At 68.7% G+C, this 104,278-nt stretch carries 104 protein-coding genes; 36 read left to right on the forward strand and 68 right to left on the reverse strand.

All coding sequences use genetic code 11. The features are described 5' to 3' along the window. Positions 1–173: 173 nt before the first annotated feature. The 6 genes from TY25_RS33515 (at position 174) to TY25_RS33540 (ending at position 7,020) form a co-directional block, all read left to right on the forward strand. The gene (locus TY25_RS33515) at positions 174–815 is read left to right on the forward strand and encodes a histone deacetylase (protein WP_172595782.1); all 642 of its coding nucleotides are present in this window, start codon (positions 174–176) and stop codon (positions 813–815) included. A 237-nt stretch (positions 816–1,052) separates the two neighbouring features. Further along, the gene (locus TY25_RS33520; protein WP_042263281.1) at positions 1,053–2,447 is read left to right on the forward strand and encodes a hypothetical protein; all 1,395 of its coding nucleotides are present in this window, start codon (positions 1,053–1,055) and stop codon (positions 2,445–2,447) included. A gap of 39 nt (positions 2,448–2,486) precedes the next feature. Beyond that, positions 2,487–5,342: an AfsR/SARP family transcriptional regulator gene (locus TY25_RS40960; RefSeq protein WP_146154016.1), complete on the forward strand. Its 2,856-nt coding sequence runs from the start codon at positions 2,487–2,489 to the stop codon at positions 5,340–5,342. Positions 5,343–5,417: 75 nt separating this feature from the next. Continuing rightward, a complete protein-coding gene (locus tag TY25_RS33530) occupies positions 5,418–5,813 on the forward strand; it encodes a nuclear transport factor 2 family protein (RefSeq protein ID WP_042263140.1) in 396 nt (131 codons plus the stop codon). Further along, a complete protein-coding gene (locus TY25_RS33535) occupies positions 5,810–6,256 on the forward strand; it encodes an SRPBCC family protein (RefSeq protein ID WP_042263143.1) in 447 nt (148 codons plus the stop codon). The genes TY25_RS33530 and TY25_RS33535 overlap by 4 nt, the downstream gene beginning before the upstream one ends. 428 nt (positions 6,257–6,684) lie before the next feature. Further along, a complete protein-coding gene (locus TY25_RS33540) occupies positions 6,685–7,020 on the forward strand; it encodes a cytochrome P450 (RefSeq protein ID WP_162184247.1) in 336 nt (111 codons plus the stop codon). A 52-nt stretch (positions 7,021–7,072) separates the two neighbouring features. Here the strand turns inward: TY25_RS33540 and TY25_RS33545 are convergent, their stop codons facing one another. Genes TY25_RS33545 through TY25_RS33555 form a run of 3 tightly spaced genes read right to left on the reverse strand, consistent with a single transcriptional unit; the run spans position 7,073 to position 10,975 of the window. Beyond that, on the reverse strand, positions 7,073–7,894 hold the full coding sequence (locus TY25_RS33545; RefSeq protein ID WP_042263149.1) for a YceI family protein: 822 nt from the start codon (positions 7,892–7,894) through the stop codon (positions 7,073–7,075). Beyond that, on the reverse strand, positions 7,891–10,470 hold the full coding sequence (locus TY25_RS33550; RefSeq protein WP_042263151.1) for an MFS transporter: 2,580 nt from the start codon (positions 10,468–10,470) through the stop codon (positions 7,891–7,893). Before TY25_RS33550 ends, TY25_RS33545 begins: the two co-directional genes overlap by 4 nt. 7 nt (positions 10,471–10,477) lie before the next feature. Next, complete coding sequence (locus TY25_RS33555; protein ID WP_042263153.1) at positions 10,478–10,975, reverse strand: MarR family winged helix-turn-helix transcriptional regulator; 498 nt, start codon at positions 10,973–10,975, stop codon at positions 10,478–10,480. Positions 10,976–11,239: 264 nt separating this feature from the next. On the opposite strand from TY25_RS33555, the gene TY25_RS33560 reads away from it, so the two are divergent. Genes TY25_RS33560 through TY25_RS33570 form a run of 3 tightly spaced genes read left to right on the forward strand, consistent with a single transcriptional unit; the run spans position 11,240 to position 14,558 of the window. Then, positions 11,240–12,529 carry a PP2C family protein-serine/threonine phosphatase gene (locus TY25_RS33560; protein WP_370466239.1) on the forward strand — a complete coding sequence of 430 codons (1,290 nt, stop codon included), beginning with the start codon at positions 11,240–11,242 and terminating at the stop codon, positions 12,527–12,529. Next, complete coding sequence (locus TY25_RS33565; protein ID WP_042263158.1) at positions 12,526–14,118, forward strand: sensor histidine kinase; 1,593 nt, start codon at positions 12,526–12,528, stop codon at positions 14,116–14,118. The genes TY25_RS33560 and TY25_RS33565 overlap by 4 nt, the downstream gene beginning before the upstream one ends. Continuing rightward, positions 14,115–14,558: a response regulator gene (locus TY25_RS33570; protein WP_029896163.1), complete on the forward strand. Its 444-nt coding sequence runs from the start codon at positions 14,115–14,117 to the stop codon at positions 14,556–14,558. Before TY25_RS33565 ends, TY25_RS33570 begins: the two co-directional genes overlap by 4 nt. Positions 14,559–14,636: 78 nt before the next feature. Here the strand turns inward: TY25_RS33570 and TY25_RS33575 are convergent, their stop codons facing one another. From TY25_RS33575 to TY25_RS33620, 10 genes are all read right to left on the reverse strand, one after another. Continuing rightward, positions 14,637–14,984, reverse strand: a complete 348-nt coding sequence (locus tag TY25_RS33575; protein ID WP_014983602.1) for an STAS domain-containing protein — start codon at positions 14,982–14,984, stop codon at positions 14,637–14,639. Between the two features lie 229 nt (positions 14,985–15,213). Next, positions 15,214–15,789, reverse strand: coding sequence for a hypothetical protein (locus TY25_RS33580; RefSeq protein WP_042263162.1), 576 nt, complete (start codon positions 15,787–15,789; stop codon positions 15,214–15,216). Further along, positions 15,786–16,325 (reverse strand): DUF6286 domain-containing protein, encoded by a 540-nt coding sequence (locus TY25_RS33585; RefSeq protein ID WP_042263163.1) that lies wholly within the window; start codon positions 16,323–16,325, stop codon positions 15,786–15,788. The genes TY25_RS33580 and TY25_RS33585 overlap by 4 nt, the downstream gene beginning before the upstream one ends. After that, positions 16,322–16,654 (reverse strand): Asp23/Gls24 family envelope stress response protein, encoded by a 333-nt coding sequence (locus tag TY25_RS33590; RefSeq protein ID WP_042263166.1) that lies wholly within the window; start codon positions 16,652–16,654, stop codon positions 16,322–16,324. Before TY25_RS33590 ends, TY25_RS33585 begins: the two co-directional genes overlap by 4 nt. Beyond that, positions 16,651–16,839, reverse strand: a complete 189-nt coding sequence (locus tag TY25_RS33595) for a hypothetical protein (RefSeq protein WP_029896174.1) — start codon at positions 16,837–16,839, stop codon at positions 16,651–16,653. The genes TY25_RS33590 and TY25_RS33595 overlap by 4 nt, the downstream gene beginning before the upstream one ends. Then, positions 16,840–17,337, reverse strand: a complete 498-nt coding sequence (locus TY25_RS33600; RefSeq protein WP_042263168.1) for an Asp23/Gls24 family envelope stress response protein — start codon at positions 17,335–17,337, stop codon at positions 16,840–16,842. A 95-nt stretch (positions 17,338–17,432) separates the two neighbouring features. After that, entirely contained in the window at positions 17,433–17,753 is a 321-nt protein-coding gene (locus tag TY25_RS33605) for a hypothetical protein (protein ID WP_042263170.1), read from the reverse strand. After that, on the reverse strand, positions 17,750–18,124 hold the full coding sequence (locus TY25_RS33610; protein ID WP_042263172.1) for an Asp23/Gls24 family envelope stress response protein: 375 nt from the start codon (positions 18,122–18,124) through the stop codon (positions 17,750–17,752). The genes TY25_RS33605 and TY25_RS33610 overlap by 4 nt, the downstream gene beginning before the upstream one ends. Beyond that, the gene (locus tag TY25_RS33615; protein WP_042263174.1) at positions 18,121–18,717 is read right to left on the reverse strand and encodes an Asp23/Gls24 family envelope stress response protein; all 597 of its coding nucleotides are present in this window, start codon (positions 18,715–18,717) and stop codon (positions 18,121–18,123) included. Before TY25_RS33615 ends, TY25_RS33610 begins: the two co-directional genes overlap by 4 nt. After that, a complete protein-coding gene (locus TY25_RS33620) occupies positions 18,708–19,274 on the reverse strand; it encodes an RNA polymerase sigma factor (protein WP_042263175.1) in 567 nt (188 codons plus the stop codon). The genes TY25_RS33615 and TY25_RS33620 overlap by 10 nt, the downstream gene beginning before the upstream one ends. A gap of 171 nt (positions 19,275–19,445) precedes the next feature. Here TY25_RS33620 and TY25_RS33625 point away from each other — a divergent pair, with 171 nt between their 5' ends. Beyond that, positions 19,446–19,652: a CsbD family protein gene (locus TY25_RS33625; protein ID WP_042263178.1), complete on the forward strand. Its 207-nt coding sequence runs from the start codon at positions 19,446–19,448 to the stop codon at positions 19,650–19,652. Between the two features lie 68 nt (positions 19,653–19,720). Further along, a complete protein-coding gene (locus TY25_RS33630; RefSeq protein ID WP_029896188.1) occupies positions 19,721–19,912 on the forward strand; it encodes a hypothetical protein in 192 nt (63 codons plus the stop codon). 19 nt (positions 19,913–19,931) lie between these two features. On the opposite strand, the gene TY25_RS33635 is transcribed toward TY25_RS33630, so the two are convergent. Next, entirely contained in the window at positions 19,932–20,753 is an 822-nt protein-coding gene (locus TY25_RS33635) for a glycoside hydrolase family 25 domain-containing protein (RefSeq protein ID WP_042263287.1), read from the reverse strand. Between the two features lie 302 nt (positions 20,754–21,055). On the opposite strand from TY25_RS33635, the gene TY25_RS33640 reads away from it, so the two are divergent. Then, positions 21,056–21,805 carry a helix-turn-helix domain-containing protein gene (locus TY25_RS33640; RefSeq protein ID WP_043671009.1) on the forward strand — a complete coding sequence of 250 codons (750 nt, stop codon included), beginning with the start codon at positions 21,056–21,058 and terminating at the stop codon, positions 21,803–21,805. Between the two features lie 44 nt (positions 21,806–21,849). Here TY25_RS33640 and TY25_RS33645 read toward each other — a convergent pair whose 3' ends face one another. The 6 genes from TY25_RS33645 to TY25_RS33670 all read right to left on the reverse strand — a co-directional run bounded on the left by TY25_RS33645 (position 21,850) and on the right by TY25_RS33670 (position 28,310). Then, positions 21,850–22,929 carry an amidohydrolase family protein gene (locus TY25_RS33645; RefSeq protein ID WP_042263182.1) on the reverse strand — a complete coding sequence of 360 codons (1,080 nt, stop codon included), beginning with the start codon at positions 22,927–22,929 and terminating at the stop codon, positions 21,850–21,852. 123 nt (positions 22,930–23,052) lie between these two features. Beyond that, complete coding sequence (locus tag TY25_RS33650) at positions 23,053–24,165, reverse strand: ABC transporter ATP-binding protein (protein WP_042263184.1); 1,113 nt, start codon at positions 24,163–24,165, stop codon at positions 23,053–23,055. A gap of 14 nt (positions 24,166–24,179) precedes the next feature. Beyond that, positions 24,180–25,022 (reverse strand): carbohydrate ABC transporter permease, encoded by an 843-nt coding sequence (locus TY25_RS33655; RefSeq protein ID WP_014983586.1) that lies wholly within the window; start codon positions 25,020–25,022, stop codon positions 24,180–24,182. Then, positions 25,019–25,987, reverse strand: coding sequence for a carbohydrate ABC transporter permease (locus TY25_RS33660; RefSeq protein WP_106386991.1), 969 nt, complete (start codon positions 25,985–25,987; stop codon positions 25,019–25,021). The genes TY25_RS33655 and TY25_RS33660 overlap by 4 nt, the downstream gene beginning before the upstream one ends. A gap of 2 nt (positions 25,988–25,989) precedes the next feature. Further along, entirely contained in the window at positions 25,990–27,348 is a 1,359-nt protein-coding gene (locus TY25_RS33665) for an ABC transporter substrate-binding protein (protein WP_042263185.1), read from the reverse strand. Beyond that, positions 27,348–28,310 carry a sugar-binding transcriptional regulator gene (locus TY25_RS33670; protein ID WP_042263187.1) on the reverse strand — a complete coding sequence of 321 codons (963 nt, stop codon included), beginning with the start codon at positions 28,308–28,310 and terminating at the stop codon, positions 27,348–27,350. The genes TY25_RS33665 and TY25_RS33670 overlap by 1 nt, the downstream gene beginning before the upstream one ends. A gap of 146 nt (positions 28,311–28,456) precedes the next feature. Here TY25_RS33670 and TY25_RS33675 point away from each other — a divergent pair, with 146 nt between their 5' ends. After that, on the forward strand, positions 28,457–29,926 hold the full coding sequence (locus TY25_RS33675; RefSeq protein ID WP_042263290.1) for a mannitol dehydrogenase family protein: 1,470 nt from the start codon (positions 28,457–28,459) through the stop codon (positions 29,924–29,926). 7 nt (positions 29,927–29,933) lie between these two features. Here TY25_RS33675 and TY25_RS33680 read toward each other — a convergent pair whose 3' ends face one another. Beyond that, positions 29,934–30,188, reverse strand: a complete 255-nt coding sequence (locus TY25_RS33680; protein WP_042263188.1) for a hypothetical protein — start codon at positions 30,186–30,188, stop codon at positions 29,934–29,936. A gap of 99 nt (positions 30,189–30,287) precedes the next feature. Beyond that, positions 30,288–31,046 carry an acyl-[acyl-carrier-protein] thioesterase gene (locus tag TY25_RS33685; protein ID WP_042263190.1) on the reverse strand — a complete coding sequence of 253 codons (759 nt, stop codon included), beginning with the start codon at positions 31,044–31,046 and terminating at the stop codon, positions 30,288–30,290. Positions 31,047–31,188: 142 nt separating this feature from the next. Here TY25_RS33685 and TY25_RS33690 point away from each other — a divergent pair, with 142 nt between their 5' ends. Then, a complete protein-coding gene (locus TY25_RS33690) occupies positions 31,189–32,070 on the forward strand; it encodes a YobF C-terminal domain-containing protein (RefSeq protein ID WP_042263192.1) in 882 nt (293 codons plus the stop codon). Positions 32,071–32,153: 83 nt separating this feature from the next. On the opposite strand, the gene der is transcribed toward TY25_RS33690, so the two are convergent. From der to steA, 11 genes are all read right to left on the reverse strand, one after another. Continuing rightward, complete coding sequence (gene der, locus TY25_RS33695) at positions 32,154–33,557, reverse strand: ribosome biogenesis GTPase Der (RefSeq protein ID WP_081594296.1); 1,404 nt, start codon at positions 33,555–33,557, stop codon at positions 32,154–32,156. A gap of 11 nt (positions 33,558–33,568) precedes the next feature. Continuing rightward, complete coding sequence (gene cmk, locus TY25_RS33700) at positions 33,569–34,312, reverse strand: (d)CMP kinase (protein ID WP_226887414.1); 744 nt, start codon at positions 34,310–34,312, stop codon at positions 33,569–33,571. After that, entirely contained in the window at positions 34,312–35,868 is a 1,557-nt protein-coding gene (locus TY25_RS44810) for a pseudouridine synthase (RefSeq protein ID WP_081869270.1), read from the reverse strand. Before TY25_RS44810 ends, cmk begins: the two co-directional genes overlap by 1 nt. Positions 35,869–35,877: 9 nt before the next feature. Continuing rightward, complete coding sequence (scpB, locus tag TY25_RS33710) at positions 35,878–36,522, reverse strand: SMC-Scp complex subunit ScpB (protein WP_041563774.1); 645 nt, start codon at positions 36,520–36,522, stop codon at positions 35,878–35,880. 584 nt (positions 36,523–37,106) lie between these two features. Continuing rightward, complete coding sequence (locus TY25_RS33715) at positions 37,107–37,976, reverse strand: segregation and condensation protein A (RefSeq protein WP_042263196.1); 870 nt, start codon at positions 37,974–37,976, stop codon at positions 37,107–37,109. Positions 37,977–38,392: 416 nt separating this feature from the next. Beyond that, complete coding sequence (locus tag TY25_RS33720; RefSeq protein ID WP_014983573.1) at positions 38,393–39,328, reverse strand: ParA family protein; 936 nt, start codon at positions 39,326–39,328, stop codon at positions 38,393–38,395. 362 nt (positions 39,329–39,690) lie between these two features. Then, the gene (gene xerD / locus TY25_RS33725) at positions 39,691–40,644 is read right to left on the reverse strand and encodes a site-specific tyrosine recombinase XerD (RefSeq protein ID WP_042263198.1); all 954 of its coding nucleotides are present in this window, start codon (positions 40,642–40,644) and stop codon (positions 39,691–39,693) included. Positions 40,645–40,656: 12 nt separating this feature from the next. Beyond that, complete coding sequence (locus TY25_RS33730) at positions 40,657–41,319, reverse strand: NUDIX domain-containing protein (RefSeq protein WP_042263200.1); 663 nt, start codon at positions 41,317–41,319, stop codon at positions 40,657–40,659. 4 nt (positions 41,320–41,323) lie between these two features. Next, on the reverse strand, positions 41,324–43,045 hold the full coding sequence (pyrG, locus tag TY25_RS33735; RefSeq protein WP_029900377.1) for a CTP synthase: 1,722 nt from the start codon (positions 43,043–43,045) through the stop codon (positions 41,324–41,326). A gap of 88 nt (positions 43,046–43,133) precedes the next feature. Continuing rightward, on the reverse strand, positions 43,134–44,078 hold the full coding sequence (locus TY25_RS33740) for a copper transporter (RefSeq protein ID WP_042263204.1): 945 nt from the start codon (positions 44,076–44,078) through the stop codon (positions 43,134–43,136). 31 nt (positions 44,079–44,109) lie between these two features. Beyond that, complete coding sequence (gene steA / locus TY25_RS33745) at positions 44,110–45,324, reverse strand: putative cytokinetic ring protein SteA (protein ID WP_014983568.1); 1,215 nt, start codon at positions 45,322–45,324, stop codon at positions 44,110–44,112. A gap of 381 nt (positions 45,325–45,705) precedes the next feature. Here steA and TY25_RS33750 point away from each other — a divergent pair, with 381 nt between their 5' ends. The 3 genes from TY25_RS33750 (at position 45,706) to TY25_RS40970 (ending at position 48,840) form a co-directional block, all read left to right on the forward strand. Beyond that, positions 45,706–46,398 (forward strand): DUF8020 domain-containing protein, encoded by a 693-nt coding sequence (locus TY25_RS33750; protein ID WP_370466232.1) that lies wholly within the window; start codon positions 45,706–45,708, stop codon positions 46,396–46,398. A 279-nt stretch (positions 46,399–46,677) separates the two neighbouring features. Further along, the gene (locus TY25_RS44815) at positions 46,678–48,228 is read left to right on the forward strand and encodes a M23 family metallopeptidase (RefSeq protein ID WP_052383373.1); all 1,551 of its coding nucleotides are present in this window, start codon (positions 46,678–46,680) and stop codon (positions 48,226–48,228) included. A 111-nt stretch (positions 48,229–48,339) separates the two neighbouring features. Next, positions 48,340–48,840, forward strand: coding sequence for a VOC family protein (locus TY25_RS40970; RefSeq protein ID WP_081869271.1), 501 nt, complete (start codon positions 48,340–48,342; stop codon positions 48,838–48,840). A 36-nt stretch (positions 48,841–48,876) separates the two neighbouring features. Here the strand turns inward: TY25_RS40970 and TY25_RS33765 are convergent, their stop codons facing one another. The 3 genes from TY25_RS33765 to TY25_RS33775 are packed head-to-tail and all read right to left on the reverse strand — an operon-like array spanning position 48,877 to position 51,862. After that, positions 48,877–50,265: a DHA2 family efflux MFS transporter permease subunit gene (locus TY25_RS33765; RefSeq protein ID WP_052383375.1), complete on the reverse strand. Its 1,389-nt coding sequence runs from the start codon at positions 50,263–50,265 to the stop codon at positions 48,877–48,879. Beyond that, on the reverse strand, positions 50,262–50,495 hold the full coding sequence (locus TY25_RS33770) for a hypothetical protein (protein ID WP_226887415.1): 234 nt from the start codon (positions 50,493–50,495) through the stop codon (positions 50,262–50,264). The genes TY25_RS33765 and TY25_RS33770 overlap by 4 nt, the downstream gene beginning before the upstream one ends. Beyond that, positions 50,453–51,862 carry an amidase gene (locus TY25_RS33775; RefSeq protein ID WP_042263209.1) on the reverse strand — a complete coding sequence of 470 codons (1,410 nt, stop codon included), beginning with the start codon at positions 51,860–51,862 and terminating at the stop codon, positions 50,453–50,455. The genes TY25_RS33770 and TY25_RS33775 overlap by 43 nt, the downstream gene beginning before the upstream one ends. A gap of 76 nt (positions 51,863–51,938) precedes the next feature. On the opposite strand from TY25_RS33775, the gene TY25_RS33780 reads away from it, so the two are divergent. Next, on the forward strand, positions 51,939–52,343 hold the full coding sequence (locus TY25_RS33780) for a helix-turn-helix domain-containing protein (RefSeq protein ID WP_014983561.1): 405 nt from the start codon (positions 51,939–51,941) through the stop codon (positions 52,341–52,343). Between the two features lie 103 nt (positions 52,344–52,446). Beyond that, positions 52,447–52,866, forward strand: coding sequence for an SRPBCC family protein (locus TY25_RS33785; protein WP_042263211.1), 420 nt, complete (start codon positions 52,447–52,449; stop codon positions 52,864–52,866). Between the two features lie 5 nt (positions 52,867–52,871). On the opposite strand, the gene recN is transcribed toward TY25_RS33785, so the two are convergent. Genes recN through TY25_RS33810 form a run of 5 tightly spaced genes read right to left on the reverse strand, consistent with a single transcriptional unit; the run spans position 52,872 to position 57,640 of the window. Beyond that, the gene (gene recN, locus TY25_RS33790; RefSeq protein WP_042263212.1) at positions 52,872–54,647 is read right to left on the reverse strand and encodes a DNA repair protein RecN; all 1,776 of its coding nucleotides are present in this window, start codon (positions 54,645–54,647) and stop codon (positions 52,872–52,874) included. After that, positions 54,625–55,584, reverse strand: a complete 960-nt coding sequence (locus TY25_RS33795) for an NAD kinase (RefSeq protein ID WP_042263215.1) — start codon at positions 55,582–55,584, stop codon at positions 54,625–54,627. Before TY25_RS33795 ends, recN begins: the two co-directional genes overlap by 23 nt. After that, positions 55,581–56,414 carry a TlyA family RNA methyltransferase gene (locus TY25_RS33800; protein WP_042263218.1) on the reverse strand — a complete coding sequence of 278 codons (834 nt, stop codon included), beginning with the start codon at positions 56,412–56,414 and terminating at the stop codon, positions 55,581–55,583. Before TY25_RS33800 ends, TY25_RS33795 begins: the two co-directional genes overlap by 4 nt. A 1-nt stretch (position 56,415) precedes the next feature. After that, the gene (locus TY25_RS33805) at positions 56,416–56,694 is read right to left on the reverse strand and encodes a hypothetical protein (protein WP_042263220.1); all 279 of its coding nucleotides are present in this window, start codon (positions 56,692–56,694) and stop codon (positions 56,416–56,418) included. A gap of 40 nt (positions 56,695–56,734) precedes the next feature. Beyond that, positions 56,735–57,640, reverse strand: coding sequence for an HAD-IIA family hydrolase (locus TY25_RS33810; RefSeq protein WP_042263222.1), 906 nt, complete (start codon positions 57,638–57,640; stop codon positions 56,735–56,737). Between the two features lie 499 nt (positions 57,641–58,139). Between TY25_RS33810 and TY25_RS33815 the strand changes: the two genes are divergently transcribed. Beyond that, positions 58,140–58,586, forward strand: coding sequence for a hypothetical protein (locus tag TY25_RS33815; RefSeq protein ID WP_156055159.1), 447 nt, complete (start codon positions 58,140–58,142; stop codon positions 58,584–58,586). A gap of 531 nt (positions 58,587–59,117) precedes the next feature. On the opposite strand, the gene TY25_RS33825 is transcribed toward TY25_RS33815, so the two are convergent. The 4 genes from TY25_RS33825 to TY25_RS33840 form a co-directional block, all read right to left on the reverse strand. Then, a complete protein-coding gene (locus tag TY25_RS33825) occupies positions 59,118–59,348 on the reverse strand; it encodes a Trm112 family protein (protein ID WP_014983551.1) in 231 nt (76 codons plus the stop codon). 10 nt (positions 59,349–59,358) lie between these two features. Next, entirely contained in the window at positions 59,359–60,123 is a 765-nt protein-coding gene (locus TY25_RS33830) for a GtrA family protein (protein ID WP_226887417.1), read from the reverse strand. A 499-nt stretch (positions 60,124–60,622) separates the two neighbouring features. Then, positions 60,623–62,830 carry a hypothetical protein gene (locus tag TY25_RS33835; protein ID WP_081869277.1) on the reverse strand — a complete coding sequence of 736 codons (2,208 nt, stop codon included), beginning with the start codon at positions 62,828–62,830 and terminating at the stop codon, positions 60,623–60,625. A 57-nt stretch (positions 62,831–62,887) separates the two neighbouring features. Beyond that, complete coding sequence (locus tag TY25_RS33840) at positions 62,888–65,014, reverse strand: membrane protein (protein WP_042263305.1); 2,127 nt, start codon at positions 65,012–65,014, stop codon at positions 62,888–62,890. Between the two features lie 363 nt (positions 65,015–65,377). Between TY25_RS33840 and TY25_RS33845 the strand changes: the two genes are divergently transcribed. Together TY25_RS33845 and rffA are read left to right on the forward strand one after the other, a co-directional pair. Next, the gene (locus TY25_RS33845; protein WP_052383377.1) at positions 65,378–66,490 is read left to right on the forward strand and encodes a glycosyltransferase; all 1,113 of its coding nucleotides are present in this window, start codon (positions 65,378–65,380) and stop codon (positions 66,488–66,490) included. Further along, positions 66,480–67,619, forward strand: coding sequence for a dTDP-4-amino-4,6-dideoxygalactose transaminase (gene rffA, locus TY25_RS33850; protein ID WP_042263231.1), 1,140 nt, complete (start codon positions 66,480–66,482; stop codon positions 67,617–67,619). The genes TY25_RS33845 and rffA overlap by 11 nt, the downstream gene beginning before the upstream one ends. On the opposite strand, the gene TY25_RS33855 is transcribed toward rffA, so the two are convergent. Beyond that, on the reverse strand, positions 67,616–68,215 hold the full coding sequence (locus tag TY25_RS33855) for a class I SAM-dependent methyltransferase (protein ID WP_042263309.1): 600 nt from the start codon (positions 68,213–68,215) through the stop codon (positions 67,616–67,618). The genes rffA and TY25_RS33855 overlap by 4 nt on opposite strands. A 116-nt stretch (positions 68,216–68,331) precedes the next feature. Then, entirely contained in the window at positions 68,332–71,313 is a 2,982-nt protein-coding gene (locus TY25_RS33860) for an acyl-CoA synthetase (protein WP_088606921.1), read from the reverse strand. 488 nt (positions 71,314–71,801) lie between these two features. On the opposite strand from TY25_RS33860, the gene TY25_RS33865 reads away from it, so the two are divergent. The 3 genes from TY25_RS33865 to idi all read left to right on the forward strand — a co-directional run bounded on the left by TY25_RS33865 (position 71,802) and on the right by idi (position 74,885). Continuing rightward, on the forward strand, positions 71,802–73,208 hold the full coding sequence (locus tag TY25_RS33865; protein ID WP_042263233.1) for a family 2B encapsulin nanocompartment shell protein: 1,407 nt from the start codon (positions 71,802–71,804) through the stop codon (positions 73,206–73,208). Positions 73,209–73,443: 235 nt separating this feature from the next. After that, positions 73,444–74,316: a geranyl diphosphate 2-C-methyltransferase gene (locus TY25_RS33870; RefSeq protein ID WP_042263235.1), complete on the forward strand. Its 873-nt coding sequence runs from the start codon at positions 73,444–73,446 to the stop codon at positions 74,314–74,316. Further along, a complete protein-coding gene (gene idi, locus TY25_RS33875) occupies positions 74,313–74,885 on the forward strand; it encodes an isopentenyl-diphosphate Delta-isomerase (RefSeq protein ID WP_052383378.1) in 573 nt (190 codons plus the stop codon). The genes TY25_RS33870 and idi overlap by 4 nt, the downstream gene beginning before the upstream one ends. Here the strand turns inward: idi and TY25_RS33880 are convergent. After that, positions 74,863–75,384 carry a hypothetical protein gene (locus tag TY25_RS33880; protein ID WP_042263238.1) on the reverse strand — a complete coding sequence of 174 codons (522 nt, stop codon included), beginning with the start codon at positions 75,382–75,384 and terminating at the stop codon, positions 74,863–74,865. The two genes, idi and TY25_RS33880, sit on opposite strands and share 23 nt — an antisense overlap. Positions 75,385–75,692: 308 nt before the next feature. On the opposite strand from TY25_RS33880, the gene TY25_RS33885 reads away from it, so the two are divergent. The 3 genes from TY25_RS33885 to ilvA all read left to right on the forward strand — a co-directional run bounded on the left by TY25_RS33885 (position 75,693) and on the right by ilvA (position 78,669). After that, the gene (locus TY25_RS33885; RefSeq protein WP_042263240.1) at positions 75,693–76,043 is read left to right on the forward strand and encodes a hypothetical protein; all 351 of its coding nucleotides are present in this window, start codon (positions 75,693–75,695) and stop codon (positions 76,041–76,043) included. Between the two features lie 144 nt (positions 76,044–76,187). Then, positions 76,188–77,354: a serine hydrolase domain-containing protein gene (locus tag TY25_RS33890; protein WP_052383379.1), complete on the forward strand. Its 1,167-nt coding sequence runs from the start codon at positions 76,188–76,190 to the stop codon at positions 77,352–77,354. Between the two features lie 79 nt (positions 77,355–77,433). Continuing rightward, positions 77,434–78,669, forward strand: a complete 1,236-nt coding sequence (gene ilvA, locus TY25_RS33895) for a threonine ammonia-lyase (RefSeq protein WP_042263242.1) — start codon at positions 77,434–77,436, stop codon at positions 78,667–78,669. Between the two features lie 204 nt (positions 78,670–78,873). Here the strand turns inward: ilvA and TY25_RS33900 are convergent, their stop codons facing one another. The 4 genes from TY25_RS33900 to TY25_RS33915 form a co-directional block, all read right to left on the reverse strand. Next, positions 78,874–80,262 (reverse strand): M28 family peptidase, encoded by a 1,389-nt coding sequence (locus tag TY25_RS33900; protein ID WP_226887418.1) that lies wholly within the window; start codon positions 80,260–80,262, stop codon positions 78,874–78,876. A 254-nt stretch (positions 80,263–80,516) separates the two neighbouring features. Beyond that, a complete protein-coding gene (locus TY25_RS33905; protein ID WP_042263246.1) occupies positions 80,517–81,491 on the reverse strand; it encodes an ABC transporter substrate-binding protein in 975 nt (324 codons plus the stop codon). A gap of 34 nt (positions 81,492–81,525) precedes the next feature. Continuing rightward, complete coding sequence (locus tag TY25_RS33910) at positions 81,526–82,590, reverse strand: ABC transporter permease (protein WP_042263248.1); 1,065 nt, start codon at positions 82,588–82,590, stop codon at positions 81,526–81,528. Next, complete coding sequence (locus tag TY25_RS33915; protein WP_042263317.1) at positions 82,587–83,393, reverse strand: ATP-binding cassette domain-containing protein; 807 nt, start codon at positions 83,391–83,393, stop codon at positions 82,587–82,589. Before TY25_RS33915 ends, TY25_RS33910 begins: the two co-directional genes overlap by 4 nt. Before the next feature lie 413 nt (positions 83,394–83,806). Here TY25_RS33915 and TY25_RS33920 point away from each other — a divergent pair, with 413 nt between their 5' ends. After that, positions 83,807–84,364: a Uma2 family endonuclease gene (locus tag TY25_RS33920; RefSeq protein ID WP_042263319.1), complete on the forward strand. Its 558-nt coding sequence runs from the start codon at positions 83,807–83,809 to the stop codon at positions 84,362–84,364. A 52-nt stretch (positions 84,365–84,416) separates the two neighbouring features. Here TY25_RS33920 and TY25_RS33925 read toward each other — a convergent pair whose 3' ends face one another. Further along, positions 84,417–84,740 (reverse strand): DMT family transporter, encoded by a 324-nt coding sequence (locus TY25_RS33925; protein WP_042263250.1) that lies wholly within the window; start codon positions 84,738–84,740, stop codon positions 84,417–84,419. A 66-nt stretch (positions 84,741–84,806) separates the two neighbouring features. On the opposite strand from TY25_RS33925, the gene TY25_RS33930 reads away from it, so the two are divergent. Continuing rightward, the gene (locus TY25_RS33930) at positions 84,807–85,490 is read left to right on the forward strand and encodes a hypothetical protein (RefSeq protein ID WP_146154017.1); all 684 of its coding nucleotides are present in this window, start codon (positions 84,807–84,809) and stop codon (positions 85,488–85,490) included. A 378-nt stretch (positions 85,491–85,868) separates the two neighbouring features. On the opposite strand, the gene argH is transcribed toward TY25_RS33930, so the two are convergent. Both argH and TY25_RS33940 read right to left on the reverse strand, forming a co-directional pair. Then, on the reverse strand, positions 85,869–87,290 hold the full coding sequence (gene argH, locus TY25_RS33935; protein ID WP_042263253.1) for an argininosuccinate lyase: 1,422 nt from the start codon (positions 87,288–87,290) through the stop codon (positions 85,869–85,871). Positions 87,291–87,424: 134 nt separating this feature from the next. Beyond that, on the reverse strand, positions 87,425–88,627 hold the full coding sequence (locus TY25_RS33940; protein WP_014983525.1) for an argininosuccinate synthase: 1,203 nt from the start codon (positions 88,625–88,627) through the stop codon (positions 87,425–87,427). A gap of 271 nt (positions 88,628–88,898) precedes the next feature. Here TY25_RS33940 and TY25_RS42980 point away from each other — a divergent pair, with 271 nt between their 5' ends. Beyond that, positions 88,899–89,063 carry a hypothetical protein gene (locus TY25_RS42980; RefSeq protein ID WP_156055162.1) on the forward strand — a complete coding sequence of 55 codons (165 nt, stop codon included), beginning with the start codon at positions 88,899–88,901 and terminating at the stop codon, positions 89,061–89,063. Positions 89,064–89,069: 6 nt separating this feature from the next. Here the strand turns inward: TY25_RS42980 and TY25_RS33945 are convergent, their stop codons facing one another. From TY25_RS33945 to argC, 6 genes are read right to left on the reverse strand one after another with little or no spacing between them, the layout of a single operon-like run. Next, a complete protein-coding gene (locus TY25_RS33945; RefSeq protein WP_014983524.1) occupies positions 89,070–89,558 on the reverse strand; it encodes an arginine repressor in 489 nt (162 codons plus the stop codon). Continuing rightward, positions 89,555–90,523 (reverse strand): ornithine carbamoyltransferase, encoded by a 969-nt coding sequence (argF, locus tag TY25_RS33950; protein WP_042263254.1) that lies wholly within the window; start codon positions 90,521–90,523, stop codon positions 89,555–89,557. The genes TY25_RS33945 and argF overlap by 4 nt, the downstream gene beginning before the upstream one ends. After that, positions 90,520–91,743: an acetylornithine transaminase gene (locus tag TY25_RS33955; RefSeq protein ID WP_042263257.1), complete on the reverse strand. Its 1,224-nt coding sequence runs from the start codon at positions 91,741–91,743 to the stop codon at positions 90,520–90,522. Before TY25_RS33955 ends, argF begins: the two co-directional genes overlap by 4 nt. After that, a complete protein-coding gene (gene argB / locus TY25_RS33960; RefSeq protein WP_042263258.1) occupies positions 91,740–92,666 on the reverse strand; it encodes an acetylglutamate kinase in 927 nt (308 codons plus the stop codon). Before argB ends, TY25_RS33955 begins: the two co-directional genes overlap by 4 nt. Beyond that, positions 92,663–93,889, reverse strand: coding sequence for a bifunctional glutamate N-acetyltransferase/amino-acid acetyltransferase ArgJ (argJ, locus tag TY25_RS33965; protein WP_042263261.1), 1,227 nt, complete (start codon positions 93,887–93,889; stop codon positions 92,663–92,665). Before argJ ends, argB begins: the two co-directional genes overlap by 4 nt. Further along, complete coding sequence (gene argC / locus TY25_RS33970) at positions 93,886–94,959, reverse strand: N-acetyl-gamma-glutamyl-phosphate reductase (RefSeq protein WP_042263321.1); 1,074 nt, start codon at positions 94,957–94,959, stop codon at positions 93,886–93,888. The genes argJ and argC overlap by 4 nt, the downstream gene beginning before the upstream one ends. 428 nt (positions 94,960–95,387) lie before the next feature. On the opposite strand from argC, the gene TY25_RS33975 reads away from it, so the two are divergent. Then, positions 95,388–96,065: a DUF6348 family protein gene (locus TY25_RS33975; RefSeq protein WP_081869272.1), complete on the forward strand. Its 678-nt coding sequence runs from the start codon at positions 95,388–95,390 to the stop codon at positions 96,063–96,065. 74 nt (positions 96,066–96,139) lie between these two features. Here the strand turns inward: TY25_RS33975 and TY25_RS33980 are convergent, their stop codons facing one another. Beyond that, the gene (locus TY25_RS33980) at positions 96,140–97,375 is read right to left on the reverse strand and encodes a hypothetical protein (RefSeq protein WP_042263264.1); all 1,236 of its coding nucleotides are present in this window, start codon (positions 97,373–97,375) and stop codon (positions 96,140–96,142) included. A 161-nt stretch (positions 97,376–97,536) separates the two neighbouring features. Here TY25_RS33980 and TY25_RS33985 point away from each other — a divergent pair, with 161 nt between their 5' ends. After that, positions 97,537–98,199, forward strand: coding sequence for a hypothetical protein (locus TY25_RS33985; RefSeq protein WP_147296703.1), 663 nt, complete (start codon positions 97,537–97,539; stop codon positions 98,197–98,199). 24 nt (positions 98,200–98,223) lie between these two features. Here the strand turns inward: TY25_RS33985 and TY25_RS33990 are convergent, their stop codons facing one another. Next, positions 98,224–98,808: a TetR/AcrR family transcriptional regulator gene (locus tag TY25_RS33990; RefSeq protein WP_042263323.1), complete on the reverse strand. Its 585-nt coding sequence runs from the start codon at positions 98,806–98,808 to the stop codon at positions 98,224–98,226. 129 nt (positions 98,809–98,937) lie between these two features. Here TY25_RS33990 and TY25_RS33995 point away from each other — a divergent pair, with 129 nt between their 5' ends. Continuing rightward, complete coding sequence (locus TY25_RS33995) at positions 98,938–99,882, forward strand: alpha/beta hydrolase family protein (protein WP_042263268.1); 945 nt, start codon at positions 98,938–98,940, stop codon at positions 99,880–99,882. 3 nt (positions 99,883–99,885) lie between these two features. On the opposite strand, the gene TY25_RS34000 is transcribed toward TY25_RS33995, so the two are convergent. The 5 genes from TY25_RS34000 to TY25_RS34020 all read right to left on the reverse strand — a co-directional run bounded on the left by TY25_RS34000 (position 99,886) and on the right by TY25_RS34020 (position 102,729). Then, complete coding sequence (locus TY25_RS34000) at positions 99,886–100,125, reverse strand: hypothetical protein (RefSeq protein ID WP_042263270.1); 240 nt, start codon at positions 100,123–100,125, stop codon at positions 99,886–99,888. 21 nt (positions 100,126–100,146) lie between these two features. Next, positions 100,147–100,698, reverse strand: a complete 552-nt coding sequence (locus TY25_RS34005; protein WP_042263272.1) for a hypothetical protein — start codon at positions 100,696–100,698, stop codon at positions 100,147–100,149. Continuing rightward, a complete protein-coding gene (locus TY25_RS44300) occupies positions 100,685–102,082 on the reverse strand; it encodes a WXG100 family type VII secretion target (protein ID WP_081869273.1) in 1,398 nt (465 codons plus the stop codon). The genes TY25_RS34005 and TY25_RS44300 overlap by 14 nt, the downstream gene beginning before the upstream one ends. Continuing rightward, entirely contained in the window at positions 102,079–102,378 is a 300-nt protein-coding gene (locus TY25_RS34015; protein ID WP_226887419.1) for a hypothetical protein, read from the reverse strand. Before TY25_RS34015 ends, TY25_RS44300 begins: the two co-directional genes overlap by 4 nt. A 159-nt stretch (positions 102,379–102,537) precedes the next feature. Beyond that, a complete protein-coding gene (locus TY25_RS34020; RefSeq protein WP_042263276.1) occupies positions 102,538–102,729 on the reverse strand; it encodes a hypothetical protein in 192 nt (63 codons plus the stop codon). Positions 102,730–102,840: 111 nt separating this feature from the next. Here TY25_RS34020 and TY25_RS34025 point away from each other — a divergent pair, with 111 nt between their 5' ends. Continuing rightward, a complete protein-coding gene (locus TY25_RS34025) occupies positions 102,841–103,497 on the forward strand; it encodes a hypothetical protein (RefSeq protein ID WP_236639165.1) in 657 nt (218 codons plus the stop codon). 124 nt (positions 103,498–103,621) lie between these two features. Next, positions 103,622–104,236, forward strand: coding sequence for a hypothetical protein (locus TY25_RS34030; protein ID WP_042263280.1), 615 nt, complete (start codon positions 103,622–103,624; stop codon positions 104,234–104,236). Positions 104,237–104,278: the final 42 nt, after the last annotated feature.

Below are 104,278 nucleotides of genomic sequence, written 5' to 3' on the forward strand. Positions count from 1 at the left end.
ACCGCCCGCGGCGACGACAGGCGGAGCGGCCCGCAGCGACGACTGACGGCCCGCAGCGACGACTGACGGCCCCGGCGACGACTGACGGAGCGGCCCGCGGCACGGCTGGCGGCTGGCGGCTGGCGGCAGGCGGCAGGCGGCAGGCGGCAGGCGGCAGGCGGCACAATAATCCGGTGACGGCGAACGGCGCGGCCCCGGGGTGGGTCTGGTACGCGGCCTACGGATCGAACATGCACCTGAGCAGGTTGCGGTGCTATCTGCGCGGCGGCACCCCGGCGGGCGGTCTGCGGGCCGTGCCGGGGTGCCGCGACGCCGCCGAGCCCGCGCGTTCGCTGCCGATGATGCTGCCCGGACTGCTGTATTTCGCCACCGAATCGCTGGTGTGGACCGGCGGGCGCGCCTTCTACGACCCGGACGGGCCGGGCGAGACCGCTGTCCGGGCCTACCTGCTCACCGCCGCCCAGTTCTCCGATATCGCCGCCCAGGAGATGTACCGGCCGCCCGGCACCGACCTGGATCTGACCACGGCGATCCGCCGCGGCCGGGATCCACTGGGTCCGGGACGATATGAAACCCTGTCATACGCAGGAACATTCGAGGGCCACCCGATCCTGACGTGCACCGCGCCGTGGCGGCACGACGCGCTCCCCGGCAACGCGCCCTCGCCGACCTACCTGCGCCACCTCGCCGCCGGCCTGATCGAGGCGCACGGGTGGTCGGTCGAAGCCGCCGCGACCTATCTCGCCACGCGTCCCGGTGCGGATCTGACATGGACGCCGCGATCACTCACCGACCTGCTCCGCAAAGAGGTTTGAAACCGCTGGCGCACAGCATGATTCAGCGCATGCCTTGCGGAGCGCGGGACGAGATGTCATCCTCGTCCCCATGATCTCCGATGGAAAGGGCGTGCTGCGCCCGGGCCGATGAGCCCCCGCGAGGCCACCTTCGTGGCCCACGCGCTGTCACTCGCCGCACTGCACGGACCCGGCCCCTGGCCGGGCGACGGGCATCCGCTACCAGACGAAAAACCCCGCGATTCGCACGGATTCGCTATGCCGAGTGTGGTCTTCGACGGTGTGGTGACGCACCATCTCGTTGCCGAAGCGCCACCGGTCGCCGAGCTGGCCGATCGAATTCTCGGCCACCTGCACGATTCGGCCCGGCTCCTGGAATTGCTCGCCGAGGAACAGGCCGTGCGGGTGGCCGACGACCTGGTGCAGGAGCTGCGTTCCCGCGACATCTCGCGCGAAAAGCTGCGCACGGCAGCACGATTGGTCACCGAACAGGCCACCCGCCGCGAGGTGGCGAAACTGGGCATCGTGCTGCTCGGCGTCAGCGGCGACGAACGCGACGCCGAACTGCTCCAGCTCCTCGGCACGCTGGAGGAGTTCGCGCTGTTCGCCGTCGTCGCCCTCATGAACACCCAGCCCGACCCGCACCGTGCGGTTTTCGCACTGGCGCAACGGCTTTCCGGCTGGGGCCGGATCCACGCGGTGGAACGCCTGGCCGGCTGCCGCGACCCCGAGGTGAAAGCCTGGCTGCTGCGCGAGGGCTTCCGCAACGACGTGATGTACGAGTACCTCGCACACCTCGCCGCCACCACCGGCGGCCTCTACGAGGCGTTGCTCGAACCGGAGGTCGACGACGACCTGCTCGACGGCGCGGCGGACATCCTGCGCGCCCTCGTGCTCGGCGGACCGGTCCAGGACATCCACGACTACGAGGATGCCGTACCGGCCATGCACCGTTTCGCCGAACTCCTCACCCACGCCGCGCCCACCATCGGTCGGCTGGATACGGCGCTCATGCTCGACGACCTGGTGCGCCGTGGCGAATTCGATTGGCCCGAAGGCGAACCCGGCCGACTCGCGGCGCGTTACTCGGCGTTGCTGGCGCAGCCGCGCTGGCGCGAACTCGTCACGGAGCTGCTGGATACCGAACAGCCGCCGGGCACCTTCCGGACCGCGCTCTCCTGTGCGGGACGGCTCGGGCTGGCGGCGCTGCCCTACGCGATCGCCCATCTGCGTACCCACCGCGACAACGTCTTCGTCTGGCAGTGGGCGATGCGCCGGGCCGGGGACGACACCATCGACGCGTTGCTCGAAGTCGCCGGGGACGTCCTGCCCCTAGCCGAGCTGGCGTCCGGACCGACCGAATCCATCGGGCTCACCGCGGAATACGAGACGGATCTGGCGTTGGAGATCATTGTCCGGGAGCTGCGCGACCGCCCCGGCAAAGGCCCGCACCTGGTCTCGACCGCCCTGTCCAACCGCGTGAGCCGCTGTCGCCGGGCCGCGCTGGTCACCTTGCGGTCTTGGCCGTCGCACGCTCGCCCGGCCGACACCGCCGGCTGGATCGCCGCGGCCGCCGCCCGCGAACCCGATGCCCGGCTCCGGCGGGACCTGCTGGATTTCCGTGCGAACTCGGCGACGCCCGGGGCCGGATAACCCGGTACGGGCACCCGGCGCGGCGGCTACGCTCTGGACGTGCTGTTTGTTCGGGTGCTCGGCCCGATCGTGGTCGAGGTGGACGGCCGGAGCGTGGACGTGGGTGGCCGGGTGCCGCGGCGATTTTTCGCGGCGCTGGCGACCACCATCGGCACACCGGTCCCCGACGACGTGCTCGCCGAGCTGGTGTGGGGTGCCGACCAGCCGCAGCAGGCCGTCGCGACGATGCGGGTGCTCGCCTCCCGGCTGCGCACGGTGCTCGGCCCCGAGCATCGAGAGTGCCTACCGCGCACGGCTTTCGGCTATCAGCTCGCGATGCGACCGGAGTGGACCGACGTCAGCCGGTTCGCCGAGTTGATCGCGAACGGCATGCGCCTGCTCGCCGCCGCGGACGCCGACGGCGCGGCGCGCTGCTTCGCCGCGGCGCTCGCGCTGTGGCGAGGCCTGCCGTGGCTCGAATTGGATGACGCGCCGATGCTTTCGGCCGAGCGCGCGCGGCTGACCGAGCTGCGCGACGGCGCGGTCGAGGAGTTGCAGGCGGCGCGCTTGGCCGGCGGGCAGACCGCCGCGGCGCTGGCCGATCTCATCGAGGCGGTCACCGCCGCTCCCTTCCGGGAGCGGCGCTGGGAGTTGCTCGCGCTGGGCCTGTATCGCAGTGGCCGTCAAGCGCAGGCGCTGGCCGAATTGCGCCGGGTCCGGGAGTTGCTGATCGAGGAACTCGGCGTCGAACCGGGACCGGCGCTGCGCGCGTTGGAGCGCCGCATGCTCGACGAGGACCCGGGGCTGCTGCTCGCGACGCCACCGCAGCCGCCCGCGGTGCAGGCCAGCGCTCCGGAGCGGCCGGTGCGCCAGGTGATCGGGCGGCCGCTGTCGTCGTTCGTCGGACGGCAGGACGAGTTGCGGCGCACCGGTGCGCTGGTCGCCGCCGGACGGCTGGTCAGCCTGGTCGGCGCGGCCGGGATCGGCAAGACGCGGCTGGCCGTAGAGTACTGCGCCACAACGGATTCGACTGCGGATCGATGGCTGGTGCGGCTCGGCGACGTGCACGATCCGGACGCCGTGGTGCTCGCCATCGCCACCGCGCTCGGTCTGGTCCACCTCGCCGGGGATCCCGCCGCGCTGGTGCGCCGGGCGTTGACCTTGCAGCCCGGCCTGCTCGTGCTGGACAACTGCGAGCACCTGATCGAGCCGATCGCCGCGCTCACCATCCAGTTGCTCGACAGCTGTGCGGAACTGCGGGTGCTGGCGACCAGCAGGCAGTCGCTCGGCATCGACGGCGAACAGGTGCTGACACTCGAACCGCTGGCGATCCGGGCGGCGGACGGCACGGACGGTCCCGCGGTGCGCCTGCTGCTCGACCGTGTCCGGGCCGCGCGCCCCGACTGGTCGCCCGGCGACGCCGATCTGGCGGCCGCCCGCGAAATCTGCACGACGGTCGACGGTCTGCCCCTCGCGATCGAGCTGGCCGCCGCCCGGGAACGGACCCTGGGGTTGCACGGCATCGCCGCCCACATCCACGATCGACTGGACGTGCTCGGCGCGACCCCGCGCGGATCGCTGTCCCGGCATACCGGTCTGGAGGCCGCGATCGGCTGGAGTGTCGATCATCTGTCCGCCGCCGATCGGGCAATGCTGTTGCGGCTGTGGCCTTTCGAGGGCGGATTCACGTGGCAGGCCGCCGAGTCCGTGCGTCCGGGCGAGACCGAGGCGGGTGTGCTCGCCACCCTCGCGGCACTGCTCGACCGCTCGGTCGTCACCGCTGATCTCGGCCCCGGCGGGCCGCGCTACCGGCTGCTGGAGACCATGCGCCGCTACTGCCGGGATCACGATCCCGATCCGGCGGCCACCCGGGCAGCGCATGCCGCATGGGTGCGCGAGTTCGTCGCCGCGCAGACCGCGGTGCTCACCGGGCACGGTGCGGGCCCGGCCTATCGCGCGCTGGCCGCGGAGTTGCCCAATATTCGAGCCGGTATCGAACACGACCTCGCGCGAGAACCGGTGGCGGCCTTGCGGACCACGGCCGCCTTGCAGTTCGCCTGGAGCTCGCTCGGTCTGCTGGTGGACGGCCGCAATCTCATCCGGAAATCGCTCGCCGCCGCCACGGACGCGACCGCGGTGGACCGGGTGCGCGGCTTGCTCGCGCTGTCGATCGTGTCCTTCCACGCGGGCGATCCCCGCGACGCGCTGGCCAACGCCGACGCGGCCGCGGCTCTGCTCGACGCGGACGGCGGCGAGCGAGAGTTGTTGCTGCACATGCTGATGTTCCGGGGACTCGCCCAGACCGCGCTCGACGACGTGGCGGCGACCAGAGCCACCATGGACCGGCTCACCGCCGAGGTGGACCGCCTGCCGACACCGGATTGGATCCGCGGGTGCGCGCAGTTCGGCGAGGGGATCGTGCTGCTGCTGGAAGGCAAGCACAGCGAGGGTATCGGGTGGTTGCGCGCCGCGCGTGAGCTGAGCGCCGAATGCGGTCACCTGTGGTGCCAGGGCATGGCCGATGTGGTGCTGGCCTGGACGGTGCTGGCCGCCGCGGACGATGCCGAGGCGGCCGCGGAGGCGATCGCCGCCATCGATCGGGCCTTGGCCGCGTTCACCGAGCAATCGAATATCGCCGACGCCCTCGGCGCCGTCCATGCCGGGGCGCACGGCTTGCGGGTGCTGGCCTCCCCGCAGGTCGCGGTGCAGCTGCGGGCCGCGGCGCTGCACCATTCGGCGCGGGTCGGCGCCGATCCGCGCCGCTATCTGCAGTTCGCCGACCCCGGGTTGCTCGAGCGCATGGATCGCTCGCTGTCCGCGGCGGAGCTGCGCCGTGCCGAGGCGGCGGGCAGGCAGTTGACGTGGGCGCAGATGATGGCGCTGATCCACACCGCAGGCACGGTGAAGCGGGATTGAAACACCTCGGCGTGACAGTGGCGGCAGCGGCCGGCACGCGGGTCGCTCCAGTCATCGCGACCAAGGGACGCAACCATGCCACCTACCAACCTCGACCTCATCGCGCAGGTGTATCAGGCCTTCGAAACCCGTGACTTCGGCGTCATCGCGCGCCTGTTCGATCCCGACATCGAGATCAACCAGGCCGCGGAACTGCCCTGGGGCGGCTGCTACCGCGGGCACGCCGGCGCGGTGCGGTTCTTCACCACGCTGCTCTCCCACATCGACAGCACCGTGCTCTCCGAACAGCTGTTCGCGGCCGGACCCGACGTCGTCCAGATCGGCCGCACCACCGGGACGACGATGCCCGGTGGTGCCCCCTTCGACGTCCCGGAGGTTCACATCTGGCGTCTGTGCAACGGCCTGGTCGTCAACTACGACGCCTACCTCGACACCCCGGCCATGCTGACAGCACTGGCGGCGCGGCGATGAAGACCTATGACCTGACCGCGGAGACGACGATCGACCGCCCCGCCGCGCTCGTATGGGAACTCGTCGCCGACTATGCCAACGACAGCGCGTGGCGCACCGGCGTGGTGACGATGAGCGCAGAGCCGCCCGGCCTCGCCGCGCCGGGCACCCGCACCGCCGAGGAACTCCGGCTCGCGGGCCTGACCTGGCGCAATCTCGGCGAGGTCGACACGGTCGAGCCGGGGGTCCGCTTGACCTGGCGGACCGTCTCCGGCGCCGACGCGGCGGGAGCACGCACGGTGCGTCCGATGACGCCCGGACGTTGCCTGGTCCGCCTCGAGCTGCGCCTCACCCCGCACGGACTCGAGCGAGCCGTCGGCCCGCTGCTCGCGTATATGCTGCGGCGCAACCTGATTCGTGATCTCGCGGCGCTCCGTGCGTTGGCCGAATCGCGACACGGGTGACCACGCCCGCTCCGGTCCGGTATCGGTTGGGGCGCGGAAATGCGCAGGTGTTCCGGTGCGGCGACGGCGGGGTTAGCCTGGGGGCGGTCGGGTCACGTCTAGGAGCATGATGGCCGTGCCGAGCGGGACAGGCCGGCGACGAGCGGTCGCCGATCGGGATTGGCCCTCGGCGCTGATCGCGCGGGCGCAGCGGCGGGGCGGGATCATGCGGGTCCGGGTGCCGATGCCGGGACGCGCCTGGCTGGTCGCCGACGGGGCGCTCATCGATCGGGTATTGCGTACCGGCGCGGTCGAATTCGACAAGGGCGGGCCGATCTACCGGATCATCCGCAAGGCCACCGGGGACGAGGGTTTGTTCGCGGTGGACGATCCGCGAGTCTGGCGGGAATTGCGGGAACAGACGAATCCCGGTCGCCGATCTCCCCCGATTGCCTTTGCTCACCACGTTTTTCGGCGAGGTGCTGGCTCAACGTCCGTCGTTCCCGCTCATCTTCCGCCACGTCGCCGTCGGCACCACACTGGGCGGCAGGCAGCTGCGCCCCGGCGACCAGCTGTTCCTCGCCCTCGGCCCCGGCGGCCACCCCTTCGGCGTCGGCAAAAGGAAATGCGTCGGCGAGCCGCTGGCCCGGCTCACCGGCATCCTCGCCCTCGCCGTCCTCGTCCAGCGCTTCCCGCACTGGCGCCGTGCCCACCCGCACAGCAGCCGGGTCCGCTACGCCACCACCGGCCCGCCCCGGGACAGCGCAATCCACTTCTCCGAGTGAACTCCGCACGCCCACTTGTCGTTACGACGTATCTCGGAGTACGCGTGGGCCGCTAGTGGGTCGGCTCCTGGACGACCTCGATGTCGAGTGCCAGTTGGACGGTGGTGCCGACGGCGGCGATGCCGGCCCGTACGACGGCGTTGTAGTCGATCGCGAAATCGTTGCGGTGCAAGAGGGTTTCGGCGTGGAAGGCGGCGCGGACACCGCCCCACGGGTCGGGGCCGAAACCACCGTAGGTGAGGTCGAGATCCACCGAGCGGCGCTGGCCGTGCAGGGACAGTTCACCGGACATGACCCAGGTGTCGGGACCGGTGCGGCGCAGTGCCCCACTGGTGAAGGTGATCGTCGGATACGTTGCGGTGTCGAGGAATTCGGCCGAACGCAGGTGATCGTCGCGCTGCGTGATACCGGTGTCGATGGACGCGGCCTCGATCTCGGCGTGGCCGGTGGTCTGCTCGAACGGTTCCGCGACGACGAGCCGGCCGCGCACCCCGGCGAAACGCGCCTTGATACTGGCGATGCCGAGGTGGCGGGCGGTGGCGATCACGGTGGAGTGCACCGGATCGATCGTCCACACCCCGGGCGGCGGCACCGCGACGTTGCCCACGGTCGGTTGCAGCGCGACATCACCGAGCCGCCCCGCACCCGCGGCGGAGATCTGCGCGGTGCGCGCGACGGGCTGGTAGCCGACGGCGGTCAGCACCGCGGTCAGCGTGCCCGGGGGCAGCGGCTCGGTCGCCACCGCCCCGGTCGCGTCGGCCACCGCGCGCGCGACCTGCCGCCCGCTCAGATCCGTCACGGTCAGGACGGCATCCGGCACCGGCCAGCCCTCACTGGTGCGGATCCGCGCGGTCAAACCGATCCCGGCGGTCATCGCTGTTCCGGCGAATCATCGAGCTGGTAGCCGAGTTTCACGTCGTGGTTGACCTCGCCGCCCGCGACGGTGACCTGGCTGGTGACCGGCGGATAGCCGCGCGCGACGATGGTGTAGCGGCCCTCCGGCAGATCGGTGACGACGTAGCGGCCGTTCTCGTCGGTCCGCGCCGTCGCGGTCAGATCGCCGGTCGCGTCCAGCACGCTGATCTGCGCGTCCGGCACCACCCGGCCGTCCTCGGCCCACGCCGCCCCGGCCAGCACCGCCATCGGCGCCAATTCGATGTCGTGGCGCAGCAATCCGGTGTCGGGCACGGTGAGCGTGGTGGCGCTCGGCCGCATGTGCTCGGCGACCGCGACCAATGTGTAGGTGCCCGCGACGATCCCGTGGCAGACGTAAGAGCCGTCGGCTACGGTCACCGCCGCACCGACCACCTCGCCGCCGAGGTCGGTCAGCGTGATGGTGGCGCCGGGCAGCGGTGTCCCGCGACCGGCCGAACGCACCACGCCGGACAGTTCGCCGGAACCGAGCAGCGTGAGGTCTATTTCCTGCGGCTGCTGGCCGATCGACACGGTGACGGCCGCCGGTTGATGCCCGGGCGCCGAGACGATCAGCACGAAGCTGCCGCCTTCCGGCGCCCCGATCACGTAGTGGCCGTTGGCGTCTCCGCCCGCCCGCGACACCTGATGCCCGCGCTGATCGATCAGCGTCAAGGCCGCGCCGGGCACCGGGTGCCCGTCTTCCCGGCGGACGTATCCGGCGATCGACCGTTCCCCATGCGCCGCATAGCCGTCTGCGGCGTCGAGCACGGTGGTCGCCGAACCCGCTGCCGCCGTGGCGAACTGGTACGCACCGTTGCCGTTGTGTTCCGGTGAGGCAGGTCGGCCCACCGCACCGGCGAGCACCGGTTCGGGCTCGGACAGCGCCTGTGCGGCGCCTTCCCACACCTGATCCTCGTCCCAGCTCGACTCCGCGACCCGCGGGGTCGCCTTGGGCGCGGCGGGCACCGGATCGTCCTGCAGCGGAATCTCTTTCATGAACATCAGGACGAAGCAGGCGAGCAGCGCCACACCGGCGGCGACCAGGAACACCCCGTGCATGGCGTCGGTGAAGCCGGTCAGGATCGGCACCCGCAGCTCGTCGGGCAGTGCCGCGATACCGCTGGTGTTGCTCTGCATGGCGCTGAGCTGGTCGGGGCCGAACCCGGGCGGCAGCTGACCGCCGAACGCGTCGATGATCCGGTGCGGCAACAGGTTGAACAGGATGGTGAGGAACACCGCGACGCCGAGGGTGCCGCCCATCTGCCGGAAGAATGTCGCCGAGGCGGTGGACACGCCCATGTCCGATCGCGGTCCGGCGTTCTGCGCCGCGATGATCAGCGTCTGCATACAGCCGCCGAGACCGAGCCCGATCACCCCGCCGTACACCAGCGGCTGCCACAGCGGGCTGTCGAAGTGCACCTGCCCGTACAGCGCCGAACCCACCGCGATGATGAAACAGCCTGCGACGGGCAGGATCTTGTAGCGCCCGGTGCGCTTGGTGATCCGGCCGGCGAGCTGCGAGCCGACCGTGATGCCGAGCACCAGCGGCAGCATGAGCAGGCCCGCTTTGGTCGGCGAGAAGCCGCGCACCACCTGGAAGTACTGCGGCACCATGGTGATCGCGCCGAACATGGCGATGCCGACGATGAAACCGCCCGCGATGGTCACGCTGAAGGTCGAACTCCGGAACAGCCGCAGCGGAATCAACGCCGCGTCCTTCATCAGCAGTTCGACGAGCAGGAACAGCAGCAGCCCGACGGCGCCGATGCCGTAGCAGAGCAACGCTTTCTGCGAGTCCCAGCCCCACTGCCTGCCCTGCTCGGCGACGATCAGCAGCGGCACCACACAGATCGCCAGGGCGATCGCGCCGAACCAGTCGATCCGGTGGTCCTGGCGTTGATGCGGCACGTTCAGCACCTTCGCCACCACCGCGAGCGCGAGCACGCCGACCGGCACGTTCACCAGGAACACCCAGCGCCAGCCATCGATGCCGGCGAGCGTCTCGTAGTCGGAGAAGAAGCCGCCCAGTACCGGCCCGAGCACGGTGGCGGTACCGAACACCATCATGAAGTAGCCCTGGTAGCGCACCCGCTCCCGGGTCGGCACGATATCGCCGATGATGGTGAACGCCAACGACATCAGGCCGCCCGCACCGAGTCCCTGAAATGCGCGGAAGCCGGCCAGCTGATACATCGAGGTGGCGAAGGTGCACGCGATCGAGCCGATGATGAACAGGCCGATCGCGAAGAGATAGAACGGCTTGCGGCCGTAGATATCGGCCAGCTTGCCGTACAGCGGTGTGGTGATCGTCGCGGTGATCAGGTATGCGGTTGTGGCCCATGCCTGTTCGTCGAAGCCGTGCAGATCGTTGGCGATCTTCACGATCGCGACGCTCACGATGTTCTGGTCGAGCGCGGACAGGAACATGCCGAGCATCAGCCCGGACAGGATGGTCAGGATCTGCCGGTGCGACAGTGTGGTCGCCGCGCCGGCTTCCAGGCCCGGCGGCGCTGCCTGGGTGGTGGAATTCGTCATTTGCGCCCTAATTCTGGTCGGCTGTCTCTCGTGGGGTCGACTCGATACCTTCGTTGAGCCGGGCGAGCAGATCGGTCAGGGTGGTCCGGTCCCCGGCAGGCCAATCGGCCAAAATGCCTGCCAGCCAAAGGTTGCGCTGCTGACGGTTCGCCTCGAACACCCGCACCCCCTCGTCGGTGGCCGCGAGCACACAGGCGCGGCCGTCGATCGGGTCGGCCCGGCGCTCGACCAGGCCATGTGCCACAAGCGATCTGCTCTGTCTACTGATGGTGGAGATCTCTGCGTGCAACAGTTCGGCGAGCTTACCGGTGCGCTGCGGCCCCTCGTGCACGAGGCAGAACAGCACCGAGTACGCCAGGCGCTCGATCCCGTCCGGACCGGGTTGGGCCATCCGCGCTTTGGCACGGGTGATCGCTCGCATGAACCGAACCAGTTCGACCCCGACCTGATCGGCGATCTCGAGTTCGGCCGCGGTGACACGGTGGTGTCCGTCGGCAGCGGGCATGGGCTTCACCTTTGATCCCAGCAGACTTACTTGACTGTTGCAACTAGTTGCTATTGCAAACTATACAGCTGGCCGGCAACCGATTTTCCGCTGGGGGGACACCCCGTGCTGGCCGTAGTGCAAAGGCATGCGCGCCGGGACGGTAACGTTGACGCGTTGCGCGGTACAGGGCCGAAAGGCGTGCCGCCGACGCTGGGCTACTCCGCGTTCGTCGTTCGCGACAAACCGTGCAGTAAACGCGGATTTGGAAGGAGACCGGTGTCGATGCTCTCGGGGCAGAGCGGGCAGATAGGCCTTCTCGGCAGTAGCGACGGCAAGGACCGCGATGCAGCTCCTGTTTCACAGCGCCTCCCACACCGTGGTGTCTGGAACTGGCCGGAACTCTCGGTGTTGCTGATCGAGGACGACCAGGCCGACGCACTGCTGGTCGAAGAGCTGATCGCGGACGGGGCACCGGGACTTCCGGTGCGCTGGGTGCGCTCGGCCGCCGAGGCGCGCACGCAACTGGCCGCCGAACTCCCCGACTGCGTGCTGCTCGATCTGCACCTGCCGGACGCGCAGGGTCTCGAAGCGCTTGCCGCGGTACGCGAGTACACCGATCAGGTCGCCGTGATCGTGCTCACCGGACTCGACCAGGAGCAGATCGGCCTGGCCGCGGTCGCCGCCGGGGCGCAGGACTATCTGGTCAAGGGCCGGGTCGAGCCCGAATTGTTCAGCCGGGCAGTGCGTTACGCGATCCAGCGTAAGCAAGCCGAACGCCAGGCGGCCGCGCTGCGCACCAGTCAGATGCGGGCACAGGAGAATTCGCGTCTCGAACGCGGACTGCTGCCGACTCCGCTGCTGCGCGGCGACCGCGTGGTCGACGTCGTGGCGCGTTATCGGCCGGGCCGGGCCAACGCGCTGCTCGGCGGCGATTTCTACGACGTGGTGCAGCAGAGCGACGGCACCGTGCACGCCCTGATCGGCGACGTCGCGGGCCACGGTCCCGACGAGGCGGCGACCGGGGTGGCGTTGCGGCTGGCCTGGCGCACGCTGGTGCTCAGCGACGTCTCCGGGGTCCGGCAGCTGCAACTGCTGGAGGAGCTGCTGCTGGCCGAGCGCACCGGCAACCACACCTTCGCGACCCTGACCAGCCTGATCCTGCGCCCGTCCGACCGCAGGGTGCTGATCACCCGGGCCGGACATCCCGGGATGCTGCTGCGCGCCGACACCCGCGTCGACTGGGTCGAGGTGCCCGGCGGCCCCGCGCTCGGCTTCTTTCCGGGACGCGCCGATTGGCGCACCCACGAACTCACCCTCCCGCTCGGCTGTGGTCTGATGCTGTTCACCGACGGCCTGTTCGAGGGTTACAACGGCGCGGGTTCGGATCGCCTCGGCGAGGAGGGCCTGCTCGAATTGGCGCGCACGGTGACCGCCCCGGAACCCGACGTGTTCGTCGACGAGTTGATCGGCCGCGCCGAGGCACTGGCGGAGGCGCACGGCGGCCTCGAAGACGACGTGGCGGTCATGTATCTGCAATGGAATCACCGAGACACGAACCAGGACAATCGATGACGACAACCGCTCGATCACTGGCCGGGCGACTGACGGTGCAGGGTTGGTTCCTCGTGGTGCTGGCGCTGATGGTGCTGCTGGTCCTCGTCGGCACCGGAGTCGGCGCCGCCCAGCTCTCGAAGACCAACCACTACTCCGATCGCCTGGTCGATCGGCTACAGCCCGCCGCTGCGGAGACCTATCGGCTGCAAGGGGCGCTGCTGAACCAGGAGACCGGCATCCGCGGCTATGCCATCGGCGCCGATCCGCAGTTCCTCACACCGTATTTCGACGGCAAACAAGAGGAGGCGAAGGCCGCGGCCCGGATCCGCGAACTGCTCGCCGATCGCCCGCAACTGCTGGCCGACCTGGATGCCGTGGAGCAGGCCGCCGACGAATGGCGCTCCGACTACGCCGAGCCGTTGATCACCGGCGTCGCGGCACGAGGATCCACCGCGGTCGGCGAGGTTCCGGTGCAGCGCGGCAAGGAGGCGTTCGACGATCTGCGCCAGCGCTTCGCCACCCAGTCCGCCGCCCTCGTCGCCGAAATCGACCGCAACGACGACGAATTGGCGGCGGCCCGGCAGGTGCGCGACACGGTGCTCGGCGGCATGGTGGCCGCCTTCCTGGTGGCTGCGGTGGTGCTGACCGTCCTGGTGCGCCGGCTCGTGGCCAAGCCGCTGGACGAACTGGAGGCCGCCTCGCAGCGGGTCGCCGACGGCGATTTCGATCATCACATCAGCGCGCACGGCCCGGCCGACCTGACCACCGTCGCGGCGGCGGTGGAGGCCATGCGCCGGCGCGTCGTCGCCGAACTGGCGTCCTCGCGCGACCAGGAGGCCGAACTCGAACGGCAAGCGGCCGAACTCGACGCGCAGACCGCCGAACTGCGCCGCTCGAACGCGGAGCTGGAGCAGTTCGCCTACGTCGCGTCGCATGATCTGCAGGAACCGCTGCGCAAGGTCGCCGCGTTCTGTCAGCTGCTGGAGAAGCGCTACGGCGACCAACTCGACGAGCGCGCAGGACAATACATCGCCTACGCAGTGGACGGCGCCAAGCGGATGCAGGTGCTGATCAACGATCTGCTCACCTTCTCCCGGGTAGGCCGGGTGATCGACAGCAATGTGCAGATCGATCTCGATCAGACGATGGACAAGGCGCTGGCCAATCTGTCGGCCGCCGCCGAGGACACCGGCCTGAAGCTGGAGCGCCCCGCCGAACTGCCCAAGATCACCGGCGACCCGACGCTGCTGACCATGCTGTGGCAGAACCTGATCGGCAACGCGATCAAGTTCCGCGACGCCGAGCGCGCACCCCTGGTGCGGATCGACTGCGAGCCGGACGAGGACGCCGGCGGATGGCGATTCTCGGTGTCCGACAACGGAATCGGCATCGCGCCCGAGTTCGCGGAGAAGGTCTTCGTGATCTTCCAGCGGTTGCACAGCCGGGAGGAGTACACCGGCACCGGGATCGGGCTCGCCCTGTGCAAGAAGATCGTCGAACACCACGGCGGCAAGATCTGGCTCGACACCGAATACACCGGTGGCACCCGCTTCGTCTTCACCCTCAGCGCCCCCACGACACCCACCCCGCAAGGAGATCCGTCTTGACCGACCCAGGCCAGCCCATCGACATCCTGCTCATCGAGGATGATCCCGGCGACGAATTGATGACCAGGGAGGCGTTCGAGGACAACAAGATCGGCAACACCCTGCACGTCGCCCACGACGGGCAAGAAGCGCTCGACTTCCTCTACCGGCAGGGCGAGCACGCGGACGCGCCGCTGCCGGACCTGATCCTGCTCGACCTGAATCTGCCCAAATACGATGGCCGCCAAGTGCTGGAGCGGATCAAGGCGGACCCGGATCTCGCGCACATCCCGGTGGTGGTGCTGACCACCTCCGCGGCCGAGGAAGACATTCTGCGCAGCTACAAGCTGCACGCCAACGCCTACGTGACCAAGCCGGTCGATCTCGACCAGTTCGTCGCCGCGATCAAACACATCGACGATTTCTTCGTCCAGGTGGTCCGGCTGCCCCGGCAGTCTTGAAGCGGAACTCGAGGTCGCGCCGACCGTGCGGTCGGCGCGACTCGAGCAATATCAGTGTTTCCGGTCGCGTGCCCTCGGCTAGGCGGCCAAGGCGTCGTCGACGGTGTTGAACACGCTGAGCAGCTTGTCCAGGCCGGTGACCTCGATCGGGCGGCGCACCGGCGGCGAGGCCACCACCCGCAGCTTGCCCTGCGGCACCGATTCCGCCGCCACCAGCAGCACGCTCAGCCCGGCGGAGCCGAAGAACTCCACCTGGGACAGATCGATCACGAGCGCCGCAGGCTGTTCCCGCAGCGCCTCGTCCACCACAGCCTGGAACCGCGGGGCCGAGGCCATATCGATCTCGCCGGTGATGGAGAGCACTCTGGTCGAATCCACCGACCGCGCTACCGCTTCCAGTTCCCTGGCTTTACCGTCCGCACTCATCGGGCACCTGCGCGCATGCGCGAACCGCCGAGCACTGTTTCCACCCGGCTCGAATCCCGAGCTCGCTACACCAAACCGGTTGCCTGGCATCGCCACTTCGCTACCTCCGACGCGTCGACCCTCCGCCCGCCGAGCACGGTGCGGAGATGATCCATCGGGTAAAACTACCGTAGGACGGACCCGATCGCCGCGCCCGGCTCGAATGCGGCCGGGCGGCCGGGGCAATCGATCAGCGCACGCGGGCGGGACGGCGGTCCTCGGCGAAGTCGATCTCCAACGTCACGGGGATGATCTCCACCTCGAGCGCCTCGCGCAGCCGCGTGACGGCGTGCCCGAGAATTCGGCGACGCAGTTCGGCGATGTCGGCGCTGGGCTCCGCGGTCACCACCAGATGCAGCTCAGGCGCGGTGCGGTCACCGGAGAGCCAGGCCGAGGCTGAGCGCACGCCCTCATAGCTCTCGACATCGGTGGCCACCGGTGCGGCCGCGACGGAGGATTCGAGCACCGTGGTGCCGGGCCATTCGGTGCCGCCGGTGCGCCAGGTGACCGACTTGGGCATCCGGAAGACCTGGGCCAGCAACCAGCGCAGGCACAGCAATCCGATCAGCACGGCGGCCGCGACGGCGGCCCACAGCACCCAGGTCGGCGGGGCATCGGTACCGGGCACCAGGGTGTCGTCCGAGCGAACCCAGCGCAGCCGGCCGAAATGCGCGGCCACGGCGAGCCCGCCCGCCGCCAGCAACAGCACCCCGACCAGTCCGAGCACGCTGCGATTCAGCGTGGCGGGACGATTGGTCCGGCTCATCGGGCCTCTCCTGTCTTCGGTCCCCGCACCTTGGCCCGCACCCGGCGCACCGGTTGCGGCCCGATCTCCTGCACCCGGCGGGTGAGCGTGGCACAGATCGCCGCGGGCAGCGCGTCGGTGCCGGTCCGGTCGGTCCGCGCGGACACCTGTACGCCCTTGCGCCGCAACCGGATCCGGGCCGAGTCGACGCCGTCCACGGCGCCCGCGGCGCTGCGCAGCGCGGTGCGCAGGCCGGCGCGGGTCACTCCCGCGCTGAGTCCGTCCTCGTCGGCGAGCGGCAGGACCGCGGGCCGTCCCGGCCACAACGCCAGGCCGAGCAGCACGAAGCCGAGCACCGCCGCCGCGACCCCGGCGACGAGCACCGGCAGTTCGTTCCAGGTCAGGCCGTGCAGGTCGGTCGCGACAGTGTCGTAGGAAACGAATTCCCTTGCGCCGACCAGACGTTGGATCAGCGAGACCGCCACGGCCGCGCACCCGGCGATCAGCACCACCGCGACCACGATGGCCGGTCCCACCCGGCGAGGCCTGCGAATCACCGAACCCTCCTTCCCGCACCGGTTTCGGTGGTCAGCTCGGCCACCTCGATATCGATCGCGGAGACCGCGAGCCCGGTCAACTCGCGGGTCCGGCGGGCCAGATGGCCACGACAGGCCTCGGTCACCTTGCCCACCGGCGACGGATAGGCGATCGGCAGCCGCACGTCGAGCGCGGTCCGATCCGCGAACACTTCCGCTTCCACCCGCACGTCCTGCCCTACCCCGGCCACCTCACGGGCGGCCTGCGCGACGATCCGGCGCACCGCGCGGGGCGCGACGGTGGTGCGGCCGGGCAACTCCGCTTCCGCCGCACCGACCGCGAGGGTCATCGCCTGCCCTTGCGCTGTGCCGACTGCAACAGCCCCGGCAGATCGAGTTCACCGTCGAGCCAGCGGCCGACCAGCAGACCGAGCACGGCGAACAGCAGGACGATGGTGAACGCGCCGAAACCGCCGAAGGCGCCCGCGAAACCGAGCGCCAGACCGACCGCGAGGCAGATCGCTGTGGCATTCATCTACTGCACCCGGCTGCTCGGTGCGGGTTCCTCGTCGTCGCCCGGGATGAACACATCGTTGACGTTGATGTTCACCTCGACCACGATCAGGCCGGTCATCTGCTCGATCGCGGTGATCACGTTGCGCCGCACCGCCCGCGCCAATTCGGCGATGGCGACCCCGTATTCGACGACGAGTTCGAGATCGACGGCCGCCTGCGTCTCGCCGACCTCCACCGAGACGCCCTGGCCGATACTGGCCGACGCGCCGGGGATCCGGTCGCGGATCGCGCCGAACGCGCGGGCGGCGCCACCGCCGAGATCGTGTACGCCGCGCACCTCGCGCGCGGCCAGGCCCGCGACCTTCTGCACCACGATATCGGCGATGGTGGTGGTGCCCTGGTCGCTGGCGAGCTTGCTGTCCTTGTCGGCCGCGGTGACGGTCCGGCTCGGCTGGTTCTTGGTGTCCGCGGCCGTCTTGTTCTCGGTGTTCTTGTCGGTGCTCGTCGTCGCGGTCATGCCAATTCCTCCTGATTTCCCTTGGGGTACAGCGGATTCGCTTGCTATGGATGGACACTTGGACGGTCCGATCGTCACGGGTGCGCTGCTGTGAGCTAGGTAACTCTCCCTTCCCCGCCGAACGCCGCGGCCTCGAGATCGGTGACCACCAGCCGCAATCGGGCCTGCGACCACGGCGTCCCGGCCAGCGCCGCGCGCACGGCCTCGCTCGCCTTGTCCAGCAGCGGCGTCAGCGGCAGTTCGGCCGCGGTGACCCGGATCTCGACCCGGGTCTGGGTCAGATCCACCGCGAATCCCCTTGCGTCCCATGGCCACCAGGCGGGCGGCTCGGTGCCGAGGGTGGTCGCGGGGCGGATGCCGTCGATGGTGTCCAGCGCGGCGAGGATGGCCGCGATGACGTCGCCGGAAGAATTCACTGCCGCTCCGGTTCGATATCGAGAATGGACACCGACACCTCGTCGACCGCCTGACCGGTCTGCTCGAACACCACCCGCGAAACCTCCTGTTGCACTGCCTGACCGATCACCGCCGCGGCGCGTTCGGCCGAAATCACCAGATCCACTTGCACACTCAGCGCACCCGACGCGCTCCGGCGCACCCGCACGCCCTCCGTCGGGGCGGGGTCGGCACTGGTGAGCCGCTGTTTGCTCACCCGCAGCAGCGACGAGACCAGGCCGCGCACACCGGGTTCCAGCCGGATCACGCCCGGTGTCGCACGGGCCGCGTGCGCGGCCACGGCGGCGATGACCGGCGTCTCGATCACCACCTCGGACACTACGTCGGTCATCGCGGCGCGTCCCCTGTGTCCTCGTAGATATCGGCGACCACCAGGTCCAGCGTCGCCAGCTCGAGACCGACCTGCGCGGCCAGCGCCGCGCGCACCCGCTCGCGCACCACCGGCAGCGCGGCGCCGACGGTGGTGTGGCCGAAGCGGATCGCGACCGCGAGTTCGACCGCCAGCTGGTTCGCCCCGTCCGTGCCCGAGCCGACCCGGCGCACCCGGCAGTGCCTGGCCCGCACGCCCGGCACCGAGTCGGCGGCGTAGCGCAGCACGGCAGCCACGGCTTGTTCGCTCACCTCCACCACACCGGGCATGGGTGTCGGCAGGCTCAGCGTCCGGCCGCGCCGGGCCTCGGCGCGCACCGCGGACATGATGCGCCCGGTGAGATCGGGCGGCGCCGGATCCGGCTCGTCGATCAGCTCCTTGGTCGCCGCGCGCAGGGCCAGCAGACTGTCCCTGGCCGACGCGCAGTGCGGGCAGGTGTTGTCGTGTTCGTCGCCGAGCCCGGCCTCGACCGTGTCCAGCCGGTCCCAGACCTGTTCGATCTCGCGCCCGCAGGGCAGCAGGTAGTCCTGTTCGGTCGTGCCGTTCACCGCCATGGTTTCATCACCTCGGACAAATGGGCTCGCGCCCTGGCTATCCGGCCACGCACCGCCGTCGTGTTCACCTCGACGATGTCGCCTATCTCCTCGTAGGAAAGCCCGTGTACCTCGCGCAGCAGCCAGCAGGCGCGTTGTTCGGGCGTGAGCAGTTGCAGCGCCGCGTTCAACGCCGCCAATTGCGTGCTCACCTGCACCGCGTGCTCGGGTTGGGTGTCCGAACGCGGCGATTCGGTCGTCTCCGGATCCACCTCGACCGTCGGCCTGCGGGCCCGGATCACGTTCAGACAGCGGTTGGTCGTCATGCGATAGAGCCAGCCGACGAACGCGGCGTCCTCGTTGAGCTGCGGAAGGCGGCGCCAAGCACCCAGAAACACCTCCTGCACCACATCTTCGGCGTCGGCCCGGTCGGCGAGCATCTTGACCGCGAGCCGAAACATCTGCGCCTGATAACGCACCACGAGCTGCTCATAGGACCGCATATCGCCGTCGCGCGCCCGGCTCACCAGGGTCGCATCGTCCGGCGTGGTCTCGGCAACCGTTTCGGTCGTGGTCACAGCACCTCCTCCACCGCTTGCCCGTAAAGACACCGCGGATCGGAAACCGTCACGGCCCAGTATGACGTGATCGTTGTCTCAGTGGTTGCTGCGTGCGCTTTCCCCCGCGCGCCGTGTCTCTAGGACATGCGCATCCGACCGGGAGGCGCGCGAACGCAGCAGGAGGTTTCGATGTCTCTGAGCGACAAGATCGGCAACAAGGTCGACGAATTCGGCGGCAAGGCCAAGGCGGCCGCGGGCAACGCGACCGGCGACGAAGACCTGGCTGCCGAGGGTAAGGCGGATCAGGTCGGGGCCGCTGTCAAGGGCGCGGTGGAAAACGTCAAGGACGCCATCGGCGACGCGGTGGACAAGACCAAGAGCGCACTGGGCAAGTAGCCCGCGCCGCGGTGTGCGGCCGGTTTGCCCGGCCGCACACCGTCTCCGGCTCGAACAGAGGTAAGACAGTGACCGAACAACGACCGGCCCGGATCGCGGGTATCGAACAGGGCACCGCGGTGCTCGCCGCGGCGACCTCACTCGCGCTGACCATCGCGGTCGCGGCGCTGACGCATTCGCTCGGCGCGACGGTCGCGGCCGGCGCCAGCATCGTGGGCGGGCTGGTGCTCGTGCTGAGCATCCTGCCGCACAAAGCCTGACCGGCCGCGCGCGTCCGCACTAGGTGCGCGGCTTCTGCAACGCCTCCTCGACCGCCGCGAGCGCGTCGACCGGCGTGCGGTTCTGGCCCTTCTCGTTCTTGCCGAGCTGCTCCCAGCCCAGGCCGTCCGGCCCACGCAGCTGGGTCCAGATGTCGCGCGTCTTGTCCAGCAGCTCGCGCTGCTCGAACTCGTTCAATGCGGACATGAATTCCTCCTCTATTCCGACGCCGCAGGCCGCGGCGAAATCCTGGGGCGACATGCCGTAGGCGATGTTCATGTCGCAGTCGCCGAACGGCGGGCAGCCCTCGGGCAGGCCGCCGCCGTAGCCCTGGCCGTCGGTGTATTGATGCGCGATCTGACCGGGCAGGTTCGGATTGCGGCCGTAACCCGCGCCGACCATGCGCAGGCCGGCGGGCCGGTGCGACCACATGCCGAAGAAATCACCGCTGTTCGCGTAGCCGATGACCCGGCGGGTGTCGCCGAGCCAGTCGGCGACGCTCCAATAGGTCGCGTTGAGCGCGTCGGAATGATCCCCGCCGGGATTGCCCCCGGATTCGACGTCGATCATGGTGATCATCCGCGGGTGCGGACCGCCCACCCGGGCCACCATGTCCCGGTGGACCTGCACCGTCTCGTCCCAGTTCGGGCGCCAGTAGAAGTACACGACGAAACACGCCAATCGGCCGGAATCGACCGCGCGACAAGCCCAGTCGTAGTTCGCGGCGAAGTTGGGATCGCGAAAAGTACCGTCGTTGGAGCGGAAGCTCAGGATGCCGAACGGGTAGGAATCGTCCACCGGCGCCTGAAAATATGACACATCCGCGAAGAGGCTGTCGACCATTTGTTCTCCCTCGATTTCGTCTGCCGAAATTTCCCCCGAGTAGTGGTCGCCTCCGCCGAACACCCCTCGCGACGTCGTGAGACGCCGATGAAACGTGGGTGAAGGGCCTGCGCCGGAGACTGTTGTTCGTCAGTTGGAATGTCCCGGCGCCCATGCGGTGCGACGGACCAATGTTGTCGCTGGTCGGCCGCGGTTCGGAAGCGAACGGTCGGATGAGCGAACCGGGCGTTCCATTTGTTGGACCACGAGCGATAAGAACGACGTGCTCGGTTCGTTGCGTTATCTGCATGGGAGGACAGAGAGTGAGCGAAGCGACGATCGAACGGGCGGCTATGGGGGGCCGCGGCGTATTGGAGGGTGCATTCGCCCTGTTGGAGGTCCTCGCGGAAGGGGACGAGGTCGGCTTGACACAGCTGGCCTCGGCCGCGGGACTGCCGAAGGCCACGGCCTACCGGCTGCTCAACCAGTTGGTCGTGGAGGGCGCGGTGCAACGGCGCAGCGGCCGTTATCAGATCGGCCCCCGGGTGTATCGGCTCGGGCAGACCTGGCAGCCCGCGCGGTTGCTCAGGGCGGCCTCGGCGCGGCCACTCGGGCAGTTGACCGCGGCCTCGGATCGCGGGGGTTTCAGTCTCGCCGTGACCGATCGGGGGCACACGATGTTGATCGGCGGCATCGGGCGCGAGATCGATGAGATCTTTCCGCTGCGCGCGGGCGTGCTGCTGCCGCCGGGCACGGCGGCGGAGCAGGCCCTCGCCATCGGGCGTACCGTCACCACCCCGCCGACGGGCTATTCCCAGCGGGAATGGAGCAGGCAATTGGCGGTGACCCGGGAACGGGGACTCGCCTACGACACCGATATGACCCGGTTCGGGCTGGCGTGTGTGGCGGCCCCGGTCCGCGGACCGTCCGGCGAGGTGGTCGCCGCGCTGGCGGCGACAGTGGCAGACCTGCCCCGGGTGCCCGCGGTCGCGGAGGCGGTGCTGCGGGCGGCGGGTCTGGTGAGCGCGAACCTCACCAGGCTGCTCAGGTCGACCGGCGCGATGTCACTGTGAAACCGGTTGGCGTCCGGCGCGGTCCGGACGCCACACCGGCGCGGTCAGTCGTGCGCGATGCCCGCGCACCAGACCTTGGTGATGGTGCGGGTCGCGTGGATGTCGGCGAGGGGGTCGCCGTCGATCAGCACGAGATCGGCCCGCTTGCCCGGGGCGACGGCGCCGCGATCGGTGAGCCCGAAATGCTCGGCGGGCAAGCTGGTCGCGGCCTGCAAGGCCTCGGCGGTAGAGAGTCCGGCGGTGACCAGCAGTTCCAGTTCGCGATGCAGGGAATCACCGTGCGGCGGCTGGTACGGCACGCCCGGGGTGCTGTTCGCGTCGGTGCCGGCGAGCACCGCGACGCCCGCGGTGTGCAGCGCGGCGACGGTGGCGAGGCAGTCGGCGAAGCCGAGGACGCCCTGCGCCTTGGCGATGCCCTGCATCATCGTGAGGGTGGGCGTGGCCACCCGCCCCTCGGTCGCCATCCGGTGCACGTCCTCGGCGGGTACCTGCCCGTCCATCGGGACGTGCGTGATGATGTCGGCGCCGATATCCAGCGCCAGGGCGTAGGCGGCCAGCGACGTGGCGTGCACGACGGTGCGCAGATTCCGGGCGGTCGCGGCCGCCACCACCGCTTTCGCCGTCGCCGCGTCGGGGCCGCCCGCGCCCGGGGCTTCCAGCATCAGCTTGATGTAGTCCGACCCGGCACCGGCCCGCTCGGCGACGAAGGTCTCGGCGTCCTCGACACCGCGGATGACGGCCTGCTCGGCCAAGCCGGGTAGGTGCGCGTGCACCCCGCCCGGGCCGATGATCGGCACGCCCGCGCTGCGAATGTCGGTGGTACCCGGTCGATTTCGCAGAGCGTCCAAGCGCTCGGACGGCCAGGTGGCCATGTCGAGCGCGGTGGTCACGCCGTGCGCGGCCAACTGGTCCAGCGACTCCGCGCCGGACACGTGGACGTGCGCGTCGATCAGGCCCGGTAGCAGGACCGCCCCGTGGCCGTCGACCTCCTCGGCCCCGGCCGGGTCGGTGCCGATCACCGCCCCGTCGATCACCACCGTCGTCGGCTCGGTGAGTCTGTGCCCGTCGAAGACCCGAACGTTGCGCAAGGCGGTTTTCCCGTTCGCTGGGGCTTCGACAGTCACGCGGACCTCCGGTGCGGGTAGTCGTCAGCGGCGGGATGCAACCGCTCAGCATGGAACGTTAGTAGCCGTCAACCCATTTGTCCGCACACGAAGTGGTAACACCTTGCGCATGGTCGGATCGCGCTAGTCGGCGAGCCGGGCGCCGGTCTCCGGATGGAAGAGATGCACTGCGGCAGCATCGGTTACCGCGAGCCGCACCGATTCGGCGAGCCGCGCGGGCGCCCGCATCGCCGAGCGCGCGACGAACAGGAACGACTCGCCGTCCAAACCCGTCACCGCGGCGCCCGACGGGCGGGCGTAGACGTACGATTCACTCCCGAGTTCCTCGATCAACTCCACGGTGACCTCGAAACCCTCTGCATCCCTTCGCAATTCGAGCTGTTCGGGCCGGATGCCCACGGTCACCCGGGACAGGCCGAGCTCGGCCAGGCGGGCCAGCCGTTCGCGCGGCAGTTCCAGTGTGCTGCCCGCCATCTCGACCCCGCCGGGCACCAGCGCCACCGTGCACAGATTCATCGACGGCGAGCCGATGAAGCCCGCCACGAACGCGGTGGCCGGCCGATCGTACAGCTCGGCCGGGGTGCTGAACTGCTGCAACCGGCCGTCACGCAGGACCGCGACCCGGTCGCCCATGGTCATCGCCTCGACCTGATCGTGCGTGACATAGACGGTGGTGGTGCCCAGCCGCCGTTGCAGCGCGGCGATCTGGGTGCGGGTCTGTACCCGGAGCTTGGCATCGAGGTTGCTCAACGGCTCGTCCATGCAGAACACCCGCGGCTCCCGCACGATCGCCCGGCCCATCGCGACCCGCTGCCGTTGCCCGCCGGACAGTTTCGCCGGCTTGCGATCCAGGAACGGGGTGAGGCCGAGCAGCTCGGCGGCCTCGGCGACCCGCCGTTTCCGTTCGGCCAGCGGCACTTTCATCATCTTGAGCGCGAAACCCATGTTCTCGCCCACGGTCTTGTTCGGGTACAGCGCGTAGTTCTGGAAGACCATCGCGATATCGCGATCCTTGGACGGCACACCGACCATGTCCGCGCCGTCGATGCGGATGGAACCGGCGTCGATCTCCTCCAGCCCGGCGAGCATGCGCAGCGCGGTGGACTTGCCCGAGCCCGAAGGCCCGACCAGGACGATGAATTCGCCGTCGGCGATATCGAGATCCAGCGAGTCGACCGCGAGACTGTCGGCCCCGGCGTAGACACAGGACGCCGAGTCGTAACGAATGGTGGCCATGAGTGGTGTGTTCCTTACTTGATGGCGCCGAAGGACAGGCCGCGCACGAGCTTGTTCTGCGCGATCCAACCGGCAAGGACGACAGGGAGCGCGGAGAGCACCGCGGCGGCGGACAACCGGGCCCAGTACAACCCCTCGCCGGTGATGAAACCGACGAGGAAGACCGGAATCGTCTGTGCCTGAACGGCAGTCAGGTTCACCGCGAAGAAGAATTCGTTCCACGAGAAGATGACGCAGATCAGCGCGGTCGCGGCGATACCGGGTGAGACGAGCGGCAGGATCACCTCGCGCACCGCGGTCCACAGGCTCGCGCCGTCCATGCTCGCGGCCTCGAGCAGCTCGCTCGGCACCTCGAGGAAGAACGAGCGCATCATCCAGACCGCGATCGGCAGGTTCATCGCGGTGTAGAGCACGACCAGCGCCCAAATGTTGTCCAGCAGACCGATATCGCCGACGATCACGTACAGCGGCACGATCGCCGCGACCACCGGCAGCATCTTGGTGCCGATGAAGAAGAACAGCGCGTCCTGGGTGCGCCGCACCGGCCGCAGCGACAGCGCAAAGGCGGCGGGCAGGCCGAGCAGCAGCACCAGGATCGTCGACATCGCGGTGGCGAAGGCGGAATTCAGCAACGTGGTGCCGATACCGCTGTCCAGCACCGCGGCGAATTGGTCCAGCGTCGGGGTGAAGAACAGTTTCGGCGGATCGGTGTAGGCGTCGGCCTCCTGTTTGAACGCGGTGAGCACCATCCACAGCACCGGGAAGAAGAACCCGATGCCGACCACCCAGGCGAGCACCGTCCAGAGCAGGCCGCTGCGGCTGCGCCTGCGGCGGACCGGAACCTGTTGCGCGGTCATGCCGCCTCCTCTTTGCCGGTGAAGGACTTGAACAGCAGGCGCAGGGCCAGGGTGGCGACCACGGTGGTCGCGACGACGGTGATGACGCCCATTGCGGCCGCCTGACCGATATCGAAACCGAGGAACGCGCGCTGATAGATGTAGAACGGCAGGTTGGAGCTGGCGATGCCGGGACCGCCGGAGGTCATCATGTACACCGCGTCGAAGGTGTTGACCAGGTAGATGGCCCCCAGCACCGCGCCGAGTTCGATGAACCGGCGCAGGTGCGGCAGCGTGAGCTCGCGGAAGACCGCGAACGAGCTCGCGCCGTCGACCCGGGCGGCCTCCACGATGTCGCGCGGCATGGACTGCAGTCCGGCCAGGATCAGCAGCATCATGAACGGCGTCCACTGCCACACCAGATCGGCCATCACCGCGGGTAGCGGATAGCGGCTCACCCAGTCGATCTGCCCGGCGCCGAACGGTTTCAGCACCACGTTCACCAGACCGAACACCGGGTCCAGCATCGTCGTCTTCCAGATCAGCGCGGCCGCAACGGGTGTCACCAGGAACGGGGTGATGAGCAGCGTGCGCACGATGCCGCGCCCGAAGAACGCCCGATCCAGCAGCAGCGCCAGCAGCAGCCCGAGCACCACCGAGATGATGACCGTGCCGACGATCATGACCACGGTGTTCAACGCCACCTGACGGAACTGACTGTCGCGGAACACTTCCGCGTAATTGTCCAGGCCAGTGAAATGCCGCGAACCGGGACGGACCAGGTTCCACGACTGGGTCGAGTAGTACAGCGTGAACACGAACGGCAGCTGGGTGACGACGATCATGAAGATCAGCGCGGGCAGCAGCGGTCCGCGCCGCCGCCAGCCCTCGGCCCTGGAGATCCGGTCGCGGCGGGAGACCAGCGGGGGCGCCGACTCGGGCGCGGGCAGCGCGGAAGCTGCTGGTGCGGTGGTGGTTTCCGACATTGTCACTGACTTTCTCGATACGACCGCCCGACCACGTCGGCGTACTGCTGCGCCTGGTCGAGGGCGGCACGGACGCTGATCCGTCCCGCGACCGCGGCGCTGATCTGCTGGCTCACCCTGGTGCCCAGATCCTGGAATTCCGGAATGGTCAGGAATTGGATGCCGGTGTAAGGCACCGGTCGCACGCCGGGATGCTCCGGGTCGACACCGGCCATCGCCGACAAGGTGAGCGGCCCGTACGCCTTGGACGCCTCGCGATACTCGGGTATCTGGTAGGTCGAAAGACGGCTGCCCGGTGGCACATGCGACCAGCCGAGCTTCTCGCCCACCATCCGGATGTAGGGCTTGCTGGTCATCCAGGACACGAATTTCCATGCCGCGTCGGGCTTGTCGGTCGTCTTCGGGATGCCGAGCGACCAGGTGTAGAGCCAACCCGCGTTCGGCTTCTGCATGGTCGGCGCGAGCGCATAGCCGATCTTGCCGACCACTTTGCTCGACGCGGGGTCCTCCAGCACCGAGACGGCCGAGGTGGCGTCGTACCACATCGCGGTGTTCCCCTGCGCGAGCTGTGTGGCGCATTCACCGAAACCACTGGTGGCCGCGCCGGGTTCGCCGTGCGTGCGCACCAGATCGATGTAGAACTCGACGGCCCGCACCACCTCGGGGCTGGTGAGCTGGGCATGCCAGTTCTCGTCGAACCACCGGCCGCCGAAGGTGTTGATCACCGTGTTGAGCGGGGCCAAAGATTCACCCCAGCCGGGCTTGCCGCGCAGGCAGATGCCGGACCGCCCGGCCGCCGGATCGTCCAGTTTCGCGGCCGCGGCGGCGACCTGCTCCCAGGTGGGTTCGGACGGGATGCTGAGACCGGCCTGCTCGACCAGATCCTTGCGGTACATCAGGAACGACGACTCGCCGTAGAACGGCACCGAATACATCGAGCCCCGATACGACAGCGACTTACGCAGCGACGGGATGAAATCTTCCTCGTCGTAGCCCGGCGTATTGCGCGCGTAGCTGGAAAGGTCGGTCAGCCAACCGTTCTCGGCCCACTGCGGGGTCTCGTAGTTGCTGATCATCACCACGTCGAACTCGGCGCCGCCGGTGGCGACCGAGGCGGTGATCTTCGCCCGGGCCTCGTTCTCCGACAGCGAGATGAATTTCAGCTTGGTCCCGGGGTTCTCGCGTTCGAACTCCCCGGACAGCGCGATCGCGTCGCGCATCTGCGAATTCGAGACCATGGCGATGGTGACCGTATCGCCGCCGGCGCCGAACGAGCCGGCGCCCGCACAGCCCGCCGCGGCCAGTACGGCCGAAATCCCGAGCGCCAGTAAGTTTCTCCGTATCGGGCTGTGCCTTCGCATCAGGCCGCACCCTCCTTCTGCTCCAGCAGCCACCGCGCGCACTCGATATCGGTGACGAGAATCTTGGCCAGCCCGCCGCGCAGTGCGCCGAGGGTGGCTTCGTGCTTGGCCGCGCCGCCGGCGATCAGCAACGTGGCGGGACAGGCGCGCACCGCGTCGAGGGCGACCGAGACCGTCCGCGCGGCAAGCGATCCCACGACATCGCCGCCATCGGCGCGGAAGAATCTGCCGCCGATCTCCCCCACCGCGCCGAGCCCGCGCAGTTCGTCGAGGATCGCGGTATCGAGGTAACTGCCCTCGAACAGCGTGGTCGCGGTGGACACCGTGCCGACGCCGAACATCATCACCTCGGCGTGCCGGCCGAGCGCCATCGGCTTGCCGAGCACCGAATCCTGTTCCAGCGCAGTGACAGTCGCCGGGTCGGCGTAGAGCGGGGCGTGCAGCCGGACCGGGGTGGCCTGCAAGTAGGTCGCGCAGCGGCCGAGGGTGTATTCGACGCCGGTCTGATAGTCGCCCGAGGTCATCGACCCGTCCAGCTGGACGACGAACGTGCAGCGGGTCGTCTTGGTGTGCAGCTCGTGCGCCACCGCGATCGTCTCTGGGCCCCAGGTGAATCCGAGGGTGTCGCGCGGTTGCAACCGGCGCGTGAGCACGGCGACCGCGGCGCGAGCCAGCGGCTGCAGGCCGGACGGCGAACCATCGGGCACGTCACGCAGCACGACCGCCTCGGTCAGACCGAACGCCGTTTCGAGTTCGCGTTCGAGCTCGGTGTGCACGGTGTCGCGCAGGTCGTCCGGGAGGCTGATCTCGATGCGCACCAACCCCTGGGCGCGCGCCCGGGCGATGAGCCGCCCCGCGGTCGGTCGCGAAACTCCGAGTTTGGCCGCGATTTCGGCTTGAGTAGCGCCTTCCAAGTGATAAAGCTGCGCGGCGCGAAGCGCGAGCCGGACGTCATCCGGCATACCCGGCCGGGATGGGACGGTGGCCACATGGCCTCCTCAATGAGTCTGAGCATATGCTCAGCATGTGATCTCCTGCTCACAGAGGGTACCATCCGATATGTGACGTACACAACAGTGGTGGGGTAGTTATGACTTGGGACACAGGCGTGCCGCTCGATGCCGCGACGCTACGGAACCTCGGCGCGGGGATCGCGACACCGGCCTACGATCGGTCGGAGATCACCACCGGCATAGTGCATTTCGGTGTCGGCGGCTTTCACCGCGCACACCAGGCGATGTACCTGGACCGATTACTGGAACGCGGCGAGGCGCGCGAATGGGGCATCTGCGGCGTGGGCGTGCTACCCGGCGACCGCCGGATGCGCGACGTATTGACCGCGCAGGACGGGCTTTACACGCTGTCGGTGCTCGCCCCGGACGGCGGCTGGACCGCCCGGGTGATCGGCTCGATCGTCGAATACCTTTACGCCCCGGACGATCCCGAGGCCGTGCTGGCGAAACTGGCGGCGCCGAGCACTCGCATCGTCTCGCTCACCGTGACCGAGGGCGGCTATCACATCTCGGCGACCACCGGCGAGTTCGCCGCCGAGGATCCGGCCATCCAGGCCGACCTCGTCCCGGATGCGGTGCCCGCCACCATCTTCGGGCTGATCACCGAGGGGCTGGCCCGGCGGCGGGCCCGCGGTATCGCGCCGTTCACCGTGCTGTCGTGCGACAACATCGAGGGCAACGGCGAGGTCGCCCGCAAAACCTTCAGCGCGTTCGCCCGGCTGCGCGACGCCGACCTCGGCGACTGGGTGGCCGCCGAGGTGCGCTTCCCGAATTCGATGGTCGACCGGATCACCCCGGTGACGCCGCCGGACGCGGCCGCCGAGGTCGAGCGGCGCTTCGGCGTGCGGGACGGGTGGCCGGTGATCACCGAACCGTTCACCCAGTGGGTGCTGGAGGATTCGTTCACACTGGGCCGGCCGGACTACGGCGCGGTCGGCGTGCAACTCGTCGACGATGTCGCGCCGTACGAGCTGATGAAGCTGCGCCTGTTGAACGCGAGCCATCAGGCGCTGGCCTACTTCGGCTATCTCAGCGGCTACCGGCTCGTGCACGACGCGGCGCTGGATCCGGTGTTCCGCCGATTCCTGTTGCGTTACATGGACGCCGAGGCCACCCCTACCCTGCTGCCGGTGCCCGGCGTCGATCTGGCCGACTACAAGCAGACGCTGATCGAGCGGTTCGCCAACCCGGCGATCGGCGACACCATCGCCCGGCTCTGCGCGGAATCATCGGACCGCATCCCCAAGTGGGTACTGCCGGTGATCCGCCGCCGCCTCGCCGACGGTGGCGAGATCACCTGCGCAGCAGCACTTGTGGCCAGCTGGGCGCGCTACGCGGAAGGCACCGACGAACAGGGTGAACCGATCGAGATCGTGGATCGGCTGCGCGAGCGCCTCGGCCCGCTGGCCCGCCGCCAGCGCACGGACCGCACCGCATTCCTCAGCGACCGCGAGGTTTTCGGCGATCTGATCGACGAGCCACGCTTCGTGCGCGAGTACGTCGCGGCGCTGGATTCGCTGTACGCCAAGGGCGCTCGCGCGACGGTCGCCGAACTCGCGGGCTAGGCAGCGCCTAGCCGCAGCCCGGCGTCCCGGCGTTGCTACCGGTCGCGAACGGCAGGCACAGCCCGGAGGACCCGGTGTTCAGCGCCCGGACGAACTGACCGGCCAGTGCGTGCGGGTCGGTGACCCGATCCGCGCCACTGGCGATCGACGGCGCGTCGGGCGCCTGTGCGGACGCGGTGCCCTGCCCCAGGGCCACGCCGGCGCCGATCGTGGCACAAACGGCGAACGTGCGAAGGGAGACCGTACTAATCAGTTTCTGCATGGCCTCAAACTAGTGCGATAACTCGATCGCCCAACGCCCCCAATTGCTGGCCCCCGACTTCTGGTGCCGCCGCCATCGCCAGCACCAGTGCGACCGGAGTCAGAGCGGAAGAACCCGGGTGACGGCGTGGGTCTCGCCGCCGACGGTGAACCAGATGTCGAGGTCGGTGCCCGTACGCTGCGCGACCAGCGCGACCTGATCACCGGACTTCAGCGGCTTCGCGTACTCGATCACGGTGCGGTGTGCGCCCGTCTTCAGGTCGTGGTGCTCGGCGAGGATCTCCTCCACGCCGCTCAGGTAGACACTGTTGTTCACGTGGTCGAGCATGTCGATGTCGGTGATCCGCAGCGGGAAGGGACGCACCTGGATGTCGGCGGCGTCGATGCGGGGCGCGGGCTCGGTGAGCGCCGCCTTCCAGCGCAGGCGGTGTTCGGTGGTGGCGGCCAGCATGGGCGCCATGAAGCGGTCGCTCATCCGCGCCGGCAGCCCGGATTCGGTGCCGAAATGGATCAGGAAGGCCTCGGTCTCGACCAGGCCACCGCCGCTGCCGACGATCTGGACCCGCATATTGCACCAGCGGTTGGACAGCCCGGAACACCAGCGGCGCAGCGTGACCCGCTCCCCGAACAGGATCGGCTTCAGCACGTCGATCACGGTCCGGCGGACCACCCACCCGGGATGGGCGTCGCCGTCGTCCACCGCGTCCAGATGCTCGAACCCGATGTCCTGCAGGTAGCGGGCGATGGCGTCGAGGCGCAGGTGTTGCTCGCCGTCGGTGTCGGCGAGACGGACCGGCCATCCCGTCTCGAACGGGGTTCCGGTGGTCGGACCTTCCGGCAGCACGCTGGGAATGACCATGCAGGGATACTGCCAGGTCCGGCCGCCCGCGCGCGCAGCGGCACGGTCAGCGCGTCGTGCATCTCACATCTGTGCATCGCGGCCGCGGCCGTCACACCGCGGGGTTGACCCTCACACGGTGTCAGCTCGTTGACTCGATGCCATGCACGCTTACATCGGTTCGGTTCCCTACTGCTACAGCAATTCCCTGGCGATGCTGCTCGGCGCGCACGCGCCGTCTCCCGCGGTGATCGAGACGCTGACCGGATCGCCGTTCGGCGTCCAGCTCGAGGGCGGCACCGTGCCGTTCTTCGATCCGGTCGGCTGGCACCCGGAGATCGGGGTGCGTGCCGCGATCGAGTTGCTCGGTTGGTCGTGCACCCGCAGCGCGGGCGGGCCGGCCCCGGCCGCGCTCGAGCGGTTGCGGGACGCGACCAGGCGGGGGCCGGTGCTGGCCGGTCCGCTCGATCTCGGGTTGCTCACCTATCGGCCCGGTGCCGAAGCCGCGCTCGGAGCGGACCACTACGTGGTGGTGCTGGCGGTGGCGGGCGACACGGTATTGCTGCACGATCCGCAGGGGCATCCGTTCGCGACGCTGCCGACCGAGGAGTTTCTCGAGTCGTGGCGGGGCGAGCGGGTGACCTACAGCGATACGCCCTTCGTGCTGCGCTCGGATTTCGTCCGGGAACGGGAGGTGTCCCCGGTCGAAGCGCTGGCATCGTCCATGCCGCAAGCGATCCGGTGGACGGCGGGCGCGTCCGACGCCGCGGCGGCGATCGCCGATCTGGTCACGCGGGGACTTCCGGCTGAGATCCGGGGCTTGCTGGCCGAATTCGGTATCCGCGTGGGCAGCCGCCGGCTGATCGACGCCGCGGTGAGCCTGACGCTGCTCGGCCGCACCGCGGCGGCGGAACTCGCCGCGACGCAGGCCCGCCTGATCGGCAGCCTCCAGTACCCGCTGGTGGCGGGCGACGACAGCACGGTCGCCGCCACCCTGCGCGAACTCGCCCCCGGTTACGACCGGCTGGGCGCAGCCCTCGCCTGAAAACCCACGCACCCCTTCCGCTTTCCCGCACCCGCTGTGCCATGCCAGAGCGGGTGCGGGAAGCCAGAAAGGGTGCGGGTCTGCTACTTCTTGCCGCGCTCGCGCTTCTCGCGGACGCGCACCGAGATGCGCACCGGCGAACCGTCGAAGTTGAACTCCTCACGCAGCCTGCGCTCCAGGAAGCGGCGGTAGCCCGCCTCCAGGAAGCCGGTGGTGAACAGGACGAACGTCGGCGGACGGGTGGACGCCTGGGTGGCGAACAGGATGCGGGGCAGGCGACCGCCGCGCATCGGCGGCGGCGTCGCCGCGACCACTTCCTTCAACCAGTTGTTCAGGCGACCGGTGGAAATGCGCTTGTCCCACGACTCGAGCGCGGTCTCCATCTGCGGCACCAGCTTCTGCACCGCGCGACCGGTGTGCGCGGAGATGTTGACCCGCTGCGCCCACGGCACCCGGACCAGATCCCGGTCGATCTCGCGCTCCAATTGCAGGCGACGGTCCTCGTCGACCAGATCCCACTTGTTGAAGGCCAGCACGAGCGCACGACCGGAGTCCGCGACCATGCTGATCACCCGCAGGTCCTGCTCGGTCATCGGCTGCGAGGCGTCGATCAGCATGATCGCGACCTCGGACGCCTCCAGCGCCGCCTTGGTGCGCAGCGACGCGTAGAACTCGGTGCCGCTGGAATGCGAGACCTTGCGGCGCAGACCCGCGGTATCGACGAATTTCCAGACCTTGCCGCCCAATTCGACCAGCGAGTCGACCGGGTCGACCGTGGTGCCCGCGACATCGTGCACCACCGAACGCTCGTCGCCGGCCAGCTTGTTCAACAGGCTGGACTTGCCCACATTCGGCTTACCGACCAGGGCCACCCGGCGCGGACCGACCCCGCCGGTGCCCTCCCGCGGCGTCTCCGGCAGGACGGCGAGCACGTCGTCGAGCAGATCGCCGGTGCCGCGGCCGTGCGCCGCACTCACCATGCGCGGCTCGCCGAGACCGAGCGACCACAGCGCGGCGGCCTCGGACTCGATGCGCTGATCGTCGACCTTGTTGGCGACCAGGATCACCGGAATCTTGGAGCGGCGCAGCTTCTTCACCGCGGCCTCGTCGGTGGCGGTCGCGCCGACCACGGCGTCGACCACCAGCAGGATCGCATCGGCGGTCTGCATCGCCACCTCGGCCTGGCGCGCCACCGACTGCTGCAAACCCTTGGCGTCGGGCTCCCAGCCGCCGGTGTCCTGCACCAGGAAGCGCCGGCCCGCCCAGTTCGCCTCGTAGGAAATTCGGTCCCGGGTGACGCCGGGGATGTCCTCGACGACCGCCTCGCGGCGGCCGAGGATCCGGTTCACCAGCGTCGACTTGCCGACATTCGGGCGGCCCACCACCGCGAGCGTGGGCATCGCGAGCAGCTCTTCACCGTCGAACTCGCCGTCGAGATCGGTGAGCTCCCACTCGGTTTCGTCACTCCAGATGCCGTCGCCGGCCATCACGTCTTCGGTCACTGCGAACCTCCCGTCCGGCCTACCGAAATCTGCTGCGCGACAACGCGGTACAGCTCGTCGATGACCTCATCCATGTTCAGGTCGCTGGTGTCGACCAGCACGGCGTCGTCGGCCGGACGCAGTGGGGACACCTTGCGGGTGGAATCGAGGTTGTCGCGTCGCTGCACATCGGCGAGCACGGCCTCGTAGTCGTCGCCGCGGCCTTCGGCGATGTTCTGCTGATTGCGCCGATGCGCGCGCGCCTCCGCCGAGGCGGTCAGGTAGATCTTGGCGTCCGCGTCCGGCAACACGACGGTGCCGATATCGCGGCCCTCCACCACGATTCGCTGTGCGTCCGTGGTGATTTCGCGCTGCAACGCGACCAGCAGCTCCCGCACCTCGGGCACGGCCGACACCGCGGAAACCGCCTTGGTGACGGCGTCGCCACGGATCTCCGAGGACACGTCCTCGCCGTCGAGCCGGATCACCTCACGGCTCGGATCGGTCCCGATCGAGAGCGGCAGTTCCTTCACCGCGGCGCCGATCGCGGCGGCATCGGTCAGCTCGACACCGGCGCGCAACACCCGCAGCGTCGCCACCCGGTACATCGCACCGGTGTCGAGATAGCGGGCGCCGAGCCGGGTCGCCACGCGCCGCGAGACGCTGGACTTGCCGGTACCGGACGGGCCGTCCATCGCCACCACGAGCGGACCGGTCCCCGACATCTGCCGAGGGGCCTCGACCGGAATCTCCACACCCATCACAACGACACCGCCTCGTAGAGTTTGCCGATTTCCGCGCGGCCGAGCACCCGCAGCGTGCCCGGCCGCTGGTCGCCGAGCGCGACCGGACCGATATTGGTGCGCACCAGCCGGGTCACCGGATGGCCGACCGCGTCCAGCAGCCGTCGCACGATGTGTTTGCGCCCTTCGTGCAACACCAGTTTCACCAGAGAACGTCCCTCGCCCAGCTCGAGCACCTGGAAACTGTCCACCTTGGCGGGACCGTCCTCCAGCTCGATGCCGTCCTTGAGGCGTTTGCCGACCGACTTGTGCACCTCGCCGTTGACCGTGGCCAGGTAGGTCTTCGACACCTGGAACGACGGATGCATGAGCCGATGCGCCAGATCGCCGTCGTTGGTGAGCAGCAGCAGGCCCTCGGTGTCGGCGTCGAGACGCCCGACATGGAACAGGCGCTGACCCGCCGCCACCCGCTCGGCGACGATGTCACCGACACAGGGACGACCCAGATCGTCGGACATGGTGGATTGCCAGCCCTTGGGCTTGTTCAACGCGATGTGCACGAGCTCCTCGCGCACCATCACGCGAGTACCGTCCACCCGGACCACCGCGACCTGCGGATCGATCCGCAGACCCTGCTCGCGCACGATCGCACCGTCGACCTCGACCCGGCCCTGCGCGATCATCTCCTCGGCGGCGCGACGCGACGCCACACCCGCCTTGGCCAGCACCTTCTGCAAACGCTCGCCCTCGCCCCACGGCATCTTGACGTGGCCCTCGGCGGCCGCGGGCTCCACGTGCTGGCGCTTCGCGGGCTTGGCGTTGCTGAGCAGCGGAGCGGACTGCGTCTGCTTCTGCGGCTTCGGGTTCTTCTTCTTGCCGGTCGGCGCGGGCTGGGCGGCCCGGCGCACCGGGATGCCGTTCGGCGGGGTACCCCACTGGGCGGTGCCGCCCTGGCCCGGGCCACGTCCCGAATTACCTTGCGCGGAGCCGCTTTCGGTCCTGGGACGGTAGGAAGCGCCCTGCGCGGAGCCGTCGGTGCGGCCACGGTAGCCGTTGCCGCCCTGGGTGTTTCCGCCGTCGTTACGGCCGCGGTAGCCGTTGCCGCCCTGCGCGGGACCGTCGGAGCGGCCACGGTAGCCGTTGCCGCCCTGCGTAGTTCCGTTGCGGGTGCCGCGGTATCCGTTGCCCTGAGCATTTCCGCTGTCGTTACGGCCGCGGTAGGAGCTGTCGCCGTCGGAGCGGCCACGGTAGGAGCCGCCTTCCGTACGGTCGCGGTACGAACCGCCTTGTGCAGCACCGCCGCGGTACGAGCCGCCGCCTTCCTGGCGGTCGCGGTACGAACTGCCGCCGTCCTGGCGGTCCCGGTGCGAGCCGGCGTTGCCGCGATAAGCGTTGCCGCCCTGGGCGTTTCCGCGGGACGCGGTACCGCGGTATCCCCCGTCGCCGCGGGCGCTGCCGCGGTCTGTTCCCCCGCGAGCCGCACTGCGTGCGTCTCGCGTCGCGCCACCCCTGCTGGGCTGGTCGCTGCGTTTCCTACGATCCGGTGTGCCATCTCGGCGAGCGGGCGTATTCATTTTGTCCTGTCAATCCTCGCTGCCGAGGTCCAAGTCGGCCTCGGCGGGTTTCTTCAGCTTGGTGTAACGGGGGTCCGTGTCCAAGCTCTCGTTGATCTCATCGATCAGGTCGACGCCCGGGAGCAGGGGCGCCAGCGGCGGCAGGTCGGTCAGCGACGCGAGCCCGATCCGCTCCAGGAACAGCTCGGTCGTGCTGTACGTCGTCCCGTTCGTTTCCGGGTCGACGCCGGCCTCGGCGATCAGGCCCCGAGCCAGCAGCGTGCGCATCACCCCATCGACGTTCACGCCGCGCACCGCACTGACCCTGGTCCGGGTCACCGGTTGACGGTATGCCACCACCGCCAGAGTTTCCAAGGCCGCCCGCGTCAGTTTGGTGCGAGCGCCGTCGAGCAGCACCCGTTCCACATAGGGCGCGTACTCGCTGCGAGTATAGAAGCGCCACCCGTCTCCGACGAAACGCAGATCGATCCCGCTCCCCCGCGCCGACAACTCCGCCGACAGCTCGCGCAGCACCCCCTCCACCCGCTCGGTGGTGTCGTCCAACGCCGCCGCCAACTGCTCTACCGGGGCCGGAGCGTCCACGACGAGCAACATCGCCTCCAACGCCGACCGAAACTCCGCATCCTCCAGAAACTCCGGCGTGAACTCCGACACTGTGTTGTCTGCGACTGGTGTCGCGTCGTGCGTGGGCACGTTTTCGGCGGACGCATCGCCCGCGTCGGATGCATGGACCGCGTCGGACGCAGAGGCAGAACGGGCCCCCGAGCCTTCAACAGCATCGTCCCCGTCGGTCGCCCCCTCCGCCGAGCCGTCAACAGTCCCGCCCGCAACACCCAGGGTCGCCTCGACCGCCCGGGCCGCAGGCACCGTCGCGGCGGGGCGCACGCGACCGGCAGCAGCCGTCACTGCACCAGCTCCAGCCGAGCCGTTGGCAGAGCCCTTCGCAGGCGGGGTGTCCTTCGCAGGCGCGGCGTCCACGCCATCGCGCGTCGCCTCCTCGTCTGCGGCCGCCGAGCCATCGGCGGCCGATGTAGCAGGGGTCGCGGCGGCGGGGGCTTCCTCGCCAGGCGCCGCAGCGGCCGAGTTGTCGGCAGAAGACGTTGCGTCGGCGGGGACTGCGGCGTCCTCGGCGGAGCCCAGGTCCTCGGGGCGACTAGTGGCCGAAGGCGAACTGTCTGCGGGAGGTGGGGTGGGCTCCGACTGTGGCTGGGCCGAGACCGGGGTGTCGGTGTGCTCGGTCACCCGTAGTCCTCCTCGATGGTCACGGTGCTGGTCTGGACGTCGTCACCGATCCAGCTGATCGACAGTGGGCCGAGCGGGTCGGGCTGGTCGAACTCGATCGTCTTGCCTCGGTACAGCTCGAGCAGCGCGAGGAAGCGGGCGACGATCTCGACCGGCACGGTGCAGTCGGCGACCAGCTCGGTGAAGGTCGTCCAACCACCTTTGCCTGCCAGCTTCAGCCGTTCGAGCACCAGCGCGGCCTGTTCGGCGATCGACACGGCGTGGTTGTGCAGATGGTCGAGCCCAACCTTGGGCACCGGGCGCGGCCGGAACGCCGCCGCGGCGATCGCGGCGAATTCGTGCGCGTCAACTCCCAGCGTAACCTCGGGCAGCAGGTCGGCGAAGCGCTCCTCCAGGCCGACAGCGCGCGGATACCGCCGCAGCGCGACCGCCTCCAGTTCGCCGAGCAGCTCGGCCACCTGCTTGAACGCCCGATATTGCAGCAGCCGCGCGAACAGCAGGTCGCGCGCCTCCAGCAGTTCGAGGTCCTCGGCGTCGGTCATCTCCCCCGAGGGCAGCAGTCGTGCCGCCTTGAGGTCGAGCAGCGTGGCGGCGACGACCAGGAATTCGGTGGTCTGGTCGAGGATCTTGTCGGCCCGCAGTGTCGTCGTGGCGTCGTCGGACAGGGCCGCCGTCAACGCCTTGGTGTAGGCGATGAACTCGTCGGTCACCTGGTGCAACGCCACCTCGGTGACATCCAGTTTCCGCGAGCTGATCAGGGTCAGCAACAGATCGAACGGCCCCTGAAAGTTGCTCAACCGCAGATGAAACCCGGACTTCTGCTCCGTCTCCTGTGCCCCGCCCGCGACCGAATCACCCGCGCCCACGCCAACACCCGGCCCTGCGGCACCACCGGAGGCCTGGGCGTCAACAGGCACGGCTGCATCAACCGATGCCCCAGCATCGCCAGGCACTCGCGCAGCACTCGACACCCCGGCGGCCTCGGTGTCGCTCACATCCTGAGGACGCGACTGTGCCGTTTGCTCGGCAGCCGTCGACTCCGAGGGGGGCTCGGGGTTCGTGGCGTCGGGCTCCTCGGGCATCTGGACATCATGGGACACACCGGAGTGGTCCGATGTGTGCAGGGCGGGGGTCGACGTAACCTCGTCCGCCGCACGGTCCGGTGGGTCGGCGCGCGCCGCAGCCCGCTCCAGGAGGTCGCCCGACGGGTGGTCGTCGCCGTGGACGACCCCGTGGCCGGGCGTGTGGGTGGTAGCGGGTGGTGCGGGGTCGTTGCTGCCGATCACCGGCCGGACCGGTGGATGACTTCCCGCGCCATCGCCCGATATGCTTCGGCTCCACTGGATTTCGGCGCCCACGTGGTGATCGGCTCACCCGCGACGCTGGCGTCGGGGAACCGCACGGTCCGCGAGATCGCCGCGTCGTAGACCAGGTCACCGAACACTTCGACGACCCGCGCCATCACCTGCCGCGAATGCAGTAGTCGCGCGTCGAACATGGTGACCACTATTCCGTACAGGCTGAGCCTGGGGTTGAGGCGGTCGCGCACCTTCTCCACGGTGTCGTTGAGCAGCGCGAGCCCGCGCAGCGAGAAGTATTCGCATTCCATCGGAATGATGACGCCGTCGGCGCAGGCGAGCGCGTTGACGGTGAGCAATCCGAGCGACGGCTGGCAGTCGATGATGATGTAGTCGTACCGGTCGCGGATGGAATGCAGTGCGCGGCCGAGCGAATGCTCCCGCCCGACCTCGTTGACCAGCTGGATTTCCGCGGCCGAGAGGTCGATGTTGCTGGGCAGCAGATCCATGTTCTCGACCCGGGTCGGCATCAGCACGTCGTCGATCGAACCTTTGGAGCCGACCAGCAGGTCGTGCACGGTCAGCTCGAGATCGTGATGGGCCACACCCAATCCCGCGGACAGCGCGCCCTGCGGGTCCAGATCGACCAGCAGCACCCGCCGCCCGTACTCGGCGAGCGAGGCGCCGAGATTGATGGTGGAGGTGGTCTTGCCGACGCCGCCCTTCTGGTTGCACATGGCGATGATGAGGGCGTCGCCGTGCCGCTCCAGCGGCGGCGGGTCCGGCACGAGTCGCAGGGGGCGCCCGGTCGGGCCGAGTGCCGCGTCCTCCGCGACAGGAAGATCGGCCCCGGTGCCCCACAGGGTTTCGGCCGCCGCCGCCGAGGCGGGACCCGGATGCGGCTCCGCCCCAGCACCCATCGGCGGCTCTGCCGCTCCGGCTGATGTCACGATCCGCTGCTCCTTATACGTTCCTGCCCGTTGCCTCGCCGAGCGTAGCGAAGCCGATCAGGCCCGACCTCGCTTTCGTACGGTCCAGCTCTCGATAGACGCTACCGCTTATGAGCGTGCAAGAGCCGCGACGCGCGCGGCGTGTTCGCGGCACCACGCCGGGCCGCGAACAGCAAAACGCTACCCCGTATCGCTCTGCGCCACTCCGGGTCACCGGTGAAACGCACGTCGAAGCGGCCGGGTGACTCGTCCGAGCTGTCCCGATTCCGCCTCCCCGCGGCTGTCCGGATGCGCTCGGCACGAACGATACCGGGTGCCGCGAGCGCGCCGGTCTAGCGGGCGCGGGGATGCGCGGTCGCCCACACCTCGCGCAGGGTGTTCACCGTGACGAGGGTGTAGATCTGGGTGGTGGTGACCGAGGCGTGGCCCAGGAGTTCTTGCACCACACGGACATCCGCACCGCCGTCGAGCAGATGGGTGGCGAAGGAGTGGCGCAGCGTGTGCGGCGAGACGGCGGCGCCGATGCCCGCGCGTTCGGCCGCGGTCTGCAACACCTGCCACGCGGTCTGGCGCGACAGCCTGCCGCCGCGCGCGTTCAGGAACAGCGCGCCCGCGTTCGCTTTGCCGGCGGCGGCCAGCATCGGACGCCCCCGCACCAGGTAGGCGTCCACCGCGGCGAGGGCGGGCCGGCCGATCGGCACCATGCGTTGCTTACCGCCCTTGCCGTGCAACACGACCGCGCGTTCGGCGATATCGAGATCGTCGACGTCCAGTCCGACCATCTCGGAGATGCGCGCGCCGGTGGAGTAGAGCAGTTCCAGCAGCGCGCGGTCGCGCAGCCCGCGCGGTCCGCCGTCGGTGCCGGGTGCGGCGTCCGGATCGTCCACGGCCCCGCCGCCCGCGGCTTCGAGCAGCTTCAGCACCTGGTCGTAGGGCAGGGCTTTGGGCAGCCGGCGACCGGGGGCGGGCGGTTTCACCGCGTGCGCGACATCGGTGACGGTGAGGCCTTCGGCGGCGGCGAACCGGTGCAGCCCGCGCACCGCGATCAGGGCACGCGCCACCGAACTCGCGGCCAGCGGCGGATGGTCGGGGCCGCCCGCGCGCAAGGCCATGGTGAATTCGGCGACGTCGCCCTCGGCGACCTGATCGAGCGCGGTGATGCCGCGCCCGGTCAGGAAGTCGAGATAGCGCCCGAGGTCACGCCGGTAGGCGCCGAGGGTGTTCCGCGCGGCGCCGCGTTCGACCGCGAGATGGTCGAGGTAGGCGTCCAGTTCCCGCGCGAGCACCCGGCGCCCCCGTCAGTCCGCGGACTTCTGCGCCGCCTTGCGGCGCAGGAACGCCGTGGGCTGACCCGGCCACGGCGCGTCCGCCGGACGTAGTTCGGTGCCGCCGGCCCGCGCCGCGGCGAGCGCGAGCACACCGGCCACCGCGGTCGCGTTGACGATCTCCCCGGCCAGTGCCGCGCGCACCGCGTCGGCGACCGGCATGCGCACGATCGCCAGATCGGCTTCCTCGAATTCCGGCTCGGGCTGGTCGGTTTCGTAGAGTCCGCGCGCGACGTACACGCGCAGCGCCTCGTCGGTGAAACCCGGCGACAGCGCCACGTCCACCAGCACCGACCAGTCCCGCGCGGCCAGCCCGGTCTCCTCGGCGAGTTCGCGCCGCGCGGCGACGAGCGGATCCTCACCTTGCAGATCGAGCAGACCGGCGGGCAGCTCGAGCAGCCGCCTGCCGATCGGATGCCGGTACTGGTTGATCAGCACGACATTGTCGTCGTCATCGATCGCGGCGACCGCGACGGCACCGTGGTGCTCGATCACCTCCCGCTCGACGACCTTGCCGCCCGGCATCCGCACGTGGTCCAGCCGCAGCGCGAGAATCGCGCCGCTGTAGACCGTTTCGCTCGACACCGTCTCGAAATCGTGGCTGCCCGGTGCGGCAGCGCCCCCGTCCACCGTCATCGCGCTACGCCTGCTCCGCCGCGCTCACGAACTCTTCGTCCGGGATGTCCACGGGCAGCCGCTCGGCCAGCTTGTAGGTCAGCGCGGCCGCGACCAGCGCCGCGAACAGCGGATGCGGACGGGTCGGCCTGCTCTTCAGCTCCGGGTGCGCCTGGGTGGCGACGAAGAAGGGATGCACGTCGGCGGGCAGTTCGACGAACTCCACCAGATGCCCGTCCGGCGAGGTGCCGCTGAACCGCAGCCCGCTCTTCGCGATCCGGTCGCGGTAGGCGTTGTTCACCTCGTAGCGGTGCCGGTGCCGCTCGGACACCTGCTCGGCGCCGTACGCCTGCGCCACCACCGAACCCTTGGCCAGGGTCGCCGGGTAGGCGCCGAGGCGCATGGTGCCGCCGAGATCGGCCTCACCGGCGACGGCCTGTTCCTGATCGGCCATCGTGGAGATGACGGGATGCGGGGTGTCCGGCTCGAACTCGGCCGAATTGGCCTCGTCCAGACCGACCGACCTGGCCGCTTCGATGACCACGCACTGCAGGCCCAGGCACAGTCCGAGCAGCGGAATACCGCGCTTGCGGGCGTAGGCGATCGCGCCGACCTTGCCCTCGATGCCGCGGATACCGAACCCGCCGGGAATCAGCACCGCGTCCACGTCCCGCAGCGCGGCCTGCGCACCCGCGGGCGTCTCGCACTCGTCGGAGGGCACCCAGCGGATCTGCACCTTGGCCCGCGAGGCGAACCCGCCCGCGCGCAACGCCTCGGTGACCGAGAGGTAGGCGTCGGGCAGGTCGACGTATTTGCCGACGAGCGCGACCTCGACCGTCTCGCGCGGCGAATGCACCCGGTCGAGCAGATCGCCCCACACGGTCCAGTCCACGTCGCGGAACGGCAGCCCGAGCTTGCGCACCACATAGGCGTCGAGGCCCTCGCGATGCAGCACGCGCGGGATGTCGTAGATCGACGGCGCGTCCGGGGTGGAGATGCAGGCGTCGACATCGACGTCGCACATCAGCGCGATCTTGCTCTTGAGCGCCTGCGGCACCTCGCGGTCGCACCGCAGGATCAGCGCGTCGGGCTGAATACCGATGTTGCGCAACGCCGCCACCGAATGCTGTGTCGGCTTGGTCTTCAACTCGCCCGAGGGCGCCAGGTACGGCACCAGCGAGACGTGCAGGAAGAAGACGTTGTCCCGGCCGACATCGTGCCGGATCTGGCGCGCCGCCTCCAGGAAAGGCTGCGATTCGATGTCGCCGACGGTGCCGCCGATCTCGGTGATCACCACATCCGGGGTCTGCCCCTGCGCGTCCGGCGCGCTCATCGCGAGCACCCGGCTCTTGATCTCGTCGGTGATGTGCGGAATCACCTGGACGGTGTCGCCCAGGTACTCGCCGCGCCGCTCCTTGGCGATGACCGTCGAATAGATTTGCCCGGTCGTCACATTCGCGTCCCGGGTGAGATCCCGGTCCAGGAACCGCTCGTAGTGACCGACATCCAGATCGGTCTCGGCACCGTCCTCGGTCACGAACACCTCGCCGTGCTGGAACGGGTTCATGGTGCCGGGATCGACATTCAGATACGGGTCGAGTTTCTGCATCGTGACGCGCAGCCCACGCGCCGTCAGCAGCTGACCGAGGCTGGAGGCGGTAAGACCTTTACCCAATGAGGAGGCGACTCCACCGCTCACGAAGATGTGCTTCGTAGCTGTTCGCGCCTGAATCCGTGTTTGACCCACGGGTCTTCACGGTAACACGGATCAACTGTCCAGAAGTAACGCCACGCACGTTTGCTGCATATGTGCCGCGCGTGGCTGTCACCACTTGCTAGCGGGGGGCGGAGGCCAGTGTGAGGGAAGTCGCCTTGTCGCCGGTGCCGTATCGGCCTGCGCCGCCGTTCAGTTGTTCGGTGAGAGCCAGGACGGTGGTGACGCGGCCGATCTCGCGGTCCAGGTTGTCGACGGTGGTGACGGAGGTGGCGAGGGCGCCGTCGGAGCGGACGACGGCGATCGGGCCAGGGTTCTCGGCGGCGCCGGAGCGGCCGGCGAGGACGACGCCGGCGCCGCGGCCGCGCAGGGCGCCGGTGAACCTGGCGATGTTCGCGCCCTGGCTGTTCTCCGCGGACTTGGCGCCGTTGCCGGTGATCACGACGGCCAGCTGCGCCGGGTGCACCGGGGTGTCGCCGTAGGCGAGGAAGCCGCCGCCGCGCAGGGTCTCCAGGACGAGGCCGAGTTCCTGTGGGGTGCCGCGGGTTTGCCCGTTGGCCGGATCGAGCAGCAGCACCAGGCCGAGCAGGTCGCCCGCCATGCTGCCCTGATCGACTGCGCCGGTGCGCAATTGGGCCCCGGCCGGGATGACGTTGGTGACGGCGGTGCGCATCCGGTCGCCCTCGGTGGCGTCGGCGAACGCGTCGGTGAGCGCGATCCGGCCGGTGATCGCGGCCCCCGAGGTTTCCAGCGATTTGGTGACGCCCTCGATATCGGCGGGATCGGCGTCCGGCGTGGTGAACACGACCACGCTGCGGTCGGCGAGGGTGCCGCCGAGGATGCGTCCGGCGGAGCCCGCGATGAAGCGATCGGCGGCGTTGAGCTGATCGGTCAACTGCCGGTTCTGTTCGGACACGGTGTCGACCTGCTGGCGTAGATCGGACTTGTCCGCGCGCAGCCCCGACAGCAGATCCGCCGCTAGGGTCTGCGAGCCGAGCACGACGCCGATGGCGAGTGCCAAGAAGATCGCCACGATCGAGACGGCGTGCTGGCGTAGCGAGATCATCGTTCTCCTCTGGTCATGGAGCGCAGGCCGGTCACTGGCCGCCTGCGCCGACTAAGCCCTGCGCCCAGAGCGCGAACCGGTGCCAGGTGTCGGTGGCCCAGGTCAAGGCGTCGGTACCGGTGTTGGACGCGAGCAGCACGACGATCACCGCGACCAGCGCGGCGAGCACCACCAGCGCGACCCCGATGCCGGACACCCGGTTGCGGTACAGCGTGGCAACGGCTTTGGCGTCCATCAGCTTGGTGCCGAGCTTGAGCCGGGTCAGGAAGGTCGCCGGATTGCTCTCGCGCCGGCTGCGATCGAAGAAGTCGTCGAGCGTGGCGGCCGCGCCCGCGGTGACGATCAGCGCCGCACCGTGATGGTGGGCCAGCAGCAGCGCCAGGTCGGCGGGCGACCCCGAGGACGGGAACGTGGTGGCGCCGATGCCGAGATCCTGGATCCGCTCGAGGCCCTTGGCATGACCGTCGGTGTCGGCGGGCAGGATCACCTCGGCGCCGCATTTCAAGGTGGCGGTGGTGATCTCGTCCGGATCGCCGACGACGAGGTCCGGCTTGTATCCCTGCTTCATGAGCGTGTCCGCGCCGCGGCCGACGCCGACCATGATCGGCACGTACTCCTTGATGAACGGCTTGAGCCGCTTCAGATCCTCGGCGTGATCCGGCCCGTCGGCCACCACGACCACGTGCCGGTGCTTCATCGACAGTTCCAGTTCGGGCACGCCGATGCCGTCGATGAGCAACGCGCTCTCGGTGCGGATGAACTCGATCGTGTTGCCCGCGAAGGCCTCCAGATGATCGGCCAGCCCGTTGCGCGCCTCGATCATCCGCTCGGCGATATCGGCGTCGGTGAGCTCGATGCCCTCGACGAGCACCTCCGGCTCCTTCTTGGTGACCTTGTCGAGATAGACGACGCCACCGTCGATCCGGACCTTGATGCCGTCCTTGATCTTGCTGAAGGCATCCGAACTCACCGTGTCCAGCAGCAGGATCCCGTTGGCCACCAGCACCTCGGGGCCGAGATTGGGATAGCGGCCGGAGATCGACGGCGAGGTGTTGATCACGGCGACCACCCCCGCCTCGACCAACCGGTCGGCGGTGAGCCGGTCCAGGTCCATCTCATCGAGCACGACGACATCGCCCGGCCCCACCCGTTTCAGCAGACGCCGGGTATTGCGGTCCACCCGGGCGATCCCGGTGCGGCCGGGCAGCGTTTCGGTGTTCCTCGACAACAACGCCAGCATCTTCATGGTTCCGATGCTGCCCGCTAACCCTCAACCTTTGGTGGAGGCGCGCCGTATCACCTACCACATGGGTCACTGCTAAAACAGCGACTCGACCCACGACACGCGGAACTTCTGCCGGATCTGTTGTGGTCAGAGGCGAAAACGCCCCCTCGAACGGCCTGCGGGCCGTCACGCTCAGCCCGCGTGTGCCCTAGCTAACATTCGGCGCGTCTTGTGCGTCGGCAACCGTCCGGCATACCTTGACCCCATATTTCCATCTGGGATGGCTTTCGTCCGCGGCGCTGCGTACCGACAGAACTCCCACGGCATCTCCGACCGCAGACCGAGCGCGACACCCGCGCCGGACATCGGGTCGAATCGAAGGCGGTACGCACCGTGCACAGATTGACGAGATTCCTTATCGTTTCGGCGAGTACGGCGGCGATCGGTGCCGCGTCGACCCTCACCGCCCACGCCGATCCACGGATCCCCAGCATTCGATACACCGCGCAGGCGGTCGGTGACGCCGTCATACTGACGACCGATTCCGGATCGCTCGACACCGCGGGTGACCAACTGGAGATCCGGGACGACGCGGGCGTCCTGCGGGCGGCCTTCCCGCTCGGCTACTACCAGGACAATCGGCGCTGGCCCATCGCCGCGCGCGTCGACGGCACCACCGCGACCCTGACCCCGAGCCGAGACCCGGCCACCGCGACACCCGCGCCCGGCGTCACCGATCCGCTGCGCGAGGTCGCCCTCGACCCCGAATCTCCCGAGTTCACCAAGGCTTTGGAGAACTTCACCGCCGTCGTCGGCGTGGGCACCGCGCTGGGCACCCTCATCGGGACCGTTGTCGGCGCAGGCCTCGGCTGCGTGGTCGGCGGAGCACTGGTGGGCGGCGCGGCGACCATCCCGACCATCGGTGTGCTGACCATTCCCGGATTCCTCGGCGGGTGCCTGGTGACCGCCATCCCCGTCGCCGCCATCGGCGGCGTCATCGGCACCATCGGCTTCGGCATCCCCGCGGTCGTCATCGGCGGCTTCCTGCTCGGCGACGCGCTGTCCAAGCAGAATGCGGCCCCGCCGAAACCCTGACCCGCGAATCACCCGAGCATTCAAGGCATTACGGACAATCACCCGCCCAAACTGTGTCTACCGTCACAGGAAGCAAACTATTTCGCGCGTCTAACTAGCGAGGTCGCTACCGTTTCGTTACCGTCGGCCGACATCGACGACCGCTCGACGTGACGCAGCAAAGGACACCGGCTGGATGCGCTTCGAAACAACCGCGAATATCGGTGCGGCACACCGAATACCAGACGTTTCTCGCATACCGGCGCGTTCTGGACAATCCAGACAAATGCGGTCGATGCGATGAGCGGCTACGGTCCGCGGGGTTTCGAGCAGCGCAACACCTTCCGGCTGCGCAACCCGGACGATATCCAGCAAGGATTCAGCTATCCATTGCGCCGGGACGAACCCTGGATGGCTCGGGAAGACCACCGGCCCACGGCCGACCGGTGGCCCACCACCGAGGACCGCTGGTCCGGCGACAACGATCGGTGGGCCGCCCCCGAGGACCCGCGACTCACCGCAGCGCCGTGGTCCACCGAAAACCGCTGGCTCGAAAACCATTGGCCGCCCGCCGACGAGCAGTGGGCCGAGGACTGGCCGACGGCGACCGACGAGCCGCACAGCGATCCGACACCCACCGATCAATGGACGTGGGCGAACGACCGCTGGCAGTCCCCGAACGAACCGTGGGCGGCACCCGGCGCGCGAGTCCCGGACGATCGCTCCCGGGCGAGCCGACGCGAGGACCGATCCGACACCAGCCGCGCGTCTCGAAACCGCGTCGACCGCAGCGGGGGTGACCGCAGCGGTGCGTCCACACCCGACAACACACTTCAGGGCAAGTACACGGACGGCGACACCGGCGCACGCGCTGGGGCCGCACGCGCTGGGGCCAGCGCAATCTCCGACATACAACCTGGCCGGAGATCGCGCGGCACCACGCATCGGGCCGAGCGCACCGTCGTTGCCCAGGGTCTCGGCATTGATCGCGATTCAGCCGCCTACATCGGAAGGGGCCAGTCCGACGTAGGCGGCAACGGCTTGACCCGGGGTGCTGAGATCGTGCTGGGGGCGCAGCGGCGCGACCAGACGATGACGCCCGGTGCTGCCGAACCGCGCAAGCGTCGAGGTGGGCGGCATCGGATGCCTCCGCCGCCGACGGCGCTGAAGGGGCGGGCGGCGATCGTCGCCGTGGCCGCGGGCGCGATCGTGGCGGCGGGGCAGAATCTCGAGACCGGGAGCGCCAAGGCGCCCGCACAGTCGGTAGCGCCGATGGCGCTGGGGCAACCGCAGGCGGTGGAGGTGGCGGCCGCAGGTGCGGCGCCGAACAGCACGGATCCAGGTTTGCTCGCGGAAGGTCCGGCCACGCTCGGCCAGTTCGCCGACATGCTGCAGAACGGCAGCAAGGTCGCGGACGAGATCGCCGCCGACGTCCAGGCCAAACTTCGTCCCCTGTTCGTCAAGTTCACTTCCGGCACCTTCACCTCCGGCTACGGAATGCGCTGGGGCACCCTGCATCCCGGCGTCGACGTGGCCGCGCCGATCGGCACCCCGATCGTCGCGGTGGAGGACGGCACCGTGATCAGCGCGGGACCGGCCAGCGGCTTCGGCATGTGGGTGCGCGTACTCGGCGACGACGGCACCGTCACCGTGTACGGCCACATCAACACCGCGCTGGTCTCGGTGGGCCAGCACGTCACCGCGGGCGACGAGATCGCCACGGTCGGCAACCGCGGCGAGACCACCGGCCCGCACTGCCACTTCGAGGTCTGGCTGAACGGCACCGACCGCATCGACCCCCTCCCCTGGCTCGCCACCCGCGGCATCGGCCTCGGCCCCGAGCGCGACTGACCCTTCCAATCAGCGCAACTGGACCCCGCTGAAATACCGAGACCGGAATCACCGCAGTTCAGCCCGCCTTCACTATTTACGACCGATCGGTCGTACTATATCGTGACAGTCATGCCTACTATGCTCCCGAGCTACCACGTGGGGATCGTCGTCACCGATCTCCGACAGGCCATGGCCGAGCTGAGCAAGATCGGCTTCGAATGGCACGCCCCCATCCGCAACGACAGTGATGTGCTCATCGACAACGCACCGGTCAACATCAGGCCGTGGATGACCTACTCGAAACAAGGTCCGCCCTATATCGAGCTGCTCGAGCAGATGCCGGGCACGATCTGGGCGGAACCAGGTCTGCATCACCTCGGCGTCTGGACAGACGATGTCGCCGCGGAATCCGAACGACTCACCGATGCGGGCATTCCCCTGCTCAGCACCCAGCACGACAATCAGACCGGCGCGCCCGCCCGCTATCACCGAACCGCGGACGGCGTGCGGTTCGAACTGATGGATATCGGACGGGTCGGTCCAGGCTTGGCGACCTATCTGAGCGGCGCCGCCGACAACTACCTCAACGGCCTCGCCGATGACTACTTCGACTCGGTCGCCGGACGCTGAGGGCGCTGCGGCACAAGCGGCTTCGTATCCGGCGGCTTACTCTCCGCGCGCAGGCCGATTAGGCATCAGGACCCCGGCGACGAGACAGGCTGCGGCGAGGCAGATACCGCAGGCGGCGAAGGCGGTGCCGTAGCCCGCGCTCGAGGCGATCGCGCTCAATGCCGCGAGCCCGACCGCGCCGCTGGTCTGGCGCACCGTGTTCAGCACACCGGCGGCCAGGCCGTTACGTTCCGGCGGCACGCCGTCGGTCGCGGCGACGGTGAGCGGGGTGAACGCGGCGGCCGTGCCGTAGCCGAAGACCATGCCCGACACCAGGACCGACCAGAAGTACGCGGCGCCGAGCGCGATCCCGAGCGCGGTGCCGAGAAAGCCCAGCCCGCCGATCGCACAGCACAGCATGGCCGCCCGGCGCGCGCCGAATCGCACGGTGAGCCAACCCGCGGAACGGGAACCGACGACCATCGCGATACCCGAAGGGAGATAACCGATCCCGGCCAGGAACGGCGAATACCCGTACACGTCTTGCATGTACAGCGACAGCAGGATGGGACTGCCGAGGAAGCCGACGCCGAGCAGGAAGATCACGATGTTGGCGCTGGTCACCGAGCGCAACCGGAAGATGGTCAGCGGCAGCAACGGCTCGGCCGACCAAAACGCCTGGTGCACCGCGAAAACGGCGAGCAAAGCCGCGCCGCCGAGCACCGCGACGAGCACTCCCGGATCGGTCCAGCCCGCGGCCGCCGACCGCATGATGGCCAGCACGACGCCGGTGATGCCCGCGGTGACCAGCACCGCGCCGACCACATCGAGCCGCGGCCGCGCGACGGCCGTCACCTGACGCGGCAGCACCACGAATGCGCCGATCATCCCGACGACCCCCACCGGGGCCAGGACGAAGAAGACCCAACGCCACCCGGCCAATTCGGTGAGCAACCCGCCGAGCACGGGTCCCGCCGCGGCACCCGCCGCCGCGACCGCACTCCAGATGGCGAGCGCCCGGGCCCGCCCGGCCGGTTCGAGAAATGTCGTGGTCAGCATCGACAGCGTCACCGGCATCAGCAGCGCACCCCCGAACCCCTGCACCGCACGGGCGGCCAGCAGGAAACCCGGCGTGTCGGCGAACCCGGCCGCGACCCTGGCGACGGTGAATATCCCCAACCCTGCCAACAGGATTCGGCGACGGCCGAACACGTCCGCACAGCGCCCGCCGAACAGCAGGCAGCCCGCGAAGGCCAGGGTGTAGGCGTTCACCGCCCACGGCAGCGCCGCGGGCGTGAAGCCGAGGTCGGCGCGCAGGTCGGGCAGCGTGATCGAGACGATGGTGGCGTCCATGACCACGCTGAACGAACCGAGGCAGGCCAGCGCCCACACCAGAACCTGCTGCCGCGTGGGCTTCTCGGCGCGCACGGCCGCACCGACGCTCACTGCTCCCACCCCGGTTCACCGGGCCGCGCGTCGAATCGAGTTGCGGGAACCGCGTATCGAGCCTCGGGTATCGCGTAGAGCGCGTCGACCGCGGCACGGAGGTCCGGATACTTCACCGCATGACCGCTGACCTCCGCCGGGTGCGCGGGCAAACCGGCTGCGGCGAGCAGTGTTTCGACGAGGTCGCTCATGCCGCCGCCGTCCAGGTCGGCGGCAACTGCCGGTGCCATCCGGTGTCCTGCTGGAACGCCTCGCCGACCCGCAGGATCATGGCCTCACCGAAGGCCGGACCGGCGATCTGACAGGACAGCGGCAGGCCGTCGGCGCCGAAGCCGATGGGCACGGCCAGCACCGGATTTCCGAGGGCGTTCCAGTACGGAGTGTGGATCCTCCGGAACAGCGCGGCATCGTCCTGATGCCCTGCCGCATCGGCCAATTGGTCCAAGCGCGGCGCGGTGACCGAGGCCGTCGGGCACACCACCGCGTCGACCTGTTCGAACAGCGCACCGATCGCGCCCTGCGCGACCCGCCGGACCCGTTGCGCCTGAACGTAATCCGCGCCCGATAGCAACGCACCTTGGGCGAGCAGGCCGCGGGCGGCGACGAAATAGTCGTCCCAGCTGCGGGTCAGGTCGTTGCGGTGGTACGCCAGGCCCTCCGAGACCGCACTGACGATCGCGGCGGTGGTGGCTTCCCGGTAGAACGGCAGCGTGATCTCGGTCGTCTGGGCACCCCGCGCACCCAGAACCGCTATCGCACGGTCGAATACGGCCGGTAGCTCAGGGTCGCCGCCCTCGGCGAGATCGCGAACCACGCCGATCCGCACACCGCTCAGGTCGGTCTGCTGCGGCCCGACGGTGAAGACCGTGTCCACCACGGGATGCGTGCTGTCCGGGTCGCTCGGGTGCGGACCGGCGAGCACCGCGAGCAGAGCCGCGCAGTCGGCCGCGGTACGAGCCAGCGGGCCCACCCGGTCCAGGCTGTAACCCAGTGGCACACAACCGGATTTCGGCACCCGCCCGAAGGTCGGCAGCAATCCGGTCACCCCGCAGAACGCGGCGGGCATGCGGATGCTGCCCGCGGTGTCGGAGCCGAGCCCGGCCGGAAACAGGCCCGCGGCGATCCCGTTCGCCGTGCCGGAGCTGGAACCGCCGGCCCAGCGGTCGACCCGCCACGGATTGCGCGGCAGCGGGAACGGCTTGCCGGAATCCGGTATGCCGCAGGCGAACTCCATCGTCGTGGTCTTGCCGGTGATGATCGCACCGGCCGCCTTCAGCCGGGCCACGACCGGTGCGTCCCGTCCCGCGCCCCACGCCTGATCGTGCACCAGACTCTGTGCGGTGGTCGGGCCTTCGGCCACGGCCATGGTGTCCTTCACCGCGACCGGAATGCCGTGCAGTGGGCCGCGGGCGAGCCCGGCCGCGCGCTCGGCGTCGGCCTGCCACGCCTGCTCCATGGCGGTTTCGTCGAAACGGGTGAGATAGACCCCGAGTTCGGTGTCGTGCCGGTCGGCGAGCGCGATCGCGGACTCGATCAGCGCGGCGCTCGTCGTTTCGCCCGCGCGCAGTGCGCGGGCGGCCTCGGCAATGGAATACATCGGCCGTCCCTTCGAAGTGATCCAGCAAGTTAGGGTTACCTTGCCCGTTCAACCCGAGTTGAGGTCAACTAGAGAAATGCCGGAGCTCACGGATATCTCCACCGTCGTCGACCACTTCGCGCTCCCCCTGTCGACGCTGCACTACTGGGAACGCCGCGGCCTGCTGACGCCGCATCGCCGCGGCGGCCGCCGCTACTACGACGACGATCAGCTCTATCGGATCGCGTTGATCAAGCAGTGGCGCACCACCGGATTGATGAGCCTCGACGAGATCGGCGAGCTGCTCACCGCGCGGGCCACCGATCCGGATTGGCGCACCACGGTCGACGCGCATATCGCCGCGATCAACCGGAACATGGCCGAACTCGAAACCGCGCGCGACTATCTGGACTATCTGCTCACCTGCCGATACGACGGTGAATTGGAGAACTGCCCCGCCTATCGCGCGACGGTCGCCCTACCGGACCGGCCTGGTCCATGATGTGTGGCATGCGCTGTCTGTGACACCGAACACCCGGACTCCCGGCGGGTACCGGTGGTACCTATATGCTGCGGGTCACAGGTAACTCGAAGAGGAGACCCCCATGGCCAGCACCACCGTCGACGCCGTCATCGCCGCCCCGCGCGAGGTCGTGTACCGGCTCTTCGCCGATCGCGAGAGCGTCAGCCCGTACCTGCCGATCAACATCAAACTGACCAAGCCCGGACTGACCGAGCGCGAGGGCGTCGGCGCGCAGCATCTGCTCGGCGTCGGGCCGCTCGGCGTCACCGAGGAGATCACCAAGCTGGTGCCGGGCGAGCGGATGGAATACAAGATCGTCAAGGGGGCGCCGGTGAAGCGCCACGTCGGCGTCATCACCTTCGCCGACGCCGACAAGGGCACCCTGGTGTCCTACACGATGGAATCCGAGCCGAGCCTGCCCGTCCCGGCGAAGGTGCTGGAGTTCGGGTTGAAGAACCTGATCGGCCAGTTCATCAAGGCCGCGCAGAAGGCCGCGCGCTAGAACGCTCAGACGGCCGCGCCGGACTTCTCCGAGCGCGCCGTCTCCAGCAGTTCCTCCGCGTGTGCCCGGCCGGTTTCGGTGTCGTCCAGACCGGCCAGCATGCGCGCCAATTCGATGACCCGTTCGTCCTTGGTCAGCGCCCGCACGCCGCTGTTCACCTTGCCCTTGCCGTCGTCGGACTTGTCGACCACCAGGTGGGTGTCGGCGAAGGCCGCGACCTGCGGCAGGTGCGTCACCACGATGACCTGATGGGTGCGCGCCAGCCGGGCCAGCCTGCGCCCGATCTCCACCGCGGCCCGGCCGCCGACGCCCGCGTCCACCTCGTCGAAAACCATGGTGGCGCCGTGATCCGAGCGGGCGAGCACCACCTCAAGCGCGAGCATCACCCGGGAGAGCTCACCACCGGAAGCGCTCTTGCTCAACGGCAGTGACTGGGCGCCCGAGTGCGCGGACAACCGGAACTCCACCTCGTCGACGCCCGAGGACCCGGCGTGCAGTTCCTTGCCGCCGACGAGCAGCGGCGCGGAATCCTGCGGCCCCGCGGGCACCGGCCGGACCTCGACCTCCAGTTTCGCCTTACCCATGGCCAGCCCGCCCAGCTCGGCGCTCACCGCGGACGCGAGCTTGCCCGCCGCCTTCTTGCGCGCGGCACTCAGCTTGCCCGCCGCCTCCTGCACCCGTTCGGCCGCGATATCGACCTCGGCGGCCAGTGCGGTGAGCGCCTCCTCGGACACGTCGAGCGAGCCGAGCTTGGTGCGCGCCTCGTCGGCCCAGGCGAGCACGCCGTCGATGTCCGGAGCGTATTTGCGGGTCAGCGACTTCAGTTCGGCCTGGCGGGTGAGCAGCGAATCGAGCGCGCCGGGGTCCGACGGCAGGTCCGAAAGATAGCCGCTCAGTTCGGTGGTCAGGTCGACCACCACCGCGATCGCCTCGCCGAGCCGCGGCGCCAGCGCGGTGAGCTTCGGATCATCAGCGGACTCGATGCGCGAGCGCGCGGCACCGAGCAATTCCAGTGCGCCGGAACCGTCTTCGGGCGTATCCGGCGAGCCGGCCAGCGCGTCGTGCGCGGTCGCGGCGGCCTCGCGCAGCGAATCCAGGTCGCTGAGCCGGCGCACGTCCTCGACGATGCGCACATCCTCGCCGGGTTCCGGTGCGATGGCATCGATCTCGGTCAGCGAGTGCTGCAACCGGTCGGCCTCCTGCGCCAATTCCCGGCTGCGCGCGGTCCGTTCGAGCAATTCGTTGCGGGCGTCCAGCCAAGAGCGCCGCTGCACACCGTATTTGCGCAACAGCGGCGCGACGGTGTCGGCCGCGAACTGGTCCAGCGCGGCCAATTGCTGATCGGGACGCTGCAAACGCAGCTGATCGTTCTGCCCGTGCACGGTCAGCAACGGCGCGGTGAAATCGGCGAGGACCGCGGCGGGCACGCCCCGGCCACCCAGGTGCGCGCGGGAACGGCCGTCGCTGCCCACGGTGCGGATCGCGATGATGCTGCCGTCGTCATCCTGTTCGGCCGCAGCCGATTCCAGCACCTGCGCCACTTCGGCACGGGCGCCGTCGTTCACGTCGTCGACGGTGAAACGGCCCTCGACCACCGCCCGCGCGGCACCCAGCCGGACCCGCCCCGGATCGGCGCGCGCACCGCTCAGCAGGTGCAGGCTGGTGACCACCATGGTCTTGCCCGCACCCGTCTCACCGGTGAGAACCGTGAGACCCTCGTGGAATTGCGCGGTGGCCGTCGAGATAACGCCAAGCCCGTCAATCCTGATCTCTGTCAGCATGTGTGCTCTCCGTTCGCCGTCGGCCACGCCAGCCTGTCACGGGCAATTGGAACTTGCGCACCATCCGGTCCGCGAAGGGCGCGGAATCCAGCCGCACCCAGCGCACCGGCTGCGCGCCGCGGACCGCTTCCAACCGGCCGCCGCGCGGCAGGTCGAGCGTGCGCCTGCCATCCAGGAAAACTATCGCATCGTGCCCCTCGGCGGCCGCCTCGACCGCGATCCGCGACTCCGGGCTGGTCACCAGCGGCCGGGCAAACAGGGCGTGCGCGTTGCTCGGAATCACCAGCAGCGCTTCGAGTTCCGGCCACACCACCGGGCCGCCCGCGGAGAACGCGTACGCGGTGGAGCCGGTCGGGGTGGCGATCAGGATGCCGTCGCAGCCGAACGCCGACACCGGCCTGCCGTCCACCTCCAGCACCAGCTCCAATACGCCCATCCGCGAGGCGTTCTCGATGCTCGCCTCGTTCAGCGCCCAGCCGGTTTCCACCACCTCGTCGTCCACCCGGACGTTGACGTCGATGGTCATCCGGTGCTCGATGCGGTAATCGCGCCGCACCACATGGGCCAGCGCGTCGTCGAGGTGCTCGGCCTCGGCCTCGGTCAGAAAACCGATGCGGCCCAGATTGATTCCCAGCACCGGCACCCCGGCCGGACGCGCCAGCTCGGCGGCCCGCAGGAACGTGCCGTCGCCACCGAGTACCAGCACCATCTCGCAACCGACCGCGGCCTCGGGCCCATGCGCGACCACCCGCACCGGATAGCCGCACGGCTCGGCCTCGAACCGGGTACTGTCCGCCTCGTCGTCGAGCACCCGCAGGCAGATGCCCGCATCGGCGAAGATCTTCGCCAGCCGGTGCGCGGTCTCGATGATCTCCGCCCGGCCGGGATGCGACACCAGCAGGATCTCCCGGTTATCGGCCCTCGTCGGCGCGTTCACTGTGGACCCTCCTCAACCGCACGCTCGACGAGGGCAGCCACTCGCGCCTCGTCGTCTTCCAGCCTGCCGTCCGCGGTAACGGACTTGCGCAGCCACAGGAAGTATTCGACATTGCCCGACGGGCCCGGCAACGGGCTGGCGGTCACGCCCTCGGTGTGCAGGCCGAGCCCCGCCGCGACCGTCGCGACCTCGCGCACCGCCATGGCGCGCAGCGCGGGATCACGCACCACACCGCCGGAACCGACCCGCTCCTTGCCGACCTCGAACTGCGGCTTCACCATCGGCAGCAGATCCGCGCCCGGCGCGGTGCACGCGGCCAGCGCGGGCAGCACCAGGGCGAGCGAGATGAACGACAGGTCACCGACCACCAACTCGACTGGGCCGTCGATCATTTCGGAGGTGAGGTGGCGCACGTTCGTGCGATCGACCACCCGCACCCGGTCGTCGTTCTGCAACCGCCAGATCAACTGGCCGTAGCCGACGTCCACCGCGACCACCTCGCGCGCCGCGCGCGAGAGCAGCACATCGGTGAAACCGCCGGTGGACGCGCCCGCATCGAGGCAGCGCTTCCCCGCGACGGTGAGCCCCGCCGGTTCGAACGCCGCGAGCGCGCCGAGCAGCTTGTGCGCGCCGCGCGAGGCCCACGACACCTCGTCGGCCTGCTCCCGGACCAGCAGCGGTGTACCCGCCTCGACGGCGGTCGCCGGCTTCACCGCGACCGTTCCGGCTATCAGGACGCGACCGGCGCCGATCAGCTCGACCGCGTGTTCTCGCGATCTCGCCAACCCGCGGCGAACCAGTTCGGCGTCCACGCGCGCGCGTCTGGCCACCTCAGATCTTGTCCACCGTGGCCAGGGCCTGCACCAGCACGTCGTGCGCCTGCTCCAGGATCCGCGCGCGGCGGGTGATGTCCGCGCCGGTCTCCGCGCTCTCGGCCGTCGCGTTCGTGCCCGGCCAGCCGGTGCGGGTGACGAGTTCGGTGAGCAGGCCATCGATCTCGGTGCGGATGCGCTCCGGATCGGCGGGCTCCGGACGCCCGGGTGCACCCGGCAGATGCTGGCCCGGCAGCGGAACCCCGGGGCGGGGTCCGCCGGCACCTGGCGTCGGCATTCCTGGGCGGGGCATGGGAGTAGTCATCGTGCGGTCAACGCTATCGGATTTCCGAACCGGACGCGCGCACCGTCACGGCTCGTCCCGGGTTGCGCCGCAACCGGTTGGCCAGCACCGCGGCGAGGTCGCTCGGATCGATGTCCGATTCGGCCGGAATCGGCGGGTGGTTCAGCGCGTCCAGCGAATCGGCCACATAGGTCGGAATGAATTCGGCCGCCGCGTCTTTCAGCTCGTCCAGGGTGCTGACGCCGGTGAGCACCAGCAGCGATGCCAGGCCCACGGCGTTCGCGCCCTCGATATCGGTGTCCAATCGGTCACCCACCACCAGCGCGCTGCGGGTGCCCGCGCGCACCAGCGCGTCCTCCATCAGCGGGGCGAACGGTTTGCCCGCCACCATCGGCTCGAGCTCGGTCGCGGTGCGCAAGGCGGCGACCATCGCGCCGTTGCCCGGGGCGAGGCCGCGCTCGTTCGGCAGCGTCTTGTCGGTGTTCGCGGCGACCCACAGGGCATCGGCGCGCAAGGCGTACGCGGCCTCGGCGAGTTCGGGCCAGCCGGTCTGCGGTGAATGTCCTTGCACCACAGCGGCGGGCGCGGCCCCGTCGAAGCGGCGCACCGGGCGCAACCCGACCGCCGTCACTTCGGCGGCCAGATCGTCGGTGCCGACCACCAGCACCTCCGCGCCCGGAGCGAGACGCTCGGCCAGCAGCCGGGCCGCCGCCTGCGCGCTGGTCACCACGTCGTCGGTGGTCGCGGAGAAGCCGAGGTCCGCCAGATGCGCCGCGACCGTCGCCGGTGACCGGCTCGCATTGTTGGTGACGTACACCAACCGCTGCGTGCCCTCGGCCGCCAGCGCCGCCGGCGCGCCCTCGATCACCACGGGACCCCGGTACAGGGTGCCGTCCAGGTCAAGCAGCAAGGCTTCGTAGCGATCTCGTAGCCGCTTCACACCACTCTCCGTGTCACCGAACTTCGCATCCCTCCGGATGCCCGAACCGGCCCCGCCGCGCCCATGGCAGCTCCGAGACACCCGCACATTACGCCAAGGCGCCGACACGAACCGCGGCCGGTTCAGCCCCCCGTCCGCCACCGATGTGCACCCGGTGCGGTGCACCGACGAGACGCGGACGCTCCCGTCCGTGAGCGGGCCAAAGCTCGACAAGTGGGCGTCCCTCCCGCTTTGCCGCACCTGGTCGGGGCTACCGGTTGCTGCTGACGGCGACAAGAACCGCGCCGCGACCCGCGCGGTGCACCGAGTCGCGTCGGCCCATGCGCTCTTTCGAGGTAACGAGAACGGAGTCGACGGGGCGACTCGGCGCTGTTGTCGGATCCGCGTCGGTGGCGGTTCGGCCCGACTCTCGGTTAGGAGGCGGCTCGGGCGTTAAACTGCTGATCAAGTCGTCGGCGTCGGTCTCGGGGGCGGGCCGGCACGGGAAGGTGGTGCCATAGTGTTTCGTGCCGGGGTGTTGGTTCCGGTGCTGCTGTGCGCGGCATCGCTGGCCGGTGCGGGACAGGCCGCGGCGGACAGTTACGGCGGCTGCCAGGTCGGCAGCATGATGAGCGGCCGGTTGGTGCCCGGGACCGGCAGTGCCGGACAGAACATCCATCGAGAAGCGAACCTGCGCGAATGCGCCAGTCCCCTGCTGCCCGGGGTGGACGCCGCACGGATGAGCGTGACCATCCCGTTCAACGCGCCGGGCGCGACCAGCTCTGCCGAATTCGCCTGGTCCGACGGAAGTGTCAGCACGGCAACCGGTTACGGCAACGGCCTGTGGTCGATCACCGCCGGTCCCGCCACCGGCCACGCCCTGCACATCCACACCGCCGACACCTGGAACGGCTGGTACTTCAGCTACGCCGAGGTTCTCGTCACCTCCGCCACCTTCGTCTCCTGACTCTCCGCTGACGCGGCCTCTTCGATTTCCCGCACCCTTTCCGTCTTCCCGCACCCGCTGTGGCCTGGCATAGCGCGTGCGGGAAGACAGAGGGGGTGCGGGAGTCCGGTTGATCACCAGGTAATGGTGGCGGCATCGGCCGAGAGGGCTACGCCACGGTTGGCGCGCCGGGTGTCGCCGGCGCGGCCTCGATGCGTGTGCTTGTTGAGCGGCAACGGGTTTCGAATCGCGGCGGCCTCGTCCCACCCCCGATCGGCTCGAAACGCGAGACGCCGATCTCGGTCCTCGTCGGCGGCGACGGAGACCACGTCCTGGGCCGGATCGAGCGACGCCTCGTCGGGCCACCACTAGTGTAGGGGCAGTGCTGGCGGGAGTTTCATCCCGGCAGCGCGCGGGAAGGTGACGCCCGCGAGCTTCGTGCGCGGGTGACCAGTTTGCCGCGACTGGTTGCGGCCCCGAATAGCGTTGGACTCAGCCGATGCGTCGTGCGAGCCGGTTGCGACCGAACACGCTCAGGCGAAAGGAGTGAGCTCAGCTTTCGACGGGCTGGGCGATGAAGTCGGCGTGTTCGGCTTCGGTGGCGTCGCGGGCTTCGTCGATGAGGAGTACGGGGATGCCGTTGTCGATGGGGTAGGCGCGGCGCAGGCGCGGGTTGTAGAGGACGGTGCCCTCGGTCGCGCGGACCAGCAGCAGCGGGCCCTTGTCCTGCGGGCAGGCCAACAGGCTCAACAGCGTGGCGTCCAAGGTGGTGTGCTCCGGCATGACCGAAAACCTACCCGACGACGTCCCGCGATTCGACCGCCGGTCGGCGGTGGAACGAGATGTGGCGGTGGCCGAAGTAGCTGGCGACGGCCACCAAACCCATCACCACGACCGCCGCGGGTTTGTCCGGGAAATGCCACACCGACACGGCCAACTCCAGCAACACCATATTCAGCAGCAGCCCACCGGAATTCACCGCGACGAACCGCAGGAAATCACGCAGCAGATGCCCGCGCACCCGGAACACCAAAGTCCGATGCAACACGAACGCAACCGCAATACTCACGCCATACGCCGCCGCCACCGCCACCGAAGGCGGCACATTGTCGCCGAGCACCGCCAGCCACACCACGGTCATCCCGATACCGAGCGCGGTATTGAACCCGCCCACCACCGCGAACGCCAACTCCTGCCGCCGCACCACCCGCAACAAAGGCCCCGGATTCTCCACACCCCCCGCAGCACTCTCCCCCACCTCCGCCGCGACGCCTCCCTCCGCACCAGTCAAAGCCCCACCACCCGCACCGGTCGCACCAGTCCGACCACCATCGGCCCGACCCGCAACTCTCGCGCCAGCCACCACGCCATCAAAATCGCCTGACTGCTGCGCCAGACCCAGATCTGCCTCGGCAGGCGAGGCGGGCGGCGCTTGGTGGTTCGCGGTGTCGGCTCGCAGGTCGTAGTTGTCGGTGTCGCGGAGTGGGGCCCGGGGCACCGCGCGGATCACCTCCTCGGTGCGTGCGGAAGCCACGCTCCGGTCATCGTCGAAATCCACCAGGCGGCACCTCCTGTCGCGCTGGGCACTCTAGTCGCCACCGCACGATTCCTCGACGACCACCCCGGCCCGCGCGCCGACTGCGCACCCGTCCACTCCCGGAACCGGGTGTGAACCGCACGCAATTCGCCGCTCCTCGCGTCCGCCCGCCCCGCCAATCCGGCGATTCACAGACCTCCCGCACCGAGCCTCGGCGCGCCACGCGGCAAGTCGCTGTGCGAGGTGCCAACAACCCCTGTGAGGTCGGCCGCTAATCCGCTCTAGCTAAGGATCAGCGTGGGCGTACCCCGGCTGCGGGATTCGTGTCCGCGACCGAAGGGGCTGTCGCGTGGGCACGTCCGGCTACTGGCGGCGGTCCTTCACAGGAGCGCTGTCTTCGCAGATATTCGCTCCGAGTTCGTTGCGCCACAAGGAAACTCACGCGGATCCGTGACCTTGGTCGACCGATCCCGGACCGAGTCCTCGGTACAAGATCGGCACTGCCAGACCACCTCCCCGATCAGCGCGACGCGTCGGCCAGGTCTGGTTCAGGGGATGGTTCGGTCAGTTCTTCGGGGCGGCGGCGGGTGTACAACCATTGGAGCAGTCCGGCGCCGACCAGGCCGAGGGCGATGGCGGCGGCGCCGATCTGCCAGCCGGGGGGTCGCCAGGTCAGTTCGAGGTCGCCGTTTTTGGTGCCGGCCGGGATGTCTACGGCGAGGAAGGTTTTGGCGACGAGGTGGGTGGGGAGGTCTTTGCCGTCGAGGGTGGCGTGGTAGCCGGGCCAGCCGAGGCGGGCGAGGACGACCTGGCCGCCGGTGTCGGAGCTGACCCGCACGCTGCTGGTGCGGTCGGATTCGGCGACCGAGGTGGCGGTGACGCCGCGAGCGGCCGCGACGCGCCCGTTGCGAGTGGAGAGCAAGCCGTCGGCGCGTTCCAGCACGGAGATGTACTGCTCGTGGCCGGGGTAGTCGACCCATTTCCAGCCGGGCGGTGCGGGCTGGTTGCGGGCATCGGGGTACATCGCGCGTTGCAGCACGACCCGGTCGACTTTCATGAGGTCGACGATGGTGCGTCCGGTGCTGGGTTCGATGTCGAACGCGCGCCGGAACGCGTCGGGGCACACGCTGGTGTCCCAGCGCATGCAGAGCAGCTCGCCGAACCAGTAGTGGCCGTTCGGCGTGTATCCGCTGACGTAGGTGAGTTCGAGATCTTTGGCGTAGTTGCCGAAGACGAGAGACCCGTAGGCGCCCTTCAGGTTTCGTTCGCCGGGCGTAATGGGTCCGCGGTCGGCGAGTTGCAGGGTGGTGCCGGTGAAGTCGGGGAACGCGGCTTTCATCGCGGAGCGGTCGGTCGGCAGGTTCCAGCCCATCGGGGTCGGCTGCGCGGCCCACACCTGGACGTAGGCGATGGGGAACACCGCGACGAGTGTGAGCACGCAGGCGGCGACCGTGCCTTTGTTGCGTCCGAGCCAGACCACGGCCGCCCCGAGCGCGGCCACCGCGAGTACCGCGACCATATGCCCGCCCAGTTCGCGGGGCGCGGCGGAGAACGACCGCACGAACAGCAACCCGATCAGCACGCCCGCGGCGATGCCGCGCCGCCGCCAGCCGTCGAAGGTGGCGTAGCGCCCGAGCAGCACGCACACCAGCACCAGCAGCCCGAGCGCCACCATCGGCAGCACTCGCGCGGGCCAGCGCAACGGGCCGATGGCACCGGGTCCGGCGGTCCACATCAGCGCCATGATCGCGAACAACGCGATCGCGGTGAATTCCCGCCAGTTCTCCCGTGCTTTGCGCCAGTCGATGAACGCCAGCGCCGGGATCAGGAACCACGCGATGTAGACGACCGGCATCGGCTGCACGTAACCCCACCAGGAGTTGTACGCGGGCAGCGTGCTGGGCAGGCTGGCGTTCAGCGATTCGGACCAGGGGACGGTGAGGAACTGGTCGTTGTTGATCTGGGCGGTGCCGCGCCAGGTCACCTTGGCCGAGAGCATGCTCGGCAGGTAAGTGGCCAGCCCGACCAGCGCCGCGCAGCCGGCGGTGCCGAGCAACCACAGCGACGGACGCCATTTGCGTTGGTAGACAACCTCACCGACGGCGACCGCGCCGATCATCAGCCCGGCTTCCACGGCCGGGAAGATGTACTGCACCGAGATCGCCAGGTACAGGAACACGAAAGTCGGGATGGGCCCGCTGGATCCGGACCGACCGCTGCCACCGAGCCCCCGCGCGTAACGGACCCCGGACGCCCACGCGTGCGTCAGCCACGCCGTGCCGACGAACGCGGTGTACCAGCTGGCTTCGTCGAAGAACAGCAGCCAGCCGGTGAACGGCATGGTGACGCCGGCGACCGCCGCCCACGGGGCTTTCGCGCCGTAGGCGAGGCAGATCCGGTACACGCCGAGACCGAGCACGATCGCGAAGAGCAGTTTCACCACGGTGGCGTAGAGCGCGACGTTGTCCACCGAGGGCGCGATCAGATCGATCAGCAGCTGCGGCGGATTCAGCAGGCCCGCCTCTTCGATGGTGTAGTTGCCCGCCATCCAGTGTTCGGGGACCAGCATCGGAAATTGCCCGTCGCGCAGGCGATTTCCGAGCATCACCCACAGCGGGGCGTACTGCGACTCGGTGTCGTCGGTGTAGAAGTGCCGGACGTTGGCCAGCAGGACGGCGCCGTATCCGGCGATCACTCCGAGTGCGGTTATCAGACCCCACTTGTACACGTCCCGCCGGGCGAGCGCGCTGCTGCTTTCCACCACGAGTCCCAGACCCTACAGGCATCACACCGCGGCGGGCTGCTCCCCTGTCCGTCGCCGCGACCGCACGTACACCCACTGCAGCACACCGGTGCCGACGAGGCCGGCGGCCAGCGCGGCGATGCCGATCTTCCAGCCCGGCGGACGCCAGGTCAGCACCAGTTCGGCGTTCTGGGTGCCCGCGGGAAGGTCAACGGCGACAAACGATTTCGCCACGGTGGTGATCGGGATCTGCTTGCCGTCCAGCGTCACGCGATAGCCGGGCCAGCCCAGGCGGGCGAACACCACCTTGCCGCCCGCGGGCGCGCTCACCCGGACCCGGCTGGTGGTGCCGGTCTCCGAGATCGACGTCGCCGTCGCGTTCTTGGTGGCCGAGACCCGTCCGTTCACCGTGGAGATCAACCCGTCGACGCGTTCGAGCACCGAGATGAACTGCTCGTGTCCCGGGTAGTCCACCCACTTCCAGCCGTCCGGTGCGGGCTGGTTGCGCGCGTCCGGGAACAGTGCCCGCTGCAAGACGACCCGGTCGATCTTCATCAGATCGGCGAGGTTGCGTCCGGTGGTCGGCTCGGGGGCGAACATGCGCCGGAACGCGTCCGGGCACACGCTGCTGTCCCAGCGCATGCACAGCAGCTCACCGAAATAAAAATGGCCGGTCGGGGTGTAACCGTTGACGTAGCTCAGGTCCAGTGATTTGGCGTAGTTGCCGAAAACCAGGGAACCGTAAGCACCTTCGAGGCTTTTGTCCCCCGGCTGCACCAAGCCCCGCTCGGCAAGCTGGAGGGTGGTGCCGGGAAAATCCGGGAAGGCGGCCTGGGCCTCGGAGCGGTTGGTCGGCAGGTTCCACGTCATCGGCGTCGGCTGCGCGGCGTTCACCTGCAGGTAGGCGATGGGGAACAGCGCGACGATCGCCAGCGCGCAGGCCATGGCCGTGCCCTTGGTCCGATCCAGCCAGAGCACGCCGGCGCCGAGCGCGACCACCGCCGCGACCGCGAGCACATGCCAGCCGACCTGGTGCGGATCGGCGGAGAAGGTCCGCACGAACAGCAGGAAGATCAGCACGCCCGCGGCGACGGTCCGGTTCTTCAGATCCCGCGTGGTCGCGTAGCGCCCGAGCAGCACGCACACCAGCACCAGCAGCCCGATGGCCAGCATCGGCAGCACCCGCACCGGCCAGCGCAGCGGACCGATGGATCCCGGCCCGGCCGCCCACATCAGCATCACGACCGCGAAGAACGCGACGCCGGTCAGCTCCCGCCAGGATTGCCGGGCTCGCTGCCAGTCGATGAACGCCAACGCCGGAATCAGGAACCAGGCGATGTAGGTGACCGGCATCGGCTGCACATAGCCCCACCACGAGGTGAAGGCCGGCATCGAACTCGGCAGGCTGGCGTTGAGCGATTCCGACCACGGCACGGTCAGGAACTGGTCGTTGTTGATCTCCATGGTGCCGCGCCAGGTGACCTTGGCCGAGAGCATGCTCGGCAAAAAGGTCAGTAGCCCGGCCAGTCCGGCGCAGCCGCCGACGATCGCCAGCCGCAGCACGGGCAGCCATTTCCGTTGGTAGACAAGCTCTCCCACCGCGACCGCGAGCAGCATCAGCGCCGCCTCGACCGCCGGGAAGATGTACTGGGTGGAGATCGTCAGATAGAGATAGACGAACACCGGGATCGGCCCGCCCTGCCCGCGGGTGTAGCGCACCGACGACGCCCAGGCGTGCACCAGCCAGGCCGTGCCGGTGAGCGCGGTCATCCAGCTGGCCTCGTCGAAGAACAGGAAGAAGCCCGAGAGCGGGAACGCGATACCCGCCACCGCCGACCAGGCGGGCCGGCCGCCGTAGGCCAGGCAGATCCGGTAGACGCCGAGCGCGGAGATGATCGCGAAGATCAGTTTCACGACGGTGGCGTAGAGCGCCATGTTGTCCACCGACGGCGCGATCAGATCGATCAGCAGCTGCGGCGGGTTGAACAGGCCCGCGTCGTCCATCGTGTTGTTGCCCGACATCCACCGCTCGGGCACCAGCACCGGGAAGGTGCCGTCGCGCAACGCGCGCCCGAGCCCGATCCACAGTCCGGTGTACTGGGATTCGGTGTCGTCGGTGTAGAAGTGCCTGGCGTTGGCGAGCAACACCGCGACGTAGCCCAGGATCACGCCGACGATGGTGATCGCACCCCAGCGGTATACCTCGCGACGAGCGGAGCGGTCCTCTGCTGCGGGCTCGGGCGCCGACGCGGCCCCCTCCGATCCGGCAGGCGCGGGCGGTTCGGCAGAAGTAGCCGTGTTGACCTCGGCGGACCCGGTGAGCACCACCCTCGACACTGCGCTTTCCGTCACGAGTTCCAAACCCTACACAGCGGTGTGGCACTTGGCATCAGCCCGCCGCCGCGATGATGATGGGGGGATGTGCTGCCCCGGAATCGGAAACCCGCACCATGCTAGAGTTCTGGACGGCTCGGGCCCTGCTGTCCCGCGGGAGCTACCGGCACGCACCGTCATCGAAAGTCGATCAAGCTGATGCCGATTCCGTCCAATCAGACGCCCCGTTCCGCCGTCGTACCGAACGGCCGGTCCGCCCGATCGCACGGCATCTCCGTCGTCGTGCCGATCTACCGGGGTGAGGACACCGTCGGCGGGCTGGTCGCCGAACTCCACGAACTCACCCGCCCCAGCACCACCCCGGGTGGGGTCACCTTCCAGGTCGACGAGATCATCCTCGTGCACGATCACGGACCGGATCGCTCCGATGTGGTGCTGCAAGAACTCGAGCGCGCCTACCCCGAGGTGCGCACCATCTGGCTCAGCCGCAATTTCGGCCAGGACGCCGCGACCATCGCGGGCATGTCCGCGGCGAACGGCGACTGGATCGTCACCATGGACGAGGACGGTCAGCACGATCCGCGGTTCATCGGCACCTTCCTCGACGCCGCGCTGACCGAACGCGCCGAACTGGTCTACTCGAAGCCGAGCAACACTCGCCCGCACGGCTTCCTGCGCAACCTCACCTCGCGCGGCGCGAAGCTGGTGCTCGCGACGCTGTTCGCGTTCCCCGACTCCACCCGGTTCGAGAGCTACCGGCTGATCCGCGGCGCCATCGGCCGCCAGCTCGCCGAGGTCGCGTCCAACGGGGTGTACCTCGATGTCGCGCTCACCTGGGTGGTCGGCAATGTCGCGCAAGTGCCGGTGGTGCTGCGCGCCGAGGGCCGCGAAGAGTCCGGTTACAACTACCGCCGGCTGTTCTCGTTGTTCTGGAAGATGGTGCTGTGCAGCGGAACTCGCGGCCTGCGCCTGGTCAGCATGCTCGGCGTGACGCTGGCGCTCGGCGGCGGGCTGCTCGCCGCGTTCATCGTCTACGAGGCGCTCACCACCGACAACTGGGCGCCCGAGGGCTGGGCGTCGATGATCGTCGTGCTGCTGCTCGTGTCCGGCGCCATCCTGTTCTCGCTCGGGCTCATCGCCGAGTACCTCGGCGTGGCACTGCACATTCTGGTCGGTAAGCCGCTCTACCTGACCGTCGATTCACCGACACCGCGTCCGCAGGCACTACCCTCCGCAGTCGAGGATCCCGCCGCCGAACTGCGGACCTTGACCACCACCGCCAACAGGGGGAACGACCGGGTTGACCACTGACCGCATCATCTTCAGCCGCCCGTTCCGGGCCGAGCGCGAACTGGCCAATCTGGCGGCCGTACTCGGCTCCGATCACAGTCACGGCGACGGTCCGTTCACCGCGTCGGCGACCGCGAAGCTGAAGACCATCACCGAGGCGCCGCACGCGCTGCTCACCACCTCGTGCACCTCCGCGCTGGAGATGGCGGGTCTGCTGCTGGAGCTGGGCCCGGACGACGAGGTGATCGTGCCGAGCTTCGCCTTCACCTCCACCGCGACCGCGATGGCCCTGCGCGGCGCGACCTGCGTGTTCGCCGATATCGATGCGGAGACCGGCAATATCGATCCGGAATCGGTGGCGGCCGCGATCACCGACCGCACCAAGGCCGTCGTCGTCATCCACTACGGCGGTGTCGCCGCGGACATGGAGCGGCTGCTCGAACTGTCCAACGCGCACGGCTTCGCCATCGTCGAGGACAACGCGCACGGGCTCGGCGGCCGCTGGCGCGGACGCGCGCTGGGCACCCTCGGCGCGCTCGGCACACTGAGCTTCCACGACACCAAGAACGTGCACTGCGGCGAAGGCGGTGCGCTGCTGCTCACCGACGAGATCCTGATGGCGCGCGCGGAGATCATCCGGGAGAAGGGCACCGACCGCGCCCGCTTCCTGCGGGGCGCGGTGGACAAGTACTCCTGGCAGGACATCGGTTCCAGCTACCTGCCCAGCGAACTGAACGCCGCCGTGCTCGACGCGCAGCTCGACGAGTTCGCCACCATCCAGGCCGGACGGCACCGGGTGTGGGACGCCTACGCCGCCGCACTGCCGGACTGGGCCGCCCGCAACGACGTTCGGCTGATGACCGTGCCCGGCGATCGCGAGCACACCGCGCACCTCTACTACCTGCGCGTGCCCGACGAGGACCGCCGCGACGACCTGATCACGCATCTGCGCGGCAAGGGCATCGTGGCGCCGTTCCACTATGTGCCGCTGGATTCCAGCCCGGCCGGGCTGAAGCTCGGCCGCACCCCGCAGCCCTGCGTGCGGACCGCGCAGTTCTCCGGAACCGTTGTGCGCCTGCCGCTTTGGCCGGATCTCACCGACGATCAGATCAGTCGCGTGGTCGCGGCGGTCACGGAGTTCACGGTCTAGGCGTCGAGGACGTACAGCTTTTCGCGGCCGCCCGCGATGAGTGAGCGCTGGTCGATGCGGGTCGCGTAGCGCTGGAAGAACTCGTCCAGCGTCGCCTCGGTGAAGCGGTGCGCCTGCGCGCCGTCGCCGGCGTCGGTGAAACGCTGGCCGAGCAGCGCGAGCACCCGGTTATCGCTGCTGGCCAGGTTGCGCACGGGTTCGGCGATGATCACCTGTTTGCGCGCCGCGGCCAGCATCCGGTCGAGCACCGGCGCGGGATCGGGCAGGAAGTGATAGAGGCTGGCCTGCATCAGCACATAGTCCGCCGCGGGCAGCGGTGTGTCGGAATTCAGATTCCAGACTCGGCCCTGCCCGCCCGCCGCGGTGAGTTTCGCGACGAAACCGTCGTTGCGATCCAATCCCGTGTAGTCGACCGACTTCTGCCGCAGATACCGGGTGTACAGGGTCGCCGGACCGCAGCACAGGTCGAGCACGCTCGCGCCCGCCGGCACCAGCGCCTCGACGGCGCGGTACCGGGCCGCGTAGTGCCGGCCGTACAGCGCACGCATCAGTAGCTCGTAGACGGTGGCGTTGCGGTAGATCAGGCTCGATCGCACCAAATACCCCTGTGAACAGAATCGGACAGCAACGTCAGCGTGGGATGCTACGGCGCGCGGCCGCCGCCCGCACATGCGGGCGGCTCGAGCAGGTGAAATCGGCGGCGCGCGAACGGCTATCGGTCGCCGAGCACGGCGGCCGCGTCTGCCTCGGTGAGGATTTCGTAGGCGTCCGAAGTCCGGTTGTACCACCAGGTGTCCGGGCCCGGCTCAGGGCGGCCCGCCGCCTGCACCGCACGGGTGGACGGGCGGTAGGAGGCACTGCGCGGAATCTCGGCCACCACGTGGACCACATCGGGCCGCTGGTCCGGATCGAGCGCGCGCAACGCCTCGGTCACGTCCTTGGGCTCCAAGTGGAAGCCCTTGCGTACGCACACCGCGGCGACCGCGATGCAGTTCTTGCCAGTGTCCAGCCCGTACGCGACCTCCATATCGATCGCGGTGACATCGTTGAGCACGTCGACGATCGGCTGCCCGAACACCGGTCCGCGCGCGGTGTGGATGACGGTGTCCTTGCGGTCGATCAGCCAGTAGTCGCCGTCGCTGTCGCGGCGGAACAGGTTCTCCGTCGGCATCCACGAGTCGCCGGGCGCGAAAACGCCGCGCAACCCGCCCGCGGAGATGTCGATGCCCTCGGACGCTTTACCGATCAGCAGGCCGACCTCGTTGTCCGCGCAGCGTCGGGCGTAGCCGGCCTCGTCGGTCAGGATCTCCTCGGTGACCGGGTCGTAGGCGACCAGCTCCACCCGGGCGGTGCCGGGGACCGGCCTGCCCTTGCAACCACGCTTGGCGCCCTGCACATTGGCCAGCACCACGTCGCCCTCGATGGAGGCGTAGAACTCCACCACCCGTGCCGGATCGAACTGCTCGGTGGTGCGCCGCCACAGCCCCGAGGGCATGCCGGAGCCGATGAACAGCCGAATCGGATGCCAGTGGTGGTTGGCAGCCGGGGTGGGTGAATACGGCCCGGCCGGGAACACGTCCGCGTCGAGGATGTCGCGCATCATCGTCCAGGTGTAGGTGACCACCGTGACGCCGTAGCGGTGCACCTCTTCGGCGAACCGGGCCGGATCCAGCGAGCGGGCCAGCGCGATCCGGCTGCCGCCCGCGATCGCACCACCCAGACTGACCAGCAGACCGGACGAATGATGCAGCGGCGCAAGGCAATACACCGTGTCCCTGCGATTCAGGTCGGCGGTGGTCGCGGTGCCGAAGGCCGACAGCGCCCAGCGATGGTTGGTGATGTACTTGGTCTCGAGCCGGTCGCCGGTGCCGGTGACGAGCACGAACGCCAGCTCGCGGGCGAGCCCCGGGTCGGGTCGGTACCAGCCGGGCAGCTTCACCTGCGCGGGGTCGATCTGCTCGAGGTCGATCACCTGGCCGTCGGCCGGCAGATCGAGCTGCCGGGCGTCCCCGCCGCCGAGCACCAGCACCCGCGCACCGGTGCCCGCCGCGTGCCGCAGGTTCTCCGGATCCGCGACCACCGTGTCGACATGGGTCAGTTCCAGCGCGCGGACGAGTTCGCTGCCGGGCGCGAGCAGCACCGCCACCGCGCCGAGCCGCGACAGCGCGGCGACCGTCGCCAGCGCGCTCGGCCGGGTTTCCATGATCACGCCGACCCGCATCGCCGGGCGGATGCCAACCGAGATCAGCCCGCGCACCACGTTGTCGATGCGCACGTTGACCGCGGCGTTGGTGTGCACCCGGTCGTCGAAGAGGAACAGGTCCTTCAGCGGGGCGCGCCTGCCCTGTTCGGCGATCAGCCTGCCGAGCGAGATCCGGGTGTGCGGCTGGATCATGCCGAGCCGGGTCAGCCGGGGCAGCGCCCGCGCGGCCTCCCCCGCCAGCTCCACCGAGCCGCGCACGGTGTTGTTCGCGATACCCTCCAGCGCCTTGCCGACGCCCGCGCCCGCCTCGGCCAGCGAGGCCGCGGTGTGCACCACGCGGGTGGCCGCCGAACGCGGCCGGTTCGTCTCGACCTGATCGACCATCGGATGGATCTGCGGCGGCAGCAGGGTGTCTCGTTCGAGCCAGTCGACCCACTGGCGCACCAGCGGCCAGGTGTGATTGGTCGCGGTGCTGCCCGCCACCAGACCGAAATGCCCGGCGACCAGCGTCGCCTCGTAGACCTCCGCGTTCGGCGCGGCCCGCACGATGCCGCGCACCGCGCCGGGCTGACCGATATCGTCCACCTCGCCGACGAACGCGAGGATCGGGCACTTCAGCTCCGCGAGCGAGACCGGGTGATCGCGAATCACGAAGCCGCCCAACATCAAACGGTTGTGCGCGACGAACTGCTTGAGCAGATCGGCGGCGGCCGGACCGGCATAGCCGACCCAGCCGTCGCTGTTGAGGAACCGGCGCTGCCGCTCCTTGGGCAGCAACGCCTCCCGGTCGTGCAGCTGGCGCAGGAAGTCGAGCCTGGCCTTCGCGGTCTTCATCGGGTCGAGCATCTGGAAGCCGATCCGCACCATCGAATCGGTGATCGGCAGCCGCGTCACCACGTGATCGGCCAGGAAATCGGCGACATCGGAGACCATGCCGTAGGGCAGGCCGAACGGCATGCCCGCGACGATGTCGACGGGACTGCCGAACGTCACGATGCTCTGCACGCCCTTGCCGTACCGGTAGGCGGCGACCTGGTAGGCGAACATGCCGCCCTGCGAGTACCCCATCAGGTGCACGCTGCTGCCGGTCGCCTCGGTCACCGCATCGATCGCGCTGCTCACCGCGAGCACATGGTCGGCCAGGTCGCGCTCCCAGCCGCCCTCTTCCTTCGCGGGCGAGCCGAAATCGACCACCCAGCAATCGATTCCGCCGCGATGCAGGATACCGACGGCGCCGTCCTCGGCGTTCACGTCCCAGATGTCGGCATTCACCATCAAGGGCGGCACGAGCAGCACGACCGGCCGGTTCGGGGTCGCGTCGTCCGGGAAGTAGTGCCGCAGCCGGTACATGCGCCGGCGCTCGACCACCTCGAACGGGGACGACTCGACATCATGGGTCAACCCGCCGAAGCGGATGACCTCGAGGCCGTTCTGCGCGGTTGCCATCAACCGCTGCACCGACCCGACCAAATCCTTCGCGCTGAACTTCACAATCGCTCCTGGCCCTACCCTAGAACGTGGCACACATGACCGGCGCACTCCGCCGAAAAGGAGTCCCTTCCGGTCCCCGAGAAGTACGCCGACTACATGTTCCGTCGAGCTTCCCACACCAAGTGTCCACTATGTGGCTGCTGTGACCCGATCCATGTCGGTTCGCGCGCCGTTCGCGACGCGCCAGGGTAGCTATCGCCGCGCGATCTGTCCGCCGAATCACGGTTCGTGCGCACAACGTTATCCGGCGTTGTTTCGATCGGTCGCGTGTCGTGACCATCCGAATCACGGCACGGGCATCTGCGATATTCGGCTGCGCGGGCCCGACCGCCCGGACTAAACTCGGGCCGTCTGGAACACACTGTCGTGTAAGACATTTCGCTCGTTCACCGTAGCTTTCGCGGGTTTCCTGCCCGCTTATTCGTGGTGCAGTAAAGCCGTCTTCGATCTCATCGTATCGGTGCCCTATCTCGAGGGGAGGACCACGCATGACTATCGAAATGCCCGTCCACACGGAAAACAATGTCCGCAAGAGCCTCAGTACCTCCGCCGCCGCCAAACTGTCGCACACCACCAAATCCGAACCGCAGATGCAGGGCATCAGCTCGCGCTGGCTCACCCGCATGCTGCCATGGACCCAGGTCAATGGCGGTGTGTACCGGGTGAACCGGCGCCTCACGCACACCGTCGGCAACGGCGAGGTGGAATTCATCGTCGACGGGTCACAGGCGCGCGTCATTCCTCTGGAACTCCAAGAACTTCCGCCGCTGCGCGGTTTCGATGACGAAGAAGTGCTGCGCGCATTGTCCGACCGTTTCGAGCAGCGCGAACTGGAACCGGGCACCGTGGTCGCCGAATTCGGAAATCCGATGCATCAGGTCGTGCTCATCGTGCACGGAAAACTGAGCAAACTCGGCTCCGGCGAATACGGCGAGCAGACCAAACTCGGCATGTTGGCGGGCGGCGATTTCTTCGGCGAACAAACGCTGACCGATCCGGATGCCATTTGGCCGGCCACCGTCAAGACCGTCACGCGGACAACGGCTCTCGTGCTGCCCCGGCAAGCCCTCGACGAAGTGATCGAGAACGCGCCCGCGCTACGCGAGCAACTCTCGCGCGTCGCCGCGGTGTCCACCCAGCCGCAGAACCACAAGGGCGAGGCCGATATCGAAGTCGCGTCCGGCCACGCCGGGGAGCCGATGCTCACCGGCACCTTCGTCGACTACGACTCGGCGCCGCGGCAATACGAACTCAGCCTGGCGCAGAGCGTCCTGCGTGTGCACACCAGGGTCGCCGACCTGTTCAACGATCCGATGAACCAGGTCGAACAGCAGCTGCGCCTGACCGTCGAGGCGCTCTACGAACGCCGGGAGAACGACCTCGTCAACAATCCCGATTTCGGTCTGCTGCACAACTGCGATCTCAAACAGCGCATCTACACCGAGTCCGGCCCGCCCACCCCGGACGACATGGACGAACTGCTCAGCATGCGCCGCAGCACGAAACTCTTTCTCGCACACCCGAAAGCCATCGCCGCGTTCGGGCGTGAATGCAGCAGACGCGGCCTGTATCCGGACCCGGTGGATGTGGACGGCCACCGCGTGCCCGCCTGGCGCGGGGTGCCGATCTTCCCGTGCGGCAAGATCCCGGTCAGCGACACCGCGACCACCTCGATCCTGGCCATGCGCACCGGCGAGAAGGACCAGGGTGTGATCGGCCTGCACCAGATCGGCATACCGGACGAGTACGAGCCGAGCCTCAATGTGCGGTTCAAGGGGATCGATGATCAGTCGATCATCTCGTACCTGGTCAGCTGCTACTACTCCGCCGCCGTGCTGGTCCCGGACGCGCTCGGCGTGCTCGACAACGTCCTGGTCGCCCGCCAAGCCGACTGACGGGTACACAGCCATATCTGCGCTCTCCCGCGCGACGGACGGCGATCCCGCTCTCGCGCAAGCTGATTCGCCCGAACCGGAGCCGCTGATCGCGCTCCGGATCCGGGGACGGCCGGCAAGCGCGCCTGGCATGCCGGCAACAGACGCTACAGCGACACCTGACCACCGACCCGACAACCAGAACGACGCAGTCCCGCAATGTGAGCCCTACCGTGACCAAAGGGGATGATCTCGCATGACCACGCTGAACCCGCACACCGATGCCGTGCTCCGCACCAGCTACCAGGAGTCGGTCGCCGCGTACTGGAACAACAACCCGAACGACGATCGGGTCAACACGAAACTCGGTGAGGTGGACGGGCTCTACCACCATCACTACGGTATCGGCGCCCCCGATCTGTCGGTCCTGACCGGGCCCGAGGAGACCAGGCAGGAACGCATCGTCAAGGAACTGCACCGGTTGGAGACCGCGCAGGCCGAGTTGCTGCTCGACAATCTCGGTGACGTCCGGCCCGGGGACCGGCTGATGGACGGCGGCTCGGGCCGTGGCGGGACGAGCTTCATGGCCAACCAGCGTTTCGGCTGCGCGGTCGACGGCGTCACCATCTCCGAATACCAGGTGCGCTTCGCCAACGAGCAGGCCGCCGAGCGCGGCGTCGCCGACAAGGTGCAGTTCCATTTCCGGAACATGCTGGAAACCGGGTTCGAGCCGTGGTCGAGGCGCGCCATCTGGACGAACGAGACGACGATGTACGTCGACCTGTTCGATCTGTTCCGCGAATTCGCCCGGCTGCTGGAACCGGGCGGCCGCTATGTCTGCATCACCGGCTGCTCCAACGACCTCACCGGCGGGCGCTCGTCGTCGGTCAGTTGGATCGACGCGCACTACGGCTGCATGATCCATCCGCGCAGCGAGTACTTCCGGGCCATGGCCGACAACGGCCTGGTGCCGATCGGCGTCACCGACCTCACCGCGGCGACCATCCCCTACTGGGAACTGCGCACCAAATCAGAGCTCGCGACCGGCGTCGAGAAGCCGTTCCTGACCGCGTACAAGGAGGGCAGCTTCCAATACCTGCTGATCGCCGCCGATAAGGTAGGCAGGTGACCAACTCTGCCGACCAGCCGCTGACCGACCGCGAGGCCCTGCTCGTCGAGCTCGTCGACGACGCAGGTCACGCGGTCGGGACGTGCTCGGTGGCGCTGGCGCACCAGGCGCCGGGCCGGCTGCACCGCGCGTTCTCGGTGCTGCTCTACGACGCGGACGGGCGGGTGCTGTTGCAGCAGCGGGCGGCGGTCAAGACCCGCTTCCCGGCACAGTGGGCCAACACCTGCTGCGGGCATCCCGCACCGGGCGAAGCGGTCGAGGCCGCAGCCGCGGTGCGCCTCACCGAGGAGATGGGCTTGGCCACCGCGCTCACCGAGGTGGGCGTCTATCGCTACCACGCCGAGGACTCGGCCACCGGTCGCGTCGAATTCGAATGGGACCACGTGCTGGTCGGCAAGCTCACCGCCGGGGCGCCTCGCCCGGACCCGGCCGAGGTCGCCGACTACGCGTGGATCCACCCGGATGCGTTGCGCGAGAAACTGATCGCCGACCCCGGCAGCTACACGCCGTGGCTGGCGGGCGTTCTCGATGTCGCCGAGCAGGCGGTCACTGGAACGTCGCCGCGCTGAGCCGGCCGACGCCGGTGCGCAGGCCCGGGCCGAGACAGCCCCCGATCATCTCGGGCGTCATCTCGTAGGCCGCGGTGATCCGGACCGTGCTGCCCTGGCCGAGTCCGGCCACCACCGCCAGCGGGCCGACGGTCGGCTGCTGCATGGTGACCGGCCACTGGCCCCACAGCCTGCTCGTCTCCCCGTTCGACCACAGCACGTCGACGGTGATCGGGCCGTCCGCCGGATGCATGCAGTCCGAGGTCGCGATGTGCGTGCCCGTGAACGTACCGCCGGTGATGCCCTCGGGACCGCCGGAACAGTCCTGCAGCACGCCGACCGAGGTGAACGTCAGCGTGTCCGGCGACATATCGATCGCGCCGTCGACGGCGGTCCAGCGAAAATCACCGCCCGCGCAGGTGCCCGCCGGCGGCAACGCGGACGCCGTACCCGGGAAGAACGGGCCGAGCAACGTGGCGGACACCGCCGCCGTCAGGGCGAAATTGCCGAGCAGCAACACCGCGGCACCTCTTCTCGCGGGCGGATCCCGGGAAGCGACCTGCCCACAGGTCGCCGATCGGGTTGGACCTTGCCGGAGCGGGTGGAGCACGAGCATGACGAGAATCTCATACCGTCCTTGCGGTTTTCGTCCCGCCACACAGGCATTGGCGACCGGCCGCCCAGAGTGGCTCAAATGTCTAGATGCGCATATCTACGTAGGAGCATGTTGACAATCCTGAGAGAAATCATAGGAACGGCACAGGCTATGACCAGGTCGGTCTTGCATCCTGGGAGCCGTAGCAAGTTGTCGGCTAAGTGAGGTGCGCAATGGTTGAAGTCGAGGTCACCGGTACGACCGTGACGATCCAGGTGCTCGGTGGGCATCAGGTCCTCGCGCTACGTGAGCAGATCACCTTCGATCTAGCCGATATCACCGCGGTGACCAAGGCCGAGGTGGACCTGCGCCCGCCGTGGCTGCGTACGCCGGGCACCTTCTTCCCCGGCGTGATCGCCGCGGGCACCTTCCGCGGCAAGGGCCGAAAAGAATTCTGGGACACCAGGTTCGACGGCCGCGCGCTGCGCATCGAACTCGCCGGCGCCGCGTTCACCCGCCTCGTCGTCGACGTGGACGACCCGGACACCGCACTACACCTGCTCCGAACCGCAGTAGCGGCATAACCCCTCCCCCGATGCCCCGCATGCCCCACGCGTGCGGGGCATCGGCATGCTCGGGTCGGTCCGTGCCGCGGACATCGGCGGGTGTGCGGGTGCTTCGATCGGGCATGCCATCCTGGAATCGATCCGTACGACAGAGAGTTTGCGATGACGGTTTCGGCAGCACAGTTCGTAGATCGCCGGTTCGCGACGCTGGTCGCCGAGTTCGACCGGCTGTTCCGCCGGCCCGCCGACGGCGGCGGCGCACTGGCGGTCTATCAGCACGGCGTGCCGGTGGTCGATGTCTGGGCCGGGTTCGCGCGGCCCGGCGTGCCGTGGGCGCAGGACACGGTGGCCATGGCGTTCTCCACGGGCAAGGGTGTCGCGAGCACGCTGTTGCACCGGTTCGCCGAGCGCGGCCTGCTGGACTACGACGAGCTGGTCACCGCCTACTGGCCCGAATTCGGTGCGGCGGGCAAGGATCGGATCACGGTGCGCGAATTGCTCACGCACCGAGCGGGTTTGCATCGGCTGCGGGATCTGCTGCCCGGACCGGTGGAACGCTTCTTCGACGATGTGGCGGTGACCGAGGCCCTGGCCGCGGCGACGCCCGATCCGCGCCGACTGGTCACCAGCGGCTATCACGGCATCACGTTCGGGCATTTGGTGGCCGAGCTGGTGCGCCGGGTGAGCGGGGCGAAGTTCACCGACGTGCTGCGCACCGAGATCGCCGAACCGCTCGGCGCCGAAGAACTCTGGTTCCGGGTGCCCGAAGCCGAGCGCGGACGCATCGCGACCAACTTCCCTCGGCTGACCGTGGCGGGAATGAGCTGGGAGAACAGCCGCCGGCTCGCCCGCAGGACCAGGTTCGCGGCCGCCATGGACACCACCCCGAACGGCTTCGCGGAACTGATCGCCGATCCGCGCCTGCATGATTCGGTGATGCCCGGCGTCAATGGCGTCTTCGGCGCCCGCGCCCTCGCGCGGCTCTACGGCGCGCTCGCCAACGGCGGCACGCTCGACGGCTTCGAGCTGCTGCGCCCCGAGACCATCACGGCGATGTCCGAACGCCAGATCTTCACCCCCGATTATGTTCTCGCCCTGCGCATCCCGTGGGCGCTCGGCTTCCACGGCGTGCCGATGAAGCCGTCCAAGGCCGAACCCATCTCGGCGTTCGGCCATTTCGGACTCGGCGGCTCCGGCGCCTTCGCCGACCCGGCCACCGGAGTGGGGCTCGCCTTCGTCACCAACCGGCTCGGCAGCAGGGTCACCCCACTCGGCGATGCCCGGCTGGCCCGGCTCGGCGCGCTGGCCCACAATCTCGCCAAACGGTGAACCGCGCCGTTGTCCTTCGTTCGGCGTAAAGGAGAAATGGCCGAAGATTCGTGAGAGGAATGGCGGCCGAGGTGGCAGCATGTGCGGCATGGAGTTGGTCGGTATGGAACGGATCGAGGCCGCCGCGGCCTTGCTCGCGCCGGTGATGCGCAAGACGCCGATGGTCACCTTGCGGGTGCTCTCGGAGCGGGTCGGCACCGAGGTGCTGCTCAAGTGCGAGAACTTGCAGCGCACCGGGTCGTTCAAACCGCGCGGCGCGTACAACCGGATCGCCAATCTGCCCGCCGAGGACCGGGCGCGCGGCGTGGTCGCGGCGAGTGCGGGCAATCACGCGCAGGGCGTGGCCTGGGCGGCTGCCTCGCTGGGCCTCGCCTCGACGGTGTTCATGCCGGTCGGCGCGTCGCTGCCGAAGCTGGCGGCCACCAAGGCCTACGGGGCCGAGGTGCGACAGGTCGGCGAGACCATCGAGGATTCCCTGGACGCCGCGAGGGAGTTCGCCGAACGCACCGGCGCCACGCTGATCCATCCGTTCGATCACCCGGATATCGTGGCCGGGCAGGCGACGGTGGCGCTGGAGATCCTGGAGCAGGTCCCCGACCTGGGCGCGGTGCTCGTGCCGACCGGCGGGGGCGGGCTGATCGCCGGGGTCGCGGTGGCCCTGCACAAGCTGGCGCCGCAGGTGCGCGTGATCGGCGTGCAGGCGGCCGAGGCGGCGGCCTGGCCCGGGTCGTTGGCCGCGGGCAAGCCGGTGCGGGTCGCGCGGATGTCGACGATGGCCGACGGCATCGCGGTCGGTCAGCCGGGTCAGGTGCCGTTCGCCCATGTCGCCGAGCATGTTTCGACGATGCTGACGGTCGACGAGGACTCACTGTCCAAAGCACTGCTGCTCTGTCTGGAACGCGCGAAGCTGATCGTGGAACCCGCAGGCGCGGCGGCGGTCGCGGCGCTGATGAGTTGTGCCGCAGCCGATCTGGATCTGGACCTGGCCCGGCCGGTGTGCGCGATCCTGTCCGGCGGCAATATCGATCCGCTGCTGCTCACCCGGCTGATCGGCCACGGCTTGAGCGCGGCGGGCCGCTATCTCGCGGTGCGCGTGACGATCGCGGACCGGCCCGGTGGGCTCAGCGCGCTGCTCGCGGTGGTGGGCAAGACCGGTGCCAGCGTGGTCGACGTCGCACACTCGCGTACCGGTACGTGGTTGGCGCTCAACGAGGTCGAGGTCTCGCTCACGCTGGAGACCCGCGGCCACACGCACCGCGACGACGTCCTCACCGCGTTGACCAACGCGGGCTACTCGGTTCGCGTCGAGGACTAGACAGCCGACCGGCGCAATGGGCTCGCCGGCGCGCACCTTTTGTCGCCCCGCGCGCGTGTTGGTCGACGGACACGCACGCGCGGTGACGAAACATGCGCTGCGGGCGGCTGTCGCGTACCGCCCGCAGCCGTGTCGCCGTCCTCGGCCGAGGACGGCGACACGGGTGGGTACCAACGAATCGAGCTGTTACCGAACGATATTCGTTCAGGGGAGCACGTCGGCTGCTGCGTACGTCTGCATCGCGTCGGCGATCGCGCCGGCGTTGTCGGTCAACGCCTTGTCACTGATGTTGGCCGTCGTATCGCAGGAACGGTGGTAGCAGGGGTCGTACGGCCGCCCGGCCTGACCGCCGAACTGCCGCTGCTCCTGCGCGGTCTTGATGCCTTCGGCACCGGTGAACAGGCCGCCGACCGAGATACCCACCCGCATGAACGGACCGTAGTCCGACCGTCCGTCGAGCGCGGTGCGCCCGTACGGCAGACCCTTCGAGGTGAAGTATCGGATGAAGTTCTGCTCGATCTGGGCCGAACCGGCCGGGCCCTGCCTGCCGTCGTAGATCTTGTAGGCGTAGTTGATCGAACCGATCATGTCGAAGTTCAGGTAGAGCGCGATGCGGTTGCGATTGGCCTGAGACAGGTTGTTCACGTAGAACTTCGAGCCGACCAGGCCGAGTTCCTCGGCGCCCCACCAGGCGAAGCGAACCTTGTTCTTCGGCGTGGACGTGGCCATCTGCAGCGCGATCTCGAGCAACGCCGCACTGCCGGAACCGTTGTCGTTGATACCGGCGCCCGCGCGCACGGAATCGAGGTGCGCACCGGCCATCACGACCTTCTCCGCGTTACCCTGCGGGGATTCGGCGATCACGTTGTGCGTCGTGGCGGGCAGCGCCTCGGTGTCGGTCTTGAGCCGGACCACCGAGTTCGCCTGGCCGGCAAGGTCTTTGCCGACGGCGTAGCTGGTGGCGACGACCGGCACGGTGATGCCCTTTTCGTCGAGCGCCTCGGTGAAGGCGTCGGTGCGGCCCGGCTGCCCCTCGTTGAAGATGATCACGCCGGAAGCGCCGGCCGCCTGGGCATTTCGCGCCTTGTCCGCCGCGGTGCAGGTGCCGCGCTGCAGCAGCGCGATATTGCCGCGGGTGAACTTCGCGAAGTCCGTTGCCTCACAACCGGAGGTCGAGGCGTTCGCCTCGCCGCGCGGCGACAAGGCCAGGTCGACGCCTTGGACCGGGGCCTTCGTCTCGCCCGAGCCCGAGTAGGTCAGGGTGGCGAAATCACCGAGCTGGCTGCGGTCCGCCGGGGTCGCCTTATAGCTGGTAGCGCCGCCGGAGACCCGTTCCATGACCGCCGTCGTCCGTTCCCGGAAAGACTGGAAGGTGAACGGCTGCAAGGTCACCTGATATCCGGCCTGGCGCAGCGCACCGGCCACGTAGTCGCGCGAAGCGTCGTAGCCGGCGGTGCCCGCGGCGCGGGTGCGGCCGTTGGCGTTGGCGATGGCCTGGAACCGATCTAGGTGCTGCTTCACGGCGGGCGCCTTGATCGAGTCGGCCAACTGCCGCTCGGGCGGTGCGCCGGGTTCCGCGTACGCGGAACCCATCAGCGCGAGTGAGAAAACGACGGGCAGAGCGGTGGCTGCGGCGATAACGCGGCCGGCCCTGTCTCGGGGGAAGATGCGGGGCATATCGGCTCCTCCAGAAGGGATGGATGAATCCCGGATGGTCGGAAGATTAAGCCGATGCGTCACTGTGATGAAACCCCAGTTGATAGTGGGGAAAGCGGCTGTGTGCCAGGTTTTCCCGCCCGTGCCGACCGGACGCGTGCGCGCCCGGTCGGCCCCTCATCGGGCAGTGGTCAGCACTTGCGCTTGTAGAAATACTTCGAGTTGGCCTCCATATCGGCCTGGGTGATGGCGATCATGTCGGTCTGGATCGTCCGGGTCACCGGCTTGCCCTCGATCGCGGCGACCGCCTGATCGACGCCCTTCGCCCCGATGCCAGCGGGATCCTGGGCGATAAGGGCTTGCACCGTACCGGCTTTCAGGTCCTCGACCTGCTTCGGGCTGGCGTCGAAGCCGACCAGCTTCACCTGGCCGAGCTTGTTCGCGTTGCGCAGGCCGGTGGCCGCGCCCTCGGCGGAGCTCAGGTTGGTGGCGAAGATACCGGCGAGATCGGGATGCGCCGCCAGCGTCGCGGTGACGATCGAAGCCGCCTGTGCCGCTTCGTTGTTGTTGTACTGCACGCCGAGCGAGGTGATACCGGGGAAGCTCTTGACCGCCTCCTCGAAGCCCTGCGCGCGGGCGTCGGTGGTGGACGTGCCCGCCTTGGTGTTGATCACCAGCACCGGGCCCTTGTCCCCCACCAGCTTCGCCAGGGTCTGCGCCGCGAGCGCACCGCCCTTCTTGTTGTCCGACGAAATCGACGACAGCGCAACGGAAGTGTCGTCCAGCGCGGTGTCCACCTCGACGATCTTGATGCCCGCGTCCTTGGCCTGCTTGATCGGATTGGCCATGGCGGTCGCGTGCGTCGGCGCGATCAGGATGCCGCCCGGCTTGTTCGCCACCACGCCGGTCAGCACCGGGGTCTGCGTGCCCGCGTCGAACTTGGTCGGCGCCTGCGTGTCCAGCTTGTAGCCGAGCTTCGAGGCCTCGTCCTGCGCGCCGCACTGCATCGAAATGTAGAACGGCTCGTCCGCGACGCCCGGGATGAGCACCAGCTTCTTGCTGTCGCCGCTGCCCGAATTACTCACCTGCCCACTGCAACCCGCCAGCAGCGCGCCGACCGACACCATCGCGCCGATCACCACCGCGGTCCGCTTCGCCACCCTCATTCGGCTACCTCCGCCATTTCTGTTGTTGCCATACCTATTTCCGATCCCGGGCCCGGCGCCGGAGCTGGTCGAACCAGACCGCCGCGACGAGGACCACGCTCACCGCGATCGGCTGCCAGAACACCGGCACCTGCGCGATGACGAACCCTTTCTTCAGCACCGACGGGATGAACACGCCGATCACCGTGCCGACGATCGACCCGACACCGCCGAACAGGCTGGTGCCGCCGATCACCACGCCCGCGATGGCGTCCAGGTTGTCGGTGGTGTGGCCGCCGATCGTGGTGGTGCCGAAGTAGGCCAGATTCATGAAACCGGCCAACCCGGCCAGCACCCCGGTGAGCAGGTAGACGGTGATCAGATGCCGGGTGACCGCGATGCCGGAGCGGCGCGCGGCCTCCTCGTTGGAGCCGATGGCATAGGTGTAGCGACCGAAACGGGTGGTGTGCAGTACCCAGGCGGCCAGCACGGTCACCACGGTGGCGACCAGGACCAGGTTCGGCACGCCGCCCAGGGTGGTACCGAAACCCAGTGTGTTGCGCAGCTTTTCGGGCACCGTGCGGGTGTCGACGCCGCCGGTGATCAGCTGTGCCGCACCGAGCGCGGCGCCGAACGAGCCGAGCGTGACGATCAGCGGCGGAATCTTGGCCTTGGCCACCAGAACTCCGTTGACCAGGCCCCAGACACCGCCGCCCACAACCGAAAGCAGGAAGCCGATGCCGATGATGCCCCAGCCCGCGTTGGTGGCGTCCTGGTCGGGGCTGAGCGCCTCCATCGTCTTCGCGCCGATCACGCCCGCGAAGATCAGCACCATGCCCACCGACAGATCGATGCCCGAGGTGATGATCACGAACGTCATGCCCACCGAAAGCACCAGCAGCACCGAGGTTTCGATGAGCAGTGTCTGAAAGGTGAAGCGGGTGGGGAACGCGTCGGGGCGCAGCACGCTGAACACGATGCACAGCACGACCAGCACCACGCCGATCCACACCGTGCTCGCGCCCATGAGCCGTTGCAGGACAGTGCGTTGCGGCAGCTCGACCGCGCCGTTGCCGGTCGCCTCGCCTGCGACGTCCTGGGAACCGCCGGGGCGCGTCATGCCGCTTCCTCCTGTGACAGCGCGCCGGTCATGGCGCCCACCAATTGTTCGAGCGTGGCGTCGGCCGCGGTGAACCGCGCCACCCGCTTGCCCAGCCGGAGCACCTCGATGCGGTCCGCGACCGCCAGCACCTCCGGCATGTTGTGGCTGATCAACACCACGGCGATGCCCTGATCGCGGACCCGGCGGATCACGTCGAGCACCCGCTCGCGCTGCACCACGCCGAGCGCGGCGGTCGGCTCGTCCATGAACACCACCTTGCTCGCCCACATCACCGCCCTGGCGACCGCGACGCTCTGCCGCTGGCCGCCCGAGAGGGAGCCGATCGGCACGTCGGTGCTCTGCAGGGTCACGCCGAGCCGCCGGAAGTGTTCGACCGCTTGGACTCTCATCGCGGTGCGGTCGAGCATGCCGAGCTTGCCGGGTAACCCTTTGCGCACCAGCTCCCGGCCGAGGAACAGATTCGCCGCCGGGTCCAGGTCCGGGGCCACCGCGAGATCCTGATAGACGGTTTCCACGCCGAGTTTGCGGGCCGCCGTCGGGGTATTCAGCACCACCGGCTTGCCGTCCAGCAGAATCTGCCCGGAATCGGGTTGTTCGGCGCCGGAAAGGCATTTCACGAGCGTCGATTTACCCGCGCCGTTGTCTCCGATCAACGCGACGACTTCGCCCGCGCTCACCTGAAAGTTCGCGCCGCGCAGCGCCTCGACACCGCCGTACCGCTTCACCAGTCCCTCGGCCCGCAACGCGACCACCGATGCCGCGGACGCATCGGCCGTTTTCGCCGCATCGTCCGAGGTCATCGGCCACATCCGCGCACGCGCAGCTGAGCAAACGTCCAGTCCATCGCCCGATGCTACGACCGCCCCCGATCTCATGGGACGATTTCGACAAAATGCGTCCGCCCCAACGCAATCCCACTTTTCCACCCCCGAAAACAATGCACTCAATGTTCCATACGAACAAGCTATGGAGTAGTGCACCAACAATTGCCTCAGACACCCGCCCCGAAAATCCCGCGTTTCACCGGAACCGCCCGGCGGGGCCTCGCGTCGAACAAGACGCAACCCTTTCCTGTCGTCGAGCGAAGGAGTCACAGTATGAGTCGCATGAGCCGGCCATCGGTCCCGGAGGCGCCATGAGCCCACGCACCGCCACCGCGCCGATTCCGGCCGAGCTGCGCGCCCAACCCGCCCTGCCCCACTATTCTCGGGATATGAACCACATGGACGCCGATGTAACCCTCGCGGAGTTCGAGGTGCTGGAGCGCGCTTCGTCCGAGGAAGTCAGCGTCGAGTTGATCAATGGAAGGATCTACGTGGTTCCGGCCCCGGATGGTGAGCACGACGTGTTCGCGATGCATATCGGCGACCAGATCCGACAGCATCGGCCCGAGCTCAGGCTCTTCCAGGAGCGTGGGTTGGCGATTCCCGCTTACCGCGCCGGGCGCGCACGGCCGGACGGCGTCGTCGCGCCGCTCACCTACTTCCGGGACCAACCACCGTGGTCCGATGCCTCCGGAGTGCTGATGCTCGTGGAGATCACTTCAGGCAGGGAGCGTGACGCGGATATCGATCGCCTCGAGAAGCGCGAAGCGTACGCACAGGCATCTATTCCGGTGTTCCTGTTGGTCGACCGCCATCGAGCGGAGACGACCGTCTACTGGGAGCCCGACACCGGCGGCTACCGACACGCAGAATCCGCCAAATTCGGTGCCACCCTGAGGATTCCGCCGCCCTTCGAGTTCGATCTGGATACCGAAGAGTTCCTCTGATCGCTGTCAGCGGTGCTGCCGATGGTCGTCATCCATCGGTACCACCGCGGGTTCAGTGCTGGCCGCCGAGTTCCAGGGCGAGCACGCCGAGGATGACGAGGGCTATGCCGCCTACCTGGATGAGGGTGAGGCGTTCGTCCAGGAAGAGGACGCTGATGACGGCGATGGCGGCTACGCCGACGGCCGACCAGATGCCGTAGGCGACACCGATCTGCATGCCGCGCTTCAGCGACTGGGACAGGAACCAGAAGGCGGCGCCGTAACCGATGACCACGACGATCGAGGGGACCAGTTTGGTGAACCCCTCGGACAGCTTCAGGGAAACGGTGGCGGTCACCTCGGACGCGATGGCCAAGGCCAGCAGAAGCATGGTCATGGCGGCAGCGTAGCGAGTATCGGACAATGGCAAGGCGGTGCGGGGGGCGAACGGCGACGAGGTGTGGTGGTCAGCGTGGACGTGATGGTGCTGATCATCGGCGCGATCGTGGTGGCCGTCGTGATCGTGCTCGTTGTGGTTGTCCCGCTGTCGATTCGCGCCGAACGCCGGCGTAAGGCCGCACTGGCCGGCTGGGCGCACGCGCACGGCTGGTCCTACGCGGAACGGGTCCGGGCGGACTGGACCGGGCGCCTGCCCGGGCGCAACAAGCGCGGCCTGGGCGTGACGCTGACGGGGCAGCTCGACGGCCGGTGGGTGACCGTCGCGGACTATTCGTACGAGACCACCTCGTCCAGCAACTTCTCCTCGACCTCGCACAGCACGACCAGCACGACGACGCACTACTACATCGTCATCGTCGTGCACCTGCCCCAGCCGCACCGGCCGGTCGCCGTGTTGACCCGCGGCCTGTTCTCCCAGCTCGGCCGCACCCTGTTCGGCGACAAACCCACCGCCACCGGCAATCCGGACTTCGACTCCCGCTTCCGCATCGTCTCGCCCGAGCCCCGATACGCCCACTGGCTGGTCGGCAAGGACCTGATCGCCGCCCACCTGCACAACACCGTCCCGCACTGGAGCGTCGGCAACCACGACCTGGTCACCTACCGTCCCGGCCGCCTGAAAGACCCGAACGCCATCCCCGCCCTGGCCGCCCCGCTTCTACACGTAGCAGGCCTGTTCCCCCGCTGATCAAACAGCAACGCGCCGCACAGTCAACCGTGCGCCCGGCAGGAGCCGCCGCGCCCCAACCGAAACACAGTGCACGCCAGCACGAGTGACAGCGCGTCCAACCGCAGCAACCGCAACGCTGCTGCTGGCCATAACCTTTCGGCGCAAGCGGCAACGCACCCTCCGCAACAGTGTGGGCACACCGGCGCGCGAGCCGCGACGCGTGACGGCATGACAGCAGTGGATCTAACCCGGACGGCGATAAGACTCAGCGCGGGCAGCAGCACGCCTCGCTCGTCCACCAGCCGCCTTTGCGCGAGCGGCCAGCACGCCTGAGCCCCCAACCATGCCTCGCGGCATGAGCCGCAAGCACAAACGGCAGCAGCGCGGCCGCGTGGGTCAGCGCAGCCAGTCGCGGACTTCTGCGGTGGCCGTGCGGATTTCGTCGAGTTGGCGGGTGACCTGGGTGCCTGCGGTGCCGCCGCGGGCGTTGCGGGAGGCGATGGAGCCCTCGACGGTGAGCACCTCGCGGACCTGGGGGGTGAGCGCGGGGTCGATGGCGGCGAATTCCGCGTCGGTGAGTTCGTCGAGTCCCACGCCGCGCGCTTCCGCGGCCCGCACGCAGGCACCGGCCGCCTCGTGCGCGACCCGGAACGGAACACCTTGCCGGACCAGCCATTCGGCGATATCGGTGGCCAGCGTGAAACCGGCGGGCGCGAGCTCGGCCATCCGCTCCGTGTGGAAGGTGAGGGTCGAGACCAGGCCTGCGATGGCCGGGAGCAGGAGTTCCAGCTGGGCCACCGAATCGAACAGGGGTTCCTTGTCCTCCTGCAGATCCCGGTTGTAGGCCAGCGGTTGCGCCTTCAGCGTGGCCAGCAGCCCGGTGAGGTTGCCGATGAGCCGGCCCGCCTTGCCCCGGGTGAGTTCGGAGACGTCCGGGTTCTTCTTCTGCGGCATGATCGAGGAGCCGGTGGACCAGGCGTCGGCCAGCGTGATGTACCCGAATTCCGGTGTGCTCCATAGGATCACCTCTTCAGCCATGCGGCTGAGGTCGACCCCGATCATGGCGAGCACGAACGCGGCCTCGGCGGCGAAATCGCGCGACGACGTGGCGTCGATCGAATTGGCCGCCGCCGCATCGAAATCCAGTTCGGCGGCGATCGCCTCGGGGTCGAGCCCGAGCGAGGAACCGGCCAGCGCGCCGGAACCGTACGGCGACACCGCGGCCCGCTTGTCGAAGTCGCGCAGCCGATCGATATCGCGCAGCAGCGGATGGGCGTGTGCGAGCAGGTGATGCGCCAGCAGCACCGGCTGCGCGGCCTGCAGGTGCGTCTTACCCGGCATCACCGCGTCCGGGTGCGCGCCGGCCTGCGTCACCAGCGCGTCGACGACGGCGAGCAGTCCGGCCGCGACCCGGCGGACCGCGTCGCGCAACCACATCCGGAACAGCGTGGCCACCTGATCGTTGCGGGATCGCCCGGCCCGTAGCCGGCCGCCGAGTTCGGCGCCGACCCGCTCGATCAGCCCGCGTTCCAGGGCGCCGTGTACGTCCTCGTCCGAGTCGGCGGGGCCGAACGCACCCGAATCCACGTCCGCGGCAAGCTGATCCAGCCCGGCCAGCATCCCGGCGAGGTCGCTCTCGGACAGCAGCCCGGCCTTGTGCAGCACGCGGGCGTGCGCCTTGGACGCGCGAATGTCGTACGGCGCCAAAACCCAGTCGAACTGTGTCGACTTGCTCAGCGCGGCCATCGCCTCGGCCGGTCCGGACGCGAATCGCCCGCCCCAGAGCGCACCGGTGTTCGTGCTGCCGCTCTGCGTCATGGTGTGCTGTCTCCTCAGGGTCGGATGGCGGTCATCACGTCACGATGTCCCAGCTGTCGTCGTCGGTCCGCATCATCGCTCCCTTCGAGTCGGCCGGTCAGGGCCGACCCGTCCGAGGCTACTGCGCGCGCCGCCTACTTCTGGTTCAGGTCCCGGCGCGCGGCGACCTTGGAGGACAGGCCGTGGATCTGCACGAAGCCCTTGGCCAGCGACTGGTCGAAGGTGTCGCCCTCGTCGTAGGTGGCCAGGTTGAAGTCGTACAGCGACTGGTCCGAGCGACGGCCGTTGACCACCGCGCTGCCGCCGTGCAGCACCATCCGGATATCACCGGTGACGGCCTGCTGGGTGTCGCCGATGAAGGCGTCCAGCGCCCGCTTCAGCGGGGAGAACCAGAGACCGTCGTAGGCCAGCTCGCCCCAGCGCTGCTCGACCTGACGCTTGTACCGGCCCAGCTCACGCTCGATGGTGACGTTCTCCAGCGCCTGGTGCGCGGTGATCAGCGCGATCGCGCCGGGTGCCTCGTAGATCTCGCGGCTCTTGATGCCGACGAGCCGGTCCTCGACCATGTCGAGCCGGCCGACGCCCTGCCGTCCGGCCCGGTGGTTCAGTTCGACGATCGCTTCCAGCACGCTGACCGGGCGGCCGTCGATGGCGACCGGCACACCGCGCTCGAAGGACACGATCAGCTCGTCCGGCGCCTCGAAGTTGACGGTCGGGTCGGCGGTGTAGTCGTAGACGTCCTTGGTCGGCGCGTTCCACAGGTCTTCGAGGAAGCCGGTCTCGACGGCCCGGCCCCACACGTTCTGGTCGATCGAGAAGGGCGACTTCTTGGTGACGTTGATCGGCAGCGCGTTCTCCTCGGCGAAGGCGATGGCCTTCTCCCGGGTCCAGGCGTAGTCGCGGACCGGGGCGATCACGTTCAGGTCGGGCGCGAGCGCGCCGATGCCGACCTCGAAACGAACCTGGTCGTTGCCCTTGCCGGTGCAGCCGTGCGCGACGGTGCTCGCGCCGTGGAACTTGGCCGCCTCCACCAGGTGCTTGACGATGAGCGGCCGGCTGATCGCGGAGACCAGCGGGTACTGCCCCATGTACATCGCGTTGGCCTGGATGGTGGGCAGGCAGTACTCGTCGGCGAATTCGTCGCGGGCGTCCACCACGATGGCCTCGACCGCGCCGCAGTCGAGCGCTCGCTGGCGCACCACGTTCATGTCCTCGCCACCCTGGCCCAGGTCGATGGCCACGGCCACCACCTCGGCACCGGTCTCCTTGCCGATCCAGCTGATCGCGACGGAGGTGTCCAGCCCACCGGAGTAGGCGAGTACGACGCGTTCGGACATGGTCTGTGTGCTCCTCGGTTTCGGTACGTGTGTGCGAAGTGCGGGCGACTGCCGCCCCCGGTGTTCGCCTCGGGATCACGGGGCCCGCACGTTCTACAAATGATTATGCACGATGATGCAAGCCCATGCATAACCGGGGGTGCCCCAGCTACCGATCCGCATCATCGAGGCGGTGAAAGTCTCTGCCCATCAAGCGAATCCCCGCGGACGAGGCCCGTCCTGTGCGACCCTTGGGGGCGGAAACGTTCGGCCAGGCAGAAGGAAGAACGTCATGCTGCTGCATCTCATCGGGCAAGAATTCAGCACCCTCGGCAACGGCGTCCTCGACGTCGGTCGCGCGGTGGTCGACCTCATCCAGGACATCATCAACGTGGCCACCCCCGACAACGGCGGCACCCCGCGCAGCGGCGGCGGTGGCCAGTACCCGTTCAGCTGACGCCGCTCAAGCGATCTCCTCGATCTTCGCCGCCAGTTCGGCGCCGGTGAACGGTTCGCGGGCGATGACGGCGATGGTGTCGTCACCCGCGATGGTGCCGACGATATAGGGCAGCGCCGCCCGGTCCAGCGCGCTGGCCAGGTAGTGCGCCGCGCCCGGCGGGGTGCGCAGCACCGCGATGTTGCCGCTGTGGTCGGTGGAGACCAGCAGATCGCCGAGCAGCTTCGCCAGCCGATCGGTGCCGCCGGTGACCCCGCGGATGGGACTGCCGTCCTCGGGCACCACGTAGACCCCCGCGCCCCCGTCGGCCGCGCGCAGTTTGACCGCGCCCAGTTCGTCCAGATCCCGCGAGAGCGTCGCCTGAGTGGTCTCGATGCCCTCGGCCGACAGCAGTGCGGCCAGTTCGGTCTGGCTGCGAACCGCGTGCGCGGTCAGCAGCTCGACGATGCGCGACTGGCGCCCGGCGCGGGTGCGCGCGATCTCCGGACCGGTCACGCCCCACCGTCACTTCGCTTGGCCAGCAACCAGACCAGCAGCGCCTTCTGCGCGTGCAGCCGGTTCTCGGCCTCGTCCCACACCACGCTGTGCGGACCGTCGAGCACCTCGTCGGTGACCTCCTCGCCCCGATGCGCGGGCAGGCAGTGCAGCACCACGGCATCGGCGTCGGCGCGCCCGAGCAGCGCCGAGTTCACCTGGAACGGCCGGAACGGACCGACGCGATCGAGCCCGTCGTTCTCCTGTCCCATCGAGGTCCAGGCGTCGGTCACCAGCGCGTCCGCGCCGTCGGCCGCCGCCTGCGGATCGTCGGTGAGCGTGATGGTGGCGCCGGTCTCGGCGGCCCGCTTGCGCGCCGCCTCCACGATCCACGGCAGCGGTTCGAAACCCGCGGGCGCCGCGATGGTGACGTTCAATCCGGCGGTGACACCGCCGAGCAGCAGCGAGTGCGCCATGTTGTTGGCGCCGTCACCGAAGTAGGCCAGATTGCGGCCCGCCAGGGTGCCCTTGCGCTCGACCAGCGTCTGCAGATCGGCGAGCACCTGGCAGGGGTGGAATTCGTTGGACAGCGCGTTCACCACCGGAACCGTTGCGGTCGCGGCCATTTCGTCGAGCCGGACCTGTTCGAAGGTGCGCCAGACGATCGCGTCGACATAGCGGGACAGCACGCGACCGGTGTCGCCGAGCGTCTCCTCGCGGCCGAGCTGGGTGTCGCGCCCGTCCACCACCACCGCGTGCCCGCCGAGCTGCGCGATGCCCACCTCGAACGAGAACCGGGTGCGGGTGGAGTTCTTCTCGAAGATCACCCCGACCCCGCGTGGCCCCTCCAGCGGCCGTTGCGAGAACGGCGCGTGCTTGAGTTCGGCGGCGAGGGCGAGGATTTCGGCCTGCTCGGCCGGGCTCACGTCGTCGTCGCGGAGGAAGTGCCGGATCGGGGCCGAGGTCCCCGCAGCTGTGGAAGTCATTGCGCCGCAGCCTCCTTTGCGTCTTTGGTGGCGGCGTCGAGGATCCCGGGCAGATCGGCGACGAAGTTGTCGGCTTGGGTTTCGGTCAGGATCAGCGGCGGTGCGAGCCGGATGACGTCGGGCTTGGCCGGATTCACCAGATAGCCCGCCGCCCGTGCCCGCGCCTCGACCTGCGCCGAGATCGAGTCGGTGAGCACGATGCCGAGCAGCAGCCCCGCGCCACGCACCTGATCGATCAGCGGATGCTCCAGCAGTTCGATGCCGTCGCTGAGCCGCTTGCCGACCGACTCGACGTGCGCGAGCAGACCCTCCTCGTCGATGGTGCGCAGCACCGCGAGCGCGGCCGCCGCGCAGACCGGGTTGCCGCCGAAGGTGGTGCCGTGCAAGCCCGGGGTGAGCAGCTCGGCCGCCCGGCCGGTGGCCAGCACCGCGCCGATCGGCAGTCCGCCGCCGAGCCCCTTCGCCAGCGTGATCACGTCGGGCACGATCCCGACGGCCTGGTGCGCGTAGAACTTTCCGGTCCGGCCGATGCCGGTCTGCACCTCGTCGAGGATGAGCAGCGCGCCGTTGCGCGCGGTGATCTCCCTGGCCTTGGCGAGGTAGTCGAACGGCGGAACCACCACACCGCTCTCCCCCATCATCGGCTCGAGGAACACCGCGGCGGTGTCCGTGTCGACCGCGGCCTCGAGCGCGGCGGCGTCACCGTAGGGCACGTGCACCACGCCCGCGGGCATCGGCTCGAACGGCGTACGCTTGGCCGCCTGCCCGGTGAGCGCGAGCGCGCCCATGGTGCGGCCGTGGAACGCCTCCTCGCAGGCGACGATCTTGGGCCGGCCGGTCAGCCGGGCGATCTTGAACGCCGCCTCGTTCGCCTCGGTCCCCGAATTGCAGAAGAACGCGCGTCCGGCGTGCCCGTCGTCGGTGGCGCCGTCGCCGAAATGCGCGAGCAACCGCTCCGCCAATTCGATGACCGGCTCGTTCGCATAGATATTCGAGACATGGCCGAGCGTGCCCAACTGCTGGGTGACCGCGGCGAGGATCGCCGGGTGGGCGTGGCCGAGACTGTTGACCGCGATGCCGCCGAGGAAATCGACATAGCGGTTGCCGTCCGCGTCGTAGACCACCGCACCCGCGCCACGCACCAGCGTGAGCTTCGGGGTGCCGTAGTTGTTCATCATCGCGGCGGACCACCGCTGTTGGAATTCCTGGTCTTTGCTCATTGTTTCGTTCCGTCCGGCGAGCCGGCCCCGGCCGGGGCGGGCGTCACCATCGTTCCGATTCCTTCTCCGGTGAACAGTTCCAGCAGCACGGAGTGCGGGACCCGGCCGTCGATGACATGGGCGGTCGGCACGCCGCCGTGCACGGCGCGCAAGCAGGCTTCCATCTTCGGCACCATGCCCGCGTCGAGGCGGGGCAGCAACTCGGCCAGGGCCGCGGTATCGATCCGGGTGATCAGCGACGAGCGGTCCGGCCACTCGGTGTACAGGCCCTCGACATCGGTCAGCACCACGAGCTTCTCCGCGCCGATGCCCTCGGCGAGCGCGGCCGCGGCGGTGTCGGCGTTGATGTTGTGCACCACCCCGTCGACGTCCGGCGCGATGGTGGAGACCACCGGGATGCGGCCCGCGTCGATCAGATCGAGCACCGCCGCCGGATTCACCTCGCTGACGTCGCCGACCAGACCGATATCGGTCGGCACGCCCTCGACGTCGACGGTGCGGCGGGTCGCGGTGAACAGGCCCGCGTCCTCCCCCGAGATGCCGACCGCGTACGGACCGTGCGCGTTGATCAACCCGACCAGCTCGCGCCCGACCTGTCCGAACAGCACCATGCGTACGACATCCATCACCTCGGGCGTGGTCACCCGGAAGCCGCCGCGGAATTCGCCTTGCAGGCCGAGCTTTTTCAGCATCGCGCTGATCTGCGGCCCGCCGCCGTGCACCACCACCGGATGCACGCCGACGGTGCGCAGGAAGGCCATGTCCGCGGCGAAGGCCCGCTCGAGCTCGGCGTCGACCATGGCGTTGCCGCCGAACTTCACCACCACGATCTTGTCGCGGAACTTCTGCAACCAGGGCAGCGCGTCGGCCAGCACGTGCGCCTTGTCCAGCGCCGAAAGCTCGTGGTGCAGTTGGCCGGTCATGAGCTGTAGGCCGAATTCTCTTCGACGTACCCGTGTGAAAGGTCGGTGGTGCGGATAGTCGCCTGTGCGTCACCGACATTCAGCTCGATGCGCACCTCGATGTCCATCCCGGACAGGTCTACGTCGCGGGCGCCGGGCGCACCGGCACCGTCGATGCACACCGGATTTCCGTTGAACGACACCGAGATCCGGTTCGGATCGAGGGTGACCGGCGCCATGCCGACCGCGGCGAGCACCCGGCCCCAGTTCGGGTCCGAACCGAACAGTGCGGTCTTGACCAGGCTGTCGCGGGCGACCGTACGGGCCGCGGCGACCGCCTCGTCCTCGTTCACCGCGCCCGCCACCGTCACCAGCACCCGCTTGGTGACGCCCTCGGCGTCGGCCATCAGCTGCGCGGCCAGGTCGTCGCACACGGCGAGGACGGCGGCGTCGAGATCGGCCTGGCTCGGGGTGACCTCGCTCGCGCCGTTGGCGAGCAGCAGCACCGTGTCGTTGGTGGAGCAGGAGCCGTCCACGTCGAGCCGGTCGAAGGTGCGCGCGGTCGCGTTGCGCAGCGCCTGATCCAGCTGGTCGGCGCTGACGGCGGCGTCGGTGGTCAGCACCACGAGCATGGTCGCCAGCGAAGGTGCCAGCATGCCCGCGCCCTTGGCCATCCCGCCCACGTTCCACTTGTCACGGTGATGGAAGGCCGCTTCCTTGGGCACGGTGTCGGTGGTCATGATGGCGTGCGCCGCGTCCAGGCCGCCGGACAGGCCGCCGCCCATCTCGTGCACGATCTCGGTGATCGCGGGAATCACCTTGTCCATCGGCAGCCGGTCACCGATCAGGCCGGTCGAACAGACCGCGATCTCCCCCGCGCCGGTTTCCGTGCCCCAATTGCTCAGGGCCGCAGCGAGTTCCTCGGCGGTCTGGTGTGTGTCTTGGAAGCCGCCCGGACCGGTGCAGGCGTTCGCGCCACCGGAATTCAGGATCACCGCGCGCAGCCGCTTACCGGTGAGCACCTGCTGGGACCACAGCACCGGCGCGGCCTTGATCTTGTTGCTGGTGAACACGCCCGCCGCCGCGTACTCGGGCCCCTCGTTGAAAACCAGGGCCAAGTCCGGCTTTCCGCTCGCCTTGATGCCCGCCGCGATACCGGCCGCGCGGAAGCCGAGCGGTCCGGTCACGCCCTGGTTACGTACCAGCCTGCCGTTCGCGTTCGATGCTGCGGCGAATGTCGTCACGGTGCCACTCCTACGGTGGAAAGTCCTGCGGTCTCGTCGAATCCGACGGCCAGATTCATGGATTGCACCGCGGCGCCCGCGGTGCCCTTGGTCAAATTGTCGATCGCACCGATCACCACGAGCAGGCCCGCGTCGGTGTCCACCGCCACCTGCAGGGTGACGGCGTTCGCGCCCAGCACCGCACCGGTCTGCGGCAGTACGCCTTCGGGCAGCAGATGAACGAAAGGCTCGTCGGCGTAAGCCTTCTCATAGACTGCGCGCGCCTGCGCCAGGTCCACCGTGGTCGGCGCGGTGCAGGTCGCGAGGATGCCACGCGGCATCGGCGCGAGCACCGGGGTGAACGACACCGCGATATCGGTGCCGCCCGCCGCCTTCAGGTTCTGCGCGATCTCCGGCGTGTGCCGGTGCGCCCCGGCGATGCCGTAGGCGCGCGCCGAACCCATCACCTCGGAGCCGAGCAGGCCCACGTCGAGTTTGCGGCCCGCGCCCGAAGTTCCGCTCACCGCAACGACATTCACCCGCGGCGCGACGATGCCCGCCGCGACCGCGGGCGCCAGCGCGAGGCTGGCCACGGTCGGATAGCAGCCCGGCACCGCGATCCTTCGCGCGCCGCGCAGCCGCTCCCGGCCGCCGGGCAGTTCGGGCAGGCCGTAGGGCCAGCTGCCCGCGTGCGGGCTGCCGTAGTACTTCTCCCACGCCTGCGCGTCCGTCAAACGGAAGTCGGCGCCGCAGTCGATGATCACCGTCGAGTCGGGCAGCTGGGCCGCGATCGCCGCGGACTGACCGTGCGGCAGGCCGAGGAACACGATGTCGTGGCCGGCCAGTTCGTCGACGCTCGTCGGGCCGAGCACCCGATCCGCCAGCGGCAGCAGATGCGGCTGCAACTCCCCCAATGCCGTCCCGGCATTCGCCCCCGCCGTCAGTGCGCCGATCTCCAGGCGCCCGTCGCGGTATGCCGGGTGCCCCAGCAACAGGCGTAGCACTTCGCCACCCGCATACCCACTCGCCCCGGCCACCGCCACCCGCAGCGCGGGCGCGGTCGACGCCGGCGCGTGCACCGAATCAACCATGTGATGATTATGCACGACCATGCAAGCTCATTCATAGGCAGGGCTGGGTTCCCCACCACCCGCCCGTCATCACAGCCCCCGGCGTGGCACCACATCCACCGTAACGATTCGCCGCCTACCCCGGGGCCGGCCCACCTCAGCAACCCCTCCCGCTACACCGGAAGACCCCCGCCGAACAGCAAGTTCTGCCTCACCACAAGAAGGGGTGTGATCCGAACCACCGGATACAGGTGGCTCCCCGGCTTCACTCCGACCCAGCCTCGACCGCCACCCGCACTGCGGCGACCGGATCGAGTAACCGCCCGACGGCGACCAGCTATGCGAACCCTCGAATCAGCAACCTATCGACCGAACCACCCCCGCCGCGCCCATAGACCCCGAGAGTGCCGTCTCCCCAACTCCGGTCACACAGCCCTACTCTCCGCAGCGTGACCTCATTGCGGGACCGCGCCCTTCGAACGATCGCCCAGGAACTGACCGATTTGTGCGGCCGATGGACCGTCACCGCGAGTGGCGTGCAAGGGCCCGGCGGGACCACCGTGATCCTCGACGAGAGTTACGCCGAGGCCAGCCCAGAGATCCTGCGGATCGGTTTCATCCTGGACCCCGAGCCTGATGCCGAGGTGATCTGGGACCACGTGCACGGTATCGGCACCTCGGTGGAGCAGGCGGTCGAGCGGGCCGCGACCATCTGGGCGCAGACCGTCGGCGCGACGGTCATCGAAATATTCATGCGGAGCAATGAATTCGGCGCGCACTACGGCGCGGACGATCCGGACGGACTGCCGGGGTTTCACCTGGTGCACGGCCCCGCCATCGGCCTGGGCCGCATTCCCGCCGACCCGCTGCAACACTGGCTGATCGACCATCCGGTCCTGCCCGCGCTCGCGACCACGCTCACCCCTGCGCTCACCCTGCCGAACTGGAACGGCATCCGGCTACTGTTCGGCGGCACGACGGGCGCGGAGGTCGCCGAAATCCAAGTCAACGAGACAGTCGTCGTCGCGGCGTCGCAAACCCTCGGCGCTCTGGACTGGCCCCGACTCGGCGAGTCTGCATATGCCCGCGCCTTCCTTCTCGCACACCCGGACCCCCAGGCCGCATGATCACCAGGTAGTGGCGGCATAGCCCGGTAGCCGTCACCACAACCCGGTGCTCAGTTGTCCAACGATGTCTTTGCTCAGCACTTCTCGTAGCGAAGGACGAGGGGGCGCTCTATGAGTCCGGGAATGTTGCCCCGAGCGGTACAGGCACCGACGGTGACCTGCAGCAGCCGATTCCCGGTCGAGTACTTGAAGTAGGAGTCGTCACCACTGATGTCGGCCACCGTGTACCTGATGCCGAGGCCGGACTGCTCGATGGTCGCGAGGTGTTGTTCGGCGAGCGCTTTTCCGTTCTCACGTATGTTCGAGTGGGGTTGCACGGTGATCCCCTCCACGGAGTGCAACACGAGCGCGTGGGGCGGCAACCGGTTGTCGTGCAACCGATCCCACAGCTCCAGCTCGTCCTCGGTGGGATACCGGTTGAGCATGACCAGCGCTGCACCACGTGGCGCGGCGGTCCGGATCGACCACCGCGCGGCTTCGAGGTCGGGGAACTCCTGCCGCACTTTTCGATATGCCGCGCCGACCGCGTCGGCACCCGCAGTGGGCCGCAGCCGCACCGCGATCTCACCGATCCCGTCATCGGCGTTCTTCGAGCTGTCACTGGACCCGTACTCGTAATACCGCCAGGTGCGCGAGGTCCACGTCACCTCGTCCTCGGGAAAAGCGTCGCGCAGTGCGAGCCACCGCGCAACGATGGGCGACGCTGCGTCCAAGCCGCTCTTGCCCACCTTGACCGAGCTCGCGGTGTCACCACGACGGACTTCCAGATCGAGTTCCCAGGGGTCGAAGTCGGGCCGGTGCACTTGGTTTCGGAAGGCCGCGACCACCGCTTCGGCCTGCTCGGCCGTCGCGTCGACGGTCAGCACGACCAGCGTGGCGAAGGTCCGGCCAACCTCGGTGCCGACCCGCTCGACCCCCGGCATGGCGCCGAGCACTGTCCTGATATCCCGCGACTCGTGCGACAGCACCGGACGGTCGTCCATGGTCACATGTTGGGCGCCCCAGCCCAGAACGGTCGACACGAGGACACCGATCAACGCGATGCCCGCCCAGCCGAGCCACGCGCCGCCGTCGCGCCCGTCGACGTAGAGCATGATTCCGGCGACCAGCAACGAAAGGCCGACGCCGACCCACGTCACCCCGAGTGCGAACGGCGCCATGGCTTCTCGGCATTCCAGAGCGAAACAGGCTTTCGTATACACCACCAGCGGCCCGATCACACCGAGCACGGCGACGACGAAGAACACCATCCACGCTACGTGGATCCGGGCGGCGAAGTGCGCCACCGCATCGCGCACAGAGACCGGCATAGAACAGACGATAGTAGGCGATGGGGGGGGTTCGCGCGAGTAATCCTCAAGGCACCTGAGGATGTGCTTTATACGGTGTCTGCCAACGTCTTCCGTGTCAAGTAGTCGAAAGTTGTAGCGCTGGTTATTCACCCGACCGTTAATGCATCGGTAATGTCGACATGCCTGGCCAGCAGCGGGGATTGTCTGCCGCACACGTCAAGCATCGGCAGACATCGGATGTCTTGCGGCGCACCGTGTCTCAGGCTCCGACGGCGCGGAGATTGAGACACGAGAGCGTGGCCGTTTCGCACTCCGATCGGCGTAGTTCCGGATATTGTCTGCCAATGGTGTACGCGATTGCCAAAAGTGCCGGTTTCTATGCGGCGCACGGTATCTGGAGTGTTTCCGACGGCGATATGCTCACTCCGCTGCTCGGTTACGCGGCTGCCGACGGAACGGAAGGCTTGGAGCGCCTGCACTCCGACGACGCCGCCGAGGCGGCCCACCTCGGCGCCGAGCGATTACAGACCGGGCGGCCGAACTGGGTGCGCGCGGTATTGATCGTCGACGCTTTCCTGCACCTGCCGCGCGGACGCACCGACGCCCTGATCATCGATGCCGTCGAGTACACCCCGAGACCACGATCCCTGCGCATGGCCGTGCCGTACCGGCCCCAGTCGGCCACCGCAAAGTTCGCCGTGTACCGACCGAAATTTATTGACAACCAAGGGTTTACCGATCCCGACTACAGCGAGCTGGCAGATTCATTCTACGCGGGCGTCGATTCCCATCACCAGGCCGCGGCGGTCTGGCACGCCCACCTGCTGGACGAATCCGCCTGAGCACCACGCACCCACCGGCGGCGTTCACCGCCGACATCCGTCGAGCAGCAGCCCGATGGTGATGCGCGCGTCATAGTTCGGGTCCGCCCGCTCCGCACCCGCGCAGATGTCTCCGATGGCACGCAGCAACTGGTAGGCGCTCACGTCCGCCACCTCATCCATGCCTTTTGCCGCACAGAGGATTTCGTCGAACACCGGGACGAGCCGGTCCAGGAACAACGCGTGCAGGGCGGTGAAACCGTCGGGATCGTTGCGCAGCGCCGCGGCGAGTCCGTGTTTGGTCACCAGGAAGTCCACGAACAAGTCCACCCATCGGCGCAGTGCCTCGAACGGTGCGGTGGTGCTCGCGAGCAACGCGGGCCCGGCTTCGGCGCACGCGTCGATCTGGTGCCGATAGACGGCGGCGACCAAGTCCGCGCGAGTGGGGAAATGCCGATAGATCGTGCCCATGCCGACCCCGGCCGCCGCCGCGATCCGGCGCACCGGAGCGTTCACCCCGTCGGCGACGAACACCGCGGCCGCGGCGTCCAGCAGCGCCCGCTCGTTGCGCCGCGCATCCGCGCGTTTGGCCGAGGTCTCGGTCGGCAATGTCTCTTCGCCAGCACTCACGCGACGCACCTCTCTCAGGACCACAGTGGCAAAACGGAACATTGCTCCGTATATTCGGAACAGCGCTCCGTTTCGCCAGTCTATCGACTACCCCGGGGCACGCTGCTCAACACGTCCGAAGGGAACCCCATGCCCATCCCAGCTCTGGCCACCACGAATGCCGTCCCCGCGCTGAGCACGCCGATCATCAGCGTGAAGCCGGTCGTCCTGCCCGCACCGGACCGCGGCGACGACCTCCAGGTGCGAATCAGCGCCCCCATCAACGGCACCGACCTCCCGGTTCTGCTGCTCGCGCACGGCTTCGGCAAGTCGATGTCCTCCTACGACCCGCTGGTGGACTTCTGGGCGGGCCACGGATTCGTGGTCGTCCAGCCCACGTTCCTCGATTCCCGCACGCTCGGCCTCACCCCGGAAGACGCGCGCTACCAGCACATCTGGGAGATCCGGGTGCAGGATGTACGGCGCGTGCTCGATGAACTCGACCGCGTCCTCGCCGCCGTGCCGGGGCTCGGCGCGCGCATCGATCCCGAGCGGATCGCCGTCGCCGGGCACTCGTGGGGTGGCCAGACCGTCGGCATGCTGCTCGGCGCCCGCGTTATCGGCGCGGACGGCAATCCGGGCCCCGACCTGACCGATCGACGCGTGAAAGCCGGTGTGCTGCTTGCCACTACCGGGTTGGGCGGCGCGGACCTGTCGCCATTTGCCGCCGAGAACTTCCCCTTCATGAGCCCCGACTTCGACCGACTCCGCACGCCCACCTTGGTCATCGCGGGTGACCACGACCAATCCGCCCTCTCGGCCCGCGGCCCCGATTGGTTCACCGACGTCTACACCTACAGCCCCGGTGCCCGAAGCCTGCTCACGCTCTTCGGTGGCGAGCACATGCTGGGCGGCATCCACAATTACCACGCCGCCGACACCACCGACGAGAACCCGGAACGCGTCGCTCTGGTCCGCACGGCCGCCTGGGCCTACCTGCGCGACGCCCTGGCCCTCGATTCCACCGCGTGGCACGAGATCCAGTCCGACCTCACCCGAGCCACTGCCCCGATCGGCCGCATCGATAACAAATGACCCTCAATCACTGTTCGCGCGGCGCAGCGCCGAGTACAGCAACCAGAGCAGCAATGCGATCGGCGTCAGGACCGCCGCGAACAGGATGCCCCCGAACATTCCGTAGCCGTGCGGATCGAAGAGCACCCCGGTGACGCTGAGCACCACCTCGCCGATGAGCACCGCGATTGCCGCGACGGTGCAGGCGAACGCGCCGAGCACGAGGCGGCGCAGCACGGTTCGCAGGCGGGCTGTTCTCTCCATGTTCGCTCCGCGAGGTCGACGTCACTCCGGGTCAGGCGTGCAGACGGTCAGAAAAGATTTCCGATTCTCGCGCTGGACCGCCGCGGCGTCCATCCACCCGCGCCCGCCGAAAAGGTAACTCGCGGAGGGGTGCTGGGTCGATTCGCGCAGCAGTCGGTCGATATCGACCCTGGCCCCGTAGGACGGCGGCCCGTCGACAGCGACGTGCAGCGAACCCGCCTTGGTCCAGTCGTAGTCGGCGGGCAGCGGTGTGCGGACCTGCAGCGGACCGGTGTCGGGGGCGGGTCGCCCGGCGGAGCTCAGCAGGTCCATGTGCTCTACGAGTACGCCGGGCCGCGGCGCGGTCCACACCTGCTCCGTGCTCTTTCCGGTGCCGGAGTCGAACGTCAAGGTCAAGGCCGTGACGCCGGCGCACGGCGTGCCCGTCCAGAGTTTCAGCACGCCTTCGTCGACGCGGAACCCGGCGGCGGGCGGCAGCGACGGCGCGTACTGCGCCCTGGTATCGCATGCCGCGGTGGCCGCCGCCATGAGCAGCACGGCGCAGGCGACACGCGGCCAGCTAGTACCCGCCATCGGACAGTCCTGCGTCTTTCTCGGTCTCGTCACCGCCGGTGACCTGCTCCCATATATAGGAGGCGACGAAGCCGGTGTGCCCCTCGCGCGCCCACTGCTGGGAGTGGCGCTCCTCGTGGTGCAGCAGCCGGTCCAGGTCCAGCCGTCCACGGTACGGGCCGTTGTCGCCCTCGAACCAGGCGTGGCCCGAACTCGCCATCTCGCGAATCTGCTGCGCCGGCTCCTGCGGGTCGTCGATGTCGACCATGAAGGTATCGCCCCAGGTCGTGCCCGCGTTCGTGCTGAACCGGTCCTGCACGAAATTCCCGCCCAAGCCCATCATCATGCCGTTCGGCGTGGTCGCCAACCGACCGCCGTTGCCGTGCACGAATGCCACATCTTCGTCGTAGCTCCAGGAGTTCTGGCGTTGGCGGTCGGTGATTCGACGCACTTCGTCGGAACTGTACGGGGTCGGTCCGAAATCGGTTTTCTCGCCTTCGGTGCCGTAGTCGGTGCCCGCGTTCAAGATGTAGGTCATCCGCACAGCCTTCGCGGCGTCGGCCGCGCTGATATCGGTCGGCAACAGGAAATACGACTTGAAGATACCGTCGCCGTCTTCGTCCTCCCGGATTTCCTGCAGTCTTTCCAGGATCTTGAAGTCCTCGGGGGTGATGTGGTGGTCCGCGACGATCTGTTTGATCGTGTCGATCGAAACACCCCGGCGCACCGCGTTTTCGAGCCACTGCCGGTAGTAGCCGGAGACGGGTGGCCCGGTCAGCAGCCCGGCATCGCGCAGTGCCTGTTCCATCTCGGCCACTTCGGCGTCGAGTTCCCCGCCCTTTTGCGCACCCGCCAGCGTGGTCGCGCCGTGGTCACTGACCTTGCGATCCTGTGCGAGTTGCAGGACCAGGGCAATGGCAGCGTCGATATTTTTCGCGGTCGTGAGTATCGACCGGGTTTCCCGCACCAACTGCTGCCTGATGGTTTCGCGGTGCCGCCCGGCCTCGGCCCGATCTTCGGCCTCGATGCGCGACCTCGGCGGCGGGTCGGGCGGCTTGTTGTCGACGATGGCGCCGTCGGTGGTGATGCCGAACAGGTAGGAGTCGGCGAGGGCGTCATTGTTGGCGACCCGGGTCTTCAAGGCGGACACGTCATCCGACGCGTTGTGCAGTGCGCGTTCCACCGCAGACAATTCCGCGATCAGGATCTCGGCGTTGTTGCGGGTATCGCCGAGCGAATTGCGAGCGCGTTCACTCGCGGGCCCGTACCAGCTCGGTAATCGCCTGGCATCGTCGAGTTCGTCTTGGAGCCCGATGAGTTTGTCGCGCCGCCCGCGCAGATTGGTGGCCGCGGTGTCGAGCGCCGTGGCGTCCCATTTGCGGACGTCGTCGTAGCCGACACTCATCGCCGGAAAGCCCTTTCGGCCTCTGCCTCGTTCTCGGTGTACAGCTTCACGGCCGCCTGCACCGAATCGTTCCACCGGCCGATCTCCTCGGCCCAGCCCTGCGCGCGATCGTTGAACGTGGACGCCAGAGTGGGTGCGCGCTTGGCTGCGTCCCCACCGGGCAAAGCGGTCGCGATCGCCGCCAACCCGGTACCCGGGCTCACTTCCCGGGCTTGATTCGCCGCGGATCCCGCCGCGTTGCCCGCCGTCCGCAACTGACCGATTTCGACCTCGAACCCGCCCACAGCCCGTGCCACCTATCCCTGAAATGCCGCCAATGCTATCGCCCGTCAGGTTTTCGATCTTGCCCCCGGTTCCGGGGGCCGGGTCGCCCGCCGACGGTCGAAATTCACCCACAGTCGGCAGAAAAGGCAGTGGCGCAACAACTTCCACACAATGAACCGCCACGCTACGGCTCAGCGGTGACCTTCACCCTCGAGATCGGCAGCGCCGACGGAGTACTGGATCGCGTCGATCTGGTCCTGCACCACCTCGGCGCGCGCCACCAATTCGACCCGGTCGGGTTCGGTGAGGCTCTCGGCGCCGAGTTTCTCGAAAACGCAGGAGAGCATCGACCGCAAGTCCTCCAGTTCGCTGTCCTGCTCCATGAGAGCTCACCTTACGGCCGAATCATCCAGAATCTGCCGCACGTCCCGGTCTATGCTGACTGCGTGTTCGATCGGGAGGGTCGGGCACGCCTCCAGCGAGCGGGAATTGCGTTGAACGACAAGGTAACTGAAGACAAATCCGCAGAACCACGCGGGACGGATCGGGCGTTTCGACTACGCCAGATCGGGTGGGCGCTCGCTGTCGTCGCATTGTTCGCGGCAGGAGTGGCGGCATGGTTCACAGCTACCTCACCTCCCCGGTTCTATCGCGTCGACATCGTTCCCACAAAGGTGTTCGTCATGACCCTGCCACTCTGCTGGACGCTGGGGTGGGGGCTCTACAGCAACTTTGCTTTGCGGTTGTTCCCGTACAGGCAGTGGTTGCGCCGCACGATCGGGGCCGTCCTGGTACTGGTGGCGTTGATCTCATGGCCGATTTCGATCGTCTTGTCCTCCGCGGCCGGCAGCCGCTTCGGCACCGTCAAAGCCGTCGAGGTGAGTCCGGATGGACGCTACGAACTTGTCAGCCAGGCCTTCTCGGACGGTTTCGAGCCGTGCTGTCGCGTGCTGTTGCGCGAACGCGACGGATTGTTCAGCAGGCAGACCCTGGCATGGGAGCGCATCGAAGGGAATTGCCCGGTGCGCGCCTACTTCCCGGACAACAACACGATCAGCATCACCGAATGGAAGGGCGGGGCGCCCATGACGACGACCTTCGATCGCGACCGCCTGGAAGTCGCGCAGACTTTGCCGCCGAAAGGGCGCTGATTTCGGCTGGAGGTCCGATAGCTCGCCCGCCGGGGGCGTGGCTACCGGTTCGATACACAGTCGCGATGACAGCATCAGCTCAGTTTGTGGCGCACACCGGGGACTCTTGTCTAGTGTTTGCACTATGACCGCGCAGTTCCCCGATTCGATTCTGTTCCAAGGGGATTCGTTCTCGGTAACCGCGATCGACGGTACGGGATTGTTCGACCCGGTCGCGCACGGTCTCGAGCCGAAGTGGATCCATACCGGCTGCTACCGCGGATATATCTGCCACTACGCCCTCGTCGAGCAGCGGTTGGTCTTGCGGGACCTCCACATCAGGACGGAGGATGAACCAACTCGGCTCAACGGTGTGCCACCACAGCAGGACAAAGACGGCTCGAGTTGCCATTACCGTGGGCTGGATATTCCAGTGGTCTTCACCGGGCGCCTGCTCATCGGGGCCGACGTCATCCCGAACCGCCCGTATCTGAACATGGGATTTACGCCGGCCTGGCTGTACGAGCGGGTCTACGACCGCACCTTGCGCGCCGGGGAACTATTGACCGCCCAGGACTGCTCGGCAGCGGTGGCCGCGACAAGGGCAGAGATCATCACGACGGCCGTCGAGCCCGCGCCAGGCGAATCGACCGGGGACTGGATCACCCGCACGTTCTTATGCAGACTAGCGCCCTCCGGTCGACGACACGAGCAGTGGCCCGACGGGCCGAGTCCCGAGATCCGCCAGGAGATCAGCTAGCTGTGGCCGATCCGCTGACGCGCCTGCCGTACCAGCGGACTT

It is taken from the genome of Nocardia brasiliensis NBRC 14402 (assembly GCF_000308475.2).
GTDB lineage: Bacteria > Actinomycetota > Actinomycetes > Mycobacteriales > Mycobacteriaceae > Nocardia > Nocardia brasiliensis.

What these genes read in the sequence shown, in the direction of transcription:
- TY25_RS33520 (WP_042263281.1), top strand. Translation starts at nt 1,053, where the DNA reads ATGCCGAGTGTGGTCTTCGACGGTGTGGTGACGCACCATCTCGTTGCC.
- TY25_RS33530 (WP_042263140.1), top strand. Translation starts at nt 5,418, where the DNA reads ATGCCACCTACCAACCTCGACCTCATCGCGCAGGTGTATCAGGCCTTC.
- TY25_RS33535 (WP_042263143.1), top strand. Translation starts at nt 5,810, where the DNA reads ATGAAGACCTATGACCTGACCGCGGAGACGACGATCGACCGCCCCGCC.
- TY25_RS33545 (WP_042263149.1), bottom strand. Translation starts at nt 7,894, where the DNA reads ATGACCGCCGGGATCGGTTTGACCGCGCGGATCCGCACCAGTGAGGGC.
- TY25_RS33550 (WP_042263151.1), bottom strand. Translation starts at nt 10,470, where the DNA reads ATGACGAATTCCACCACCCAGGCAGCGCCGCCGGGCCTGGAAGCCGGC.
- TY25_RS33555 (WP_042263153.1), bottom strand. Translation starts at nt 10,975, where the DNA reads ATGCCCGCTGCCGACGGACACCACCGTGTCACCGCGGCCGAACTCGAG.
- TY25_RS33560 (WP_370466239.1), top strand. Translation starts at nt 11,240, where the DNA reads ATGCTCTCGGGGCAGAGCGGGCAGATAGGCCTTCTCGGCAGTAGCGAC.
- TY25_RS33565 (WP_042263158.1), top strand. Translation starts at nt 12,526, where the DNA reads ATGACGACAACCGCTCGATCACTGGCCGGGCGACTGACGGTGCAGGGT.
- TY25_RS33575 (WP_014983602.1), bottom strand. Translation starts at nt 14,984, where the DNA reads ATGAGTGCGGACGGTAAAGCCAGGGAACTGGAAGCGGTAGCGCGGTCG.
- TY25_RS33580 (WP_042263162.1), bottom strand. Translation starts at nt 15,789, where the DNA reads ATGAGCCGGACCAATCGTCCCGCCACGCTGAATCGCAGCGTGCTCGGA.
- TY25_RS33590 (WP_042263166.1), bottom strand. Translation starts at nt 16,654, where the DNA reads ATGACCCTCGCGGTCGGTGCGGCGGAAGCGGAGTTGCCCGGCCGCACC.
- TY25_RS33595 (WP_029896174.1), bottom strand. Translation starts at nt 16,839, where the DNA reads ATGAATGCCACAGCGATCTGCCTCGCGGTCGGTCTGGCGCTCGGTTTC.
- TY25_RS33600 (WP_042263168.1), bottom strand. Translation starts at nt 17,337, where the DNA reads ATGACCGCGACGACGAGCACCGACAAGAACACCGAGAACAAGACGGCC.
- TY25_RS33610 (WP_042263172.1), bottom strand. Translation starts at nt 18,124, where the DNA reads ATGACCGACGTAGTGTCCGAGGTGGTGATCGAGACGCCGGTCATCGCC.
- TY25_RS33615 (WP_042263174.1), bottom strand. Translation starts at nt 18,717, where the DNA reads ATGGCGGTGAACGGCACGACCGAACAGGACTACCTGCTGCCCTGCGGG.
- TY25_RS33625 (WP_042263178.1), top strand. Translation starts at nt 19,446, where the DNA reads ATGTCTCTGAGCGACAAGATCGGCAACAAGGTCGACGAATTCGGCGGC.
- TY25_RS33635 (WP_042263287.1), bottom strand. Translation starts at nt 20,753, where the DNA reads ATGGTCGACAGCCTCTTCGCGGATGTGTCATATTTTCAGGCGCCGGTG.
- TY25_RS33650 (WP_042263184.1), bottom strand. Translation starts at nt 24,165, where the DNA reads ATGGCCACCATTCGTTACGACTCGGCGTCCTGTGTCTACGCCGGGGCC.
- TY25_RS33655 (WP_014983586.1), bottom strand. Translation starts at nt 25,022, where the DNA reads ATGACCGCGCAACAGGTTCCGGTCCGCCGCAGGCGCAGCCGCAGCGGC.
- TY25_RS33660 (WP_106386991.1), bottom strand. Translation starts at nt 25,987, where the DNA reads ATGTCGGAAACCACCACCGCACCAGCAGCTTCCGCGCTGCCCGCGCCC.
- TY25_RS33665 (WP_042263185.1), bottom strand. Translation starts at nt 27,348, where the DNA reads ATGCGAAGGCACAGCCCGATACGGAGAAACTTACTGGCGCTCGGGATT.
- TY25_RS33670 (WP_042263187.1), bottom strand. Translation starts at nt 28,310, where the DNA reads ATGCCGGATGACGTCCGGCTCGCGCTTCGCGCCGCGCAGCTTTATCAC.
- TY25_RS33680 (WP_042263188.1), bottom strand. Translation starts at nt 30,188, where the DNA reads ATGCAGAAACTGATTAGTACGGTCTCCCTTCGCACGTTCGCCGTTTGT.
- TY25_RS33685 (WP_042263190.1), bottom strand. Translation starts at nt 31,046, where the DNA reads ATGGTCATTCCCAGCGTGCTGCCGGAAGGTCCGACCACCGGAACCCCG.
- TY25_RS33690 (WP_042263192.1), top strand. Translation starts at nt 31,189, where the DNA reads ATGCACGCTTACATCGGTTCGGTTCCCTACTGCTACAGCAATTCCCTG.
- der (WP_081594296.1), bottom strand. Translation starts at nt 33,557, where the DNA reads ATGGCCGGCGACGGCATCTGGAGTGACGAAACCGAGTGGGAGCTCACC.
- cmk (WP_226887414.1), bottom strand. Translation starts at nt 34,312, where the DNA reads ATGGGTGTGGAGATTCCGGTCGAGGCCCCTCGGCAGATGTCGGGGACC.
- TY25_RS44810 (WP_081869270.1), bottom strand. Translation starts at nt 35,868, where the DNA reads ATGAATACGCCCGCTCGCCGAGATGGCACACCGGATCGTAGGAAACGC.
- TY25_RS33720 (WP_014983573.1), bottom strand. Translation starts at nt 39,328, where the DNA reads ATGGGTGCTGGGGCGGAGCCGCATCCGGGTCCCGCCTCGGCGGCGGCG.
- TY25_RS33730 (WP_042263200.1), bottom strand. Translation starts at nt 41,319, where the DNA reads ATGACGGTGGACGGGGGCGCTGCCGCACCGGGCAGCCACGATTTCGAG.
- TY25_RS33740 (WP_042263204.1), bottom strand. Translation starts at nt 44,078, where the DNA reads ATGATCTCGCTACGCCAGCACGCCGTCTCGATCGTGGCGATCTTCTTG.
- steA (WP_014983568.1), bottom strand. Translation starts at nt 45,324, where the DNA reads ATGAAGATGCTGGCGTTGTTGTCGAGGAACACCGAAACGCTGCCCGGC.
- TY25_RS44815 (WP_052383373.1), top strand. Translation starts at nt 46,678, where the DNA reads ATGAGCGGCTACGGTCCGCGGGGTTTCGAGCAGCGCAACACCTTCCGG.
- TY25_RS40970 (WP_081869271.1), top strand. Translation starts at nt 48,340, where the DNA reads ATGCCTACTATGCTCCCGAGCTACCACGTGGGGATCGTCGTCACCGAT.
- TY25_RS33770 (WP_226887415.1), bottom strand. Translation starts at nt 50,495, where the DNA reads ATGGCACCGGCAGTTGCCGCCGACCTGGACGGCGGCGGCATGAGCGAC.
- TY25_RS33775 (WP_042263209.1), bottom strand. Translation starts at nt 51,862, where the DNA reads ATGTATTCCATTGCCGAGGCCGCCCGCGCACTGCGCGCGGGCGAAACG.
- TY25_RS33780 (WP_014983561.1), top strand. Translation starts at nt 51,939, where the DNA reads ATGCCGGAGCTCACGGATATCTCCACCGTCGTCGACCACTTCGCGCTC.
- TY25_RS33785 (WP_042263211.1), top strand. Translation starts at nt 52,447, where the DNA reads ATGGCCAGCACCACCGTCGACGCCGTCATCGCCGCCCCGCGCGAGGTC.
- recN (WP_042263212.1), bottom strand. Translation starts at nt 54,647, where the DNA reads ATGCTGACAGAGATCAGGATTGACGGGCTTGGCGTTATCTCGACGGCC.
- TY25_RS33805 (WP_042263220.1), bottom strand. Translation starts at nt 56,694, where the DNA reads ATGCCGACGCCAGGTGCCGGCGGACCCCGCCCCGGGGTTCCGCTGCCG.
- TY25_RS33825 (WP_014983551.1), bottom strand. Translation starts at nt 59,348, where the DNA reads ATGCCGGAGCACACCACCTTGGACGCCACGCTGTTGAGCCTGTTGGCC.
- TY25_RS33845 (WP_052383377.1), top strand. Translation starts at nt 65,378, where the DNA reads ATGCCGATTCCGTCCAATCAGACGCCCCGTTCCGCCGTCGTACCGAAC.
- TY25_RS33865 (WP_042263233.1), top strand. Translation starts at nt 71,802, where the DNA reads ATGACTATCGAAATGCCCGTCCACACGGAAAACAATGTCCGCAAGAGC.
- TY25_RS33870 (WP_042263235.1), top strand. Translation starts at nt 73,444, where the DNA reads ATGACCACGCTGAACCCGCACACCGATGCCGTGCTCCGCACCAGCTAC.
- TY25_RS33885 (WP_042263240.1), top strand. Translation starts at nt 75,693, where the DNA reads ATGGTTGAAGTCGAGGTCACCGGTACGACCGTGACGATCCAGGTGCTC.
- TY25_RS33890 (WP_052383379.1), top strand. Translation starts at nt 76,188, where the DNA reads ATGACGGTTTCGGCAGCACAGTTCGTAGATCGCCGGTTCGCGACGCTG.
- ilvA (WP_042263242.1), top strand. Translation starts at nt 77,434, where the DNA reads ATGTGCGGCATGGAGTTGGTCGGTATGGAACGGATCGAGGCCGCCGCG.
- TY25_RS33900 (WP_226887418.1), bottom strand. Translation starts at nt 80,262, where the DNA reads ATGGGTTCCGCGTACGCGGAACCCGGCGCACCGCCCGAGCGGCAGTTG.
- TY25_RS33905 (WP_042263246.1), bottom strand. Translation starts at nt 81,491, where the DNA reads ATGAGGGTGGCGAAGCGGACCGCGGTGGTGATCGGCGCGATGGTGTCG.
- TY25_RS33910 (WP_042263248.1), bottom strand. Translation starts at nt 82,590, where the DNA reads ATGACGCGCCCCGGCGGTTCCCAGGACGTCGCAGGCGAGGCGACCGGC.
- TY25_RS33915 (WP_042263317.1), bottom strand. Translation starts at nt 83,393, where the DNA reads ATGACCTCGGACGATGCGGCGAAAACGGCCGATGCGTCCGCGGCATCG.
- TY25_RS33920 (WP_042263319.1), top strand. Translation starts at nt 83,807, where the DNA reads ATGAACCACATGGACGCCGATGTAACCCTCGCGGAGTTCGAGGTGCTG.
- TY25_RS33925 (WP_042263250.1), bottom strand. Translation starts at nt 84,740, where the DNA reads ATGACCATGCTTCTGCTGGCCTTGGCCATCGCGTCCGAGGTGACCGCC.
- argH (WP_042263253.1), bottom strand. Translation starts at nt 87,290, where the DNA reads ATGACGCAGAGCGGCAGCACGAACACCGGTGCGCTCTGGGGCGGGCGA.
- TY25_RS33940 (WP_014983525.1), bottom strand. Translation starts at nt 88,627, where the DNA reads ATGTCCGAACGCGTCGTACTCGCCTACTCCGGTGGGCTGGACACCTCC.
- TY25_RS42980 (WP_156055162.1), top strand. Translation starts at nt 88,899, where the DNA reads ATGCTGCTGCATCTCATCGGGCAAGAATTCAGCACCCTCGGCAACGGC.
- argF (WP_042263254.1), bottom strand. Translation starts at nt 90,523, where the DNA reads ATGACTTCCACAGCTGCGGGGACCTCGGCCCCGATCCGGCACTTCCTC.
- TY25_RS33955 (WP_042263257.1), bottom strand. Translation starts at nt 91,743, where the DNA reads ATGAGCAAAGACCAGGAATTCCAACAGCGGTGGTCCGCCGCGATGATG.
- argB (WP_042263258.1), bottom strand. Translation starts at nt 92,666, where the DNA reads ATGACCGGCCAACTGCACCACGAGCTTTCGGCGCTGGACAAGGCGCAC.
- argC (WP_042263321.1), bottom strand. Translation starts at nt 94,959, where the DNA reads ATGGTTGATTCGGTGCACGCGCCGGCGTCGACCGCGCCCGCGCTGCGG.
- TY25_RS33980 (WP_042263264.1), bottom strand. Translation starts at nt 97,375, where the DNA reads ATGCCGGTCTCTGTGCGCGATGCGGTGGCGCACTTCGCCGCCCGGATC.
- TY25_RS33985 (WP_147296703.1), top strand. Translation starts at nt 97,537, where the DNA reads ATGCCTGGCCAGCAGCGGGGATTGTCTGCCGCACACGTCAAGCATCGG.
- TY25_RS33995 (WP_042263268.1), top strand. Translation starts at nt 98,938, where the DNA reads ATGCCCATCCCAGCTCTGGCCACCACGAATGCCGTCCCCGCGCTGAGC.
- TY25_RS34000 (WP_042263270.1), bottom strand. Translation starts at nt 100,125, where the DNA reads ATGGAGAGAACAGCCCGCCTGCGAACCGTGCTGCGCCGCCTCGTGCTC.
- TY25_RS34005 (WP_042263272.1), bottom strand. Translation starts at nt 100,698, where the DNA reads ATGGCGGGTACTAGCTGGCCGCGTGTCGCCTGCGCCGTGCTGCTCATG.
- TY25_RS44300 (WP_081869273.1), bottom strand. Translation starts at nt 102,082, where the DNA reads ATGAGTGTCGGCTACGACGACGTCCGCAAATGGGACGCCACGGCGCTC.
- TY25_RS34020 (WP_042263276.1), bottom strand. Translation starts at nt 102,729, where the DNA reads ATGGAGCAGGACAGCGAACTGGAGGACTTGCGGTCGATGCTCTCCTGC.
- TY25_RS34030 (WP_042263280.1), top strand. Translation starts at nt 103,622, where the DNA reads ATGACCGCGCAGTTCCCCGATTCGATTCTGTTCCAAGGGGATTCGTTC.